This is a genomic window from Cytophagales bacterium, from assembly GCA_033344775.1.
Taxonomy (GTDB): Bacteria; Bacteroidota; Bacteroidia; order Cytophagales; family Cyclobacteriaceae; genus JAWPMT01.
The window spans coordinates 1,823,260-1,938,602 of the sequence record JAWPMT010000005.1; the positions used below are offsets into that span (position 1 = coordinate 1,823,260).

Genomic DNA, 115,343 nt, shown 5'->3' on the forward strand with positions numbered 1-115,343 from the left:
ATTTATTCAGAACCCATTTGTCGGAGCATCTACTGATGAAGAAGGCTTTTTCAGCCTTACCATTCCAAGAGGCAAACACCTGCTCAATTTCCAGTCGCTGAACATGAAGAACACTTACAGAAATGTAGTGCTCTTCTCAGACGGACGATTGGACGTTAAAATGGCAGTAGATATCGTCGCGCTAAACTCTGTGGTAGTAAGCGCGGATCGTGATGCTAACGTAAGAGAGGCTGAGCTTGGCGTAACGCGTATTGATATCAAGGAAACCAAAAATCTTCCTGTTTTACTAGGAGAAAGAGATATTGTAAAAGTAGCCACCACCACTTCAGGTGTTCAAACCATTGGTGAAGGTGCGGCTGGCGTAAATATTCGCGGAGGTAAAGCTGATCAAAACCTCTTTCTGGTTGATGGTGCCACAGTGTACAACACATCTCACTTCTTTGGCTTTTTCTCCATTTTCAATGCAGATGCCATCGATAATCTGGAATTGTACAAGAGTACTATTCCTGCACAATATGGCGGCCGTCTATCTTCCGTATTTGACATAAGCCTTAAAACGCCAAGCAAAGAGAAATTCTCAGGCACTGGCGGATTAGGGCCAGTTACATCGAAGTTGCTGATCGAAACGCCTATTGTCAAGGATCGAACGTCCATCATGGTGGGTGGACAAGCGACTTACTCAGATTTCGTACTGAACCGTGTCACCAACTCTTCTATTGGTAATACAGATGCTTCTTTCTACGATGTGGTCGCGAAGATTGACCATAAGTTGAATGATAAGAGTAACTTAAGCATTACCGGATACCGAAGCTTCGATAGTTTCCAATTGCAAACTGACACACTACTATCATTCTCTGATTTCTCCTACACGAACACTTTGGCTGCACTGAATTGGGATTGGAGATTCAATGACAACCTAAAGGCCGACTTGCACTTGTCTACGGTACAGTACGAGTATGACATCAATTACGAGTTTTTGCCTTCTCAGGCATTCAACCTGGCTTTCCAGATCAATGAGAAAAGTGGACGTTTGAATTTCAACTATTACCAAAACCCACAATTAACCTGGGATGCTGGGGTTGATTTCAAGCGATTTGACCTACAGCCTGGCCACCGAATGCCAGTTGGAGCTGAGTCCCTAATCACGGAAGCAAGAATCGAGGATGAGCAAGGCACAGAAATGGCTGGATACCTGAATGCAAAATATGAGCCTAACGACAAGTTATTGATCAATGGAGGGCTTCGCTTCACTCGCTTTGCCGCTTTGGGAGAAAGAACTGCCTATACCTATGGTAATGGAGAAAAGAATACCATACAAGATCGGACAGATTCCACCTTCTTCGACAAAGGAGAAGTCATACAGGCCTATTCAGGACCTGAGTGGCGATTATCTGCACGATATACATTGGATCCTAATAGCTCTGTAAAGTTTGGCTTCAACCGAAACCAGCAGTTCATCCACTTATTGGTAAACGCAGCATCTATTTCTCCAACGGATATCTGGAGGCTTTCCAGTGAGCATCTGAGACCTCAGATCGCTGATCAGGTTTCATTAGGATACTATCGCAACCTGCCGTTTAAAGATCAGATCATCGAAACATCGGTGGAAGTATACTATAAAGACATTCAGGACCTGCTGGATTTCAAATTGGGTGCCGACCTTCTGTTCAATGAGAACATTGAGACGGCCGTTCTTCAAGGACCAGGTCGATCTTATGGCGTCGAGCTTTCTGCGAAGAAAAACGATGGCTGGTTCACCGGCTGGATCAACTACACCTACTCGCGTTCACAAATTAAATTAGAAGGCGATAGCCCGTTGGAAAACATCAACGAAGGTCAATTCTTCCCTACCAACTATGACAAGCCGCACTATGTAAACCTGGTCACGAATTACAAATTCACCAGAAGATATAGCTTCTCCGCCAACGTGGTTTACTCCACGGGCCGTCCTATCACTTATCCGATCGGAAAGTGGAACTTCAAGAATGTAGAGAACATCTACTACTCAGAGCGAAATGCTTTCAGGATTCCTGATTATTTCCGATTGGATATCGGATTCAACATGGAAGGAAATCACAAGATCAAGAAGCTGTCTCATTCTTTCTGGTCGTTCTCTGTCTACAATGTGCTTGGCATCGACAATGTCTATTCGGTGTTCTTCAACGTGGATAATGGTGAAGTAAAAGCTTACAAACTCACTGTCTTCCCGAATCCAATCCCAACCTTAACGTATAACTTCACATTCTGATCGACATGCTGAACTTAAAATCGACACGAACCTTATTTTCTTGTCTATTGATGGCAGTCGCATTAGCTGTCGCAATACCAAATAGCAAGGCCCAGGGCCAGCTCATCAATAAAAAAGAAGAAGTCTTTCTGCATATCAACAGCGCCGAATTGGTGGTGGGAGAAACATTGTTGTTTTCGGCCTATGTTCGTAGCAACCTTACCGGAAAAGTATCTTCACTGAGTCGCATTCTTTACGTTGAATTACTGGATTCAGAAAGCAATTCTGTTTGGCAATCTAAAATTCTATTGGAGAATGGAAGAGGTGCCGGAGATCTATTTCTTTCTTCTCTGTTAAGTACGGGCAACTATCATTTGGTGGCCTACACGCAATGGATGAAGAATTTCAACGATTTATACGAGCAGGAGATCATCATTTACAATCCATTCGAATATTACAAACCCAATAGCGATGCAAAAGGCCAGCCTACGGTGGAAATGTTCCCCGTAAGTGGCTTCTTACATGCGGATCGTGAAAATGAACTGGTCATCAAAGCTGCTTATGCCGATGGAGCACCTTTTCAGACGAAAGGCCGAATCGTGAATGCCGAGGGAGACAATCTTCAAAGTTTTGAGACCAACGGATATGGATTGACGAACATCAAATTCAGTCCAGCAGCCGGGCAAAACTATCGGATCATTGCTGAAAGCGAGACAGGAGATTTCCTCTTCTTCGATGTTCCCGTAGCATGTTCGGATTGTACTTTATTGAGCGTTCAGCCTCGTAAAAATGATTTTCTGGTGCAGTTAAAAAAAGGAAATCTTCCTGCATGGCTTGAAGTAGTGGATGGCCAAAACCGATACTTCAGCCGAACCATCGAAGACAATGAATCTTTCACGGTTTTGAGAAATCGGCTACCTAAGGGTTTCGCTCAAATAAAGCTTTGGACAGCTGACAAATCAGAACTGATCAGCACGCACAACATCTTGAACAATGCCCCTGAAATACAGGAAGTGTCTGGCTTGAAGACTTTCCGTACCAGAACAAAACTGGAAGAAAGCTTTTCTGTCGAAGAGGGCGCTACGGTTTCTGTTTCAGTAAGTAAAAAGTATAACAACAACCTCAACGCTTTTAACCTGGCGTATGATCACGGCACTGTTCAATTCCTGAACCCTGGTTTTAGAAAAAGTGCGGGCGATACGGATTTGATCGAACAATTGCAGGTCATTAGCAAACCTGAGATCAAGCCACTAAATCCCAACTTTACGCCACGTTATCTGGCGGAGTACCGTTCGGACCAGCTACATGGCAAATTGACAGACGAAACGGGAGCCAGGAACAGAGTAGTAACCGCTGCTGTCATGAATGGGCAGTTAGAGTTGGCTCGACCAGACAGTGAAGGAAACGTTACCCTGAGTATCCATCCGGAAAAGGAAGGCACGGAAGTACTCGCAAAACTCATGGGCGATTATCAGGATGTAGAAATAGTATGGGAAAATGAATTCTACGAAAATTACCCGGCATTCAACAATACGCCTTTAGACCTGGATTCAGCGAAAGTGGCAGCCCTGGCGGAAAGAAGCATTAAAAACCAGGTGCAAAATGTCTACTATGCATTTAACCCTGATTCGCTGATCAATACCAAACTTCCTTTTGCAGAACAGTTCTTATCGGTAAAAAGCTATCGACTGGATGCGTTCACCCGTTTCCCTACCATGCGCGATACGTTCATCGAGTATGTCGAAGAAGTGGCGGTCAACAAAAACGAAAATAACTTCAATCTTAGAGTTAGACTCTGGGACTCAGCCGAGGATCACCCTTCCGATACTACCGAGCTGATTTTGATCGATGGTGTTCCATTCTCTTCGAAAGAGGCCCTGGAAATTTCACCTTATGGCATCAGTGCAATCCACATCGTTCCTTATCACTACTACAGTGGAGAGGTAACTTTAAAGGGAATTCTGATGTTGGAAACTTTAGAAAAGGATCTTTCCGGTTTGAAGTACAAGCAGTACAACATCAATTATGTGGGTGTACAAGGGAAGAAGAAATATCGAAGAACTGATCATACGGACCCTTGCAAAGAACCAGATTACAGAGATCAGCTGTTGTGGATACCACAACTTGATTCGCAGGAAGGTAAAATAGACTTTGATTTCTTTACCTCAGACATTCCTGGGACTTATGAAATCCGAGTGGAAGGCATAACTGCTTCCGGTGATCCAATTAGTATTAAAAAGTCATTTATTGTAGAATAATGAGAATTGTAAAATTCATGATCCCACTGGTATTTGTGGGATTTCTTTCATGCGTTCAACCTTTTGACCTGGTCTCTATTGGCACCAGATCATCGATCGTAGTGGATGCAGCGATCACTGATGAAGCGAAAACTCATGTCATTAAGCTTAGTGAATCATTTGCGATCGACACCACCTTAAACACCGCTATCAGAGGCGCAACTGTTTGGATTGTGGATCAGGATGGTAACAGGGAAGACCTGACCTCTGGTTCTGTGGGTGGCGAATACCTGACATCAGATAATTTTCAGGCGCTTCCTGGAAATGATTACACACTTCACATTATTCTTCCTGGTGGGGAAAAACTAGTTTCAAGGCCTGAAACCCTTCCAGACCCTGTGACGCTTGATCGAATTTATGGAAGGTACGTAACGATTCCCTCGAATGAAGAGGCCGGAGAAGATAGAGGAGTACAATTCTTTGTGGATGCCTCCAGTGAAAGTACAGAACCTGCACGTCTGCGATATAACTGGATTGAAACGTATGAAGTACGATCGCCCTATGTTTCACGATTCGTCTTTGATTTTGAACAAAACCTACCTGTTCGGAGACAAGACACCATTCACATTTGCTACCGTACCATTCCTAATACTGAGCTGATCTTGACCACAGCAGCCGGACAGGCTGAAAACCGTGTTCAGGAGATCCCTCTAAAGTTTGTAGATCAAACGACGCAACAGTTGAGTCAAATGTATTCCATCCTGGTACAGCAATTTGTACTTTCAGCAGATGCTCATGAGTACTATGAAAATCTGGAAGAAACCAACGAAGGTTCCGGTTCTCTTTCTGATCGTCAGGTAGGTACATTTCCCGGAAACATCACTTCAGAGGATAATCCTGAAGAACTGATCCTCGGCTATTTTGAGGTCTCCAGATTTTATGAAGAACGTGTGTTCTTCACTCCTTCACAATTTGATGAGTATGTCCAATCTCCGTATCCTTTGTGTGGCATTTCACAACTAGATACCCTGACCACTCCGGAATTAGTCTCGGAATATGTGGAATTTGGCAAACGATTTGGCATCCTGGATCAGGTAACGGACTTCTCGTGGCAGATCAGTTCTCGACGATGCGCAGACTGTAAGGAATTTGGCACTTATGAAGCGCCGGATTTCTGGCCAGAGAATTAATCAATGTCTGGTAACAAACCACGCTATGAATCCCTTTGCGACCAGCTCCAGGCAGTCTTTGATGGAGAACCCTGGTATGGTGATAGTCTGATCGCCAAACTGGAAATGATAAGGGCGGAAGTAGAGGAGCCTTCCGATCTGAATAAAACTGCGAGTTACGTCCAACACCTCATCAATTGGCGGCAATTCGTGATCAAAAAACTCATAGGTGATATCGACTTTGATATCACCCTCAATACAACTGCAGACTGGACAGACATTAATATTGAACATTTTGAGGCTTGGGACCATCTCCTGGAATTACTCCGCGATACACAAAATCAATTGGTAACGCTCATTAGATCACTTTCTAATGAAGTATTAATAAAGCAAGTTCCCGGAAAGGATTACAGTTTCGAACACATGCTTCATGGGCTGATTCAGCATGAGGTTTATCACACAGGACAAATAGCAGTGTATTGGAAAAATCGATAGAAGCTACTTCTTTGGTGCGTATTTCGGGCTGATGCTAAACCTTCTGGACTCGATGATCAGCGTACCATTCTTCTCCTCGGAGGGATACTGAAAATTGACCACAGTACTCTGACTGATGCGTTTGAATTGAGGAAAGTGAACCAACTCTTTGAAAATCTCATTGAAATTTTGATAGGCATTGGTTTCGTACTCCACTAGTTTTTCCTGCCCCTTCTCTCCTTTTTTCACTTTCAGTCCAAATATCTTGGTATGATCTCCAGCGGATCGTGTGCGGATGTAGACAATCTCATTAGGATGCAAAGTCAGTTTCCCCTCATTCCCGAAGTTGATCGTCACTTTCTCTGGTTTGCTAAACAGGAAGTTATGCTGGCGCAAGTCATTCAGTCGCTTCAGATTTTCGATCAGGGAGATATACATTCGGATGTTCCTTCCAACCAATGTCAGCAGAAAGGTCAACCCCAGCATCCATTCGAGGGTAAGGTCCACCACGGGTCGCTCCCAAAGCAAGGACGTGGCTATCTGCCGATAAAGAACATAATTGAATATAAAGAAACCTGCATAGGCCAAATATCTTAAAGGTGCTTTGGATATTGGGAATACCAAAAAGGCCGACAGATAAAACTGAGCAAGGGTAAGGATGAGTAAGGTGACTTCACCAAAATTGGGAAGGATCGGCCCAAAAGTACCGACGGCAAATAAAAGGGTGATCAGACAAGCATAAAGCAGGAAAATAAGTCGATCACGAAGATGTGTGCGCTCAACAAAAAGCCGGGAAATCTTCATTCATAGCAAATCAAGCGCCTAAGATAATCACGTGGATTCAAAGGCACCATTTCATTGGCATAGAATGGATTTCCCTTAAAAAATGATTGTGATTTCTTTAGACTGCTACTCGAGCACGGCCAGCTTCCATCACTGCATAATCCTTGTACTCCTCAAAGGATGAGGTATCCAGGTTCTTGAGTGAGGAATCAGTACCCTCAGGAACGAAATTGCCTTCTTTTTCCCACCACTCTTTGGCTTGTGTCTGTGCTTCATCCAGATCGATATCGAACAGATGACCGTAAGACTCAGAAATGATCCATGGCTTATCTACGTTGCCATATTTGTTGAAGATCATTTGCCGCATTTGTGTAGACGTACTGTCCCCACTTTTGAAATGAGATTGTGTGTATGAAAGCGTTTCAGGCTCCGTCATTTTGTTGTCCCAAAACTTCTTGGAAGCAATCAACTGGGCCGTTGTTATAACGTAGCCTCTTCCCTTTTCCAGAGGTTCCTTGCTGAGTTCGCAAGCGGCTCTGAATTCTTTCTTCTTCTTTCCGAAAAGCTTAAACATAAGTAGTTGAGTTTTTTGACCTCTGTTTAATACTGTTATAAAGGAGCAAAGGTTACCGTTTTCTTGGAAAAAATTAAAATCTCAAAGGATTTCATTTGGTTTTTTCGGCTAATCGTCGATTTGAATGAAAATATCCGGATCACAACGGCTTTTCAAGACCGACAGTGGTCCGTTTTTGGTAACTCAAAATACCAAACCGTTATACTTTCATTTGCAAATACGTTACCTACATGAAGAAATTCGATACGTTCATGAAGTTGTACGTGAATTCCTGGTTTTATTTTCTAACCTTTGGTTGACAACTGTAACAGCTAATTTCGTGAAATACCAAGTTTCCCGTTATCTGTACATTATTCGTGAGACGCTACAAAAAGTAAATAAACTAAAAGCAAGTTCAAAACAACCGATCATGACATCAAAATCAATCCTAAAGCCTCTATACATCATACCATCACTACTATGCCTATTGATGGTATCAGCACTTTCCGCGCAGGCACCGGTGGAGATTCCGGATCATATTCCTCCGTCTCCAACGTCCGCCGAACTTGGGAAATACGGCAATGTTCCTGTCAACCTACATAATGGTTCGCCAAACATATCCATTCCTCTTTACGAAATTGTTATGGATGATATCTCCGTACCCATAAGCTTGTCTTTTCATGCCAGTGGCCATAAAGTCAGAAGTCAAGCAAGTTGGGTAGGGCTCGGATGGAGCCTCAATGCAGGAGGAGTGGTCAATCGATCCATGAGAGGTGAACCCGATGAAGATGGGTATTTCGCAAGTATGGCCGACATCAAGGACTTCAATGATCGCGGGTTACTGCCCTATTTATGGAAATGGGTCCATGAAAATCCTTTATACCCTGAAAACGTCAAAGCTAACTTAAGGGTATACAGGAGCGAATTAGCTTATCTCTACGACCAACTAGTCAAATATGACACTTACTATAGTGACGACAGCTTTCTAGATGAACTCCAAAGTGATTATGATCAATTAAGAAACGAATACGATGATTATCTTGACACTATTTATAGTATGTATGGCATAAATGATGAATATAGGGAAGTAAAAAACTGGATGCATGCGGTAAAGAATGCTGGGTATGACACCCAGGCAGATATCTTTAATTACAATTATCCTGGGGGATCAGGCACTTTCCTATTCAAGCCTGATCAATCCATCGCTCAAATCCCTTATCAGGACAATGCAATTACTCCCATTGGTTTTACCACAAATGCAGCATGCCTGTCATGCAACAGTGGCACATTGGAAGGGTTTGAGATCATCAATATGGATGGCGTCAAGTACAACTTTCAAGATAAAGAGCTGACACGGGTACTTTATCCACAAGATGCGCCAGCTCCAGATCCGAATGTCTATGAATCCAGCTGGTACTTATCGGACATCAATAGTCAAAGAAGCGGAAAATCTGTTTCATTTAGCTATTCGAACAGAATGCCAGTTATGGCAGATGATATCCTAAATGAGACGATCACTGAAACGATTAATAACGGTGCCATCGAAAGTATTACCCCTTCCTTTAGTCCAACGAATATTAGGAACGATATCATTCACTTAGAGTCAATCACATGGGAAGGTGGTTCAATCGAATTTGGGGAAAGTCATGGGAGATTTGACCGAAAGCACGGCGAGGGAGTAATTCTGGATTCTTTGGTCATTAAGAACAAAAACGGTGATGTCTTAAAGTACTTTGTTTTCGAGTATAATAATGGGCTATCCGATATCAATGCTGCGTCTTCCAATTACTTTGATAATCATCTCTTATTGACCTCTGTAACGGAATATAATAGCTCGAACCAGGCTAAGCCACCCTACCTCATTAACTACTACCACCCCGAAGATATTCCTGCTCGCAACTCAAATGCAATGGATCATGATGGCTTCTATAATGCTGCACCAAACACCAGTCTGGTCCCTTCTTATGTGAATTACGGAGGACTTGTAACACCAGGTGCGGATCGCGAGCCTGGCTTACTGACTTCCAGGACGGGAATGGTCGAAAGCATCACCTATCCAACCGGAGGAAAGACAGCCTTCGAATACGAAAACCATGATATATGGGAAGGAGTCGTCTATCAAACACAAACGCAAACCTATTTCATAGAAAACTGTGACGCGAACAATATCCTGCAACCCGGGCTTGGAGTTTTGGGCTTTGAATGCATTGCCACAAAAACAATTAATGTCAACGTGCCGTCAGGAGCTCAAAATTCCCAAATCAGTGTTGTATCAACTACGGCAGCAACCGCAACATCAATCAATAATTCTAATGACTATTACACGAGGATATATGACGCTTCTGACAACCTCATGCTAAGCCACAGTTCTTATTCACCACTAAATAACGCTGGCTTGCTTCAAGAGGGTAACAACTATCGGCTTGAAATAAATTCAACCATTGATTACACGAAAATGCAGGTGACTGTCCAATACGAGGCACCTTCATTAATTGAAGCGAATTCGAACGTTGGTGGATTAAGAATTGCAGGTATCAAAGATTATACTAAGGATGACAATGGTGCATTCCAACTTGCCAATAGCAGAACATTTGAATACAAAATCAATGATGCGAATAGAAATAAATCTAGTGGGATATTACTAACCAAAAAAGACCCTGAATACACTTCCCAACGAACCAAATATGAAGGATGGCAAACGGGTGTGATGGAATACAGGACCCACTCATCTTCCGGTTCAGGAAGTTTCGAGCCATTCGGAGGTTCACAGGTTGCTTATGAAGAAGTTCGGGAAATTCAAACAGGAAATGGCTACACCGAATACCACTACAGCAATGAGCGAGATGAATCAGATGTCAATCTTATGGAACTCCCATTCATTGACAGGCAGTATATCAGTAGCTATCCAAAGAGTTTATCATTGACTTCATCTGGTTGGAAAAGAGGCCAGTTGATAGACCAAATTGTGGTAGATGAGCAGGGCAATGAAAAGCAATGGGTACACAATGATTACACCTATGTAAAAGTAGACTCAACCGTATCCTTTGCTTATGAAACCATACATGAAGAAACCCAGCCACAATCGGTATTTACCTGGGCATTAGAAACTCAGTATTCTGGATGGGCAAAATTGTATAATTCAACCACTACGACTTATGAAAACAATCAAGAAAGTGTTGTCAGCGTTTCTACAGTCTATGACTCAGATATCAAATTCATACTTCCGAAGGAGAGCAATCATTATATAGATGGGGTAAATGACTATACCCAGAAATTTGAATATTTAAATGATAGAACCAATCATATCATCAGTCCTGTAACTGAGATTATCAAACTAGATGATCAAGATAATTTGGTCCAGAAAGACACTTATTCCTACACAAACGGAAGAGTTGAATTCATCGATAAATACCTGAACGGTAGTTCTTCACCAAATTACACGACGCGTTTATCGGAATATAACGGGAAAAAACCTTCATATATAGAAGATCCATCCGGTATCAATGCAGTCTACCTTTGGGGTTACGGGGGTACTTTACCTGTCGCTAAAATCACCAATATTGATTACACTACAGTCGAAAATACGCTTGGTTCCAATCTGCAAGCGATTGAGAATTCATACGACAATAACTTCATCAAGTCTCAACTAATCTCCTTAAAAAGCACATTATCACAGCAACAACCGATTAACATTTTCCTTCATAAACAAGGTGTCGGTATGGTTGAAGCCATCGATACCAATGGTGTTATTACAACTTATCACTATGATGCATTCAATCGGCTATATCAGGTGAAAGATCAGGATCAGCACGTATTGAAAGAATTCCATTACAACTATTCCAACTAATTGATCATGCAACTCAAAGCAATAATTCCACTGATAGTGTGGATGATGATGGGTTTGGCCTGCCTTTCCCAAACCACCACCCAAAACTACGTCCAGACCCTGACGGCACGAGATACGATCTCTGGTGCACTGATCCATGAGCAGAACTATCCTCAAAAGGTGCAAGCTGATGTGGTGTACATCGATGGACTGGGCAGGACCATCCAGGCAGTGATGCAAGGTGCTTCTCCTACCGGTAAGGACTTGATAAAGATGCACACCTACGATCCTATCGGTCGGCAGGACAAAGACTACCTGCCCTTTGAAGCAAGTTCTACTTCAGGAGCTTATCAAATTAATGTGGGCGCTGGACAGCAAGGATTCTATGCCAATCCACCTACAGGTGTAGCCACTAATAGCTATCCCTACAGCCAAACCCTGTTCGAAAGCTCACCATTGAACCGACCACTGGAAACCAGCGCTCCTGGTACAGCCTGGAGAAGTTCTTTGCATGGAGGAACACATACGGTAGATTATGCCTATCGATTCAATACAGTCGCTGACGAAATTCGATTGATCACCGTGGATCAGTCTTTAGGTCAGACCATGACGGCCACTACTGATTATGCCGCCAATCAACTTCGAGGCACAATGATTACCGATGAAGATGGCAAAAAGAGGTTGGAGTTTACCGACAAAGCCGGCAAGGTCATTTGTAAGATCAATGCAGTAGGTACTGCCGATGAAACCTATACCTACTATGTCTATGATAATCGCGACCTACTGACTTTTGTAATCCCGCCACAGGCAGTAGCTGAGATTGGAGCTAACTGGAATCTTCTCAACGATGTTACCTTCCGCAAACAATGGCTATTTCGCTATCAATACGATCATCGCAACCGCATGGTCGAAAAACAAGTGCCCGGAGCAGAGAAAGTAGAGATGGTTTACGACAAAAGAGATCGACTGGTCATGACCCTGGATGGCAACCGAAGGGATGTAGCGACTGTTTCAGGAACTAATTCCTCCGGCAACGTTGAATATGTGGAAAACGGAGAGCTCATTGTCGAGAACTACCAGGGCAAAAGCTATGTCCGCGCTCCCGGAGCCAAGATTCGATTCAAAAAGCCAGACATCTACATCACCAAGGCACAAGACTTTTCCGCAAGAAAAGCCACCAGTGCCATCACCAATGAAAACCAATGGCTATATACCAAGTATGATGCCCTGAACCGGCCTGTCATGACCGGGATCATATCCTCAGCCCTCAACCGACAGGAGGTTCAAACCCTCATTGATACCAACAACAACTATGACTTCAGTGTGGACTATATCGGTGATGCCAATGGAAACATCCACGGCTATGATGATACCAGCTATCCCCAAGCCACAGGCACACAAGTACTCACTGTAACCTACTACGACAACTACGATTTTGTTACTGACTTCACCTGGGGAACCAACTACACCTATTCAGATCATCATCCCAATACCATCGGAATGGTAACCGGAAGTCTCACCCTGCTATTGGATGATCATAGCACTTCAACCCAGGCAAAACACCTGAAGGTAGTCACCTACTATGATGACAGATTACGTCCAAAGGCCCAAATGACAGAAAACTACTTTGGTAATGTAGATGAGGTCGTGACCACTTACAAAAATGACGTGGTGCCACTGGTTGCAAGTACGAGGACAAAACACCGAAAGGATGGTTCGATCACTACTGTCGATGAAACATTCACCTATGACCACCGGGATCGGTTACTTACCCATACACATGCTGTTGTAGGAAATGGCACAAAAACGCTGGCTAGCAATGCCTACAATGCCCTTGGGCAGTTGATCGAGAAAGACCTGCATGATGATGGGTCACCGGCACAGTCGGTGGATTATCGTTATAATGAGAGAGGTTGGCTCACAACCATCAATGGAGGGTCTGGCACATTCGATGATGGCAATGATCAATTTGGGATGGAATTAAAATACGATGATGCTCCAAATCCTCAGTACAATGGAAATATTGCACAGTGGTTCTGGAAAACAAATGGCGGAGGCCAAAATGAAAACGAGCAATTGTATCAATATTCCTATGATGCCTTGAATAGAATTACTAATGCCGGCTATGGAAGTACAGATAAAAATGGGTATTTTGCTGTAGGAGGTATCTCCTATGATTTGAATGGCAACTTATTGAGCCTGACGAGAAGAAGCGACTTCATTAAAATTGATGAGTTGGACTATTATTATGAAGGGAATCAATTGATTCAGGTAGAAGATAGTCGAAGTGCGACCAAAGGCTTTAAGGATCTGGACTCTCCAGTAGGAACCATAGAGTATACCTATGATGACAATGGCAACATGATTACGGATACCAACAAAGGCATCACCAACATCCAATACAACTACCTGAACCTGCCCCAGCAAGTCACGCTCACAGATAACACCAAGATCCACTACACCTATGATGCGGCCGGCATCAAGCACCGCAAGACAGTAGATGATGGTTCCCCGGAAACAACGACATATTCCAGTGGCTTCCACTACAAAGACAATGCTATACAATTTGTCCAGCATGCCGAAGGCAGGGCCAGATACAACAGCGGTTCATGGTTATACGAATACAACCTCACTGACCACTTAGGTAATGTGCGAGTATCCGTCAATGAATCGGGGAGTGTGGTACAGAGACAAGACTACTATCCTTTTGGCCTCACGTTTAATAGCTCTGCAGAAAGTCCTGAGAATCTATATAAGTACAATGGGAAAGAAGAGCAGAAGGAAACTGGCTGGTATGATTACGGGGCCAGAATGCATGATCCTTGGTTGGGTAGATGGATGGTTGTTGACCCCATGAGTGAAGAGCTTTATCATCTTTCTCCTTATAATTATGCGGAAAATAATCCACTACGATTTATTGATCCTGATGGGATGCTATCAACAGATGTAATTGATAATGGAGATGGTACATATGACGTGGTTGGCGGTGATGTAAATGATGGGGATAAAGGCATATATGTTGTGGCACAAAATGATGACGGCAGTTATTCCCGGACTGGTGAAAGAATAGGAGAGTCGGTGACTACTCACTCATTTTATAATGCGGACACTCAAGATCCTGAAAGTCAACAAGGTTGGCAAGGAACAATTGATACTAATTCCACAGAATCAGGAGATTTGGTTGAAGGATTTAAGTCTGATGCAGAAAATGAAAGCATTGTTAGCTACATGCCAAATGCTACTGATGGGGAAAAGTACGATTTTAAGAGAAACGGAAATCCGGATAATAATGATCGCGACAATCACCATAGAGGTTCATTATGGGGAGTTAAGGAAGATGGGACCAAAGTCTACGGGTCTGCAAGAGATGCTGGTAATTATGCCGCGGGATACATATCTGGATTAAAAGGGTTGGGCTGGGAGGCAGCTAAATTAGGATTTAATACTCTTGAATTCGTTAAGTCAGGATCTCTGGAAGGTGCTCAATCTACCTTAGCGCAAAAACTAGGTCATACAGATGGGAAATCTGTACGGCAATCTAGAACAACTTCTTTACCTGGATTTGGACCAGGTATTCCGATTATTAAGAAATAGTATAAATAATGTTTACTGTTAAAAAATTGTTTGCATTAATGCTGTTAATAACAGTATCGTTAGCTTGTTATTATTTTATAGGGTATCGACGTTTCTTTCTTTCAGATAGAACTGGGGAAAAATATATCACAATATGGACTAGCAGCAATAATCGATGTTATGTAATCCCTGGGAAGTATTATAGTCCATTTAAACCATCAGAAGATTACATCGAGACACTTAATCATCGAAATTATTTTGGTATTGTTTGGGCATCTGATGATTCTGAAAAAATTAACTTATCAATATACAATCAATACCAGATTTTTGGCTTAGATGAAGGGTTTAAAATCTATGAAGATAATGAGACAATGTTATCTAATTATGGTATTACAAGAAAGATTAATTCTTCGCAGGGTGAAGAGGAATCCAAACTCTTATCAGACAGTATAAAGAGGGAGATTAATTATGAATATATAGATTTAAATAGGTTTTATGGGATTAAAGTATTCAGTTGGTAGTTCTCTGTTAAATACTTTTTGTTCCATTTGATTCATATCTTTCTACGATTCTGATTTATTTTAGAATTGTTAATCTAGAGATTGTGTCGAATAGACTAAATGGAGCAAGTGGTTCAAGAAGACCATAAGTAGTTCACTAGCTAAAATGAACCACTTATCGACCTTTTCAAACTGGAAACGCACAAAATCGAAGAAGTTCATTTAATTCCAGAAACATCAACCGAGCAAAAAATTCTGGCTCTTTGGCCGAGTGACTTATATTTACTGGGCTTCCAGTCCAGTTCAATACATTAAAGGTGAACCACTGATCCAGTAGTGAGCCATTCTAAGAGTGGCTCACTTAAAGGAAAGAATATCAGTAAGTTGGGTATAGTGAGCCACCAGGTCAGAAATCATCAACCGGACTGAAAATAACCCATGAAAACCTTGTTGAGGTACCATCCATTAGGTTAAGTCTACGATTGAAAGATGGTGACGCTCCTCGTGCTAGCTCGGAGCGGTTATGCGGCGTGTCTTTGGTTCGTCTGTCAGGCTGCCCGTCGGAAATAGAAAAGGTCGTTCCAGTTTTTTCTTTGATGTTCATTTTTTTAGGCAAGAAAAAAACGGGGCTCCACCTTGTCTATTCCTTTGGTTGCTGCCAGTACGGTCCTCGCCACAGGTGTTTTCATCCCACGTAGAAATTTATTGATCGCCTGCGGCAGCTAGGCCTACGTGTGCTTACTCACCTCTAGTTAATGCGGGCCTGCGACTCACGCCAGTTCCCTACGCTTCACCCCTGAACTAGTCAGGTGCTTGCTCCGGCACTTCCGGTCACTCCCTTTGGTCGCTTTACCCGGCAGGCTGGCGAGAGTACCCGCAGACGGCCCGCCAAGTGTATCAAGATAGCTAAGCTCATCAGGCTTTTAACTCAGGTGGTGGAAACCTGCCGCACTCTGTTGATGATCTGCCCTGATCTAGTCCCATTGCTTCGCTTGGCTCACCCCCTTGAAAAGCAAAGGCCCGACTAAGTGGCTGCACAGAAAATCAATACAACACCGGTCCTTTCCTTGTCAATGCGGTGTGTGGTGTAGTGTATAAGCGTTATCTTTAAATCCTCAATGGGTTGCCCAAAACATCTATATAACCCCGATCAGGAGTCTTCACCGTTTTTAGAGGTATGGAAGAAGGAGCGTTTAGAAAATGCGGACGCTCATTTTTTAGGTACCCCAGACGAAAAAAGTCGCGCTGAAAATTTTTGTGATAGTTACTTGCCCTTTGGCCTCACGTTTAATAGCTCGGCTACTAGCCCCGAGAATCTCTATAATTATAATGGTAAAGAGGATCAAAAGGAAACTGGATGGCTAGATTATGGAGCCAGAATGTATCAGCCAGATCTTGGTAGATTCTTACAATTAGATCTACTTTCAGAGGTAATGAGAAGGCATTCTCCTTACAACTATGCTTTTGATAATCCAATTAGATTTGTCGATCCCGATGGAATGATGCCAGAAGACAAGGTCTATGAAACTGAGACAAATTCCACATATTCTGTAAATAATGGAACAATTACAATCCAAACAGTATCTACTCAAACTGCAACGCAGAGCGTAACAAAAAATGGAATTACTGAAAAAGTCACTGAAACAACTACCAATACTTTTACTGCCTCAACATATTTAAAGGAAGATGGAACGATTGGTATAAAGCAATCGTCCACGGAAAGTGTAGAAAGTTCTAGAAAAACACAGACAATATTGAATTCCGAAGAAGGAGATGTCCAAATTGGGGACACTAAAATTGAGAATAATATTAATGGCGTCGATGGAACGAGAGATATTGATTTGGCAAACCAGGAAAGTACTGTACGTGGCCTTGGTGAAGCACTAATTGGTGAAATGAAAACGAATTTAAATGCTGTAGGAGTTGGTCATTCATTCACTGATAGTGGGGCAAATATGCTGTCGTTTGGTTTCCTAATGGCTGGAGGAGCCATGAACCCACAGTTGGCTTTCGGAGCAGGTTTAGGATTTGTGGTTGGAACACAACTTAGGATCAATAACGTCGAAAATAATTTTGATGGAACCAATCTAAACATCAGACATGATTATCATAAATTCACATATGATAAAAACGGGAATAAGAAGACTATAGCGACAATTAGAGATCGAAAAGGTGGACATGAATAAGTTATTTGTTGGAGTAATAGTAACTCTACCTTTAGTATTAAACCGACTATACGGTGATAAGCTTATTATTATTTACTTCATTTATTATGGATTTGTATCTATTTTCTTCCTGACAAAAGAGATTCAATTACAATCTTATGAAGTTAAAAACTATGTGATTTTAAACCCTAGCTTAGCCATTTTAGGAATATTTTATGTTGTTTCTTTTTACATGTTAGCCGATTCAACTTTCTCAAACGTGGGAATTCATATAGGCTTTTTATTAAGTTGCTTTTCATTGATTAGGTTGAAAGAGAATACTTGAATTTAGTTTCTTCGATTCCAAATAAGTAGTTCAACTGGTTCATAAGTAGTTCACTAGCCCAAATGAACCACTTATCTGTAATACTCCCTGAAAATCGGGCCATTGGCTTAGTTAAACCTGAAACGTTTAAATTGACTAAGACCTATGAAACGAACAAGACGAAAATTCACACCGGAATTCAAGGCCCGAGTAGCTGTTGAAGCTATCAAAGAGCATAAGACACTTGCCGAACTCTCTAAACAGTTCGGGGTTAGCCCGGTGATCATTTCACGCTGGAAGAAGGAATTTCTAGCCAATATGTCTAATGCTTTTGGAGGTGACCATCACACCGAAGAGCCGACGGTTGATGTCGATAAGCTCTATTCTCAAATTGGGCAATTGAAGGTTGAGAATGATTTTCTAAAAAAAAGCTTGAAGAAAACCGGCCTGCGACTCATGCCAGTTCCCTACGCTTCACCCCTAAACGAGTCAGGTGCTTGCTCCGGCACTTCCGGTCACTCCCTTCGGTCGCTTTACCCGGCAGGCTGGCGAGAGTACCCGCAGACGGCCCGCCAAGTGTATCAAGATAGCTAAGCTCATCAGGCTTTTAACTCAGGTGGCGGAAACTTGCCGCACTCTGGTAATGATCTGCCCCGATCCGGTGCAGTGCTTCCCTTGGCACATCCTTCCGGTAACCAAGTCGGCGACCTGTTTAGTGCTGTAAATGATGATCGATTACGCCGAATTGTTCACCGGAACGATGGACGATCCAGAGTTAAGCCTACTAAAACGCATGAACACGAGTTTAAACATGGTAATAAACATGAAAATAGTTGGAAAATCTGCTAGTAGACCGATTGGAAAAAAACAGTAGGATAAAGTTGAATTCTGCTTTAGGATCACGGATATAGCATTTTCAAGAGACATGATTTAGACAGGTCAGGGCCACAAAAGTAAAAACGGTCCTTTTGAGCGTCTCAAATCCTGATGATCAAAACGTCATGAAAAAGAAAAATATCATCAAGTATGCTAGCAAGTTGATCAGAAAAGCAATAGGAGAAATAGGCAAAATCGTTACTTTGACCATCGGACTGGTCAAGATATTAGCCGAATTAATTAATCAAATCAAAGAGTTATTTTAACAGGTCGTTATCTTTAAATCCTCAATGGGTTGCCCAAAACATCTATATAACCCCAATCAGGAATCTTCACCGTTTTTATGGGTATGGAAGAAGGAGCGTTTAGAAAATGTTGACGCTCATTTTTTAGGTACCCAAGACAAAAAAAGTTGCGCTGATTTTTTTTGCAATAGTTACTTGCCCTTTGGGCTCACTTTTAATAGCTCAGCTGATAGCCCTGAAAACCTGTACAAGTACAATGGCTTTGAGGAGCAAAAAGAAACAGGATGGTACGATTACTTAGCCCGTCAATATGACCCAGAGCTCGGGCGCTTTACGAGTGTTGATCCGGCAGCTGATCTGATGAGAAGGCAAGGACCTTACAATTATGCCTTCAATAATCCGATAAGGTTCATCGATCCTGACGGGATGATGCCGGAGGATAAGGTTTCAAATGAAAAACAAGAAGAATACCCAGAATATAAATTAGTAGATGATGAGAAAAACATTCATCAAACCACTTACACAAATAGGAAAAGTAGCACTTCTATGGTAATGGATGAAAACGGTCAAGCAGCAGTAAGGATTACAACCTCTGAAATCGAACAAATAACATCAACAATTGATGGAGAAGGAAATATTACAGGAACTACGAGAACATATAATGAGGAAATTTCCCAAACAAATATTAGTGGTGGATTTGGTGGAGCAGGAGAAACTACAACCACCGATACAAATGTCTTGGAAGTTGATACAAACTATGATTTGGCTAATAACGAGGTGGCTGAGAAATTTACGGAAAATGTATCAATTCAAGTACAAGCAGATCATGATTGGAACCCATTTAACGGGAATATTGAATTTGGAGTTCTTGCTGAATTAGGAGGAGCTGACGCACTTTTAAATGGTTTAACTAATGGTCGAATAAGTGTCGGAAAGATTGTAGGAAAAACAATTCAACGTGGATTATGGGCTGCTGCTGGAGGCAACTACTTAGGAAATAAAAATCGCAATTTTTCAAATCATTCAGAAAAATCGTTGGTTTATCGACGCAGCGAAAACGGCAATTTTAAAAGCGTAAAAAAAGGAGGACATGCAAATTGATTTAATTTATTACTTGTTAATCGTATTAGCATTATTGGGTGTTCTTTTCAAGAAAAAGTTTTTCAACCCGAATTCCTACAGAAGGCTAATTATCATTCCTTTTAATGATGCTAAACATGAAATTCTGTTATTCAAATTTTCAGACAATAACGTTATATATTCTATTATTATCGTGATAGTGTATTTACTTATTGAGAAGTATTTTATACTCTTCGGGCTTTATCTCGCTGTTTTTGCTTATCTATATTTGAAAATTAGTAGAGTTTGAATACTATCAGTATTTTGTAAGAATTAATACATCATTCTCTTACCCCAGTGGGAGTAGTTCAACAGGTTCACAAGCAGTTCACGAACCACTTATCGACCTATACAAGCTGGAAACGCACAAAACCGAAGAAGTTCATTTAAAATCGGAAACATCAACCGAGGCAAAAATTTTTTCGGTGATTCAAATGGGCATTTTCTGCTTCAGGCAGCACTTATTTCGATCTTCTTGTAAAAAAACCCACCCTTTCTTTATCGGGTATTTGGAAGAATTCTTGTTTCTTAACGGATGCCTAAACCCTGCCTGATCGTGAACTGTAAAAAGTGCTTTTTCCTTGTCCTTATCCTCATCATCTTCTTTGATTCGTATGCACAGGTTCCGGTGATGCCAGATGATTTTCGGGTGAACTTACCAAATCAAAATCGGGGCATTGAAGAGGCGATTTCATGGTATGAGCTTGATTACAGATATCCAACCATTGATCTTCGTGGCCTTCACGAGCTTACTTCCCATCACCTACCAGATTCAGTCATTATAGTTCCTCCAGAACTGAATCAATACAGTAAAATGACGATACTGGTGGGCGTGACTGGTGATCAAAATCGGCCTACTTTGATTATCTGGCTGGCAGCAAATTATCATACCAATCGCATTATCCTCTACACGGATCAGAACCAGGACAGGAACTTCATCAACGACAGAAAACCTTTGAAAATCCGAAGAGGCGGAGAATTGGTAAAGATTCGTATCACCACTTCAAATGGGGATTTGCTGTTGGATTTGATGCCTCCTCAACGTGTCAATGAAACCTATCAATTGCGACCAATCTACGATGGGTTATCACTTAGTTTCACTGCAGGTATCGGTGTTGGGAACCTTGATTATCGTTTCATCGATCTGACTTACGATCAACCGACTACCTACGCTGTAAGGTTTGTCGAAAAGGGTATAAAAGCCGGACTGACTTATCAGTGGCGACAATTCCAGCTTGGAGGAAGTGTGGCTTTACAAAATCATTTCTTCTACACCTCTACCCTGGACATCAAAAAAGGAGAGCCCATACGTCTGGAAGTTCCCGATCCGAATTTACCAGGAAGAACTACCTTCATCACCGTAGAAAATGTGGAAAAACTCACCAATAAGGACGTCCACTCAAAAAATCGGCTGCAAACCACGCTCTTTGCATCCTATGCATTTCAATTCGGTAATAATTTCTCATTGCAACCGGTCGTAGGCGTAGGTCTTATATCCTATCTGGACCCAACCTATACCCGATTATCTAATGAAGAAAATGAAACGTACGACTTAAATCCCTATTGGTTTTATGAATTCGGTGCTAGAACTGAATTTACCGTCGGACTTCAAAAAGCCGTGTACCTGGAATTCTTATACGCTGTAGAAAATTGGATGCCGAACAACTTCATCAGTACAGTCTCTCACGAAAATCTGGAGGTTAACCTGACTGTATGGAGGTTCAATCTAGGTTACCGATTCAAAGCATTTTAATTTCTGTTTTTGAAAGCTTATCCCGCCACTTTGATCCTTTCCGTAAGAACATAGCCGTCCGTCGTATTTCCCACGACTGATGTTGCCATATTTCTATTGAGGCTTGCTCCAAATGCTCCGTCTTCCTCATTAGACGTATCGAAATTTCCATTATATCCATTGGATTCATAGACCGTATTTGAAACGTCTTCGGGAAATGCGGTTTGCGTTATTAAAAGAGACTCACCATTCGTGCGCTTGATCTCCAGATGCAAATGTGGCGCTCGTCCGGGATACCATCCAGGGTAAATACTGATGAAAGAGGCTACACCATCCGCTCCGGTCGTTTGTCTTCCTCGCAAAAAGCTTTGATTGGTAAAGTCTCCCTCTAATTGTCCGGAGTACTCCGAATAATTCCCTTTTGCATCACAATGCCAGACATCCACCAACACACCGGCCAATGGTTCACAATTATCGTTTGTATTTTCTACCTTGATCATGATTTGTAAAGGAATACCTGACCGATCCCCAACGATATTTTCTCTGATCAAATCCGCAGGACTCTTAATTGGAAATGGCCCGGCCGTTTCTGCAGGAGATACCTGACAGGCAGCTGCCTCAATGACGGGTTCGTCTTCTATGCAAGAGGTGATCACTGAGGGAATAGTAACCATTGCTCCTACTCCCATCAATCCTTCCTTGATAAATTTCTTTCTATCCATTTATTGAAAAAATTAGCTATTGAGTTAACAGGCCATACTGTGCTATTTCCTGATCAGTCATCCAGTGAATGTCATCCGCTGGAGCAGCATTAATCGTGAAATAATAAAAATCTTCCGCTTCTTGCTGTGTGAAACCTACCGACATATAATAGTCGATGTAGGGTTGGTGAAATTCGTGCCCAACCGGAAAATCAGTAGCTGAAACGAAGTTGCCATTATCGTCTTCACCTGCCCAGGAATGAACGCCAATACGTGTATTAGCACCCATTGTTCTTCTCTCTCCAGCCAGGAAAAAATCACTCCCTCCTGAAGCAATCAAGCCATTGTCATTGACATGTATGTTGGTCCCGCGTTGATGAACCAATGCGGATAATTGCAAGTTGATTTCATCGTCTTCAGAACCATCACAATTGATGATGTGAATGGTATTAATATTAGGATAGGAATCAATCAAGGCATTGAAATGATTGAGGGAAGCACTGTTGATCACACCATCTAACTCAATCGTATTTTCATCTATTACTTCAAAAATTCCAAACCCCGTTTCACTTATACCTTCATCACCTGTGCATGAGACCAAAAAGAGCCCATGTGCCAACAGCAGCATGAACAGGGACTTTACTATTTGTTCTTTTTTCATCGTTTATCGTTTATAAGTGCCATCAGGTAAAACCAAAGGCATTTTGTATTGTGGATCTGTCAGTAATTCAAAAATTGCTTTATCTGTGCTTTCTACCAATTCTGGTGTATTCAATTTCCATTCATGCCCGATTTCATCGAATCGATTTTCTTGTGCGCCCATTAGGGAAGTCAAGGCCCAGTACAGGTACTCAATGGTTTGGCAATCGGCATAATCGCATGTCTCATCATCATATGCATACCAGGCACTTTCAGGGTACTGATCAGGAATGGTTAAAAATTTCCCTCCTCGTGCTATGTCCATCGCATTTGCCAGATCTGAGCCTTCGTTTTGACCAAAAGCAGTGGGATATGCAAAGGAATGCCCCGCATTGTTAATGATATGTAGCACCTCTTCCAAGGCCGCATCAAAACGTCCTATTTTTCCTCCGGAGACATAATTAGGATTTGTTTCATCATTTCCCAGATCCTGACCGATTCGATCAGATGGAGGCTCAAGGTCTAAATCACTTTCTCGTGACCACATCACCAGAAAAGCTTTGTTCTCCAACATTTTATCGAGCACCAACTGATCATCGACTGTACCGTCCTCATCATTGTCCAGGTATTGGGCCATGATATTGGCTGCATGTAACAACTTTTCATCTTCTACGGCAGGCACCGCATATATATCAATTCCAAACACAACCACTTTCCGGTTAAAAGAGCCTAGCCCAGGATCATTGTGTGCAACTATGGTAAAATTGGGATCATTCCCAGGGTCAATATTTTGAGTGATTGAAATCCCATCATCACTTCCACATCCTTGTATGATGCCAAAAAACAAGAACAAGAGGGTTGTCATTACTTTGATTTTTTCCTTCATAAATAGCTAAAAAATAAAAAAGCACATACACCAGCTACCAAATGATAACTGAGGTATGTGCCTAAACACAAGTCATTTTACTTATTTCCCAATTTCTTCCTCAGTGATGGAAACAAGTAATGCCTTCCGGCAATATGTTGACTTTCTTAATCTAGTACAAATACTCCTTCAATTCCCCTACTATGAATATGAAAGGTACGCTTCAAAATCCTCCCCACCTGTGGCAACTGTTTTGTTGGTTGTCTCCGTAATAGGCCCAAACCTGCTGATCTTGAACTAGCGGTGTTCGTTGATGAATCCATAAGTGTGCATCCCATTTGTCGCCCGGCTTCTCTCGGAATCGTTAATTGGATTTAGCATATTTAAAATATAACTTTTTAAACATGCAAAGACATATTTACAAGTTTTATACGCCCCTGGCTTTAATGATTTGCTTCTCCTTGTGCCTTTTCATCAGCTCTTGTACGGAAGAAACACCGGAAGAGCCGTTCGCGGCAACGGCTGCTATATCGACTTCCGTATCAACGGTAACTGAAGGCGGAAACAGTCCGGAAATTACCATCAGTTTTAACACCGACAATACTTCGGGAAGTGCACTAACCATTCGATATACGGTCAGTGGCTCCGCTTCTTCCGGGACCGATTATTCCGCAATCACCGGCTCCATAAGTATTCCGGATGGAGATACAGAAGCTTCTTTTTCTATTGAAGTGTTGGATGATGAAGCTGTTGAAGAAAATGAAACGATCATTATCACTCTGGATACTTCAGGCCAGCCGGACGGGATAAGCATCGGAAACAGTAATAGCATCACAATTACGATTCAGGACAATGATGAAGAAGAGCAAAACAATGATCCCAATCAAATCTCTATTTCAGCGGATGTCACAGATATCTTAGAGGGAGAGACCAATCCGGTCATCACTTTTTCCTTGAGTCAGGTTCTGGAATCTGAAATGTCGTTTGATTACAGGATCTCCGGAACTGCCGAAAATGGGATCGATTACACCGAATTAAGTGGAAGTATCACAATTGCTAGTGGCGAACAATCGGGGGCGCTTGAAATAGAATTGACCGATGATGAAGAAGTAGAAGAAGCGGAAACCATCATTATTTCTATCAATGGCATGGCGCTTCCTTCGGGTATTGTGATTGGAGAAAACAGAGAAGTCACTATCACCGTCTCCGATAACGACGAAGCGCAAATCATCGTAAACGTTGAAGCCGTTTCAAATGGCGCAGAAGGTGGTGATAATCCCTCTTTCGAAATCATATTGGATCAGCCAGTTACTGAGGCAACGACATTTATTTATTCCCTGTCAGGCACAGCAACCGCCGACGAAGATTTCACCAGTCCTTTGGGAGAAGTAACGATTGAAGCAAATGAGGAATCGACCGTATTTGAAATTACTTTGATCGATGACGAAGCGGTCGAAGACGAGGAAACCATAATAGTGACGCTTGTAGCAGCTGATCTTCCCGAAGGGTTTCTACTGGGTGAAAGTACTGAAGCCACCGCTACCATAAGTGACAATGACGAGGAAAACACCGCCACTCCAATCACGTTGACTTTTGATGCTTCTGATGGCAATAGCATTACGGTAGGCAGCTGGACAGAAGTCAATGATGCGGAAGGCTACATTATTCTAATTAATACCGAAAATGATTTTGATGACCTGGCAAATGATCAAAAAATTGCAGCCAGCACGACCTATGTAGGTACCGGGACGCAGGCTGTCTATGATTCAGAAATGTCGGAAGACTTTACGGTTACGTTATTACAAGATCAAACTACCTATTATTTCAAAGTAGTTCCATATGATTCCGATGGGGCTTACGATAACGATCAGGATACTTTCGAAGCGAGTACCATGAGTTGTACTACGGATAGTGAAACCGAAAACCAGGTTTGCTTTACCATATTTGAAGCGAATGATACCCGATACATTGTCTCAAACCAGTATCCCGATCACGAAACAGGCAGCTTTCCAAACGCGGATGTCACAGCCGTAGCGTTGGAAACCAACATCGATCTTACCCCGTCGAATACTGGAGAGGTTACGCTTGTCTATAACGAAACAGGGGGGCCTACACCCTCCAACCCAAATTTCTGGCGTTTTGGCGTCGCTTCGAATGGATTAGGTTACAATCCTATGGGCCTCAAACCCTGGACCAATCCTGATACGGGTGAAGAAAATTGGGAATGGCAAGCTGCTGTCGTCGATGAAGGAAATACTTTCCTGGATGAATACAGTGGGCATGTGACTTCTCAGGGTCAATATCATTACCACGGAGACATTACAGGCCTTGCCACCGACGAAGATGGCAGTCGTCATTCATTGTTGTATGGATGGGCTGCTGATGGATTCCCAATCTACTATAAATACGCATACGTGATCTCTGACGATCCCAACAGTGGCATCATAGAACTGAAGTCAAGCTATCAATTGAAGTCTGGTGACCGTGGAGGAGATGGCACCACAGCACCTGATGGAACGCATGATGGCACATATATTCAGGATTATGAATTTGTAGAAGGATTAGGAGATTTGGATGAATGCAATGGAAGAATGGGCATCACTCCGGAATATCCCAATGGCACCTATTATTATGTCATCACAACCGACTTCCCGAAAATACCGAATTGCTTCGTCGGAACGCCCAGCGAAGATTTCCAAATTGGCAGGTAATAATAATACAACAAACGAAAAAAGCCTTTCTACGCAATGTAGAATGGCTTTTCTCTTTAAATCCTCTGTATTGAATTACCAGATCTTTACTCGCTCGGATTCTGGTTTCCAAAGCTCGTCACCTTCTTTGATGTCGAAGGCTTGATAGAACTGCTCCATGTTCTCCAATGGTCCGATGGCACGGAACATGGCAGGACTATGAGGGTCAGTTAATACTTGTGTTCTCAAGGTCTCATCACGGTATTTGGTTCTCCAGATAGTGGCCCAGGATAAGAACAGGCGCTGCTCGGGCGTAAATCCATCAATTTTTCCAGGATTACCATTTTCAGCCAAATAGATCTGCAGCGCATCATATGCTGCATTCAGCCCACCAAGATCACCGATGTTTTCACCCAGGGTTAATTTTCCTTGAACGTAAACACTGTCCAGCGCTTCATAACCGTCAAATTGTGCCACCAATTGATCCGCTCGAGCATTGAAATTTTCACGATCTTCATCGGTCCACCAGTTGATCATGTTCCCTTCAAAATCGAATCGACTTCCCTGATCATCAAAACCATGAGAGATCTCATGACCAATCACAGCACCCATACCACCATAATTCACAGCGGCATCTGCCTCATAATTGTAAAAAGGTGGTTGTAAAATGGCCGCAGGAAATACAATTTCATTATTCAATGGATTGAAATAGGCATTGACCGTTTGTGGGCTCATTGCCCATAGAGTCTTATCTACTTCCTCTCCGATCTCACTGATGTTTTCATCAAACTGCCATTTCCAGGCATTTTCCATGTTGCTCAGAAAGCTGTAGAATTCTCCGGTATTTTCAATATTCAGCGCTCCGTATTCTCTCCATTTATCCGGATATCCGATTTTCACGGTCAGGTTATTCAGTTTCTTCAGTGCCTGCTCTTTCGAAGCATCACTCATCCATTCGAGATCTCTGATTCTCTTATCAAACGCCTTCATCAAATTTTCCACCATCTCCTCAGCACTCTTCTTCGCTTCTGGAGGAAAGGTTTCTGCAACATATACTTTACCAATCGCTTCACCAATCACACTATTGGTCGCACCCAACACACGCTCCCATCTGGGTCGCATTTCCTCTGTACCACGAATGGTCTTGCCGTAGAAATCAAAATTGGCTGCTACCAACTCATTGTTCATAAAGTTTGCGGCCCGATCTACAACATTCCATTTCAGGTAGGCTTTGGTGGCATCAAGGCTACTGCTTTCAAGCACTTTACTCACTGTCGAGGTAAACTTGGGCTGCAACACAATCAAAGTATCAACTTTCGATAGGTCTACACCCAGCTGAGTCAAATATTGTTCCCAATTGATCACAGGTGAAAGTTCTTGTAATTCTACAACCGTATGGGGGTTATACAACGCCGGAAGGTTCCTTGCCTCAATCGGAGTAAGAGAAGCCAAAGCCAGCTGATTCTCGATTTCCATAATCCGATCAGCCATTTCAGTATAGTTACCTCCAACCTGAGCCAGTTCCAGAATATTCGCAAGGTGCATCAGGTATTTCTCTCGGATCTCAACACTTTTCTCGTCGGTCTTAGTGTAGTAATCCCTGTTGGGAAGCCCCAAGCCACCTGCCGTGATATACAGTGAATTGATTTTACTGTTCTTCAAGTCTGGGAATGAGGAGACACCTTGGTAAGGTCCATATCCGCTTCGCTGAAGCTCAGCTAATAATTCCTGAACCTGGATCGTATTAGTCACTCCATCAATTTTATCGATCCAGCGGGCAATGGCTCCAACACCTACTGATTCGGCCCTTGAAGAGTCCATTCCTACCGCAAAAAGGTTGATGGCTTTTCTCTCATCGGAACCTTCGTTGAATTCAGGATTTTCTGCAGCACCTTCCATGATGTCCAGTACCATTTCGTTGTTCGCATCGCGCAATGCGGAGAACCCTCCCCACGATCCTTCGTCTGCGGGAATTTCAGCTTCTTTCAGCCAGCTGCCATTGGCAAACTGATAAAAATTTTCCTTTGGATCTACAGATTGATCCAGATTCGCCATGTCCAGAGCAGGTGGCATTTCTCGGCCCGCTTTTTCAGCTTCCGGGGCACAAGCTATCATGACAGTCACCAAAAGTGCTATCCATAATGTATTCTTCATAACAATAAACAAGATATTGGTCGGCAAGATATTTGCCATGGAAACTATCTGGAACAGATAATTAGAAGAACGGCCAAATAAACTGACCACAAAACCAGATAGCCTGAAAAGTTAAACGGCGAAACTTCACAGAATCGCCGTACGGTTAATAAATTTTAAGAAACTGTGGTATCGCAGGATCAGGCAAGATCCTTGGTCAATTCATTTTGCATGTACCATTTCATCGACAAGAACTGAGATACTTTGTTAGGTAGTTCTTTCTGTCTGTCGATGTTGCGATCCAGATTCTTCAATACATTTTTAAGACAATCTTGAAAAAGTACAGCTTCATCTAGTTCTGCTTCTAACTCTTTTGCTCTCTCTACGGTTGATGTACTCATAATAACTGGGCTGATCGAAAAGGTTTCTTTAAAAAACTTAAGTGAAATTAAGATGCTTGCTTCAATGCAACATGACACCCTTGAGTCAACCGGAAAATGAACGGCCAAACAGGAAAAAAGAGGACTGCTTAAAAAATCACCTGTTTAGCAGATACTTTCTTATGGTGAAGAATGACCCCATGCTATGGAAACGTATATTGCCATGCCCGTAGCTCGTGAGAGGCACCTTAAAGAAAGGCGCTACTTCTACAGCAAGGTGATTGCCAAATCGTCGTTCAAAATGAACCTGGAGGTTTCCTACTCCAAAGAAATGTTGGTTCGCATTACTGACCCCCCACTCAGATTTCCATCCACTTTCCAGCTCATATTGATAATCTTCCTGCAACATGATATAACTGGATACTCCTGCTGATGCATAGACATTTAACTTGGGTCGGTCAACCAGCTGGTATTTTAGATTGATCGGAATGTCTAACACCTGGCAATCCGCGTCGATCTTCGCAGGACGTTCACCATTCGTAACATTTCCCCAAAATCCCGCAGGAGGGCTATATTCTTCTCCCCCAACCAGGTATCGTTTCGAGGTGTTGAAGGCGCCTACCGAAATTGCCAATCGAGGCGTAACCCAATAATCAACGACAATGCCCAGGTCTCGGCCCAGGCGATTATAACGAAAGATTTCATTAGAACTCAAATCGGGAGCCAAACTGATCCCCATTGACAATCGCGAATAAGAACTCCGAACACCTCGCCTCACAATGGGGCTACTATCCACTTCATTACTTCCCCCATCAGCCTCATTTATTTGGACTTGATCCAGCTGATCAGGAAACTCTGGGAATTCACCACTGAGGTCGATTCCTATACCTGTAAACAGTTCGTAATCACTATTATCTTCTTCATCACGATCCAATAAGGCAGTCTCGGGCTGTACTGAGGTCACTTCATCATTGCTCGCTGATTCCGATATTGGAATTGTTGGGCTTTCCTTTGGAGATTCAACTATCTGCTTCTGAACATTTGAAGCTTCCTGCACATCATTGGATGAAGGTGATGATGTTATGTCACTTGAAACTATAGAAGATGAAGTAGGAGCATCCTTTGCGGAAAGTGATGATATACGCTGTGGATCACCAGTTGTGGTTTGGGTCTCTTTCTCTGCAAGCGATTCTATTTGTTGGACTTCCTTACCAGTATCGGGAGAGATCACCGAAGCCGTATTTTCAGATGCATTTTGGCCAACTGGTGTTACAGGATCAACATCACTTACTTTTTCGGACTGGCCCTCAGTAGTTGCAACTGATTGAACCTGTCCTTCAGGTTTAAAATCCTCAGCAACATCGGTCGTCAACGCATCCTTAGTAGGCATCACTTCATCACCGGCCCCTTGAATAGAGGCAGGAGTTTCATTTGAGCCCGACCCAATAAACCAGGACCATACGAAAACCAGCCCTACCAATAACGATACCACATTACTGAAATAGTAATATCCATTGCCTGGATTGGTTACGACCGGCAGCTGTGCGTCCAGCATTGATTCCATCTGGGTCCAGTGTGATTCATTGAATGGAATCTGGGCTTCAGACTGGTCAACGACCTTACGAACAAAGTCTTCGATATTTTCCTGTTTATCAGACATTGATCAACTCACCTCGAAAAGCTCTTCGAGCATTTCTTTCATTTTTCTTTTGGCCTTGAATAAATTGGATTTTGTTGTGCCAATAGACACGCCTAGTTTATCAGCGATCTCTTCGTGAGAAAAGCCTTCAATCACATACAAATTAAATACCGCGCGATAAGAAGGTGGCAACTGGGCCATCAATCCCACGATCTCTTGATAAGAAATACCACTAATCACATCTGCAGCCCGATCTGGTTCATTGACCTCCTCCACATCATCCATCAATGGCTGCTTGGCTGCCACATTATAATGATCAATGGCGGTATTGACGATAATCCGTCGAAACCATGGTTTGAATGGCTTATCCAGATCAAAATTCTTCAAGTACTTAAACACCTTCATAAAACCATCATTCAAGATCATCACTGCTTCATCTTCGCTCCCAGAATACCTCAAACCGATGCTCATACCATAAGCATAGAAGTGCTGATAGAGCTCCTTTTGACTGGATCTCTTGTTTTTCAGGCACCCTTTGAGGATAGCGATCAGTTTGTCGTCGGTGTTCATTCGCGGTTACAATGCCCTATACCGGAGCATTGTCCAAATGGTTTGTTCGGGTCAAGGTTAATTTAATAAAAATATTACCACGACCATTGTTCCACGACTGGAAACCTCAATACGAGATTTATGAATGGAATGTCGTACAGGCGAAATTCCGGGATGATTAAAGAAATGAAAAAGGATTAGAACAGCGTTAAACGTAGTTATTCAGCATTACTGGCATCACGAGCATCAAGATATCTTCGTTCTCGTCTTTATCATCCGGCAATAAGATACCCGCTCTGTTAGGCGCGCTCAATCGCAACGTGACTTTATCTGCTTCGATGTTACCCAACATCTCGATCAGGAACTTTGCATTGAAGCCGATTTCTATGTCCTCACCATCGTGTTCACAAGAAAGTCGTTCGTTTGCCTCATTAGAGAAGTCCAGATCCTCTGCAGAAATCTGCAACTCACTGCCCGTGAGCTTCAATCTCACCTGATAAGTGGTCTTGTTCGCGTAGATTGCGATCCGCTTCAATGAACCAAGCAGCTCACCTTTTGCGATAGACATCACATTGTTGTTGTCCACAGGAATCACGTTTTCGTAATCCGGATAACGCTCGTCGATCAGTCGACAGATCATTTTCACGTTATTGAAATCGAAGAATGCATTGGAAGCATTGAATTCGACACTCACACTTGTATTTTCCTGAGGAAGGGTCGTCTTCAACAGATTCAGAGCTTTTCGTGGAATGATCATGCTGTGCCCCATGTCAGAAGCTACGTCTACACGTCGGTATCTAATCAAACGGTGGCTATCTGTCGCTACGAAGGTAGTATTGGTCTCATCCAACTTCACGAATACGCCTGTCATCGCAGGTCTTAACTCATCGTTACTGGTAGCGAAGATGGTATTGTTCAAGGCCCGGGCCAGCACATCTGAAGAAAGGTTCACAGAGTATCCGTCAGATACGGCAGGCACCTTAGGAAAATCAGTCGCATTTTCGCCGGCAAGCTTATAACGTCCGTTATCGGAATTGATCTCAATACTATAAGTACTGTCATCAATAGAGAAAGTCACAGGCTGCTCTGGAAGGTTCCTTAAGGTTTCGAGCAAGATCTTCGCCGGGATAGCAATGCTGCCATCTTCCTTGGCTTCCACTTCCAATTCAGTCATCATGGAAGTCTGCAAATCAGAAGCGGTCACAGAAAGTGTTCCGTCGTTGATCTCGAACAAAAAGTTTTCCAAAATTGGAACAACCGGATTTGTGGTGATCACCCCATTGATGGCAGAGAGTTGCTTCAATAGGTACGATGAGGAGACAATAAATTTCATACTTGCTTACTGATTTTCTTTTTTGCCCAAAAGCCTGATTTTCCCATGGCGTTATAAGGCGCCAAAATTTAGGGTGGGCAAATTTAAATACAAAACTTGATTTTCCCGATGAAGCAGGGACATGCTTTTCGCTGAAAATTAACGCACTATGCGTTTTTGAAAGAAAGTTGACCTAATCAGCAGTATTCAAGGAGAAATCGGCTGGCTTTTTTAACCAGTTTTGTATCCTGCTTGACGCAATGACAGTCATGTCTTTCTCATTAACTACTGTCAATTGGAAGCTCTCACCGGGAAGCGCCGGAAAAATATCTAAAACCAATGGCTCCGCCAATCCAAGATCATGGATGATCAACTGTGACTTCTCTTGTGTATTTCGCAGGCTGTCATATTGCGGGAATTTCCCCGCACTAATGCGTTCATTGGCCTGCAGGTAATTGAATCCATTTAAGTAATTGACCAAGGCGAGAGTATCATAAACCTCAAGTCCATCAATTTGAAAGTAGCTATCCTTCAGGCCTGCATTGAACACCAGTTGATCATTTCGTTTCACTTCAATCTGGTCGATGGTTCGGAAGTTTCCTCGAAAAATGAGTCGGTCTCGCCACTGGTCAGTCGTCAATTGAAAGATGCCTCCTACAAAATCGCGATAACCTGGGATCTCTACCTCATACCCGACATTCAGGTTGGGCTCCAGAAAATAAGTCTTGGTGTAGGTACGATTGCCCAATACATAAAATGACCTCCCTTGTTCCGCCAATTCGACTAATACTGCATCAGACTCTACTCGGGATTTCAATTCTTCCAGCTGTGTATCACCGAGTTGCCTCTTGACGGCCACCCGATTCATAACCGCCAACAAAATGCGTGTATACCCCGGATCGGTTCCAAATTCTTGATTTAATGTCCAGGTCTCACCATCTCTTTGCAGAAGATTGACTACCTCACCATTCGTCAATCTGACAGAGACAACTGCACTAGTATCGGCAATGGCGATATTATAGTTCTTCTCTCTCGAAAAAGTACCTGAACTTGACAGAAAGAACGTCAGGTTGACAATCACGAGAAATCCTGCAATCGAAAAAAATCGTAGGTTCTTCTCTTTCATTTTGCAAATTTTCTTTTTCGAGCCAGGAATTTGATTAAACCAAATAATGCCAACAACAGCAACGGCATGCCGAAGTTGATAAATACCCAGAAGGAACGATCATTCTTTATCTTCACCCGGTCCAACGGCCGGATTTTAACTTCCTTGTTCCTTGCCAGGGTGATGCCATCTTCATCAGTCAGATAACTCAACGATCGCAGCAGAAATTCCTCATTGGCATAGGTGGTTCGTGCGTAAGGATCGACACCTAACAACAAAGGCTCCGGTTGCTCAGTATTGATGCTCAATTCATTTCGAATGAAGTCGCCATCGCTCACAACGATCACTTTAGAACCAATGCTTTCTTCCTCAAATGTCTTTTGATCTATTCCCTTTGGCAATATGCGGTTCTTGTACAATGAACTGAATTTTCCTTCCAGCAGATACCCGACAGCTCTTGGTCCGGACTGGAAAAACTCGGGTCTTAGTTCCTGATTAAAGTCATTGAAGCGAACTTGAACGGGAGGAGAAATCACCCTGGTGTACTGCGAAGTAAAGATCAGAGGTATCTTTTTCACGCCTTTTGCCTTCACCGTATCCATGGTCGATACAAATTTCAGCTGCGTAGCGTCCAGACCTTTTACAAGTGGGTGATCTGCGTAATTAGACACAATTGGAAAAAACGGCCAGGGAAGCAGTTCCACCCGGGGCTGATTACCCACATTTCCCGAAACGACCGGATAGAAACCTGAACTAAAGTCTGTCACGTAATCCTGATTGATCCTGATCCCATATCTGAAAAGTAAGTCTTCTAAATTCAGATCATAGGGCAAAGCAATGGTCCCTTCGCCTTCCGCTTCCAGAACATTCACTTTCAATGCATCTACAAACACCAAAAGGCTACCTCCATTCATGACATACTGATCAATCAGATACTTTTCCTTCTCTGTAAATCGCTCGGTAGGTTTTCCAATGATCGCTACATCGTAACCTACCAGTGGTGTGGTTCTGCTGGCCAGGTCTACTTTGAACAGATCATATTTCCCAAGAATGGCATTGGTAAAACCCGCAAGAAAAACAGAATCAGGTTCGCCATGGCCAACGATGTAAGCAATTCGCTTGCGATTGGTTTCTGTAATGGATTTGATGGCCGCAATCAATTCATATTCCAGTCCTTCTATTGACTGATTGAGCATTTCGTCTGGATTGCTGGTACGATTCCCCTTCAGCAAAGGCACCGCCAATTCTTTGTTCCCATAAGTAATGAGCACACCCGGGAAGACCAACTTCTCACTTTTTTGACCGTCCTTGGTGTAGGTCAGGTTAGTCGGTTGCAAACCTTTGTCGATAAGGCTGCGCATGTATTCGTTCCTGGATTGCGTACTGGTCGCTTGTGAAGGATCCACAAAACGATACTGCAAATTGTTCCCCGCGTAAATCGTGAACTGATCCAAAAGATCGTCAATGGATTTCTGGAATCGCTTAAAATTAGAAGGCAATTCCCCCGCCAGGTAACTTTCGATCGTCAAAGGCTCTTCCAGATTATTCAGCAACTGTTGGCTTGCTTCCGAAATAGAATATCGCTTTTCTTCCGTCATATCGATACGGAAGCGAAATGCATTGAACACTTGAATCAGTAAGAGCAAGGTCAACGCTCCAATGGTGAAGCGCAAGAACTGATGAAGTTTGTTACTATCCCAACTCATGCCTTTTTCCCGGATAAAGTGAAGTCCACAAGCATCAGCATCAGGATAATCACGGTGAAGAAATAACCGATATCTCTCAAATCAAGTAGTCCTTTGCTCATCGCAGCATAATGAGATAGGATGCCCACTTGCTGTAAATAATACGACCAGGTTCCCCAAAGGTCAATGTTTGCCAGCGCCTCAATACCATCATAAAACAAGAAGCACAACAACGCGGCCAGGATGAAAGAAACAATTTGATTTTCAGTAAGCGCCGATGACAAAAGACCGATGCTTACAAAAATCCCCCCAAGCAGGGCAAGGCCAATGTAGGAACCAATGATTCCTGGCGTATCCAGGTTCCCAACGGGATTTCCTAACTGGTGGATCGCCACATAATAAACGATCGTTGGCAGCAATGAAAACAATATGAGTAGGAAAGCTGCCAGGTACTTACCCAGAATGATTTCCCAATCCTTGAAGGGAAGGGTATAGAGCAATTCCAGTGTTCCTGTCTTTTTCTCCTCCGCAAAAGATTTCATGGTCGTCGCAGGTACCAAAAACATGAACAGGTACGGCCCTAATGTAAATAATGGCTCCATGGTAGCATAGCCATAATCCAATACGGAATAGTCAGGAAGCACCCACATTACGAGGCTCACACCGACTAGAAAAACACCAATCACCACGTAGGCAATGAGTGAATCGAGGAATTCATTGATCTCTTTTTTCAGAATCGTGATCATGTGTTTCCAGTCAGTTTTTGAAAAATTTCTTCAAGTGAACCGCCTGACGTATGAACGCTGATCAAGGGTAGGTCTTTTTCCGCAGCCAATTTTAGGATCGCTTTTTTCAGCTGATCATCTTCCGAGTATACCAAATAACTGTGATCTGATTTTTCTTCTACTTTTTGAACGCCAGTCAAACTGCCCAAAATTTCTTTATCAATCGCCGACTCAAAAGAAACCGTATATACATTCGCATTGACAGCCTGGCTTTTGAGGTTTTGCAAAGTGTCATCCGCCACGATCTTCCCCTGATTAATGATCACCACCCGATCACAAATTGCCTCTACTTCCTGCATGATGTGCGTAGAAAAGATCAGCGTTTTGTCCTGACTAGCTTCCTTAATTACTTTCCTTATTTCAACCAATTGATTAGGATCCAATCCAGTCGTAGGCTCATCCAGGATCAGCACTTCCGGATCGGGCAATAATGCTTGCGCTAATCCTACTCGCTGACGATATCCTTTAGAAAGGGCTTTGAGCTTCTTATGTTTTTCTCTTTGTAACCCTACCAGATCAATGACCTCTTCTATTCGCTTTTTCACAGAAGAAAGGCGATACGCGTTGGCGATGAAGCTCAGGTATTCACGGACGTACATCTGCAGATAAAGCGGATTATGCTCTGGCAGATAGCCGATCACTTGCTTTGCATAGTAAGGATTTTCACGGACCTTCTTGCCTTTGATGACCACATCACCTTCCGTGGCTTGTAAAAAGCCAGTGGCAATCTTCATGGTCGTGGACTTTCCCGCGCCATTCGGACCCAGGAAACCGGTGATCTGTCCCGGCAAAGCCTCAAAAGAAATGTGATCTACCGCCAATTGCTGGCCGTATTGCTTGACTAAATTATCGACGATTACCATGATTTGAGCAGCGTCCTTTTTAATAAATTGGCAATTTCCTGAGCTATGCCTTTACGGACTCCATTAACTATCGCATTTTTGCCCTGTTGGATGCTTGACATATCGGGGGATTATACTTTCGGGTATCCAACGCAATATTGATGACTATAGTATTCATTTCCAAAACTGGCAGAGCAATGTGGGCGAGGACATTTGGGGTCATTCTATTTCTTTTTGCCACGACTAGCGCCTACAGCCAAAAAACCGGCAGTACTTATCGCTACAATGCAGGGTTTACTTACCTGAAGGGCCTGATCGTTCCTCAATATGCGCATGGCTTACATTTGACTTATGGCCGACCTTCCGGAATAGAAATATTTTGGAATCAACGGACAATTGGAAAAAAGGAGCGCGAAAAACTGTTCGGCTATCCGCAAGTGGGGTATTCACTGACCATGATCAACACAGACATGGTGGAAACCGGGAAAATTTTCAATGCAGCCACTTACATGGATTTTTATTTTCTGGACGCACCGGACATCAAGGCCTACTGGCGATTTGGAGTAGGGTTAACCTATGCCACAAAGCTTTACCATCCAGAAACCAATAACCTGAACAATATCCTCTCCTCCAGGATCTCCTACCACGCCATTGTTAGAATTGGTGTGCAAATTCCAGTGGCCGATCAATTTTACATCAACCCAGCCATTTCCTGGAACCATACTTCCAACGGCTCATTAAGTTTACCCAACAATGGCATAAACATTGCCACATTGAATGTAGGGGCAGCTTACCGATTTGGTAAATCAGATTGGGTAGAAGAGTCGACACCCGCACCCAACAACCGAAGACTCGGCTACAATATTCTGGTCAGTGGCTCAGTTAAAGAAACGGAACCTATGGGGTCTCCAAAACGCATCTACTACACCTTCCGAGGGTACATAGACAAGACTTTGAGTAAAGTTAATCGCATTTACGGCGGACTAGAACTTTTCAATAATCATGGGTTGATTGATGTGATCAAAAGCGATCCTGATGTACCCAATGATACCGACTTCCGCAGATTAGGATTTTTTGTCGGACATGAGTTGATGGTGTCCAGGGTTAGTTTCATGACCATGGTAGGACATTACGTTTATCGTCCGTATCGTGGTGGCATCGACGATGACCCAGACATCTATACCCGTCATGGGGTAAAGGTTTATTTAACGGAAAAGATATTCGCAGTAGCCATGATGAAAATCCACGCGGCTCAAAATGACATTTTTGATTTCGGAGTGGGAATAAGATTATGAAACGCTGGCTCATCATATGGACACTCGGCCTATTGGGCTGCGACCAACAAAACACCTGGGACTGTGTGCAAACAATTGGTGATCTGATCGAGGAACCTATTCCTGTATCCCAGACCATCAAAAGAGTGGTCATTTTCGACGATACCAACTTGATCTGGCATCCAGCCCCTGCTCCGGGAGAGCAGGCATTTGTCATTGAAACAGGAGAAAACCTCATTGGCGAAATTGAAACCAGCATTGTTGCTGACAGTATTCTGGAGGTCAGGAACAGAAATAATTGCCGATGGACCCGTGCTCCCCGAAACCTGACCCTGCATGTTTATTCTGATGCTATTAATTGGATTGAAAAACAAGGGTTCGGAGAAATCAATACCTCAGAACGCATTACTCTTAACCACCGGTTGGACGTGATCACTTTGGGATCCGGCAACCTGAATCTGGAATTGGTCAACCCCAATGAAGTTTGGTTATCGATGCGTGCCTTGAGTAATGTGACGCTTTCCGGCGATTTGCTGAGGCTGCATGTATTTGTGGACCGACGAGTAGATGGAAGACTGTATGCCGAGGAACTGGATGTCGAAGATGTTTCCATTTGGCACGCAGGGAGCAATGATTTGTTTGTGGCTCCTAGTGATATTCTGAGAGGAGATATACGCGCTTCGGGAGATGTTCACCTTTTTAGTGAACCAGATCGCGGTGTAGTTGTTAATGAAGACGGATCGGGACGAGTAATTAACCGGTTCTAAATTGTTTATTGAATTATGATCAGAATTATAAGTAGCACCAATCGACCTGGTGCTGTTTCCTATAAAGTTGCTAAACACTATCAAGTATTGTTGACCGACCTGGGAGTTGAAAGTGAAATCATTGACCTGGCCAATTTGCCAGATGATTTCATCGCTTCGGCGCTCTATCAAAACAGTGGTAAAAACGAAGCTTTTAACCCGATTAGGGAGAAAATGAGAGACACGGAAAAGTATGTTTTTATTGTTCCTGAGTACAATGGATCTTTCCCCGGAATTCTGAAAACGTTCATCGACGGATTGGAATTCCCAACAACCTTCACTGGGAAAAAAGCTGCACTTGTTGGACTGGGCGCCGGAGTACAGGGAGCAGTGCTAGCGATGAGTCATTTAACGGATATCTTCAATTATTGCGGCACCAATGTGCTGGCTCAAAAACCTAAACTGGCAGGTATCGGCAAAGCCATGAACGATGCAGGTGAGATCACCAACGAACTTTATTTGAACCTACTGAGAGATCAGGCGAAGGCTTTTGTTGCGTTTTAAATCAGGCCTTAAAAAAGTCCTTACCTACAAGACTGCCGGCAAGGACTTTATTTTTATTCCTTTATGAATCTGTAAGTGGATAGGTCTTCTCCTTCCTGAACTTTTAAGAAGTACATACCCGGCATCAGATCACTTACATTCAATATTAGCTTGCCTTGCCGCTCCTGAGTAGCTCGCAAAATTTGTCTCCCGGATGAATCCACAATTGTCAACTCTGATCGCGCACTTTGCTCCGAAAAATCTACCGTCAACTCCTTAATTACGGGATTGGGGTAGACTTGAACCGTGGCATTTGTCGAAGCAGAAAGTGCCTCTTCTTCTGTCACCGTCACCACCCAATCCTGAGAAGTCATACCATCCTCAGCGGTAACTGTGTAGGTAACGGCTGCACTAAAATCCTGAACTTGTGTCGCCGCAGGTGAGATCGTGGCTCCATCGGAGATAGCTATCGTTGGCGTTAAACTACTTAAGTCTGTTTCTATGACTACTTCAATGGAAATAGTATGGTCCGTCTCATTGATCACGGCAGGTCCCGATTGTTCTAACAATGTGAATGCCAGAATATCGGTATCAGTTGATGGAGCTTCGGTCACGGTAACCGTCCATTCCTGAGTCGTTTCATTCTCTGCCGTAACCGTGTATGTCACCACAGTGCTAAAATCTTGTAGCATCTCACTGGCAGGAGAAATACTTGCTCCGGCTGACACTTCAATGGTTGGAGTGAGTGTCGTCAAATCCGTTCCGTAAGCCACCTCAATGTTTACTGAATGTGCTCCTACATCGATGGTGGCTGCTCCAGTTTGTTCTGTCAACACAAATGCGACAATATCTGAAGCACTGGATCGTGAATCCGGAGCAACAGTTACCGTAACCACCCAAACCTGGGTTGTATTTCCATCTTCTGCAGTAACGGTGTAAGTCACTGCGTTACTGAAATCTTGAGTTGCGTCGCTTGCCGGTGATATACTCGCACCTTCGGACAATCCGATAATTGGTGTAAGTACTTTTACATCCGTGCCACTTGCCACTTCAATATTTACCGTATGGCCTTCAGTATTGATAGATGCCTCGCCGGTTTGCTCAGCCATCACAAAGGAAGTGATGTCCGTAGCCAAGGAAGGGGCTTCCTTCACGGTGACCGTCCAGACTTGAATGGTAGTCCCATCTTCTGCAGTAACCGTGTAATCCACTGACGAACTGAAATCCTGAACTACGCCACTTGCTTGAGATATACTTGCGCCACTTGAAACGCCTATGGTTGGAGTCAAAGCCGTCAGGTCCGTGCCATTCACCACTTCAACGTTGATTGTGTAATCGGTCGTATTGATGGTTGCGGAACCAGTCTCTTCTGCCAATACGAATGAAATAATGTCTGTTGCCGTAGAAGGTGCTTCTGTCACCGTCACGGTCCACGTTTGAGTGATGGCCCCATCTTCTGCGGTAACCGTATATTCTACCGGGGAACTAAAATCCTGAACTACGCCACTTGCTTCAGTAATGCTAGCACCACTGGAGACTCCTATAGTTGGAGTAAGAGTCGTCAAGTCCGTACCATTCGCCACTTCAACGGTGATCGTATGATCGGTCGTATTGATGGTTGCTGAACCAGTCTCTTCGGCCAATACGAATGAAATAACGTCTGTTGCCGTAGAAGGTGCTTCTGTCACGGTCACGGTCCAGATTTGAGTGGTGGCCCCGTCTTCTGCGGTAACCGTATATTCTACCGGGGAACTAAAATCCTGAACTACACCACTTGCCTCAGTAATGCTAGCACCACTGGAAACGCCTATGGCTGGAGTAAGAGTTGTCAAGTCCGTACCATTCGCCACTTCAACGGTGATCGTGTGATCGGTGGTATTGATCGTTGCGGAACCGGTCTCCTCTGCGAGTACAAATGATGTGATCTCTGTTGCTGTGGAAGAAGCTTCTGTCACCGTCACAGTCCAGATTTGAGTCGTAGTTCCATCTTCTGCAGTTACTGTGTATGCCACTGATGAGCTAAAATCCTGAACTACGCCACTTGCTTCAGTAATGCTAGCACCACTGGAGACACTTATCGTTGGAGAGAGTGCGCTCAAATCAGTTCCGTTATCCACTTCAATCGTGATCGTGTGATCGGATGTATTGATTGTTCCGGAACTGGTCTCTTCTGCCAATACGAATGAAGTAATGTCTGTTGCCGTAGAAGGTGCTTCCGTCACTGTAACGGTCCAGGTTTGAGTGGTAGTTCCATCTTCAGCAGTGACCGTGTACGCTACAGATGTGCTAAAGTCCTGAGTTACTCCACTGGCGGCTTCAATACTCGCTCCATCGGACAAAGCAATCGTTGGTGTCAGTGAACTTAAATCAGTTCCGTTAGCCGCTTCAATAGCGATCGTATGATCGGTTGCATTGATCATTGCGGCACCGGTCTCTTCGGCCAATACGAATGAAGTAATGTCTGTTGCCGTAGAAGGTGCTTCAGTCACCGTAACGGCCCAGGTTTGAGTGGTAGTTCTATCTTCAGCAGTGACCGTGTACGCTACAGATGTGCTAAAGTCCTGGGATACTCCACTGGCAGCTTCAATACTCGCTCCTTCGGACAAAGCAATCGTTGGTGTCAGTGAACTCAAATCGGTTCCGTTAGCCACTTCAATAGCGATCGTATGATCGGTTGCATTGATCGTTGCGGAACCGGTCTCTTCTGACAATACGAATGAAGTAATGTCTGTTGCTGTAGAAGGCGCTTCAGTCACGGTTACTGTCCAGGTCTGAGTCGTCGTTCCATCTTCAGCAGTGACTGTGTACGCCACCGATGAGCTAAAGTCCTGAGTTACTTCACTGGCGGCTTCAATATTCGCTCCATCAGACAAAGCAATAGTTGGCGTCAGTGAACTCAAATCAGTCCCATTGGCCACTTCAATCGTGACAGTATGATCAGTTGCATTGATTGTCGCGGAACCAGTCTCTTCTGCCAATACGAATGAAGTAATATCTGTTGCAGTAGAAGGGGCTTCCGTAACCGTGACAACCCAATCCTTAGAAGATCCATCAGCGGAATTAACGGTATAAGTAATTGGATTAGAAAAGTCCTGCGCTGTGCTCGGTTCTGGAGAAATCGTGGCTCCATATGAAACGGTGACTGCTGAGGGAGTTACAGTTATCAGGTCTGTTCCACTCATAAGCTCAACAGATACTGTAGCCGCCGATGCATCAATGGTCGCAGCACCGGTTTGCTCGGCAAATTCAAAAGTCAGAATTTCAGTGCCATCACAAGATTGACCTCCGTCAGTAATGGTCCAGTTAATCGAATCGATGATTGACTGCCGTTCGGCAGTAGCTGCGCAATAGTTGACATTCGCTGCTCCGAAAGTCAGTCCATTTTGAAGGTTTTGAGTGGACCAACCAGTTAGAATTAGATCATAATTCTCATTCGAAAGCCCACTGTCATCAAAAAGCTCATTGACATTCGTCACTGCTGCTATTTGCCAGGCAGATAGATCCTGATTGAACACAGTAGCTCTATCGAACATTCTCAACATGTTGGTCACACTACTGACATCCCATGCAGAGATATCCTGATTGAAAGCGGTTGCCCTGGAAAAGGTACCAAACATGTTGGTCACCTTACTTACATCCCATGCAGACAAATCCTGATTAAAAAAATCATTATTAGCGAATGTCAATCTCATGTCCGTAACGCCACTCACATCCCAGGATGAAATATCCTGATTGAAGGGTGATTCGTTGAATGTCCCTACCAGGGTAGTCAGACTGCTTACATCCCAATCACCTACCGGTTGATCAAACATCTTTGCTTGCCAAAACATCCAGTCAATGGTCGTTACACTGCTGACATCCCATGCACTGATATCTTGATTAAACACATCCGTCTCGCTAAACATATCATCCATCTTTGTGACCTTGGAAACATCCCAGGAGCCAACGGGCTGGTTAAATGCCTTTGCCTTGTTAAACATCCATCGCATGTTCGTCACCGCACCAACGTTCCACGAATCAATCGGCTGATCGAAATCAGATGCATTGTTGAACATGAATTCCATGTTGGTTACCTTACTCACATCCCAGTTTCCTATGTCTTGATTAAAGGCCGAAGCATTGGTGAACATGTAGCCCATGTCCCAAACATTTCCTACGGACCAGCTTCCAATATCCTGATTGAACGCCGTAGCTCCGATAAACATGGCATACATGAATCGAACCTTACTTACATCCCACGCTGAGATATCCCCATTAAATGATGTCGCCCCTGAAAACATGGAAGACATATCGAGTAAATTAGAAACATCCCAGGAATTCAGATCTTGATTGAAGGAAGTAGCACCATTGAACAGGTTCCCCATGTTGGTCACGTTTGACACGTCCCAATCATCGATGGCTCCGTTGAACAAAACAGCGTCCTGAAACATGGAAGTCATACTTGTGACATTTGAAAGATCAGGCTGGTCGGTGGCTCGATGCTCCATTTGAGAACACCCAGCAAAAGCTGAAGACATAGATCTCCAGCTGATATCTCCCCATTGTTCGATGGCAATCAGCTTTTCCTTATCCCCTCTAAAATCAAATGAGATCGCAGGGAAGTCTCCGGTAATTGAAACCGTGTAAGTTCCCGGTGTGGCGTACGTATGCTCAATAAATCCAGTGACATTTTCGTCAAACCTCCCATCACCCCAGTATATCTTATACTGATAAGATGAATTGATCTGAGTTGGTATTCTGATTCGATCTCCATCTGTCACACCGGCATTATCCGTTTTCCAGGTAGTCGTAAAATAGGTTTGATTTAGATTTACGGTAATGATCCATTCTTGTATGGTAGTCCCATCTTCGGCAGTGACGGTATAGGTCACAGGACTGGAAAAATCAGTACTTACTCCAATTGCCGGAGAAATTCCGGCATTATCTCCTAACTCAATCAGAGGGGCTAGTGTGGTCAAGTCAGTACCAGCCGCTACTTCAAGCGTTACGGTATGATTCGCCACATCAATGATTGGATCAGCGACTAAAACGGGCAATGAAACTGACAGGATATCCGTTCCGATCTCACAGTTCACGACATCCCCAACGATAGACCAGTTAAAATCATCTATCAGTTTTTGTCTGCCAGTAAACGTGGTACAATAAAGCAATCCACTTGCGCCCAGGGATACATTATGTTGCAGGTTTTGTGCTGCCCAACCGGTCAAAGTGGCGTCATAATTGTTTTTAGACAACCCCGAATTTGACAGCATACTCGACATGTTAGTGACCTTCGTCACATCCCAACTTTTCAGATTGAAGTTGAATAAAGAAACATGCTGTAACATGGCCTGCATATTGGTTACATTGCTCACGTCCCAATTAGCAATATCTTGATTAAAAGCCGAGGCATTATTGAACATCTGACTCATATCCGTAACCTTGGAGGTATTCCATCCACTGATGTCCTGATTGAAAGCGGAAGCACCATTAAACATGCTACTCATATCAGTCACACTACTTACGTCCCAGCTACTGATGTCTTGATTGAAGGCCGTAGCATTCAAAAAAAACTGACTCATTGACGTGGCACTAGAGGTATTCCATCCACTGATATCTTGATTGAAGGTCGAGTTGTCTCTGAACATGGACCAAAATGTTTCAACCTTCCCAACGTCCCAATTGGTCACATCAGGGTTGTAAGAAATACCGTTGAAGGTCGAGACAAAGGATCTGACACTACTAACATCCCAGGTACTGATATCTCCCTGGAATGCTCCAGACCACTGGAACATAAAGCTCATATCAGTCACGCTACTCACATCCCAACTTGACAAGTCCTGATTAAACACTTGTGACAAGGCAAACATGGCCTGCATATTGGTAACACTACTCACATCCCAGTCATCAACCGGTTGGTTAAACGCCGTAGAGTTGGCGAACATCCACTGCATATCCGTAACATTACTCACATCCCAGGCATTGATATTTTGATTAAAGTCGATACCTCCTGAAAACATATTACCCATATCGGTAACATTACTCACATCCCAACCACCAATGGGCTGATCAAAAATGGTCGCGCCTGAGAACAAGCCTGACATATCGATAATGTTACTAACATCCCATTGCGTGACATTTCCATTGAATGTCTTTGCGCCTCCAAAGGCATATCGCATGGACTTAACGTTGGAGAGGTCAGGAACATCTGTAGTATTCAAATCAAAATTTTCACAACCTCGAAAGGCATTTTCAAAACTTGACCATGGATTGTCCCCCCATTGCTCGACAGTCAATAATTTTGATTTATCGCCTGCATTATTAAAATAGATCCTTGGGAAATCGCCCGTAATCGAAACAGTATAAGTTCCGGCAGTGGCATAGGTATGAGTGATATCTCCAGTCACATTATTGTCAGAACTCCCATCTCCCCAATCTACCGTATAGTCGTAACCAGTTCCAGTGGTAGGAATCGTGATCTGATCATCGTTAGAGTCCCCAGCATTGTCCGTCTTCCAGGTAGTGATGAAAGGGGTGGTTGAACCTCCTAAATTTGTAGCACTTAAAGTCCAATCCTGTGTAGTTGTCCCGTCCTCCGCGGTAACGGTTATGACGATAGGAGCGGACAGATCTTGTCGAGAGCCATCTATTATATTAGAAGTAGCGCCCATACTCAATTTGACTTCTCCAAAAACAGATGTGAGATCTATACCATTGACTACTTTCAAACTGGCCGTATGGTTGATGAGGTCAATATCGGCAGCTCTTGCAGGATCATTCTCAAAATCCTGATCATATACCAGAAACGATAAGATATCAGTTTCATCATTGCAACTAAGCCCATCATCAACGATGTTCCAGCCATAAGTATCAATCATGGATTGTCTTTCTGTGGCTGCAGCACAGTAGGTTACGCCTGTAGCTCCAAGTGTGACATTACTACTCAAATTTTGACCAGACCATCCTTTTAATATCAAATCATAATTTTGACCTGAAAGACCGCTCAACTCAAAAATCCGGTCCATGTTGGTTACCTTCTCGACATTCCAGGAGGAAAGGTTTTGATCGAATTTGAAGGCTTGAGTAAACATGTTACTCATATCGATCACATTAGACACGTTCCACTGTGAAACACTTTGATTAAAGTTGACAGCACCGAAAAACATTTGATTCATTAAAACCACGCTACTCACATCCCATGAATTAAGATTTTGGTTGAACGCATCAGCATCTCCAAACATGGAAGTCATTATTGCTACCTTACTCACATCCCACTGGCTAATGTCATGATTAAATGCCACGGCCCCGGAAAACATGCCATTCATATTCACCACATTGCCCACGTTCCAATCTCCGATCTCTTGATTGAACGAATGACAGGAAGCAAACATGACAGCCATGGACGTTACTTTACTGACATCCCATAATGAAAGGTCTTGATTAAAAGCGGAACAGGAGTGAAACAAGCTTTCCATGGTCGTAACATTACCCACGTTCCAGCCACCAATATCTTGATTAAATGCCTGCGCTCCGGAGAATGTAGATGCCATCAATTGCACCGTGCTTACATCCCAATTACCAATATCCCCATTGAAAACCGTACAATTTCGGAACATCCGTGTCATATCGGTCACATTCGAAAGATCCGGCATATCAGTCGCGGAATAAGCCAGGTTACTGCACCCCTCAAAAGCATTGGCCATGGACATCCAGGCATTATCACCCCAGTGGGCGATGCTCAACAACTTTTGTTTATCTCCGGAATCATTGAAATAAATTGCAGGGAAAGTCCCGGAAATGGAAACAACATATTCTCCCTCAGACGCATAAGTATGGGTAGTGGACCCAGTCATATTGGTATCCGTATTCCCATCTCCCCAATCCACCTGATAGTCGTAGACAAGTAGGGGGTTAACCGGAATCGTGATCTGGTCGTTATTGGAAGAGCCAGTTTTTCGAGTGTCCCATGTAGTAATGAAATTGGTCTGCTCAAGTACATTGGTTTTGATGGTCCAATCTTTGATGGCATTCCGATCTTCTGAATTTACCCGGTAAGACCGATCGATAGAGAAGTTTTGCGCCTGATCTGCTGACGGGGTTAGCAGTCCAAATTCGGAAATTTGCACATCGGGAACAACCGAGGACAGATCTGTTCCTCCCAAAACACTAATCGTAACCGTGGCATTGTCACTATCAATAAAAGGTGATCCGATTTGACCCGGGAGCATGAATGACGTGATCTCCGCTTCAGTACCACATACATTAGTGTCTCCGGAGAATATCCAGTTTTTGTTATTGATAAGCCTTTGTCTTTCGGATTCACTGGTACAATATGACAATCCCTGAGTGCCTACTGTCACATTAGGCTGAACATTCAGATCAGCCCATCCTTTCACAGTTGTGTCATAATTTGGACGACTTAGTCCACTATTATCAAACATGTTGGACATATTGGATACCGAAACAATGTACCAATCCTCCATGCTTTGGTCATATGCTGTCGCCCCTGCAAACATGGATTGCATTTCTCCTACATTGGTAACGTCCCACCGATTGATGTCTTGATTAAATGCTGTCGCATTATTGAACATTCCTGCAGCGTTCGTCACATTGCTGATATCCCAGTTACTGATGTCCTGATTGAATGAACTGGCATTTCCAAACATGGCTGCGACCTGTGTGCAACTACTCACATCCCAGTTTCCAATAGCTCCATTGAATGCCGGGGCATTGTTGAACATACCAAACATATCTCTTACCTCACTGACATCCCAATTATTCAAATCTTGATCGAAGCTTGTGGCAAAAAAGAACATGGCTATCATGTCCCGTACGTTGGAAACATTCCATGCATCAAGGGGTTGATTGAAAGATGATGCTTCGGAAAACATCCAACCCATGGATGCCACGCGGCTCACGTCCCACGAACCAATGGCCCCATTGAATGCGCTCGCGCCTCGAAACATGTTATCCATTCGGAACACCATGCTCAAATCCGGATCATCCAAAGCTTCGTAAGTCAGATTGGAACAGCCATAGAAGGCGTTTTCCATACTCTCCCAGTTCATGTTACCCCATTGGAGTACATTCAAAAACTTCTCCTTATCTCCCTGATTATTAAAATAAATAGAAGGAAATTCTCCGGATATAGAAACAGTATAGGTCCCGGTCTCAGCATAGGTATGTGTAATATCTCCGGTTACATTTGTACTTGACGTACCATCCCCCCAATTCACGTCAAAATCATAAGTGAAATTCAAATTGGTAGGGATCGTAATTTCAATGTCTTCTGAATCACCTGGATTATCCGTTTTCCATTTCGTCACGAAAGAGGTGTCGTCTTTTGTAATGGTCACGGTCCAATCCTGGGTAGTGGTGCCATCTTCTGCCGTGATCGTATAAATCACCGGGCTACTAAAATCCTGTGAGCTTCCACTAACTGGAGAGATAGTGGCTCCGAGAGATAGCTCAAATATTTCATTTAGATCTGCGAGATTTGATCGATCCAGGACAGAAATGGATACCGTATGATTCGCCGCATCAATGACAGCTGGAAACAATTGATTGTCTACTTCAAATGAAATGAAGTCTGTCTCCTGTGAAATAACATGCACGTTAACGGACCAATCTTCTGTGGTGGACTCATCTTCTGCAGTGACTGTGTAGGTAAATGACTCACTAAAATCCTGGCTTTGCCCGCTCATCGGTGAAATTGTGGCTCCATCTGATAATGCAATAATTGGAACTAACCCATTTGGATTGGTCCCAGGCAACACATCAATTTCGATGGTATGGGTAGTTCCATCAATTACAGCGGAACTTGCCTGTTCAGGAAATGAAAAACCGATAATGTCTGTTGCTTCCGAAGGTATTCGAGAAACTGAAACTGCCCAATCTTCGGTATCACTACCATTGGTCACTGTGTAAGTAATGGCAGAGGAAGAAAAGTCCTTATTTACCCCTACAGCAGGACTAACAGAAGCGCCTGAAAGCAAATCAATTTGCGACGGAGCAACAGCTGATAAATTCGCTCCTTGCTTCAGTGTAACATCAATCGTACGATTTTTGTAGTCAATTTTGGTATCCGTAGCTTGATTCGAAAATGTAAAAGATAAAATTTCTGTCCCATCACATGACAAGTTTCCACCGTTGATGTTCCAACTGAAGTCATCAATTAGCTTTTGTCTCGCATCCTCAGCGGCACAAAAGTTCACTCCTGAAGCATCCAAGAATACATTACTCTGCAAATTCTGCCTGGACCAACCAATCAATGTATTATCATAGTTTTCCCGGGACATCCCACTATTATCAAAAGCAGCACTTAAATCAGTTACACCGGACATATCCCAATTACTCAGGTCCTGATCAAATGATGTCGCATCGAGGAAAATCACCGACATATCCGTAATATTGGACACGTCCCAATCGCTGATGTCTGCATTGAATTGATGTGCATCCCTGAACATTTCAGCAATTGAAGTAACCCTGCTCAAGTCCGGCTGATCCGTGGAGTTATAAGTCAAATTAGTGCAGCCGTAAAAGGAGCTTGTCATATCTTGCCACTCAATACCCCCCCACTGTTCAATAGTCATGAGCTTCTGAGCATCTTCTAGTGCATCAAAAGTCATATATGGGTAGTCACCAGAGATAGCAATCGTATAAGTACCCGGTGTATTATAAGTATGTGTGATCGATCCGGTAACACCAGTATCACTATTTCCATCCCCCCAGTCAACCGAATAATTATAAGAATACCGACTAAATGTTGGGATCTTGACCTGATTATTATTGGATTCTCCCGGATTATCCGTCTTCCATGTGGTTATGAATTGCGAATGAGCCGTGATTACCTGAAATAGCAAAATAAATGCAACTATCAGTTGTTTCGAGAAATGTCTGGACATAGGTAAGTTGTCTAATTGTTTGTGTCGCCAAATAAACCACAAATACCTTCGGCACCCAAAAAAAAATTGCTAACAGGGAAAAATGTGGTTTGTAAGACATTTCCAGAGTGCTTTTATCCGTAGGCAATCCGGTTTTATTCAAGCAGCATTAGCTCATTTTGTATAAATGTGTATCAGATAAGTCCCCCAATTGCAGAATAACGACTTGTAAAAGTGTCTTTTATATATTCCGTTCAAGTACGCTTCTTAAAGCAACAATCATTAAAAAACTTCCACCCTGAAATCACACACAAACTCATCCCCAGGCTGAACGATCTGTACTCCTTCCTTCTTCTCAATATCTCCTTCGTGATACTTGTGATCTGCCATTCCGAACCAGGGCTCTATGCAAACAAAGGGTGAGGTTCGGGACATGGACCATATGCCTAGATAAGGAAATCCCTGATAATGAAACTTGAGCCATCGCTTGTCCCCTCTTTCCAAAGACACATTGGTAGAATTCAAGGACTTAAAGACCAGTGCATCATCATCGAAAAGGGGATCAGTGATTGGAAGTGTTTTCCCAGAAAAACAGGGTCGGGTCTCGCCACTAAAAAAACCATCTTCACCCAGCATGTGTGTTTCAATATCTTCTTCCTTGTTAAAAACCAATCGATAATCTGATCTTTGCTCGCCTGGAAGTTGCGGACATCTAAAGGCAGGATGGCCACCTATTGAAAAGGGCATGGGCTCGTCACCCAGGTTTCGCACCACATATTCATTGATGATAGATTGTCCTTTGAATCTGTAAGAGACATCCAATTGGAACTCAAATGGATATTTGGCCCGAAGTTGCTCATTAGACGCCAGTCTGAAGGTAACCGCCTCTTCCGTATTTGAAACCATCTCAAATACATGATCCCTGGCAAATCCATGCTTATCCATTGGATACCGCCGACCTTTATACAGGTAACTATCGCCTTTCAACATGCCGATGAATGGAAAAAGAACCGGTGCATGCTTGCCCCAATGAGCAGGGTCCGCCTCCCAAATGTATTCATGACCCGAAGCTTTCAGGACAAGACTTTGCAATTCAGCCCCTTTCGGCGCAATGATAGCGGAGAGCAACTCATTTTCAATCGTCATGGTATTCATTAGGTTTAAGACCTTGAAAATAAAAAACCCCGCCACTTCTGGCGGGGTTTCCGATCATTTCTTTTTGTGTGGTGGCTATTCCACAATTCCGTTCTTAATCAGGAAATCTTCGTAAAGATCTCTGAATGACTCCACTTCAGGAGAGAGTTGAATGGCTTCTTCGTACTTGGTCAGTGCATCCAGCAACAAAGCATTCTCTTCGAAGAATGTCGCCAGTACCACTTTGCTAAGTGGCGAATCTGCAGCAACTTCTTCTGTTAGTGCAGTAAGATTTTCCGCAATCTCAGGCTTGTCAGAGGCATTCACCTTTTTAATGCCGTAATCACCAGAAGCAACTTCTTCATTGTCTTTCTGAACGACGGTGAAAATGTACAATCCTGACTCATTTTCCATTTCATCAAAGGAAAGGTCGATGTGATTCTTATCTGTTTCCTGCGTGAAAATTTCTTCGTCGAAGATGTTTTTGATGGTCACCACATACTGGGTTCCATCTTCAGTCCCTTCAGGAACTCTCCATCGTACGACTGCATCCGAACTAAACACATCTACTGAGCTTGGTAATAAAACCTGGATAGATCCGTCACCACCACGTTGAACCGCTCCGGTAGTGTTTGATCTTGATCTGATTCCTCCTCTATCACCTTCATTCATTTTGGCGGCAATGAATTGGGCGTATCTACTGGCGGCAGATGTTTTTTTCGTATTGATTTTAGAAGCAAGGTCAACAACTTTATTTGCCCCTTCGCCTCTCAACTCTGTCGTCTTACCCGATTTGTGCATCAATCCGATGTAAGCATCTGCAGACGTCAGAAGTTCTTCTCCTTCGAAGAGTAGCGCACCTGTTTTGAGCACAACCACATCTCCGCTAGCTTTCTTCACTTTGTTTTGTCCCTTATTGGCGAGGACTTTAAAAGTAAAACCCTGTCCAAAAGCTACTCCAATCGTTAGCGCCAGTGACAGCAAAACCGACGAAACCTTCTTTTTCATTATGATCTGTATTTAGTGGTTACAAAGTTAAATGTTTATCATGTTTGTTCAACGGATATTATAGCCGGTCAGCCTTAAATAATGCCCGTCTACCCTCTTTGGTAAATGTATTCTTGATCACTCCGTAGTAAACCTCCAATGCATCACCGGAAAGTGCAATCGCTACCAGCGCGATTGTCAAATCAACATAATAATTATACGAATCAAAGATCTGAACCATTAGGAAATAAAAGAACAATAATTCGATGAGTTGTATAAGTTTTGTCGATCCATCGTACCATTTCGGGATTTTTTTGTAGATGACAGAGAACAATGCGACATTCAAAAAGCATAAAATGATGGCGATTGTGACCTGCCAGAAATCTGACATATGATTCACAGGGTCATCACTCAATACCATCGAGGCGATATTGGCATGAATCACTCCTCCGTACATATCAGGTAACGTTCGACCTGCATAAACAGAGTTTAATGGAGTGATATACTTATCCTCAAAATTTTTCCGATCTCCCAGGTAGTCACCTAAATAACAAAAAATCACCAGCTTTCCCTGGATCATTTCTGGCGTAAAATTCTCTTCTAATACATCCGGCCAATCCAAAGCACTGTATTTAGTGCCAAATTTTGAAGCGCCAAAATCCATGACGTTTCCTTTAAAATTGATGAGTTCAATCAGGTTATCTCGATCCAGGTATTTTTCAGCTTTTTCAGGGTCAAGATAACTGGCCATTTTGATGCCAAGGGCGATATGCTCGGTACCATCATCTGCAATGCGTCTTGGCCAAAATTGACGACAAAATTTCAGTTCATCCTGACTCTCAGCCTCAGCATCCAAATTGGCGTGAGCGAAAGTCGCATTGGTGTTGAACTTGTCAAGGCTGTAGAATACCGTATCAACCGTATTATCGTCATCAACGATCATTTGGCTGACCATCACCAGATTATCAACAGAATTAAGAGCACCTTCCAGGATCATGTCTTCCAGGGTATCCTTCGGAATCATGAAAAAAGTATCCATTGCAAGCGCGGCAGGATTGTGTTGATTGATCTTGTCAACCATGATCCCTACCGTGCCGCGAGATTCGGCACCAATGTTGACCAAAACAATCCGATCATCCGCTATAGGGTCATTCCTGAGTTGGGAAAATACAATATCGGTCACCTGAAAATCTCCAAGTGCGTCAGCGATCGGATCGAAAATCTCGAATATTTTGAAGGCAGACGCAGACTTAAAAAGTCCCATCAGCCCAAAGACAAAGAGAGTGCCAAGAATTACATCAAGCCAAAGTTTCCTGAACATCGTAGCATCGGTTAGTGGGTGAAAAAATCTTAATTTACCCGCAATTAATGTTTATTCGACTTATCGATCAAGTCAGACGTGAAAAAGCTAATTTATTTTAATGAATTTACTGATCTTGACCGTGTCAGGTTGTTATATCCACAGAATATTCGGTGAATGAACCAAAATCGCCTTCCAACGGTAACAAAAATAAGCGAGGAAATAAAAAAAGGGAATCGAATTCTGCTGAGCCGGGCAATTACCTTAGTGGAAAGTAAACGTGCTGACCATCAGGCTACTGCAGCTGAGCTAATCGAAGACCTACTTCCTGAGACAGGAAAATCCATTCGTCTCGGAATCACAGGTGTGCCTGGTGTAGGAAAAAGTACCTTTATCGAAGCACTGGGCCTTCACCTGATCGCATTGGGCAAGAAGCCGGCGGTGCTCTCCATTGACCCAAGTAGTTCCCTATCACACGGCAGTATTTTGGGTGATAAAACAAGAATGAACGAATTGTCCCGTCATCAGCGGGCCTTTGTGCGCCCTAGTCCTTCTGGCACTTCACTTGGCGGGGTGGCAAAAAAAACCAGGGAAACCATCTACTTGTGTGAGGCAGCAGGCTTTGATGTGATCATTGTGGAAACAGTAGGAGTTGGCCAAAGCGAAACGGTCGTAAAAGACATGGTGGATTTCTTCCTATTGCTAATGCTATCTGGAGGTGGAGATGACCTGCAAGGTATTAAGAGAGGCATCATGGAAATGGCCGATGGTATTGCTATCAATAAAGCCGATGGCGCCAATAAAACCCAAAGCACCATTGCCGCCAGAACCTACCAAAAGGCCATGCACTTGTTTCCTCCCAGCCTTTCCGGTTGGACAGTGCCGGTAACAACCTGTTCAGCACAAGAAAATGAAGGCATTGCTGAATTGTGGGAGCAAGTTTTGAAATACGAATCCAAAACCCGTGCAAATGATTACTTCCGTCAAAACAGAACAGAACAGAATTTAAAATGGTACCGGGAAGGGGTTTCTGCGATATTGGAGCAATACTGGTTACGAGATCCTGATCTTCAGGAAAAAATCCATTCTCTCGAAGAGAAAATAAGAACCGATGCACGCTCGGTGAGCAGTGCATTGGCTGAGATCAGTCAATCGCTTTGAGTTTATTCGGCTTTTACGAACTCCTACTTTAATTGTCATTATACTGGTGAAGCTTTCGAAACGCCATTAATCCCACTTTCAAAAAGAAGGTATTGTGGGGAATTTGGAAGGAAAAGGTTTCTAAAGCTTCACTTTCTTTACTCCATGGTAGATCTTAATTTTTGAATACAATCTACTTTTTAGAAACGCCCTCCTTTTGGAAAGTCCTTCCCAAATATTTAACTTCTGCCTCTTCCGAAAGTGAGCAGACCCATCTACATCCCAGGACTACTTTTTTGTCTACTACTGATTCTTGGAAATCAATGGGCAGACGCCTCTTTTGAACCTTATTCAATTGCGCTGGAAGGATCCGATGAGCAAATCTCCATGACACCCATCAAGGGAGGAACATTTCAAATGGGATCGGCCAAAACTTCCTCAAGCTCTCCTGTTCACGAAGTAATCATCGACGATTTCTGGATCGGCACCTATGAAATCACCTGGGATCAATTTGAGCTCTTTCTGTACCGGGAAATTGATGATGTACAAACCTCCTCAAAAGGCGGCATTTCCATGGATATTGATGCCATATCTGGCGCCACCATGCCCTACGTCAATTTTAACCGACCGGGATATCCAGCCATATGTATGACACAATATGCCGCTTCACAGTTCTGCAAGTGGCTGACTGCCAAAACCGGAAACTTCTATCGATTACCTACCGAAGCTGAATGGGAATACGCATGCCGTGGTGGGACAACAACTGATTTTTCAGCCCCAAAAAACCAACTGGCTGATCACGCCTGGTTCGCTGAAAACAGTGATGGACAATTACAAAAAGGGGGTCAAAAAGCACCCAACCCCTGGGGCTTGTATGATGTGCATGGCAATGCCACTGAATGGGTTTTGGATACGTATCAATCAAATTACGATCATCTGAAAGATAAAAATCAAAACCCAGTACATCTGGAAGAAGAACTCTACCCACATGTGGTGAGAGGAGGCTCGTTCAGGGATACAAAAGAAGAACTAACTTCATGGGCCAGAGGCTACTCTACGGCAGCGTGGAAAAAACAGGATCCTCAATTTCCTAAAAGCCTGTGGTGGCATACGGATGCGACGCATGTGGGCTTTCGGATCGTCAGGCCCCTAAAAACACCAGATTCGCAAACCATGGAATCTTTCTGGATCAATCCGATCGAAGAATATTAACTGACCTAAACCCAAAAAGACATGTCATCAAATTCATCTTCCAATCGCCGAGACTTCTTAAAAAACACTGCGAAGGCTGCAGGTGCAGGTTTGCTGTACACGACATTACCTGCTGAATCAAGCGCCTACGTAGGGGCGGCTGGAGAAATCAAAGTAGCGGTGGTCGGCTGTGGCGGTCGAGGAACTGGTGCCGCGGCTCAGGCGATGACTGCTGATGCGGATGTACGACTGGTAGCCATGGCTGAGGCTTTTCAGGATAGATTGGATCAAAGCTTCAAGGGACTTTCCAAAAAATTTGGGGATCAGGTCAAAGTCACGGATGCCACAAAATTCGTGGGATTTGATGCCTACAAAAAGGCCATTGACCTGGCCGATGTAGTGATCCTTACGACGCCTCCGGCCTTCCGGCATTTGCACTTTGCCTATGCCATTGAAAAAGGTAAGCATGTGTTCATGGAAAAACCGGTAGCAACCGATGTGGTTGGCGTGAAGAAAGTGCTGGAAACTGCGAAGCAGGCCAAAGCAAACAAGCTCAATGTTGTCGTTGGATTACAACGTCACTATCAAAAAAGCTACCTGGATGTTAAATCCAGACTTGATCAGGGGAAAATCGGTGATATCGTTTCTGGGCAGGTTTATTGGAACAGTGCGGGCGTTTGGGTAAGACCAAGGGAATATCAGCAAACAGAACTGGAGTATCAGATGCGAAATTGGTATTACTTCAACTGGTTGTGTGGAGATCACATTTTGGAGCAGCACATCCATAACATCGACGTAGCCAACTGGTTCATTGGTTCGGTTCCAGCTTCCGCACAAGGCATGGGTGGACGTGAAACAAGAAATGGCCGTGATCACGGGCAAATCTTTGACCATCATTTTGTAGAATTTACCTATCCGGAAGGTCAGGTAGTGGCCAGTCAGTGTCGTCACCAAAAAGGATGCATGAATCGCGTCGAAGAAGTGTTCCAGGGAACCAAAGGAAGCGTTACCGTGAACTCAGGAAATTTCGGTGTGATCAAAAGCAAAGGCAAGGTGATCTACGAGCATGAAGGCGAATACGATATCAACCCCTACCAACAAGAACACAATTTGCTGTTTGCTGCAATTAAAGCCGGAGAACACAAATTTGCAGATGCTGAAAATGGTGCTAACAGCACCATGACGGCCATACTCGGAAGGATGGCAACTTATTCGGGACAAGACATTACCTGGGAACAAGCGATGGCTACTGACCTCAAATTGGTTCCGGACCTTTCTTCCTTCAATGATACGGCACCTGTACTACCAGATCGAGATGGTAATTATCCAGTTCCAGTTCCTGGATCCACGAAATTCGTTTAATACATATTATGCCATTAAGTTAGCATTCATCTATGCGACCCAATCTCTGCGAAGAATTGAATCGGACTGCCTGGTCGGTCAACACCGAAGCTGCAGTCTGTTCCGGATTTCTATTTCGAAAGAATATCTGAGATTGCTTCGCGCGCTCGCATGACGTTCCTTTTCTCTAACTTAAAGGCATTGACGATCTAAATAAAACCTAAACCGGACATCCATGAAACATCTGCTTGCTCTCTTCATTCTGGTTCTGCTCTTCCAATCCTGCCAGACACCTCCTGCCCAACTCACAGTAAATGTTTCTTTTTCCAATGCTTTCTCGGAGGAATCCCTGGATGGACGTCTATTGTTGATGTTCTCGACGGACAGCACGGCGGAACCTCGGTTTCAGATTCGAGACAACAATACCACGCAGTTGATTTACGGCCAAAATGTGGAAGGTTATGCGCCGAATCAGCCGGTGACCTTTGATGATGAAGCATTTGGCTATCCCATCCAGAAGCTGTCTGATCTAAAACCTGGCGAGTATTGGGTTCAGGCCTTGCTCCATACTTACGAGACCTTCAATTTGTCCACTGGGCAAACGGTCAAATTACCAATGGACAATGGAGAAGGGCAGCAATGGAACCGATCTCCTGGCAACATCTATAGTGCACCCAAGAAAGTGAGGGTCAGAAAAGGTGGTTCCGTTGACATAGTGATGGATCAGATCATCCCTCCTATCGCTCCACCTTCGGATACGAAATGGATCAAGCATGTACAAATGAAAAGTGAGCTCCTCAGTGAGTTTTGGGGCAGAGACATGTACCTGGGCGCACACGTCCTGTTACCAAAAGGGTTTGATGAGCATCCGGAAGCCAAATATCCATTAATGATCTTCCATGGCCACTTCCCTTATGATTTCGGGGGCTTTAGAACCGATCCACCGGATGAAGACCTGGAGCCCGATTATTCAGCTCGTTTTGGTATCTCCGGCTACAACATCATGCAGCAGCAGGAAGCTTATGATCAATATCAACAATGGATCAGCGAGGATTTTCCTCGATTCCTGATCATCGAAATCCAACATCCTACTCCTTATTATGACGATTCGTATGCCGTGAATTCCGCGAGTCAGGGACCATGGGGCGATGCCATCACCTATGAACTGATCCCCTACATCGAAGCGCAATTTCGAGGACAAGGAGAACCCTGGTCTCGTTTCCTTTATGGTGGATCAACAGGAGGCTGGGAGGCCTTGGCGGTACAGGTCATGTACCCGGATGAGTACAATGGCTGTTTCGCGGCATGTCCAGATCCAATTGATTTCCGGGCCTTTTGCCTGACCAACATTTACGAGGATGAAAATGCCTATTACAAGCGCGGCGAACACAAAGCATCGCTGGTTCCAGGCCATCGAAACTACCTTGGAGAAGTCAGTGCTTATCTCAAAGGCATGAATCATCGGGAGTACGCCCTTGGTGATAAATCACGCTCCGGACAGCAATGGGACATATGGGAAGCAACATACTCACCTCAAGGGACCGATGGTTATCCCGTTCGTTTGTGGGACAAAGTCACGGGTGAAATTAATCCAGAAGTAGCCGAATACTGGAAAGAAAACTATGACCTCCGCCACATCCTGGAACGAGATTGGGACGAGTTAGGTGAGAAACTCAAAGGCAAGATCAGGATCTATTGTGGGGACATGGACAATTATTACCTCAACAATGCGGTCTATTTGATGGAAGACTTTTTGGAAAGCACGACCGATCCATACTATGATGGTGAAGTGGCTTATGGTGACCGGTCTGAACATTGCTGGAATGGGGATCCTGAATTACCGAACCACGTCACTCGCCTGAGGTACAACACGATGTATGTCGATAAAATCATGGCGCGCATCCAGGAGAGTGCTCCTCCAGGTGCCGACCTGACCAGTTGGAGATATAAGTAGTCCAATTTCAAACAGGTCCGTCTTCCTTTAGAGATTACGGCTATTTTCATCTCATAAATTCAATATCGAGATAAAAATGCCGAAATGACGGACCTTCTGTTCAACCCGGTAAAGAATTCTACTATTTTTTGTCTGCCTGTCCTATAAATCACTACTAACCCCGACTAAGAGGTGAACATGGATCGAAAATGGCTAAGGCATATCATCTCTCAGCAACACGAAGTTGCTTACCGGTGGGCTTGCCATTGTTGCCACGGCGATCCTGAATTAGCGAAGGATGTTTTGCAGATGGTCTATCTGAAAATCCTGGAGGGTAAAGCAAAATTTGATCAGCAGGCGCAAGTCAAAACCTGGCTTTTTTCGGTAATTCGGTTTACAGCCATCGATGAGATGAAAAAGCAAAGGCGACATGAATTTGTTGACCTCAACCAAGTGAACGATCGACCAGCAGATCATACACAGACATCTGCTAGTTATAACCGGTTACTCCATCAGCTTTCTGAAAAGCAAAGAGAAATATTGCTACTGGTTTTTTATCACGACCTGACGATAGAAGCCGCGGCAGAAGTAATGGAATGCAATTTAGGAACCGCTCGAACACACTATCAACGGGGCAAGAAAAGATTGAAAGAACTGATCGAAAATGAAAAAGTCAAATAATCCACAAATGGAAGATCAGGAGTTGCAGCAATTCTTTGACGAATTAAAAACTGAAGAGGTTACAATTCCGATCCCTGAGATTGATGAGTTGATCCCTTCGCCGCAAGAAAAAAGTGGAAGCACTCCGTTTTGGCGTTATGCCGCTGTGATTGCTTTACTCATGATTGGATTGGCGACCTATCAATGGGGGTTTATCTCACAGGAATCAGAAGCAGACATTACTGAGATCATTATTTCCTATGAATTCCCAACAGCGGAGGAATTAACTGAGAAAGACGAATTGGAATTGCCGGGCATGGACCAATGGCGATCAGAAACAGACATTTTATTAACAGGGCTATAAAAACACAACAAAATGAAACAAGTATTATTAATCGCGATGGTGCTTTTCAGTACAGCGGCCTTTGCACAAACAGGCCAGCAAGAGATCACCAATTACTCGGCAGAACGGGTAATGAAATATCGATCCAAAATCGAACTAAAACCGGATCAGGTAGACTTCATCCGCGGACTTTACAATCAAAATACCGGAGCATTTAACAACCTCAAATGGGACCTGGATGAGGCCAATCTACAACTAAGTGAACTACTGAAAGAATCTAAAGTAGACAGTGATGCGGCCATGCAACTGATGGAAAAAGTGATGGCATTGGAAAGCGAGATCAAGAAGAAGCGGCTGGCAGTTTACCTCAGCATCAAAAACCGACTTACGGAAGAGCAACAACAATTATTAAGCGAAATTGATGGCACTGATGAAGTGCATATCATCGACCCAAGAGTCGAACTGAAGATCAAAAACAAAGGTGACTCCAAACAAGAACCGATTTTCATCGTCGTGGATGGAAAGGAGACAAAAAGAGTCAAAAAGATCAAGCAGGTGAATCCGGATGAGATCAAAAGTGTCGAGGTGCTCAAGGGTGAATCGGCTATCATTGAATATGGCAAAGAAGGCAAAAACGGAGTAGTGATCATCAGGATGAAAAATGAGCAATAAGAAACTTTAAGCTTCATTCTCTCTATTCACGTGATGGGTAGTGAACAAGCCCGATTGGTCATCGGGCTTTTTTTAAATTACTGAATAACTAATTCTATTTTTCAGCCTCGGAGAACTATTGCGTTTCACCACGGCTCTAAAGGCAGCAAAGTTGATTTCCTATTTTTTTAATAGAACACTACTATTTATTCTCAATCGTCGCTTCCATTGATTCTTCATCACCCAAATATTTTTCAAGCCATCCAATCCATCGGGTATACACATCCAGCGATCTTACCGGGTCACTCGGGAAATGCCCTGGGCCTGGGTAAGCAATGAATTCTACCGGGACATTGTTGTCTCTTAAGGCCCCATATAACTTATAGGAACCTGTAATCGTCACACGCGCGTCTCCCGTCTTTGACATGATCAAGGTAGGCGTTTTGAGTTTCGAGAAGTTGGAGATCGGCGAGTTTTCATAGGCCCATGTCAGGTTGTCACCAACATAGGGAGATTCAACAATTGAGTGACGTCTCATTCTATTGAGGTCATTCAAGCTATACATATCGGTCCAATCGACGGGAGCAGCCCCCGCAACAGCGGCCGTCCAAACCTCAGGGTACCGACCAATAAGCCAGGAAGTCATCCAGCCGCCATAGGACCAACCCGAGACTCCAATCCTATCGGCATCTACATAAGACTTTTCTTTGAGCACATTCACTCCGGTGATTACATCATGACCGGGTCCTTCGCTTGGGTCTTTAGAAATGGCCGACTGAAACTTATTTCCTCCATTGGTGCTGCCTCGATAATTCGGCTGAAAAACTATCCAGCCTTTTGCAGCCATCGCCTGTGTAACCGGACTGAACCCTAGCAAAGAGGAAGCACTAGGGCCTCCATGAATTTGCAGGACCAATGGATAGGTTTTATTAGGATCGAAATTTGGCGGATAGGTGATTATTCCTGTAGGCAAAAGTCCATCACTACTCGACCACTCTATACCTTCCTGCATACCCAGATTGATGTCTTTTATAAAGGAATGAAAGTCAGTCAACTGTACCGGATCAGCATTTAGGTTCTTTTTGTAATAAATCTCAGCCGGTAAATCTTTTTTAGCAGCGGTCAAAACCATGCTCCCATCTTTGGCCATGCTAAAACTGGCAACAGAAGCCAGCTCTCCGATATTGAGCTTCATAGCCTTGGCTCCGTCGAATTGAAAAAGTCCATTCCCCCACTGATCAATCGCTCTAACAACCATTGCCCCTGATCCGGTCCATGAAGTTCCGGAAGTGGCTTTGTCAAAGGATTGAGAAATATTGCTGATCTGACCTGTTGCAAGATCAACCTGATGCAGGTCAACCATATTGGAAGGGAAGCCATCACGTGGATAGCGATAGATCAATGACTTTCCATCCGGATGAAAAACCGGCGAAGATTCTCTTTGTGTATTTGAAGTGACCGCCTTCATCTCCTTCGAATCCAGGTCATAGATGAAGTTCCTTCCCAGATCCGAATCCCCAGAGTTAGGAGAAGGGTATTTCGTGAATGCGATCATTTTACTATCAGGTGACCATGAAATAGAGGAGGTAGTGAGCCCTGTAGCTACTGTAAATCCTTCTGGAGTAATTTTCATGGCATTCCGTCCATCGGCATCAGCGATCCAAACAGAAGTACTACCAGAAGGCCCCTGAACGAAATAGTCGTTACTTCCTACTTTAAAAGCATCATTGAATGAATTCTCATTCTCGGGCTCGGCTGGTTCTCTCACAGAATAGGAAATGTGCTTGCCGTTAGGGCTCCAGTAATAGCGAGAGGCTTTGGCTTCAGCATTCAACACCACACTTGATGATCCCGATTTTACATTCCAGACAAACAGTTGACGGCCGGCCTCTCTACTGGCAAAAAACGAAATGGACTTCCCATCCTTCGTCCAGGAAGGAGAACTAATGCCAGCGAACTCCTTAGCGATTTGCTTTGCTTCTTTGTTCCGTATGGTCAGCAGCATCAATGCCCGATCAAAACGATTGGTCTCCATGTTGCGATTAGCTGTCATGAAAATCGCAGACTTACCATCCGGTGAGATGCTCAGCGATGAAATGCTGGTCAGCTTATTTAAATCTTCTAAGTGAAAAGTGTTTTGTTGCGCAAAGCATGTGATGCTGGTAAGCAACATCCATACCAATGCTTGAATTCTTTGCTGAACTGCCATGTTGATGTTCTTTTTCTTCGAAATGAAGGTAAAGAGCAAGGCATGGATTGCCAATCAGATATTGATGAGTGGGGGTTCTTCACTTCAGTAATCCGAAGAAAAATAGAATGAATTCGAGCAGTAAGAGTCATTCACATTGTCATTGATCATTCCACCTTTTCAATACGCAAACCTACTCTTTGGATACCCGTGAGACTGTCGACACGCATGAATTGCTCCAGATCAATTTGATACTTCCCGGCGACAGGGAATTGAATGCCTTCCTCCAATACCATCTCGTTATTGTATTGATCTCCAATTCCTGAGCCGAAAGGTTTCCCGGTGATTGGCTCGAATAGCTGAATCTGCTCCAATGATTCTTTCAATACTGAATCTCCTTCTATCTGCAGGCGATAATTGAAATAGAAATTTCGATAAGGATAATTCAAATCGTTTTTGATCTCAGCGATCACTGTGTAGGAAGTCTTGGGGTCTTCGATTTCAAACGCATAGGTCAAAGCCTGATCTGTTCTCCAGAATTGCTCGACTTCATTGAACTCTTCATAAATACGTGCACTATCGCATGAAAACAATCCTATGATCAACAATAGGAAGTACCACTTTCTCATTCCTGAGGCTTATTTTGTTTGTTCTTGGGTCGACGCTTTTTGTTCGACCTGTTTTTTGTTTGATTGTTACCAGACTGCTGATTATTTGAGGGGTTCTGGTTTTGCTGTCCCTGCTGTTGATTTCCCGACTTCTGGTTATTGCCTGATTTTTTATCGTTGGGAGGTTTTTGTTTGTGCTTCTGCCTTCCTTGTAGGTTTTGTGGTTTGTCTTTCGCCTGCTGTTTGTTTTCGGCATTGGCTCCCTGCTTGTTATTCGGGCGCCGTTTCTTGTTCTTATTTCTTTTCTTCGATTTCTTGAATTTGCGATCCATGGCCACCAGATCGCTGTTGAGGCTGTCGATCGTTTCCTTCTCTTCCTCCACATCATCGAGTAACGTGGCTGGCTTCTTACCTTCCTTGTTCAATGCTATGATTTCCTGAACACGCGACGTTTCTAACGGATGCCAGGTATTTTCTCCCGCATACGCAAACCACATGATCTTTCGGAAGATATCGGTCTTCTGGAGCGTTACTTTACCATTCTCAATCTGTAAAGACCCCTCGATCTTTGGAATGTCATCCAGAGCATCCATGTAAGTATCAAGCTCATAATTGAGACAACACTTCAATCGTCCACATTGCCCGGACAACTTTCCTGGATTCAGCGACAAATTTTGATACCTGGCTGCTTGTGTAGTGACCGAAGTAAAATCACTCAACCACGTAGAGCAACACAACTCTCGACCACATGAGCCAATTCCTCCGATCCGACTGGCTTCTTGTCTGAGAGAAATTTGACGCATTTCTACCCTGATCTTAAATTCACTGGCCAGGATTTTGATCAACTCCCGGAAGTCTACCCGGTCGTCGGCTGAATAATAAAAGGTGGCTTTGCTGTTATCGGCCTGATACTCTACATCCGTGAGTTTCATCTGCAACTTTTGCAATTGAATGATCTCACGCGTGCGGTAGAGCGTAGGTTCTTCACGTTTCTTTACGCTTCGGAATTTATCAATGTCTTTTGGTGAAGCTAATCGATAGATGATCCGGATGTCCTCCATCTTCTTCACGCCTTTCTTCTTCATCTGAAGGCGTACCAATTCTCCTTGCAGTGAAACGTGACCTATGTGATGACCATTGGGAACATCAACAACTACTGCATCACCTGTATGTAGCTCAAGTTGCTCCTGGTTGCGGAAAAATTCCTTACGGCCGTTCTTAAATCGGATTTCCACATACTCGAATTGCTCAAGCGTAGGCACATCCATATTCGACAACCAGTCAAAAACGTTAAGTTTGTTACACCCTCCGGTGCTACACCCGCCGTTGTTTCTGCAACCACTGACTTCACCGTCAGTCCCCGTACTACACGAACTACATCCCATCGATTACTTCAATCATCAATTAACCAAAGATAGTTGGCTGGCTGTAAATAGGCAATTCCAACCATACCAGTGGTTATTGGTTCTCTTAGCCGTACTCTTTCAGGTCCTGACCGATATCCTTTCGTAGGTTCTTGCCATCCCATTTCACGAATGGCGTTGCGTCGTAGCATTTGGTCATGGCCTCCAGCATGTTCTTTCCCAGGGCTGTTAGTGTAATTACCCGGCCACCATTCGTTAATAGTTCACCGTCTTGTAATCTGGTTCCTGCGTGGAATGGGATCACCCCTTTCAAATTCGGGTCCATGGTAATCTTACGGCCTTTCTCATAGGACTCGGGATACCCTTCTGACACCATCATTACCGTAACCGCTGAATAGGGAACGGTTTCCAGTTTTTGATCGGCCAATTCTCCTTTGGCGGTAGCCACCAAATGATCAAGTAGATCACTTTTAATTCGAGGCAGAACAGCTTCTGTTTCAGGATCGCCCATACGCACATTGTACTCAATGACGTAGGGATCGTTTTTCACATTGATGAGTCCAAAGAATATGAAGCCACAAAATGGAATGCCGTCTTCTTCCAGCCCGGCAATGGTTGGACGAATGATCCTTGTCTCAATTTTCTCCATGAAATGAGGCTTGGCAAAAGAAACCGGTGAGATCGCTCCCATTCCTCCTGTATTTGGACCTGTATCGCCCTCTCCAATCCTTTTATAGTCTTTTGCCTCAGGGAGCAAAAGGAAATCCTTGCCGTCAGTCAAGACGAACACCGACAACTCGATTCCATCCAGAAATTGCTCCACGAGTACCCTCGCACTTGCTTCTCCGAACTTTTTCTCTACGATCAATTCACGTAGATTTTCCTTGGCCTCTTCCAAATCCGACGTGATCAATACCCCTTTTCCTGCGGCTAATCCATCAGCTTTCAGGACATAAGGTGCTTCGTTATCTTCAAGAAATTGATAACCTTCTTCGATGTTGGATTCATCAAACACTTTGGCCCTGGCTGTCGGTATGCCATAACGATACATGAAGTCCTTGGCAAATTCTTTACTTCCTTCCAACTGCGCACCGGATTGCTCGGGACCGACGATCAATAAGCCCTCCAATCGCTCATCTGCCTTCAGGTCATTGACCAGTCCTTTGACCAATGGTGCTTCCGGCCCTATGACCAACAAATCAATTTTATTGGCCAAAACCGCCTCTGCAACTTCCTGAGGATCTTCCGCATTAAGCGCAAGGTTCTGTCCTACCTCACCGGTACCACCATTTCCTGGTGCAATAAAAAGGTCCCCGCAATTGGGGCTTTGCTTGATTTTCCAGGCGAGGGCATGTTCTCTCCCTCCGGAACCTAAAACCAGAACGTTCATATTAAAAAGTGTGTATTCAAAATTAGTGTGCGTATTCTGACATGAATTTGATACGCATCAAGCGGACTTCATCTTCGGAGTAATCCTCAGCCAACTCATCCAGCGCCTCTTTGATGCTGTCTGTTTCTGCCGTGAGGAAATAGTCGTAAATATCGTCTTGTCGGTCATCATCCAACAATTGATCGATGTAATAGTCGAGGTTGAGTTTGGTTCCCGCATCACAAATGACTTCTATTTCCGTGATCAGGTCCTCGTATTTCATATTTTTCGACTCGGCGATTTCTTCGAGATCGATCTGCCGGTCGATTTGCTGAATGATTCCAATTTTATTTTTGGACTTAATACCCGCAGACTTCACCAGCACATCTCCGGCTGTGATGATGTCATTTTCCTCCACATACTCACTAATCATTTCGAGGAATGGGCGACCGAATTTTCGGGCTTTGCTTTCACCGACTCCAACAATTTTGATCAATTCTTCATTGGCAGTAGGATAGAGCGTTGCCATTTCCTCCAGAGAAGGATCCTGAAAAATCACATAAGGAGGCAGATCTTTTTGCTTCGCGACTTGCTTACGAAGCACTTTAAGCATCTCAAAAAGCGTCGTATCGTAGGATTTACCTGCCATTACCACTTTCTCAGATTCTTCTTCTTCGGAAGCTTCGGTGCTGTAATCATGATCCTTAGAAATCATGATCTTGTAAGGATCGTCCATGAACTCCTTGCCTTTCTGCGACACTTTAAAAACACCAGGGCTTTCTATGTCTTTGAGTAGCAATTCATTGAACAACGCCTGTCGAACAACCGCCTTCCAAAAAGTATCGGATTCGTCTTTTCCAGCGCCAAAATGCTCCAGTTTGTCATGGCCGTAGCTTTTGACGTGCTGGGTTTCTTTGCCGATCAATACGTTCACGACATGATTGATATCAAAACGCTCATCCGTTTTCAATACCACATCTACGACTTTCTGCAGGTGACTGGTTCCATCGAATTGTTCCTTCGGATGCACACAATTGTCGCACATGCCACAGGTATCATGCTCGTATTCTTCCCCAAAGTAATGCAAGAGCTGCGTACGCCGACATACAGATGATTCCGCGTATGCGGCCATCTCCTCCAGCAGGAATTTGGCATTTTCTCTTTCGGTAACCGATTTGTCCTTGTTGAATTTCTCCAGCTTAATGATGTCATTGTAGCTATAGAACATCAGACATTTTCCTTCCAGGCCATCGCGTCCGGCACGCCCGGTTTCCTGATAGTAACCTTCGATGGATTTAGGCGCATCATAGTGAATGACAAATCGTACGTCAGGCTTGTCGATTCCCATACCAAATGCGATCGTAGCTACAATCACATCCACATCCTCACTCAGGAATGCGTCCTGATTGGCCATGCGTTGGGCACTGTCCATGCCTGCATGATAAGGTGCCGCTTTGATGTCGTTCACCTTCAGGAAGTCGGCAATTTCTTCTACTTTTTTGCGGCTAAGGCAATAAATGATACCGGATTTCCCTTTGTGTTCCTTGATGTATTTGATCAGCTGCTTCTTGGCTTCTTTCTTCGCCCGGACTTCATAGTACAGGTTGGTCCGGTTAAAAGAAGACTTATAAATAGTAGCATCCTCCATATTCAGGTTCTTCTGAATATCAATCTGAACCTTAGGAGTTGCTGTAGCCGTGAGGGCGATCAAAGGAATATCTCCCAACTCGGCCACAATGGCTTTGATCCGTCGGTATTCCGGACGAAAATCATGTCCCCATTCCGATATACAGTGCGCTTCGTCTATGGCCACAAAGGAGATATTGGCCTCCTTCAAGAATTCAATATTTTCCTCTTTGGTCAATGACTCAGGTGCCACATAGAGCAGTTTTACCTGCCCCGAAAGCGTCTCACGCTTAACACGATTGGTCTCACTCTTGGAAAGCGTCGAGTTAAGAAATCGGGCATCAATACCTACGGCATTCATTTGATCTACCTGATTTTTCATCAGTGCGATCAACGGTGAGATGACGATCGAAACACCAGCCTGTGTAATCGCCGGCAATTGATAGCACAGCGATTTACCTGCTCCGGTCGGCATGATCACGAAGGTATTGCTACCAGTGAGAATATTCTGAATGATCTTTTCCTGATTACCTCTAAAATGGTTATAACCAAATACTTCTTTCAGGGTAGATCGTAGTGCATTGTCAGTTACGGTCTCCATATACGAATGGGTTTAACCCTACATTCTTCATCTATGAATTTAACAATTTTTTCTGAGATTCCGGCAGACTGCCTGTCGCTGAGAAAGGATGCGAAATTAATCCAAATTCAACACTATTAAGTAAGTCAATGCAGTGATTATGTGTATTTGCTTCATGAACCAATTACATAAAAAAACCAACCCGACAAATCCGGTAATAACAACGCTCAAAAAAAAATTAAATTCCAAATTAGCTGAGAATGTTCTGTCTGTGAATGTCTTATTTTCGTAAAACAATGAAACGAGCAAGCCAAATGAATCAAAAGGTATATGTCGTCATCATGGCCGGAGGCACGGGCACACGGTTTTGGCCTTACAGCAGAAATGATAAACCAAAGCAATTTCTGGATGTACTAGGCACGGGCCGTTCTTTGCTGCAGATGACCTTCGATCGTTTCAGCGGCTACACTGAAACCGAAAACATTTATCTGGTTTCCAATGAAATTTATGCAGATGTCATTGAGGAGCAATTGCCGGAGTTATCCCATCATCAGGTTCTGCTGGAACCGGTAAAGCGAAATACCGCTCCGTGTGTAGCTTATGCTGCGTACAAAATCAAACAGAAAGATCCAGATGCCATATTGATCTTCACACCAGCGGACCATGCCATCTTTCAAGAGCAGAAATTTCAAGATGTCATCAAAAAAGCAGTAGATGGAGCTTCTTCCGGAGAAAAACTGATCACCATAGGCATAAAGCCACATCGTCCGGAAACCGGATATGGATACATTCAGCATCTGGAAGATGATGGTGATGTGAAACCTGTGAAGACTTTTACAGAAAAACCGCAATTAGAATTAGCAGAAACCTTCCTAGCCAGTGGCGACTTTTTGTGGAATGCCGGAATTTTCGTTTGGTCTGTCGCTGCCATCACCAATGCCTTTGGCCAGCATCAACCCGAGATTGCCGAGATTTTCGACACTAGCGAATCTTATTTTTCAGACGATGAAAAAGCCTTTATCGAAAAGTCTTATTCCATTGTCAAGAGCATCTCGATTGACTATGCCATCATGGAAAAAGCGACCAACGTCTTTGTCGTAATGGGAGACTTTGGCTGGTCCGACTTGGGTTCGTGGAATGCACTACATGAGATCCGAGATAAAGATGAACATGGAAATGTCGTAGAAGCAGAGACAATCTTATATCAGTGCAAAAACAATTTCATCAAAGCAGAAAAGGGAAAATTAGTCGTCCTCCAAGACCTGGACGGATACCTTGTATCAGACCTGGATGATGTTTTACTGGTGTGCAAGAAAGACGATGCTGCAATTTTCAAGTCCTTCGTCACTGATGTGAAGACGCTGAAAGGGGATAAATATATTTAATATCGGTACCGTACCTGTTTTCGAAAATTAGTGAGTCAGGGATACTGAAAAAAAAATTTCAATCTTGTGAATTACCATAAAGATTACCTTTCAATTACCTAAAGGGATTAGTTCTGATTTCTCCCTTTAGGGCAAGGGGTGACTAAATGACTCCAGAAAAATCTTTTCCCTCACCTTTCAAATTGATCTTTACCTTTTTCAAGGTATTCTCGAAGGAAAAACAGGAAAGTTATTTATTCAGATCGCTGCCTATTGATCTCATAAAGCGCCATCGCTGCAGCAACGGACACATTGAGGGACTGGATCTTTCCAAATAAATTGATTTTGGCCAGGTAGTCACAGGTTTTCAGCATTTCGTCCGACATGCCTTTTTCTTCTGACCCCATGACCATGGCGACAGGTCCGGAAAAGTCTACTTCCGCCAGGGTTTTCTCCGCTTTTTCAGTACACCCTACCACCGTCAACCCTGACTCCTTCAGGTAAGCCACTGATTTTACCAAATCCTCGGTTCTGCACACTGGAATAGAGTTCAAGGCCCCGGCAGACGTTTTTACCGCATCTGCATTCACCTGTACAGAATCTCGGGTAGGAATCACGATCCCATCTGCTCCCATGCATTCGGCCGTTCTGGCAATGGCACCAAAGTTTCGTACATCAGTAAGGCCATCCAAAACCACAATTAAGGGTGCTCTACCTTCCTCATAAAGCCGCTGGACCAGGTTTTCAACGGTAAAATATTTGACCGGAGATAAAAATGCTACTACCCCCTGATGATTTTTTCGGGTGAATTTGTGCAATCGCTCTTGGGGCACTTTCGATACGGGTGTATACGTGCCTTTCAGTGCCGCCCAAAGTTCTTTGTACAGATCTCCCTGCAAGTTCTTCTGGACGAATACTTTTTCGAGATCGCGACCAGCTTCCAGTGCCTCGATCACAGCCCTTAGGCCATAGATCATGTTTTCGTCCCTGGTTTTAGGGGCTAGTTTCCTTTTCTGATTTGACCAATTCTTTGAATCCATCGATCCCGGTATTCCTTTTTTCTGATGAGCGTATACAATGTGGGCGCAAATAGAGTGGATATTCGTATGAATTCAAATTCCTGCCCATCCAGGTATAGCCATCGCTCCTTTCGATTTGTCTTATAGACTTGGTCTGGCTTGCCGTAAATCAGAAATATAAGCCCCTGATCCGTTTTCCAACCGGGCTTATAGTTAGTAAACAAAGCATTGGACCAGGTCACCCGATTATAGAAGCTGCTAATGGCTGTTTTGGCCTTTCCTTTTCCTCCCGCATTCCTGATCCAGAATTGCTCAAATGCGAACTTGGGGTTATCAGCATTAATGATTTCGGCAAATTCTTTGGCTGATGATAAGTATTGTACAGGTCCTACCAGTTCTTCCACTTTACGAAGCTTGGGGTAGTAAGGTGGGCATTTCAAAAAGCCTCGACCCGCAGCCTCAGTCGTATCATGTTGTAAAAAGTAAAAAGTCCAATCCTGGAAACTTAGATTGGAACCAAAATTAAATAGCGAATCGGGTTCAAGAGAAGGAGATAATTCTCTCATGTTGCCAAAAGCCGGATCGGCCAAACCAAAATCCATCGAATAGGCATAACAATAAGGGGCAGTGGCCGTGTCTTTCAAAATTGGCACCTTGGATAGATAAGGCTTGGCAGGCTCTTCCTGAAATGCAATGGTCTCCCCTCGCTCTGTATTCAAGTAAATGGGAAAATAGTACACCTCTCCCGAATTGAAGAATTGGAGGACCAAAAGCTTGTCCAGGCTGCCTAAATCAGCTTTGATCAAATATTTAGCGGTTTTCAATCCAGACATTAACGTATCCGCCTCGTAGCTGATCTCCTGATGTTCTTCGGCTTCCATGTTGGTTTGAGTAAGCAATGTCAAGGCATAGGGCAGCGCCGTTTTATTTCGTACGGTCACATGCAGAAATAGTGTCTCATTTTCAGCAAAATGACCATGTTCTATTCTCAGCAACGCAGTTGGATCGTACTGATATGCCATATTGATCCGACTAAGATCAATCCCAAAAACCTCCGACTTTATGAGGACCACCAAGAATACCAAAAGATATTTCAACATAGCTGAGTGAATATGTGACAACCAAAGCACGCATTAATCTTACCAAATTTTAATTTCTTTGCCAAAAAGTTGTTCAATGGCAGTATACACGACCGAAATCACCTCTGAAGAGATCTCTTCTGACAACCCGCTTCATCAAAGGCTGCTAAGTGCCTACCTGATCGCAAAACCCTACATCAAAGGTGATCTGCTTGAGTTGGGCTGTGGGGAAGGCCGTGGTATTCGAGAGTTGGCTCCATTGGCAGATTCTTATACCGCGATTGATAAAATCGGAGAAGTAATTGAGCAGCTATCAGGAGATTTCCCTGAACACAAATTTCAGCAGGGACACTTCCCTCCGATGCCTTATCAAGACAATAGTTTTGACACCATCGTCACTTTTCAGGTGATCGAACATATCAAGAAGGATCAACTTTTCCTGAAAGAGATCGCTCGGATACTAAAGCCCGGAGGCACTGCTTTAGTCAGTACACCAAACATCAAAATGACACTTTCACGAAACCCCTGGCACATCCGGGAATACACCGCGGACCAATTGGCCAATATCGCTAAGCAATACTTCAGCAAGGTGGACATGCGTGGAGTTGCAGGCAGTGAAAAAGTGATCGCTTATCATGACGAAAATCGGGCTTCTGTCCAAAAGATCATGAAGTATGACATCCTCAACCTGCAGTATCGATTACCTGCGGCACTTTTAAGGATTCCTTATGAATTCCTCAATCGCAGAAATAGAAATAATCTGGAAGCAGGCAACAATGAGCTGGTCAAAACCATCACCTCAGACGATTACTTCCTGAGAGAAAAAAATGAGGAGAACCTGGATTTGTATATGATTTTGAAAAAGTGATCAGCTACCTATATAGCGCTCATACCACTTCTGAAATACGTACATCGACCAAATCTTGATGTGCACATCCGCAGGGTCCATGGAATGAAGTCTCCGTCTGATCTTACTGATCTCCTGCCAACGGAAAATTCCCTGCGCCTCGATGCGATCCCTGTCAAAAACATACCTGGACAGTTCCAGCTTGAGTTCTTTTTTGAACCAACTCATGATCGGCACCTCAAAGCCATGTTTTGGTCTGCTATAAAGTTCTTCAGGTAAGATCTGCCGAAAAGCTTCACGCAATAAAATTTTTCTGTTTTTGCCCTGCACTTTGAATTCCGCTGGCAAGGAGAAGGCAAAATCCACCACCTCATGATCAAGAAAAGGCACACGAACTTCTAGTGCATTTGCCATGGACATCAGGTCCACTTTCCGCAACATGTCCCCAGGCAACACAATGGACACATCTCTGGCGAGCATGGTATTCAAATCAGGTGAAATTCCCAATGTCAAAGACTTGAATCGATCTTCGATCAACGCTGGACTTACTGGGTTTGCCAGCATTTTGGCTACTTGCTCTTCTCTGATAAATGCTGCCAAAAACCAATATTTCTCTGCCGGACTCAGTTTTAGGATACTGGCGTATCGATCCAGCTGACGAAATCGGTCCGTAAGCTTCACATAGCGCGACTTTGGTAAGTACTTCCAAAACCAACGACCTAATTGAACCATGCGATTGAAGCTACTCTGCTGATAGCTCATGTCCCAGGCGGCATGTTTGTTGTAGCCGGAAAAGACCTCATCGGCTCCATCTCCGGAAAGTGCTACAGTCACTTTTTCTTTCGTCAATTGGCTCAGAATGTAAACTGGAATCGAAGAAGAATCGGCAAAAGGCTCATCTATATAATCCACAATATCACCGACATGCTGAAGTAAATCATCATTGGATAACTTGAAGACCTGATGATCTGTCTTGAACTTTTCAGCCACCAAATTGGCATACTGGGTTTCATCAAAATAGCGATTGTCTTTGAAGCCAATCGAAAAGGTCTTCAGGTCACTGACACGTTCACTGGCCAGCGCCACAATCACCGAAGAATCAATTCCACCACTTAGGAAAGCTCCCAGCGGCACATCTGAGACCAGTCGCCGATCCACCGACTTGCGTATTTTTTCGATGATCTGCTCCTTCGCTTTTTCAAAAGTAATGGCGACATCATTTTGCGGATTGATGGCATAATAAGGGGAAAATGTTGCTTCTCCTTCGATCACGTGTCCGCAATGTCCGGGTTGCAATTTTTTCACTCCATCCAGCATGGATTGATTATCAGGCACGTAGGTGAGCTGAAAATATTGATGCAACGAAGTTTGATCAATGACCTTCGGAATTCCATAAGCCAGCAAGGACTTCATCTCTGATGCGAAAATGAACTTGTCATCATCCTGATAATACAACAGGGGTTTGATCCCAAATCGATCTCTGGCCAGGAAAAGCGACTTTCGATGGGTATCGTAGATGGCAAATGCAAAAAACCCATTGAATTTTCTAACCGCTTCCTCGCCCCAGGTCATGTAAGCCTGTAGCACCACTTCCGTATCACAGGTCGTGCGGAAATTGACACCTCCTGCCTTCAATCGCGCCCTAAGCTCCTGATAGTTGTATACTTCTCCATTGTAGATGATGGCATATCTTCCTGAAGCATCCCAGAAGGGCTGATTTGCCTCCGGGCTTACATCGATGATCGAGAGCCTTCGGTGACCTAGCCCGACAGATTCATCAAACCACGAGCCATGGTGATCTGGGCCTCTTTTTTCCAGAGAACGTGTCGCTTGTTCCAAATGCACCAACTGCATTCGCCCGACGACATTAAAAGACAGGATACCGGTAATTCCGCACATTGAAGCGAATTTTATTCGATTTACAGGCAAATCCAACTGTACCTTTGGGTTATTGTAAAAGCACACGTTCAAAACATGAAGATCAACACCGCGATCAACCCAAAAAACTGGCTATTTCTGCTTAGTCTCGGGCTATTTTTTACCCTGGCCATTACGCCAGCACAAGCACAGAACAAGAAAAAAAGACGGAAAATCTCTACTGTGATCAGTACAGCAAGAAGCTACATTGGCACACCTTATCGGTATGGAGGCAACACCAAGAGCGGAATTGATTGTTCTGGATTGATCCAAAAATGCTACAGCAAGATCAATGTGAAGCTACCTCGGACTGCCAAAGAACAAAGTAAAATTGGCAACAATAAATCATGGGAAACGATCCGTGAGGGAGATATTGTCTATTTCAAATTCAAACAGAAAGGTGAGAAGTGGTATCACACGGGCATGATCACCAAAGCAACTAAAGATGAGGTCAAATTCATCCATGCCTCCACCAGCCGGGGAGTGGTCGAATCCAACCTCAAATCTGATTATTACCGAAAGAATGTAAAGAAGTTCAGGCGGGTGATTAAGTGATAGCTGTCCAATTGTTTGTTACCCCTTCCAGAACTTATATCCCGTATGAAGCCATAGGAATTTGAATTTCAAGGATATGATCTCCAATTGTTCTTTTGGGAAATTAGCGATACCGTGACCTCCATTGGTCACATGTATGAAGTTCTGGGAATTGGCTGAATATTCCTTGAGCAGGGCCATAAATCGATAGGATTGAGAAGGCGCCACCCTTGTATCATTAGAACCTGTAATAATTAGAAAAGATGGGTATTTTTCACCTTTGCGAAGGGTGTGGATCGGTGACAAATTAAGTCTGTTTATAAACGTTGCAGAATCCAAGGGATCGCCAAACTCCTCTCGATTAATTTCCAGATTGCCTATCGATTGTACTGTAAAATTCACTAAATCAAATATGCCAGCTTTAGCTATAACCCCCTTGAATAAATCAGGTCGCTGAATGCCTGCAGCTGCTACCAGAAACCCACCGTGGGAGCCGCCTTCAAGAAATATATTACCAGATCGCACATATTTTTTCTTGATAAGGTACTCTGCTGCCGCAATAACGTCATCTATGGTCTTTTGCTTTTTAAGTCCTCTACCAGCAAGGGCCCAATCCGCTCCACGGGCACTACTTCCCCTAATACCAGGGAATACCAGCACACCTCCGTTTTTAACAAACAGACGGCTTTCCCAGCTAAAGGAAGGTTCTTGATCTAACCCATATCCACCGTATACCTTGATAAGCAAAGGTTGATCTCCGTTCTTTTTGAACGTATCTTTATTATAAAGAATGGTGATGGGAACATTAACCCCATCTTTACTCTGAAAGTTGGTCAGCTCTGCCTCCCAATTTACGGTCCTGTTACGACCAAAGTAAGAGATATAAGTATTGCTCCTAAAATCAGTTGTCAGATTATTTAGATCAATTGTCTCCACATTTCTTTCCGATAGATAATGATTATGCAAACAATAAGCCTCTGACCCTTCCTCTCCTGAAATAAATTCGATACTGGATCCTTCGTATGTCGGAACTTTCAATTTCATCTTTCCGACCTCATCTACTATGATCCCCAGGTATCTCCCTTCGGAATGATACTTAAGTCCATAGTACTGATCATTTAGCATGGTCACATCTTTCAACACCAGCTCATTGGCCGCCAAGAAGGAGGTATATTGATTGATCTTTCTAGTATTGAACTTCAGTACTTCAAAGTTTGGATCTCTCAGGTCTGTACGCATTAGAACGGAATCACCATGTTGCACAATGGGATCGAAAGTAATCCTGTAGGGACTACTGTAGACAAAAAAGGGCCTGAGGGGAGAAAAATCACCTAATTCAATTTTTGTAATGGCTCTTTTCCATGCTGATTTGATCCTAATAGGATGAAATACAAGGATGGATTTAGTGTCTTCAATCTGTGCAAATTCAAATTGCCGAATAGACTTGCTGTCAGCATTCACAAATATGTTTTTGTCCGAACTTTGTGGTGTATTGAATTCATGAAAAGCAATTCGTTGATTTGATCGCAGTGACTTTAGTTCTGTAGGCGGATCGTATCTTTCGTAGTAAAATCCCCTGCCATGAAAAATAACCCTGGACCTAATGACACCTTCGAGTTTATCGATCAACTGCTTACTCTCCAGGTCATAAACTAGTAATTCCTTCCAGTCGCTGCCAGAGTGTGAAACGGCAGCCACAAGAAATAACTCACTGTCTGTTATCCAATAATTGGTGATAGAAGGATAGTCGTTCTTGCTTCGTTTGAAATCCTGACATTTGATCAATATTCCGAACTCTTCTTCCTTGCCCAGCACATAGTATTTCAACCTTGGAGGTGCCTTTGATGCCACCACAAGATCAAACTTATATCGGTTGGTTTTGCGTATATAGGAGTTTTTTGGTGCATATAATACGCTATTAAGTTTTTTAAAGTCTGATCTTTTAAATACCTCCGACTGATTTTCTTGCTGATAAGTCAACCAGTTCTGAACCGTATCGGAGGTCACATCTTCCATCCAACCGTAAGGATGATCGACTTTTTGTCCAAAAACTATCTGTTGTTCCTGAGAAAGAACACTAAAAGCAAAAAAGATAATTAAAAGGAAGAAGTAAATTTTAGTCATTGAACATTAGTTGATTCAACCCCTAAAATACAAAGAGGACATGAAACCATAAGTCAAATTAGATTTGACTAGTAAGAATCTCAATTTTGCCTATATTCGCCTTCCATTTGGGGATGTAGCTCAGTTGGCTAGAGCGCTTGACTGGCAGTCAAGAGGTCGTCGGTTCGAATCCGATCTTCTCCACCAAATGAGGGAAAGTATTTTTAGAATACTTTCCCTTTTCTTTTTCCTCTCTGTAATGAGCTGATAGTGTGGGTATTACACTGAAATATATGTTTACTCTTTCGGTTCGAACTTCGTCTTTTTCTCGATTATACCTGATTCCCTCTGGAAATACCAGAGATTGAATATTTTGCTTGCCCAGAATATCTGCTTCTCGCCACATTTTCAGCAAGTTACCGCTCAAATTGACGGTGTATTCTACGCATTGTTCAAGGTTCGAACTGCTAATTGAGGCATTTTCTAACATTCCCTCGATTTCCAATTTCTCCCCCTGGTATTTTAGGTGATATTTCTCGTATATGGGGCGATCTATCTCCCCAATAGCGAATCTTTCCTCTATGGTTTCCAGCCTGCCTGTAACCTCTGTTAAATTGGCTTTGTAAGCCTTTAACTCCTGTAGCTTATCCTCATTCAGCTTGAAGAACAGTTTCTTCATCTGAGCGGCTAATATGTCTCGATATCGGCGATCTAATTGAAAGCTGCTGAGTAGCGATTCAAATCCCTGTTTGACTACATCTGCGTTCCTGTTTTTGCTACATCCTTTCGTTCTGCACTTGTAGTAGTACAAGCCTTTCTTCTTGACCAAGTAACCAGTCATAGGCGCTCCACAATCATCACACTTGGTGAATACCTTCAATGGCAGTCTATCATTGTGTAGTTGCACCTTGTATCCCTTCTTTCTCGGACGATTATGATTGGGGTCATTGATCTTCCAGAATAGCTCTTCGGTAATCAGAGGGATGTGTTTTCCTCGATGCACTTCTCCTGGAAGTAGGCTGGTGGTTAGCACGCCGCAATAAAATGGATTTTGAAAGATATGGGACAGCTTCTTGTCTGTCATTTTTAACCCTTGATTGGTTAAGCGCTGGGCAATATCAACATTCGGCATGTCTCTTTCAGCCTTCCAATGAAACGCTTGTCTGAGCAGTTCTCCTTCTTCTGTGATAATGAGTTCATGCTTATCGGCTGTTTGTCCCTTGTTCAGGTTCTTATAGCCAATTGGAATAGCCCATACCCAATGCCCCTCTCTGATCTTTTCGCGCATTCCTGTAATACACTTTTCTGTTCTTTGGGTATTGTCAAACTTGCCGAACAGATAGAACATGTCTCTTTGGAAAGCTCCTGTTGCATTTTCGGGATTGACTTCCTGAGTGACTGATAAAGTTGAGACACCATACTTCTTTTGTAAGTCCTCGCTGATCATCGCTCCATTGTTACCAGAGCGGGAAAATCGATCATAGGAATAGACAATGATGGCCGAAACGTTCTTTGATCGCTTTACATAGTTGATCATGCGTTGAAACTCCTTTCGGTCATCTGATTTAGCTGATTCGTAAGTGCCTCCAAAGAAAGCAACAACATTCAATTCCTTTCTGCGAGCAAATTCCTTACAGTACTTCATCTGTGTATCCAAACTTGCCCCATTCTCCATTTGGTCTCTGGAGGATACACGGGTATAGATGACGACATCTCTTGAATTCCTGATGGGTACACGAACGTTTTTGTTAGCGAACTTCAGGAACCTGTCTAAGTTTTTATTGCTCATAATGCTATGATGTCTTAGGTGTACTAACGTAGTTTTCGTAGATAAGGATGCAAAAGCCATGAAGAAAATCGATGAGTTCCTGCCCTTGTTCTTCATCAATATCCTCAAAACCGTCAAACTGTCTTAGTTCTTCGATAGTGAGCCTCGTCTCCTGTATGTCTTTCCTTTCTGATATTGAACTTTGCCGCATGATGTCGTTTAGCTATTCCTTTCACTGTTGTTATGAGGATAAGATTAGCTGTGAGGAGGAAACAAGACAAGGTTCGCTTTTGTACCAAGGGTATAAACTAATGTTTGACTAAAAAAACTTGATTCATCTTCAATAAGGATGATAATACCCGTTTTATCGTGTCAAAATGCCCCATTTTATTCCAATTAAACAACCGTCAAAAAGTGCTCCTTATTTTCAGCTTAAATTGAACTTGTTTTTGTATCCTTTTTTGGCTCATCCTATTTCTTATAGCAGCATTCAATTATGTTCTTCAGTCTTTGGAGATAGCTTAGAAATGAATTGCAGGAAAGTACTTTCAAGCAAGTCGTATTTCTCGACAAATCCTTCATAGTAGTAAGGAACCGATAGCTTCTCCTCACACTTTTTAGCCCCGTAAAGGATGTTCCGTTTTGTTAATCCAAAGTCTTCAGCGATTTTGGAATAGCTCAATCCCGTGTATTTTTTGAGTAAATGATAGCAAACCATCCTCGCGTCTCTGTATTCCTGGATGTTGGAAGTGAAGAACAGTTTGTCATTGAGTTCGAAGACGCGGATGCACTCTGTAATCAGGTAGCGGGATAGCATCTGGAACTTCTGGGGTTGAGAGACGGCAATGTCTGAGGAGTCGATAAAACTTGAAAGTAAAAAGATGGTTTTGTCTAATCCGATCTTGCCGATTACCTGGTCGATTTGTTGTTGTAATTTGCTGTAATTGTTCAGGGTTTTGTTACTCATTGTAAATTAGATGTAAAGCGAGATGAAACTCATTGTAAACTATTTGAAAACTGAGGTGAAAGAAATTGTAAACTAGTTCAAGTATTTGTCTATCAATCACTTACAAGTATAATTAAGCTGCTTTCTAAAGTCAATTTTCGTCGAAATTTCTGTGTCTGAAAATGGCAAATCGGTACAAAAAAATACCTTCACACTTACCTTATCTACCCCCATTTAGTGGTGATAATTGATGAGAATGTTCGGAAGGTTACTTCGAGGCTACCAATAAGTGATATTAGGATTGTTCAATTTCAAAGAAGGGTGATGTGAGTTTTTCTCACGAGGCACCTGGCAGTAAGACTAATTGATGGGAAAATCAGCTATTCCATTTAAAGAATTGAGATCATTAGTCTACTTTCTATTATCTAAGGACTTGACCTTTCTTCGATACGGTATTGGTTCTCTCAATGATCGTTCCTTTGGACATAAGAGACTCCTGTCTTACGCTATTTAGCTACCTCCTAAATTGAAGGTTTAATTATCCCTCATATAAATTACTGCCTACTAGGTGTTGAGATAGATCGTCCAAATTCCCTTTTAGTTGATAGAGTCAGATTGGAATGTCAGATGTGAACAGTCATTATCTATGAGCAGATCGATAAGAATTAAGGAAAGCTATTTGCTTAGAAAAGTGAGATTCCGTTCCTTTCTTCAAAAGAAATATCCATAAAAATATGATTTTTCTAAGCTACTCTTAAAGAATCCCTTTTGAATAATTGCACTTGACAAAGAATTTCGCATAGAAATGTCATGCCTATTCCTAATGGAATATTGCCTAAGAAGATCAGCTCCTTAAGGAAGGTTGTGTTGATAGTTCTAAATTACCCTAAATGTGCTTATTTTTCGAGATTTAAGATGCAGGTACGCTAAAGAAGCTTGTTTTGATTAAATCGCATGCTGATATGAAAATCTCCGCATGTCCTTAAGAAAAATTGATCTAGAAGAAGAATTCCTAAGGAAACCTCTTTGATGTAGCTACATTCAAAGTCTTGCTATTTTCAGCTTCTTCCTCCTTTAGCGAGGAGATACCTTTGCTAAGGAATTTTAAAAATTGCTAAGGAATTTATTATTCCCATACTCCTAAAGGCGGGTGTGTTGAAATTTGAAAATCATTAAGGAAACTCAGCAATGTGAGCACTTTTCATGAGCGAACTCGTCTTTATGAAGTCAATGCCTCATACATGGTGTCAAAAAAGGGCAGGTGCGCTTAAGAAGCTCGTTTTGATCAGGGCCCATGCGAATCTAATTTACATCTCTTCCCTAAGGAGGATTGGTATTACTTGCCAGATCGACTTACGCTTAGCAGAATTCAATTGCATAGCTAATTTTATTTTCTTTCCTTTTTCATCTCTTCTTGCTAATTATTGCAATATGGAGAGTATTGAGAATTACTTCCTTTCCCCTAGATTGGGATAGATATGAAAGACCTTTACGGAGCTGTCATGATCTGTTCGACCTATTAGAATATTTCTGCCATCATATGAATCTGAAAGATCAATAAACTCTGAATTTAACTTGAACCCATCGTCGTATTCTATTGCTATTACATCCTCTTTATACAATTGCCATATTTCAAAAAACTTGCGACTAGGAACGCCTTCGGATATTGGTCAATTAAAGAATTGGCAATTTATCAGAAAATAACAGTGGAGGTCAAACCACCACTGCATACAACCAGATAGACAATGCGCATACATGCGCAAATAATCTTTAAAATTAACCATAAGACATGCAAAACGGTTTAATTGTTCCATGGAACTATTTGGATGTGGATTTCCGTTCGTATCTGGACAACTTACAGTATCTGGTAAAAATCGTATCATTTCTTCCTGATTAGTTCAAAGTCATCCACGTGTATACCTTCCGTTTGCATGGCCCCTGTTCTTAAAGCTTGTGCAGATGCTTTGCTGGGACGGAAGCTTAAAATGTATGGAAGGCCGATACACCTCCCAAGAGCTAAGTCGGTGGCCAAATAGCGCCTGATCGCCTCTTTTTAAAGTCATGCACTACCTATCAGTATTTATCCCTCACCAGAGAGTCATGATCCATCGCCGGTTGCGAAACATGGGATATATGTAAGTTTCACCCATGATGATGTAAAGCTTTAACCTGTGATTGTAGGGATTTTTGTAAGTGCTGAATGCTGTCTAGTCAAAAAAATGCAAATGGAAAGTCCTGAACTAAAACCCGCGAAAGTCTATCAATTGTCCTATGCGGTAGATTATGAACCTGGGACTACCATCCTTAAGCCTATCCTGACCAAAGACACAGGCAGTGTCAATATGTATTCCCTCGACAAGGGCGAAAGCTTTGAGTCGGCAGTATCACCATTTGATATCCTTATTCAGGTATTTGAAGGGGTGGCTGAGGTGAACATTGGAGAAAAGTCATACGAGCTTATCGCAGGACAGATCCTGATCATTCCTGCGCATAGTAGCCATGAAATGAAAGCCAATGAACGTTTTAAAATGCTGCTGACGGTCATCAAATATGGCTATGAGGAAGTGAGCATTTAATGGAATAGGACATGAGAAGCTGGCGTGAAATCAGGGTCATGATGAAGTGGAGGTTTGCCAATCTCGACGATGCAGATTTTGAAATTGTCAATGGTGACAAGGAGCGAACCCTGGATCAATTGGCCAGCAAACTTCAAAAGACCCGCGTAGAATTGGAACGGATCATTGCGGAGCTCCAGCATTGTTGAATGTTTTATGGGTCACACACCCATATAGTCAGCAACCGCGAAAAGTGAATAAATACGAGTAATACAATAGATAAGAATGAAAGAAGGAACGGTTAAGTTTTTTAATGAATCAAAAGGTTTTGGATTTATCAAACCCAGCGATTCCAGTTCAGATGTTTTTGTACATGAGTCCGGACTTATAGATGACATTCGTGAAAATGACAGGGTGGAATTTGAACTTGAAAGGGGCAAGAAAGGCATGAACGCGGTGAATGTCAAAGTGATCAGCTAATACGAATTTGAATCTTGAATAAGGCCACTTTTAAGAGTGGCTTTTTGCCATCAGCATCTCATGAAGCAACTGAAAATACTTTTTCAGATCACCAACCGAACGCTCACCCTTGAAAAATACTTTCAGGAGGTAGGCAGGCACGAGATGATTTCGCCAGAAGAAGAAGTGATCCTTGCCCAAAGGATACAAGCTGGGGACCAGATCGCGTTAGAAAAGCTCACGAAAGCCAATCTGCGTTTTGTGGTCTCAGTGGCCAAACAATACGACCGTGGAATCCACAATTTGACACTGGGAGACTTGATCAGTGAAGGGAATATCGGTTTGATGAGAGCCGCCAGCAAGTTTGACCCGTCCAAAGGCTTCAAATTTATTTCCTATGCCGTTTGGTGGATACGCCAGGCGATCATGTCCGCGATCAGTCAGCACTCAAGAGCAGTGAGACAGCCCATGAACCGGGTGAATAGCTACAATCAGGTGATGCGGTCAGTTTCGGAACTGGAGCAAAAATATCAACGAGAGCCTACGGATGAGGAAATTGCTGAAGCACTTGACTTTAACGAAGATTTCGTCCGTGAAATAAGACATGTCGGCAATCGAACCTCTTCACTCGATGCACCGATTCTTGCCGAAAGCACTTCAACCCTGGCAGACATGTTGCAAGATCAGGAGTCGCCAGACCCTGAAGCAAATGCGCTATTGAGCTCTGTGAAAATGGATGTTGAAATGGTCCTGAACTCATTGACCGATCGAGAAGCGATAGTCCTGGAGTTATTGTATGGCTTGAAAGGCAGCCGGAGCATGACTGCCGAGGAAATTGCTACCCTAATGGACCTTTCTCGTGAACGCGTTCGGCAGATCAAGGAATGCGCGTTGACCAAATTGAGACAAAAATTCCAAAAAGCGCAACACCTAAAGTCACACTTGAGTTAGTGATTGAAATTTTCATTATTCAATTAAGTAAACCCAATAATTGATACCCTATCAGTTTTCTCGAGAAAGAAAGGACTTTCTAAACGAATTACGTGCCCGAGTTGCCGATTACTTTTCAGCAAATGACCTTAGTAGAAATGCCAATGCTTACATGGTGCTTAAAACCATCATGGCTGTCGGCATGTTCCTGATACCATTTACAATTATTTTGACACTGGGCAATGAGTTACCTCTGGGAGTGATCTATGGGCTTTGGTTCCTGATGGCATGCGGCAAAGCGTTTATTGGAACTTCGGTCATGCACGATTCTTTGCATGGATCTTATTCGAACAATCAGCTAATCAATCAACTTGTTGGATCTTGTTCATATATGATCGGTGTGAATCCAAAAATGTGGCAAATTCAACACAATGTAATTCACCACACCTATACTAACCTACATGATGTTGACGAAGACCTGGATGCACATTATGTGCTGCGATTTAGTCCGAATCAGGATCGACATTGGTTTCATCGGTTTCAGCACCTGTATGTCTGGTTTTTTTACTGTCTTCCGTTTATTATATGGTCCTCCATTAAGGATTTCAAAAAACTGGTTCGCTATAAACGAATAGGGTTTATTCGGACGAAATCAGAGTTCAACAAATACCTGTTGATCATCGTCGTTCAGAAAGCAATCTATTTCTCCTGTTTTATTGGCCTGCCTATGTACCTGCTCGGATGGTCATTTGGCTCTGTCTTTACGATGTTTTTATTTATGGAAGCTATAACCGGGCTCCTGTTAAGTTTTGTGTTTCAAACAGCACATGTCATGCCTGATAACAAATTCTTGAATCAGCAGGCTCGAGATATTGAGGAAAATTGGGCGGAGCACCAATTGCTAACGACCACCAACTACGGGAGGAATAGTAAAGTCTTGTGTTGGTTTACCGGAGGGTTGAATTTCCAGATTGAACACCACCTCTTCCCAAACATTTGCCACATTCACTATCCACGGATCGCGGATATCGTCAGAGATACAGCGAAGGAATACAACCTCCCTACTTTGAGTTTGACACGTTTCTGGAGGCTATTATGGCTCACTACCATCAAATGAAGTTGTTAGGAAAGGGAGACTAAAACCTGTCTTCTATCGCAAGCTTTTAGGTGATGGTCATTCTTGTAGCATGGGGGTATTCCGATACTCGATTCTGAAATTCAAGGATTTCTTCCTTTTGAATTACACCCTGATCAACATTAATGGCGTTTTGAATGGTGGCATTATTCTTCCATTCCATTTTGCCTGCAATTACTGTAGGCAGGTGAACGATCAGTGCTGCAGAGATAGATCTGGTTGCACTTTCCCATAGGTAACTTGGCGTATGGTCTACCGCATAATAGTCCACATCATCTACAGAAAACATGGGTTGTTTAAAGGTGGTGGGTTTAGCAAAGTAAAATCCCATTCCTTCATCACAGCTTACGTCGATGATCAAACTTCCCTTTTTTAGACAGGACTTTTCTTCAAAGGTGACAAAGTCCAGCGGTCTGTTGGGGTCTTGAAAAGTTCCATTGATGATGATTTCGGATTCGCTTATCAGGTCATTGAGCGGTCTGGTTGATCCATCATGTTCGACGACCATCATTCTTGCCTCATCCTGTGCTCCTTTTCTGATACGTACATAATGCACGTCAAGTATTTCTTCCCTTACTTCATGGTCAGGCCTTTGTACACAAATGGTAATATCTCTGAAACCATGGGCTTTCAGGGCGTAAATGGCTCCTCTGCTTACCGCCCCAAAACTGAAAATGATTACTTTTCGTTGGTTCCCGTAGTGGCCATCAATGCCTTTCAATTGCATGGCATGTAGAACGGCGCAGTAACCAGCCATTTCATTGTTCTTGTAGAACGTATGCCGTCCTTTGAGTCCCGTCGGGGACCAAACAAACATGTCTTCGAATGCAATGAGGGTCAATTTGCGATCGATTGCCGCCTGCGTTATGGCGCGTTGTTGCGCACAGTGTGGATAGCCCCAAATCACTCCTTCTTCCTTCAATTCCTCCAGATCGGCCAGGACCGGTTTTGCAATGATCACGGAACCAAGATCTTGCAATAGCTCACTTCTCGATGCGATGCCCCCAGAGAGCGCTGCCATTTCTTCGTCATCCCTATTGAACGGCTTGCCGTATCCTTTTTCAAAGATCAATTGCTCTCTGATGGGTAGCGGTAGCCTGGACAAATGGTCGGGATGAATGGGGTACCTGCGTTCATCTTCTTTTTGTGACGTGCCTACTACTCCGAATTTACTCATTGGACTTTATTGGATGGTTACAGCGTGATTTTGTTCCTGGTGAAGAAGGCATTTATTTGGAATAAAAAAGGACAAGATTCTGCACCTTGCCCTCCCTCACCTTAAACGATAAATATTGATATGGAATAATCAAGCACAAAATTGCTGAAACTACCGCGTTGAAGTGTTACACGTCAGTAGCTGTCTCTTACAGATATCACAGGTTGAAGAAGTTTTCTTCGTGGATGACTCGCAAAAAGGACGATCAATTCAATGATGATCAGTCCATGTACGACTATGGCGAAATAAGCACCCCACAAACCGAATAGCCCTACAAAATCCATGTCATTGCTATGAGGCACAATAAAATAAACGATGTTTTTTTCAGCAAGGAGTTTTCAAATAATGAAGTCGTTAATCGCTCTGCAAAGTTGTCTCTCTAATGGGCGTATACGTTACAGGATCAAAGACGTGTCTTACATATATCCCACATGGTTTTGATCGGGTGTATTGTCGCGTTGGTTATAAATCCTCAAGGTTGCTCTTTCTCTTTTCTTTCAGCTGCTTATAGTAAGTTGGTGTTAGGCCAGTGATTTTTTTGAATTGGGTGGATAAGTGTGCTCCGCTGCTGTAGTGGAGCTTGTAGGCAATTTCTGAGAGTGTTAGCTCGTCATAGATCAGCAGCTCTTTAACTCTTTCTACTTTGTGAAGGATAATGAATTGTTGTATGGTAATTCCCTTTACCTCCGAAAAAGTGTTGGCCAGATAGGTGTAATCATACCCTAGTTTTTCACTGATGTGATCCGAGTAATTTACTTTGGGTACTTCATCTGAATAGTGGATCATTTCAATGATCACATTCTTGATCTTCTCTATCAAGATACTTCTGCTGTCTTCCAATAGCTCCAGGCCTGATACCAAAAGGTTTGCTTTGAGCAGGTCTTTCTGTTCGTTGGAAATATCCTCCATGATTTCGACAACTCCGAGCTCTACTGAAACATACTTCAGACCCAGTTTTCTTAGTTCCTCTTTCACCATCAGTTTGCACCTCAGGCTCACCATGTACTTGATATACAACTTCATTCAACAGCTTTTACCCGTATTTTAAGTGCGAGGGTGACCAGTACAGCGAGACGGGGAGACTTGTGAAGTACTACTCAGGACTTTGGATCAATCCCGAGCTCAGAGAAAGGCAATTTATTTTCTGAGGGTGTTTTATCCTGTTTTAGTGAATCGGTTACAGGATGAGACTGGTCTGAATCTAAGTAAAGGTACCGAAATATCAGTCAGTTCGTCCCCTCCCAATGCTATTAAGTTAAGATACGTCACTGCGAAGAACTGAATCGGACCGCCGAGCGGCAGTCTATTCTGCATTTGTGCTTCGAAAGCTAATTTGAGATTGCTTCGCAGACTCGCAATGACGATACATTTTCCTTAACTAAAGAGCATTGCGTCCCCTCGGAGGGGAAACTGTATCACTTCCCAATCAGGAATCGTCCTTACTTTGAATTGACTAATGTTGTGGTTTAATTCGTTAGATTAGCGAAGTGAGCAGCATGGCTCACTTTCTTTTTAATATCAGGGCTACTTGCACCTATTACTATCCAATCCTCACAAGCCCTGAACTGATCCTAAATAAGCAATGACATGAGTCAAAACATAAACATGGCCGTCCTCATAGATGGTGATAACATCCCCTCTGCCCATGTAAAAGAAATGATGGAGGAAATCACCAAGTATGGTAATCCTACGATCAAAAGGATATATGGCGATTGGACCCGTCCTGGTTTGAACAAATGGAAAAACCTGCTACTTGAAAATGCGATTACGCCCATTCAGCAATATGCCTATACGAGCGGAAAGAATGCCACCGACTCGGCGATGATCATTGATGCGATGGACATTCTGTACAGTGGCAAGGTGAATGGCTTCTGTCTGGTCTCCAGCGATAGTGACTTCACGAAATTGGCCACTCGGCTCAGAGAGGCGGGCATGTTGGTCCTTGGCATTGGTGAGAAAAAGACACCTGATCCTTTTATTGTAGCCTGTGACAAGTTTGTATACATCGAAATCCTGAGAAGTCAACCCGATGATAAGTCTGCCAAGAAAGAAAAGGGGAAATCAGATATAGAGAAGATCAGCAATCGTGACATCCAATTGATCCAGTCTACTATCCGGGATCTATCCGATGAAGAGGGCTGGGCTTTTCTTGGTGACGTTGGAAGCCGGATCCAAAAGAAACGGCCAAACTTCGATTCCAGGAATTATGGGTTTGAAAAGCTGACCCCATTGATTCAGTCCATTGGTAAGTTCGAAGTGGAGCAAAGGGAAGCTTCTAAGAGTAAACACAGACTGATCTACGTTAGGAACAAGAAGAGGTAGCTTAGAGGGTTACCAGATGCCGAATGGGCTTCAAGGAATGCAGGTTCATTTTTCGAACATACCTGCACCTCTTGGTTTTAGTCCAATAATTCAAGCGCTGTTAATCAGGCTCAAATTTTCTTCACCTCGATGGCATTGTATCCTTTTTCACCTTTTTCAATTTTGAATCGGACTTTATCATTGTCGAAGATCGTACCATCAACATTGGACCCATGAACAAAATATTGATCTAGAACGCCTTGCTGAACAATAAAACCAAACCCCTTTTCTTCATTGTAGAATTTGACAGTTCCGCGTCTTTCTGCGTCGACATCTACTGCCGCTGATTTAGGAATGCTCACTTCAATTTGCGAAGCATCGATCTCCATGGTGTCATCTTTTTCTTCCGGTGGAGTATCAATCAGATTGCCATTATCATCTACATAGGCCATCATATTGTCCAGATCGCCAGATGTTGCATTCGCTTTTCTGAGCTCTTTTTTCTCTGCCTTTTGCTTGCGCTTCTGGAGTCTCTTTTTTTTTTTTTTTTTTTTTTTTTTTTTTTTTTTTTTTTTTTTTTTTTTTTTTTTTTTTTTTTTTTTTTTTTTTTTTTTTTTTTTTCTCTTTTTCTCTTTTTTGAAATGTGCTTTGGGATCTTGCCATATAGTAATTGAATTAGATATTTATTGTGTTATAATTCATTTTCTTTCGGTTTGTGCATGTCCCTGGCCGGTTGAAGTTTTCAAGAATCCTGGCAGTACCAGAAAAATCAGCGCCTACTGATTTGGAGAGTATGATTCTCTTAATAGTAAAGACTTACTTGAAAAATTTTACTTTAAAAACAGAGGGAGGACATCTGGATATGAACCAGATTCAAACGTAAAGGTAAAATCAAATTGAGAATGCTAAACGAGGGACTGTCGAATTGACAGGTAATCTAACTATTTTATCACACAGTCGGGACTAACCTTCTTGTGCGGCGCAATGGTACGGAAATTTTTTGACCCAGCCTAAAATGTAAAGTACTAGCATGATGTCATCGTACTAGATGAAACCCGCATTGATGATCTGGCCCGTCGGTAGGTGCCCATATCTCAGGAATTATTGATTTGAAAACTGACCCCATTGATTCAGTCCATTGGTAAGTTCAAAAAAATCACGGGATTGACGCCAACCTTTTACAAACAGCTTAAAGTAAAAAGGATGGGAAACCTCGAAGGCCTGTAACATTCTATTCGCCAGGGGGCGGTCGTGATCTTGGATATTTACAACAATCTTCAATTTAGGTGTAATAGAATTAGCAGGTAAGTCAAAGAACTTTGTGGCATCATGCCAAGATGCTTTATTGACTGGGTAGAAAGCACCCGGCATCCGTTAGGTGAACTAACCCGCTAAATCGCACCTTACAGTTTCCTCAACCATAACATATGATCATAAAAAACAGCATTCCGATCGCTTATCTTTTCAACGAACTTAAAATTCCGCTGTTTTACGTCTGCCTGATAGCCGTCATTTCAGGGGTACTGCCTATTTTTTTTTTCAATCATTTTTATCTGACATTCCCATAAGCATAGCAACGACCTTAGGGATAGCCATATCTATTTTATTGTCGTACATGATGAACCAGTCTTATGAGAGGTGGTGGGAAGCGAGGAAGATCTGGGGAGAAATTGTAAATGATTCCAGGACTTTCGTCATGCAGTTGAGCATGTATCTAAAACCGGAAAACAAGGAGATAGCCATATTGAGCCACCGCCAAATAGCGTGGAATTACTCCCTGGGCAGCCACCTGCGGCAAGTGGATTCACTTCAAAATCTGAAAAAATGGTTTTCTGAAAAGGATTTTGAATCGATTGGCATGAGTGCGAGTGAGGCCGCTGAGTATTTTGTCGTTGCAATCACAAAGCCTGGCCCAACTGTATAGAGCAAAAAGAACTCGATAAGTTCTCACAGATTCAGCTTGAAACTACCGCTTTCAAGACTAACTTCTTCCATGGGTAAATGTGAGCGAATAAAAAATACCGTATTTCCACCCATCTACAGATATGGCCTTCATGCATCGATCTACCTGTTCGTCATCTTTCTTTCGTTATCTGTTGCATTCAAATTACAACACTTTATCCTCGAATTTATTATTTTGGTGATCGTATCAACTGTTTTTTTCTTTTTGGAAAAGGCTGCATTTCGAATGCAGGATCCATTCGAAAATATTCCTACAGATACGCCGGTCACGTTCATAGCAGAAAAGATCGAGGGCGATATTCTACAATTACTGGATCAGAAAGCCAGCGCCTCGCTAACAGTGTCAAATCATAAGTATTACGTCTTATAGCCGATCGCTTCAAGAAAGGAATCTAGCCGTATCGTTTGGTTTTGATAAGGTATAGCACCTGTCTGAACCAATTGGTCGGATACCAGCCCGTCAATTGGGCATTTTGGAGGTAAAAGGTGCGATTGGGGTGATACCGGCATACGACAAAATCGTTTTTATTCAATTCGATAGTGGCTCTGTCGCCTGCCTTATTCCTGATCTTCATCGGCAGTCCCATGCCCACAATAATTTTCTTGTTCATGATTTGTTCTGACTAACAAACATCAAGTTGATCAGAAATACACCGATAGCAAACCCAACGTGTGATACATGTAACAGGGAGGTTTCTCGATGTAATACATCACGGATGTAATCGTATCATCTTTGAAATTTAATGGAGCTACCAATTTTAATTCTAATGCTGAGGCTTCAACATTAACGAAAGTGATATATAAAATAACAACATGGAGAATCAGAATATAGATGAAATAAAGACAATGCTAAAAGGTGGACAGTTAAAGACTTTCATCATTGTGGGTCTGCTATTAGTGGGATTTATGGTACTCAGACCCTGGGTTCAGATCGGAGCAGGCGAACGGGGAGTGGTGCAGAATTTTGGTGCCGTTCAGGACATTGTGCTGAATGAAGGCATTCATTTCAGAGTTCCGGTCATGCAAGAGGTTACCATATTGGATGTCAAAATACAAAAAGCCATTACGGATGCGGCATCCGCCTCTTCAGATCTTCAGGATGTGGATTTATCCGTAGCGCTCAACTATCACATAATCCCTGAAAAAGCCAACATCGTCTATCAAACCATCGGCACACAGTTCAAAGAACGAATCATCGATCCGGCGATTCAAGAAGTGATGAAAGCTGTTACGGCAAGGTATACGGCTGAAGAGTTGATCACGAAACGTCCGGCTGTAAGCACCGAAATGCAAGAAGCCCTGACTTCCAGGTTGTTGGTATCCAGTATTGCAGTAGATGCATTTTCTATTGTGTCTTTTAGCTTTTCGCAAACCTTTACCGATGCGATTGAAGCAAAGCAGACAGCCGAACAAAATGCACTCAAAGCAAAAAGAGACCTTGACAGGATCAAAGTTGAAGCACAACAAACCGTAGCTGCCGCTACGGCGGAGGCGGAAGCCTTACGATTACAAAAAATGAATATTTCTCCAGACCTCATTGAACTCAGAAAAATAGAGGCTAACCTCAAGGCCATAGAAAAGTGGAATGGCATATTACCACAGGTAACAGGTGCCGGCGCTTTACCATTTGTTGGTGTGGGTGATGTGGTCAAGGGGAACTAACAGAGAGATTGGAGGCTGCTTCATAACTGAAAAAGCATGTTGAAAGTAAAAAAAGAAGGCATTCTCCTTGAAAAAACGGAACTGGCGTTTGAAAACGAGGGCGTTCTTAATCCCGCCGTGATCCAGGAAGGAGATATCGTCCACGTTTTTTACGGGGCTGTGCGAATGGGTAATTATTCCACCATTGGCCATTGTCAATTGAAAGGCCCCCTGGACCTGGCTGATCGCAAATCAAGCCCGGTATTTCTTCCGGGTGCCGATCAGGAGTTGCAAGGGGTAGAAGACCCACGAATGGTGAAGATCGACCACACGTACTTTTTAACCTATACGGCCTATGATGGTGTCAATGCCCTGGGCTCTCTGGCCACTTCTGAGGATTTGTTGAAGTTCCAGCGCAAAGGCATCATGGTACCACAAATCACACGCCAGGCATTTCTGGACCTCACAGCAAGCCTGCGTATCAGCAGGAAATACAATCCGTTTCATCATCTTCACGATACCCGCAGTGCTACAGAAGACAACATACTGCTCTCAGACAAAAACCTGATGTTCTTTCCAAGGAAGATCAATGGTAAATTTTACTTCCTTCACCAGATACACCCGGATATTCAAATTGCCTCTGTCGACACGATAGAGGAGCTGAACAAGGACTATTGGCAAAACTATCTCATGCACTTAGATCAGCACATCCTGATGGCGGCTAAGTATGCGCATGAGACCAGCTACATCGGAGGAGGTTGTCCACCTATAGAAACGAAGGCTGGCTGGCTGCTGATCTATCATGGCAGACATGATACGACAGAAGGATATGTCTATTCTGCCTGCGCGGCCTTGCTCGATTTAGAGGAGCCGGAAAAGGAACGGGCTCGTCTTCCCTACCCACTGTTCAAGCCCGAGCTGGCCTGGGAATTGTCAGGAGAGGTGAACAATGTGGTTTTCCCTACGGGTACGGCAATCTTTGGTGCCAGATTATACATCTACTATGGTGCCGCAGACAAGCGCATTGCCGTGGCCTCCGTGAGGCTTAGCCGAGCTTATCGCCGAATTGCTTAACCATCAATCATGAACGATAGTGAAATCCTCGTCATCACGTCCTATCCACCCAGAAAAAGGTTGATTTACATTGGCGAGTTGATTGATCAACCAATATTGCAGCTATGGTTTTCTCAAGTAAATTATGCTGGATTGATTACGTGCCTCATTGATCGGTATGTTATGGAGTGATACTCTTTTGATTCAGTTCATTGAAGTAGGCGCCCATGTAATAAGCATATCCATATCATACCTTTTCAGATTTGAGACCAATATTCCCCCTTTTTCATGTAAAGGGGTCCCGTGGGGGATTTTCAAAAAGTGCTCAAATTTGAAAAAGAATGAGAATCTCCTAAAGACTCAGCTAAGGAGACCTAATTCCTTCGAAGTATTACCTAAGCGCCTACTTCAATAAGTTCATCCCCAACCCGATCCAAAAAATCAAAGAGGTATCTGAGGTCTTCTAAGAACTCTTTGTGATCCGGGAACGGAACCTCCTGATTGGTGAGGTAAAACATGATCAATTATCTTTCAGCTGCCTTGATCTAAAGCCGGAAAGCTTCACTTTCGACAGGTACAATACCTTTCTAAGCCAATGGGCCGGATACCAGCCAGTCAATTGGGCATTTTGGAGGTAAAAGGTACGATCAGAGTGATACCGGCATACGACAAAATCGTTTTTATTCAATTCGATGGTCGCCCTTTTACCCGCCTTATTTCTAATGGTCAGCGGCAGTCCCATGCCCACAATAATTTTCTTGTTCATGATTGAATTGGGCGATCCTGTCAACAAGTTGGGAAGTAAGAGGTTCAATCACAACAAAACCTGTGATACATGTAATAGAGATGTTTTTTAATGTAATGCTTTGTGTACAACAATGACGTACATTTTAGTTCTGAAAGTACGCAATGGAATCAGGTATGATCACAAAAAGTAGAAGAAACATAGTACAGTGATTTTAGATGCTTCGGTAGGGTAACCTTCCACATGAGGTTATTGACTGTTAGATTATCCACTGAAGTATCTTACTAACCACTCAAAGTACGCAGTTTCAAAATCCTTTTGGCGAAGGAAGTACGCAAGAAAAACAAGTAGATGCTAGCAGCTATCCCCATTGACCCTGTTATTTCAAAATTGGTGGTATTGTCCATTGCCATCACACTCATCAGCTTTGTTTTCAAGCTCTTGAAGCAGCCCTACGTCATTGCCTATATCCTGGTTGGGGTTTTAATGGGTCCTTTTGGTTTGAAGCTCGTTACGGATGAGTCGCTCATTTCCAACCTTGGTTCATTTGGGATGGTGTTGTTACTCTTTTTTATCGGCATGGAAATATCCCTTCCCCAGTTAGTCGCCAACTGGCGGATACCCGTGCTGGGCACGCTCATTCAACTCGTGTTTAGTCTGATGGTAGTTTGGGTATTAGGCAGTTTTCTGGGTTGGCAACTGGATCATGTGGTCGTATTGGGGCTTGTCATTAGCCTGAGCAGTTCAGCCATTGTCATCAATTACCTGCAAGACAAAAGGAATCAGCCAATCTTATTTCGGGCAAAATATCGTAGGCATTTTACTGGTACAGGACATATTAGTGGTGCCTATGTTGATATTGCTCAATTACCTGTCGGGAGCTCCCGTAACTAACCAGGAGATTTTGAAACAAGTCATCGGCGGATTGATCATTCCTGCAGCATAGTGATCTGGGTTTTGAAGAAAAGGGAACTTCGTTTGCCCTTCGGGGCCTATATCAGAAAAGATCACGAAATACAAGTATTCATCGCTTTTGCCTTTTGCTTTGGTTGCGCTTTATTGACAACATTTTTTGGCCTCTCCCTGCACTGGGAGCCTTTGTTGCCGGCATGATCGTTGCCAAAGCGAAGGAAACAGCATGGGTCCATAAAAGTTTACATGCTTTCAGAATCGTTTTTGTCGCTTTGTTTTTTGTATCCATCGGGATGTTAATCGATCTGGACTTTCTCGTGGATAACCTTGCCGTGGTTGGGGTGATGGTCCTCCTGGCATTCATCACTAATAATTTTATCAATGCGATTATTGTTCGTCTTCTGGGAGAAAGCTGGTCGGATAGTCTATACACGGGGGCGATTTTGGCCCAGATAGGAGAGTTTAGTTTCATTTTGGGAGCAACAGCCTATCATACCAGGCTGATTTCTTGAGCATACTTACTTGCTCATTATTTCCACCATATCCGTCACACTTATCATCAGCCCTTTTTGGACGCTCATGGTTCGAAAAACGATGGCCTCCAAGGCTTCCTGATCTGTGATCTATGTAAAATTCTGCCGATGGTATGTAATGATCGCTGGGCTGTTTATCCCGATCTTTGACTAATCGCTATCAATCGGAATGTGCTTATCTAAAGTGAGGGCATCAAATTTGGCGCTTTTTCGGGAGATTGGCGATGTTCCAATTCTATTAAGATCAGATTTGACTATCCAGAGAAATCAATGTGGACTGATCAATCATTTGTTCCCGGATTTTTTTAGAATCCTGATAATATACGAACAGTAAAAACCAAATATTGGAAATTGTAGCATTTAAGAGATGGTACAGCCACAACTAGGAGGTTTTTGGGGCTGGGTAGGGAGACTAGATTGCCTGCCCGCCTTTTTTCTCAACGCCATTTATCTGGCAAATCTTAGGTCTTTTTTCAATGTTTCGAATGTGGTCCTGTTTAAACGCAAGGGCGGTTGAAACATGAGATATATGTAACAATACCTTGCTGTAGTGTAACGCAAAAGGTTTCAGCGATGGTAACCTTTGTAGACTAGGGAAAACTACGCAAACGCGTGCACTTCCTCGAAACTTAACATCAGAAACATGTCAAAAAGTAAAGATGGAAAACCCAAATCAGATAAGAAGGTAGCCGTGAAAAGCCTGAAAGAGAAAAGGGCTGATAAAGCAGCCAAACGAGCAGAAAAAAGGAAAGGGGATACCTGAAATCTATAAAAGTTCGCTGAAAAACAACAGCTGATCATATGGCTCAAAATATTGAAAACATTGAATTGGAGCCATTGAAGCCCCATGTCTTGAAAAATCAGATTGACTATGTATCACAAACGATAGTCACCCGGTATATCCTAAAAAAGACGACCGGCCATGTGAGCCTCTATGCGCTGGATAAAGACGAAACCCTGATCGCCAGAGAAGTGGCCCATGATCACCTTATTCAAATCCTGGAAGGATGTGCCGAGGTGATGATTAATGGTCAGGTAAGGAAACTGCAAGTCGGGCAAATAGTGGTCATTCCGGCCCATGCTCCCAACACCATCAGGGCCGTAGATCGCTTGAAAATGATTGTGACCCTCATCCCAAGTGGATACGAAGAATTCCATGTAGAAAACCCATCAAGCTCATGAGTAAAGAACAAACAGGAAAATACGCACCTGGTGAAATTGTATTTTCCAAAGTATACCCAGGTGAAAAGTTAAAGATAAGACGCTACGTAAGCCGCGTTTACTATTGTCAATTCGTGGATGATGAAAACCGTAAGGAGTTGGCATTATTCGAAAGAGAAATTGAAGAAAATAAATAGTCGGACTCGACTTTAAAAAAAAAAAAAAAAAAAAAAAAAAAAAAAAAAAAAAAAAAAAAAAAAAAAAAAAAAAAAAAAAAAAAAAAAAAAAAAAAAAAAAAAAAAAAAAAAAAAAAAAAAAAAAAAAAAAAAAAAGGTTCTAACATGAAAGAAAAAGCAATAGTGTACGCCGAAGCATTTTTTGGCGAGAATGATGGAAAAGTGGCCAATGGTTTGGTGCGACATTCTGAAAAATATGAGATAGTAGGCGTGGTAGATAGTACGAAAGCCGGACTGGATGCTGGTGATGTACTGGATGGTGAAGCTAAAGGAATACTCGTTTTCCCCACGATTAATGCCGCCCTTGAGATCTTAGCAGTCCAACCTGAATGCTTCATCTATGGCATAGCACCTACACATCCTGTATTAAGCAAGAACGAGCGGGAAGTGTTCTTTTTGGCAATGGAAAAAGGACTGAACATCGTGAACGGGTTACCTGAGTTTTTTACGGATGACCTGGAGTTCATGGATTACGCCGTAGAGTATGGCGTGACCATCACCGACGTGAGAAAACCTCTTCCTAGAGAGGAATTACATCCCTTCACAGGAAAGATTCATTTGGCTCTTACTCCGGTAATTGCGATCATGGGTACGGACTGTGCCATTGGCAAGCGTACCACGGCCATGCAACTCGTAACAGCGTTGAGAGAAGAAGGTTTGAAAATAGCGTTTATAGCCACGGGACAAACAGGGCTGCTCCAAGGAGCCAAATACGGGGCCGCCATTGACGTGCTAAGCTCGGGATTTGCCACCGGAGCAGTGGAACATGCGATTCTTACCGCAGAAGCGGCCGAAAAGCCCGATATGATCATTGTAGAAGGACAAGGTGCGTTAGGTCATCCTTCGTATACTTCCTCCGCAGCCATTCTTAAAGGTGCACTTCCTGATGCCATTATCCTTCAACATGCCCCAAACAGGCTTAACTATTGCACGTATCCGGAGATGTCGCTTACTTCGCTTCAATCAGAAATAGACTTGCTTGAAGCTTTCTGTGGCCCCCGGGTGATGGCCATTACCCTGAATCATGAAAACATGTCCGATGCTGAATTAGAACTGACCATTGTGGAGTACGAAGCAACTTATCAATTACCGGTTACTGATGTATTAAAAAAGGGATGTGATAAACTGGTAGATAAGTTAGCTGTTTTCTTTCCCGATCTATCAACCCCAGCCATTGCCTGAAAAATCAGATGATGCCATTGAGTGGTGCGAATTACCAGGCAATCAACATCAATAGGCTAACAGGATAATTCATTAAATTCCCTGTCATGTCAACCTATACTAAGAAAGAGATTTACCAAATACCTGGTAAGATGGTAGGATACCATTTGCCTGAGATCAATACGATCCTAGATGTGTGGAGTTCATCACTGTTTGTTTCATTGGAAGATTGGAAATCCACGGTTTTTGATATTGGTATTATGGACTATGCACCTAAACATCGGGTAACAAGCTGGATCATTGATACGAGTGGAGCCAGAAGTGTTTTCCCTCCACAGATACAGGAATTCCGGCAAAATGTAGCAAAAAAAGCACTTCAAGAAAATGGGGTCAAGAGACTTATTGTCGTACTACCAGAAACCGGAATTGGGAAGTTCTCTGCGGGGAAAACGGCAGAGTTATATGATAGCCAGGAGCTTCATAGTTTCGACGTGTCAAACCCTGCAGGAGGCGTATGACATAATTAAGAAGAATGGTTAAACATGTTCAGGGTGTAAAATCTACCGGTCTATCGGCAAACTTTCCTGTTCATCGAAAGTATTTCGGCACTTACCTGTGTGGTTATATCTTCACTAACATAAATAGTGAGTATCTATTTTCCATAGCTGGTTCTTAAATGGAAATTGCAGTGCATCAGAAGGAGGCACTGCTTTTTTATTTCAGTTTAACAGCTATTTTCCTTGTTCGATTACCCTAACACTGCAGAATAAGAAAACTTCCTTACTTTTAATAACAAGTGGAGTTTCTATCAATCCACTTAGTTTCTAAATTGAGCAATGCGGCTTCTAGGTGCATTGCTTTTTTTGTCAAAGAATTGACTAATCTCTAATTGAATTATGTTATTCGCGACCTAATAACTGTATTTGGCGTACAAATCGTAAAAAATAGATACCTTCACCTGCAAATTTGTCTGTTTGACGAATTTTCCATATAGGGCCAGCCATCGGAATTACTTTCGACAAATTAACCTAGTATCAACCAATAATAAATGATGGCAAGCGTGATTCAACAATACCTGAGTATTGGACAAACACCGTCTGATATTCCTGCGGTCAAAGTCCGAAAAAGCTTCTTAGTCTTTCTGGCAACCTTCATGTCGTGTGGGGAATCATTTGGGGCAGTATTTCCATAGCATACGATTTGGTATGGCAATCCTTTATTCCTTATGGGTATGTAGCAATATCTGCTATTAACTTAACCATTTTTGGACTTACAAAGCACTTCAAAATTGCTCGGGCGGTACAAATCTTTATCAGTTTGATGCTTCCCTTTCTTTTTCAGTGGTCTCTTGGTGGATTCTTCTCCTCAGGGTTGATCATGTTATGGGCCATCCTGGCAGTGACATCTGCACCAGCATTGGGAGATGTGAAGTTTTCCCTGATCTGGATGGTTCTTTACATTGTGCTGGGCGTTGTTTCTTTTACCTATGACGATTTCTTTGTTGGTTACAAACCTGATATCCTTCAATCACAATCTTTGCTTTTTCTTACTCTCAATACGTTGGTGATTTCGACCATTGTGTTTGGTCTGGTCATTTTTTATGTTGGGCAAAGTCAGAAGGCGCAGCAAGAAGCGCAGGCGATTAATGATAAATTGAAACAGGTCTCGATTCAATTGAAAAAGAAGAACCAGCAATTGGCAACAGCTCAGGGGGAATTGCAGGAAAGCAATAAGCAGTTGGAGGAATCAAAAGTGAATCTGGAACGCATCAATGAGAAACAACAACATATCAATCATATGTTGATGAAAGATCAGGGCTACTTTAAGACAAGTGAGGATAAAGAAGATGAAGCCAAAGAAGATTAATAGGAGTTGATCTAAAAGGACTATTGTCTGATCATTCTACCTGAAATGATCCATGAAAAATCCAGTATATGGCCCATTCATCGAAAACCTGAAAGGAACACTTACAGTGATGGTTAGTTTCGATTTGGTTCATTATTAACGCTGAAGCTGGCTGTAAAGAGTGATTTAAATATTAGTGTTCGGACTTTCGATATGCTACTATTCAAATAAGGTGAGAGATTGAACTAAGGTCTTGTTAAATCCAATTCAGCTCAGATTATTGTATAAAGCAAAAGTATGATTGAGATAATTCGAGGATTTTCTTCACTGGGCCATCATGAGGAAGAGTCAACCATTCATAAAAGTAGAAAAAGCTTTTTAGTCTTTTTGACCTTATTCATGAGTCTTGGTGGTGTTCTGTGGGGAACTATCTCGGTCTTTCATGGCTTGATTTATCCTTCGATTATTCCGTATGGATATGTGGTGATTAGCATCGGGAATTTAATTTACTTTCAGCGAACCAGGGACTTTGTCACAGTAAGGTTTATTCAGGTTTTTATCAGCCTGACGCTCCCTTTCCTTTTTCAATGGTCTCTTGGTGGTTTCTTCTCCTCAGGTCTAATCATGATTTGGTCCCTTTTTTCTTTGGTTGCTTCCTTAAGCTATGAAAGTAATCTTCATTCTCTATTGTGGTGGTCGTTTTTCCTGGCTTTAATTGGAATCTCGTCTTATTATCAGGGTTATTTTTCTTCAATTAAACCAATTGCACTTCCTGATCAATCACTTCTTTTTTTAGTGATTAATGTAAGTATTGTAAGCAGTCTAATATTCTTATTGATTTTATATTTAGTAGGACTGCTAAAAACTGCAGTTCTTCAGTCAGAAAGATCGAATAAAGAGTTACAGATTACCTTATCTGATCTTCAAAGAACCCAAAAAAAATTAATTGAAACTGAGAAAATGGCTTCTCTGGGAGTGCTTTCGGCTGGAATAACCCATGAAATTAATAATCCGCTCAATTTCATTAAAGGGGGTATCCAGGTCCTTGAATTAGATTTAAAGGAGGGGAAGCCAGTTAATGAACTTGAACCTTATCTCAATGTAATCAACGATGGAGTGGAGAGGGCAACTACTATTGTCAAAAGCTTGAGTCATTTCAGTAGAGAAAGTACGGACATGCATGAGTCATGTGATGTGCATGCGATTATCGATAATTGCCTGCTAATGCTGGAAAGCAAGACCAGGCATAAGATTAAGGTCCTAAAAGAGTTTGGAATTGAACATTTCAAGTTGATCGGCAATGAAGGAAGACTGCATCAAGCTTTTTTAAACATCCTGGCTAATGCCGAACAGGCAATCCTCCATTCAGGTGAAATCAAAATATCTACTGAATTAGATCGAGAAATACGAAAAATCATCATTAAGGATTCAGGATCAGGAATAGAGCCAGAAATACTAGATAAGATTAATGACCCATTTTTCACGACAAAACCTCCAGGGCAGGGAACAGGCCTCGGCTTGTCAATAGCTTACAACATTGTTAGGGAACATAAGGGCGTGATTGAAGTAATTTCTCAACCAGGAATGGGCACGACCTTCACTTTAAGTTTCTGAAGTAGCACCAATCCATGTCAGTTCTTGCAAGCTAGCGCCTTCAGTAAAGGACTGCTGGTAATATATATGGCCACGGGGGCCAAGTATCCTGAAGACTTAACAACAACAGATCAATCGTCTATCGATGAAAGATTAAGGCTATTTTGAATCTGATTGGGTTACAGCTTCTTTTATAGTTAAATAATCGTACGGCTTTTTAAGAAGTCTTTCAATGATTTTTTCTTCCAGGGCATTTTCCAATTCCTTGTTGTAACTGTATCCAGTTAAGATGAAGTAGCGAATTCCGGTGAATTGTTGTTGTGCAGTTTTGATAAACTCAAGACCAGACATTGCTGGCATTCGCATATCGCTAATGACTACTTTTAGCCGATCACTATAGTGTGTGAGTTTTTCAAGTGCTTCTTTTCCTGATGATGCAGTAACCACTTTGAAGTCTTCCTCAAATCGTTTTTCGAATAGGAGCAAATTGATGGGTTCATCATCAACGAACATCACAGTATGCTTAAGTTGTCTACTCACTATCAAACGTTAGAGGTTTGTTGAATGTAATATGAAAGCTGGTTCCTTTACCTACTTCGGATTCAACTGCTATGGAACCATGATGTTCTTCAATCGCCTTGTAGGTGATAGACAATCCTAAACCCGTACCTTCTCCTGTATCTTTTGTGGTAAAAAACAAGTCATTAATTTTATTGATATACTTTGGATCTATACCACGTCCGGTATCGGAAATGGTGACTTTCAAAGCCTCACCATCCGTGTAAGTGCGAATAGAAATGGTACCACTTTCATCAATGGCCTCTTCTGCATTAATGAGAATATTGAGGAAGGCCTGGTGCAACTGCCCTTCATTTCCAATGATCTTCAATGATCCTAAGTCCTCATATTCCTTAACTACCTCTACCTTATATTTAAGTTTATGGTTCAGCATTACCAGACAATTGTCAATCACTTTCTGAATGTCACAAACTTCATTCATGTCCGGTGAATCTCTGCTAAAGTGAGCAAGACTATCAATGATTGATGCGACTCTTTTCACTCCCTCATCAACTGCATGTACGTAGGGTTCTGCGTCTTTTGAACCGTTCAATTGCATGGTCAACATTTCAATACCTCCCTTGATGAAGTTCAATGGGTTATTGATTTCATGAGCAACACCTGCAGATAATAGTCCCAGCGAGGCCATTTTTTCGGACTCGACCAATTTTTGGTAAGACATTTTAAGTTCGAGGTTCTTCTCATTCAGCGACTTACGATAGATATAGATGTATGTCCCTACGATGCCAAAAACGAAGAATGTGGAGATAATATGCATTTCCATCATGCAATCTGCCGGAAAGCGGTTTTCTGTGTAACCTAACGATGATAATAGCCAAATACTTAAGGCACATAAAACCGCTACGATCATGAAGAAATATCGATCCCTCACGGGTTTATAGAAGAATGCAATGATGGGAGGTATGATGAACTCAGGTAATGCTGGAGAGAACACTCCACCAGTAAAGAAAACCTCGAAATAGAAGGCATGGAAGGCTGTGAGCACAGAGAGTCGAAAGAGCCATAAAAGATGCTTTGTGAAATAACTGGCTATGCCAAAAATGAAAAACAGAGAAAGGCAAAAGAAGCCATTATACGCCAGAATGTAAACTTCGCGTATATAGAAATAGACGCTAAAGCTCAGGGTCGAACAATAGGCGAAAGTCATCAGGAGTCTAAACCAACTCCTTTCCTTTTGGGATGTCACTAGGTTAGTCACTAAACGGCGGCTAGGTTCTGAAAGATAGTAAAACTTCTAAAGCCAATAGCAAGTGAAATCGATGAATAGTGGAACGCCTTCGGTTATTGTCAATTAAAGAACTGACTATATCAGGAAAAAACAGTGGAGGTCAAACCCCCACTGCATACAGCCAGCATAGACAATGCGCTGTTGCGCATACCTAAGCGGTAAACTTACTGAAGGTCGGTGACATTGTCGTTGATATTAATTATTCGGGCTCTATCCCCTCGTTGATCCATCCTTCAGCTCGGTTTTCCCAATCGTGAAATTGAGTGGAATCGATGTATCTTTTTGTTGAGTCTTGCTTCCACTCTTTTGACAATCTTCGGGATTGCATTTTGACCAACGCACTATCAATAATCGTTGCAGAACGCACAATCCGGGTAGCTGTCCATTCCGGGTACGCACTAAGAATAGCCTGGCTTTCCGCTGGAAGAGGTTTCATGCTACGCATATCCGCCAATAATCCAAATTGTTGTGGCACCAAATCCAGGGTTGTTTTGAATTCATCCTTGTAGGCCTGCATCTCCTCCGGGCTAATAAACCCTTCGAAGGTTAATTTGATCCCATAACTTTTCACTTCAATCTTGTACATCTCTGATCAGGTTTTTCAACCACGGATGAAATATACACAGAACGTTAGAAAATAAGCAGCTGATATAATAAGCTATTTGTCTATTCTTTTGAACGTCCCTCGTTTTCTTCTGATAAAAGTCATCAAGCAAAAAGATCAAATAGCCTGTAAGAATTGCTGACTTTTGATAAATTCGAGGTTGTTTAACCTAACATTTTTTTCGAAGAAGATGAAGAAACTACTGGTCCTGTTTATATTGGTCATTTATGCTTTTTCTTGTGACCAGAATACTGAAAAGAATAATTTGCCCGAACCTCTAGGAAGGGATAATGTTGCTTACAAGTGGGGTGAAATGGCTCTTTTGGGTACTGCCAATGATACAGAAAGGTTTCAGCCCCGACCAACCATCACTTCCCGATACCTGGGACTAATCTTTATTGCAGTTTTTGATGCCTGGAGCCGATACGATAACAAAGCTACTCCGGTTTATCTCAATGGTGTAGAGCGTAGACCAGCTAAGGAGCAAACGCTAAAGAACAAAGAAATCGCAATCAGCTATGCCGCATTTGGTGCCCTAAAAGAATACTATTACAGTGATACTAAAATATTTGTGGATTTCATGGTAGAGTTGGGACTGGACCCAAATAATAATTCAATGGATCCCAATACACCAGAGGGTGTTGGTAACCTCGCTGCAGCTGCGGTGATTGAAGCGCGAAAAGGTGATGGCGCTAATCAATACGGGGAGGAAGAAGGGTCTAATGGAGAACCTTATTTTAACTACGTCGGCTATGAGCCGGTGAACTCAGCTGATGATAATACGGACCCTAATCGATGGCAACCCAAATACTTTTCTGACGGCAAAGGAGGACAGTTTGCTCCTGGATGCCTGACGCCATTTTGGGATAAGGTGAAGCCTGTGGCCCTTCAGTCTGGAGATCAATTTCGTCCTGGTCCTCCTCCGATGATCGGGTCAGAACAACTGGAAAGAGAAGTAAAAGAAGTCATTGACTTGCAAGCGGGTTTAACAGATGAGGATAAGGCGCTGGTGGAATTTATGCGTGATGGCCCGCAATCGGTTCAGCAAGCAGGTCATTGGTTAAAGTTTGCGCAAGATGTTTCTCGTAGGGATAATCATAACCTTGATCAGGACGTAAAGATGTATTTCTACAACCAGGTGGTGGCGATGGATGCTTTTATTGCATCATGGGATTCCAAAATGTTTTATGACTATGCGCGTCCTTATGCCCTGGTGCATGAATACTACGAAAACCAAATCATTAAAGCCTGGGGAGGCGAAGGCAAAGGGATGATGGACATGGATGGAAGTCAATGGCGTCCATATTCTCCTGAAACGTTTTTGTGTCCTCCATTCCCTAGCTATGTGTCTGGCCACAGTTGCATCAGTGGTGCATGTGGAGAAGCCCTAAAGATCTGGACGGGTAGTGATGAGTTCGGCGAAGAAGTTACGCTTGTCGCCGGAGCGATGACCGAACCGGATAATCTGGGAGACACTGTAGTATTGAAATTCCCTACGTTTACCGAAACTGCTGAAATGGCCGGTATTTCCAGAGTATTGGGAGGCTATCACATTCAAGCGGACAATGTTGCTGGTCTAGAGCTAGGAAGAAACGTTGCCAATGAAGCCTGGAAGTTCTATCAAAAGCACATAGGAGCAACCGAAAGTATTGCTTCAGCAGATTAACATTAGTCAATAAAGAAAGCTATTGAGCTTTTTGCTTAAGTAGAAGAAGCGACATTCCGCAGAGGAATGTCGCTTTTTTAGAAATACACATTGGAAGATTATACTACTTTGTTGTCATTTCGAATATCACGAAAAGTAACGAAATCATACCAGTTTCATTTGATTTTAACTTCAGCCTAAATTTCAAGGTAGGATCATTATTTAAAGGATTTTAAGTTGATTTAAACTAATAAATGACCATTTAAGCTTAAGAAGACTTGCTGTGACGATTGCGACATCTGAAATAACCCATATTTATTCCGTAAAAAGGTTAATTTGTGTCGCTTTTGAAAATACAATATTGGACACTTTAGAGATCATTGTAAGCATTCGAAAAATCGTGAGGTCATTAAACCTCGAATCGAAGGCCATTCAGAAAGATTTTGGTTTGAGTATCACTCAACTCCTTTGCCTGGGTCACTTGCAGGGGAACGATGGTTATAAATCTACCCATCGTGAATTGATGGACTTGTTAAGCCTCAATTCGAGTACAGTTTCCGGCATACTCAACAGGTTAGAGAAGCGAGGATACATTGCCAGACTGAGTAATGAGATGGACAAGAGATCAAAATCGATCATTCTAACTGCCTCGGGCCTTAAGCTTTTGGAGGAAACCCCCAATGTATTACACGACCGACTGGCCGAGAAACTAGATAAGCTGTCAATTGAAGACAAGGAAATGGTTCAGAAATCTCTTAGCATCATCATCGGGGCCATGGAAATAAGAGGAATGGAAGCCTCTCCTCTGCTTACTCCTGAAGAACCCATCGATTAAGAAAACACATCTTATAGGATTAAAAGAATAAAACAAGACAAATAAGTTCTGTAGAACTTAAATAGGTTCTGTAGAACTTAGTTTCTACCTTTGCGCAAATTATTTAGTCCACAGATTGGACTTAACTCGCAATATGTATTATACGAAACAGGACATTTCTACAATCGAAGAAGCAGTAAATTTTAATGAACTTCCCCAGTCCATCCGAAAGAATGAGGTGTTGGAAAGTCTTGATAATCAGGATATACCAGAGCATCACAAGGACTTTGTAGGGCTTGATGACCTGAAACACAGAGATTTTGTCAGTAACAGATTTTGGGACAAGATCCCTGCTTTTAAAGGGGTTAGTGAAGAAGCGTTTCTCGACATGAAATTCCAGAACAAACACACGGTTCGGAAGATGTCAAAGCTTGAAGAACTTACAAAAGGTCTTGTAGATACAAAATTTTAGAAGAGGTCAAGGAAGGGATGCAAATTGCTCCTATGAATTTGAGTATTTCTCCATATATCCTGAGTTTAATCGATTGGAATGACCCCTGAATGATCCTTTGAGGATACAATTCATCCCAATTAGGGAACGTTTCAAGGCTGATCACCCAAAGCTAACGCTGGATTCATTGAATGAACAGAGTGACTCACCAGTAGATGGCCTCGTTCATCGTTACTTTGATAAAGTATTATTTCTGCCATTGGATGTATGTCCGGTTTATTGTCGTTTTTGTACAAGAAGTTATGCTATAGGTGGCAACACGGAAAGTGTAGATAAACTTCGATTCAAGAACGCACCGGATAAATGGAAAAAGGCATTTGCATATATCGCCTCCAGACCGGAAGTGGAAGATGTGGTAGTTTCCGGAGGAGATGCCTATATGTTGGTGCCTGACCGGCTAAGAATGATTGGAGAGATTTTGTTAGAGATCCCACATGTGAGAAGAATTCGATTTGCTTCCAAAGGCCCGGCTGTAATGCCCATGAAGATCATCAGCGATCAACAGTGGATTCGGGCTTTAGTGGATGTCGTAAAGCTTGGACGGGGAAAAGGTAAAGAAGTGGTTTTACATACCCATTTCAATAGTGCCAATGAGATCACTGCCATCACGAGAGAAGCCATGCTCAAGCTGTTCAAAGAAGGGGTGACGGTTCGAAACCAGAGTGTATTGATCAAAGGGGTAAACGATACGACGGAAACTATGATCGAGTTGATCCGAAAGCTTTCCTATATGAATGTGCAACCCTACTATGTATATCAGCACGACATGGTACCGGGAACAGAAGACATGCGTACCAGTGTAAAAGAGACGGTTGAACTCGAAAAAGCCGTAAGAGGTGTAACTGCTGGGTTTAATACGCCATTATTCGTAACAGATGCGCCTGGTGGCGGAGGAAAACGGGATGTTCATAGCTACGACTATTATAGATGAGGTGACAGGTATAAGTGTCTACAGGAGCCCCAGCGTGGACGATAAGAAGTTGTACTTGTACTTTGATCCCGTAGATACCCTTCCCCTTGAGGGCCAAAAACTTTGGGAAGATCAATCGCTTCATCAGGACCTGATAGACAATGCGGTGAAGAACTCTGGCTATCAATCCCTGGAACCCGTAATCTGAGGGGTATATGCATTGGATCGATCTGGTTGTATTCATCACTTACTTCTTAGCAATCATTTATGTTGGCTATTTTTTTCTAAAACAAAATCAATCGCGTGAGGACTACTATGTCGGTGGCAGATCGATAACAGCGAATCATGTTGGGCTGAGTATTGCCGCAACAGATGTTGGTGGAGGTTTTTCAATTGGACTTGGAGGCCTGGGGTTTACCCCCCATGGGCCTATCTGGTAGCTGGTTGCTGTTTACAGGCCTGATAGGTGCCTGGATAGCCGCGGTAGTCACGGTCCCCAAATTGAAAATGCTGGACCTCCAGAAAAGGTTTTTGACGTTTCCGGACTTTTTAAGCTTTAAATACAATCCTACGATTGGTGTCATCGCTGCGGCAATTTCAGGTATCGGATACATTGGTTTTACAGCCGGGCAGATCTTAGCCGGTGGGAAACTGGCGTCTGCGAGTATCTTTCAGGATTTGACCTTAGTCGACCCCTTATTCTTTTCAATTCTCACCGTTGCATTTATCGTGATTGTTTATACCAGTATGGGTGGGATCAAAGCTGTTATCTACACTGATACCATTCAATGGATTATTCTTCTTTCGGGGCTTTTATTGCTTGGTATCCCTTTTGCCTATATAAATGTTGGAGGCTGGACGGCTATCCGTAGCACGCTACCTGAAACCCATTTTTCCCTCTCCAATGTTTCTTGGGTCACACTGGTAAACTGGACTTTTGCCATCATCCCGATCTGGTTCATTGCCATGACCCTGTATCAAAGGGTGTTCAGTACCAGGAATGTTGCGGAGGCACGCAAGGCCTTTCTGATCGCCGGCGTATTCGAATATCCTTTAATGGCGTTTTCGGGAGTGATTCTGGGAATGCTGGCGAGGGTGGCTTTTCCTCATAGTGATCCCGAGGCGGCCATTCCATTAATGCTCAACGAGGTATTGCCGGTAGGTATTGCGGGATTTGTGCTAGCAGCATACTTCTCCGCGATCATGTCCACAGCGGACAGTTGTTTGATCGCAGCTTCGGGCAATGTGGAAAATGATATATTGAAGCAAATGGGCACCCAAAGTAACAAGATCGTCAATCGTTCGGTCATCATAACGGCTGTTCTGGGAATGGTTTCGTTTCTGCTGGCAACGTGGTTTACCACCGTATTGGATATTGTGTTGCAGTCCTATGCGTTTATGGTCTCCGGGCTGCTTGTTCCCACATTAGCGGCATATTTTTCGAAAAGGCCACATATGAAAGCGGCCATGGTCAGTATGTTCGGTGGCGGTGGACTCACACTGGTATTGATATTCATGCAAGTGACCTTGCCATATGGTCTGGACCCATCGATCTTCGGTATCATTACTTCGCTTGCGCTTTACTTACTTGTTTCAACTACGATAAAACAATGATGTTTGATAAAGTAGAAACCATTTCAAAATCACTGATACAACACGGACCGAATAATGATCGGGTTTACCTGATGAAACTTCATCATCAAGAACGGGTAGATCAATTAATTGATCAACTTTTCAACCTGGCAATCTTGAAACGTTACAGTAAGATTTTTGCTAAGGTTCCGGGTTCAGCGCTTCCCTTGTTTCTTGAAAATAATTTTAAAATGGAAGCAGCAGTTCCAGGGCTTTACCCAGGAGAGGAACAAGGATATTTTTTGGGAAAGTACTTCAATGCCAAGCGAGGGTACCTGTCGAAACAGGAACGGAAATTGTTTAATGAAGTAAAGGAGTCAGCTTTGAATGCTGACAAGAAGCTTGATAATCATCTTCCAGATAGCTTCGATATCCGGAAGCTGGACGCTCAGGATTTGCCCAAATTGGCAAGAGTCTATAAACAGGTTTTTCAATTTTATCCCTTTCCCATCTTTGATGAGTTTTATTTGCTGGACAACCTGAAAAATGACGTGCAATATTTCGGAGTGTATTCAGGAGATGAACTGGTAGCCGCATCAGCTGCTGAAATGGATAAAAAAGGACGAAATGTAGAAATGACAGATTTTGCAACCTGCACTAAATATCGGGGGAAAAACCTTTCATATTTTTTACTTCGGTATATGGAAAATCAAATGATGGCGGAAGGTATGCAAACGGCCTATACCATAGCCAGGTCTGTTTCTTATGGAATGAACAAGACTTTTGCCCGGTTGGGATTTTATTTTGGTGGGACGTTGGTCAATAACACATTAATAGGAGAGGAAATAGAGTCGATGAATGTTTGGTATAAATCGTTTTAAAGACATGAATCATGGGGAGGAAAAATTATAATGCTTTCTTGAAAAAACAGCGAGCTGAGCAAAAGAGAAAGAAAAAAGAAGAAAAACAGAAGAAGAAAGAAGAACGAGAACATACCTCTGGTTCATTAGACAATATGATCGCCTATATTGATGAGGATGGCAACATCGTTGACACACCTCCGGAAGAATGACCTTTGTACTTCCTTCGAGAAATTGAACCTTCCAGAGCGAAATAGTTTGAATAAACGTAAAAATCCCCGAATGTCTATTCAAGGTAAAATTGAATGATTGAACTGTTAGAAATTCACTTCAGTCTCAAGCTCCAATTCTATTTTGAGGATGCCTTCAGTTGCATCAATAGGTATGTATCTGAGGATGTAGGAGGAAGAATCCCATTCCATTATAAATACCGTATCTATTTTTCCAGGTAAAAGTTCCAGTTTATTGATCCTGAGATTTACCATTGAGGTTCCCCTTGACGGAAAGTGATAGGTGGCTGATACCTTCATGAGAAGCAAGCTTAAAACCAATAGTATCGGTCCTTGCTTTGGACACATCGTCGATGATGATCTCTCTGTTATACTGATGCCTGCATGCACCAATCATCGTTAAGAATGCGAGCAACGTAATGAGTATGTGGGATTTCAAATGGGTTTATTTACTGAAAGCATAACAGCTTTGGAAGGTACAACAATTATTCTTTGAGTTTGATTTGACTGGAATCATCAGCATCTGTGGCATTATGTTGAAATCAACGTGATTTCGATGATGTACGGTCTTATTTGGATGTTCTATTTGGTTGTTGACTGATCTCTTTGATCATTTCGATGTATGGGGTCGGAGCTTTTAAATCATGAGTAATGAACGGGGTGATTCAAAATATAATTGGCTGACCACCCCATATCATTGTCTTATCATTGTTTAGACTTCATTTGTTTATAGAAGTCACATCAAATATTTCAGAAAAGTCAATCATTGAAAGTGACTTTTTGAATATAAACCTGTCAAAAGGACAGTCTTTTTTTTAGATATCCGGTGAGTCAGATTTGGTCTTGGAGGCTGACCACCGGATAAATTTAACTTAAGGAAAAGAAAACTATCCCCTGTAAACATAACCTGTGAAGTGTAAACTGGCCACTAACCAGTAGCCATGAAACCATTGGTTGGGCGGCCCTGATCCCGGTTGGTCAGGGTTTTTTATGAATTCTCGACTAACTTTTGATTGTCTAAAACCCTGAAAGCAATGATCATTGAAAAGCCCTGGGAAACCATCAAAGAACAACTCCTATCTCCTAACCCGGAAGTGATCAAGGACTTTCTCGATGAATTGAGATCGGAAGATATTGCTGGCATTGTCAGTCACCTGGAAAAAGAGGAACGAGTACAGCTCCTGCATGTATTAAAGCCGGCAGAGGCCGCGGAATTGATCGATGAAATCCCCTGGCAGCAAGCGGTTAAGATACTGGAAGACATGGGGGCTCAGGAAACTGCTGCAATTCTGCAGGAGCTACCAAGCGATGATCAGGCGGACTTTTTGGCTGAGTTTGAGACGGCCAATCAAAATGCCATCCTGGATGAATGGCAACCAGATGCAGTAGAAGAAGTCAAGAAACTCATTCAATATGATGATCACTCTGCAGGGGGATTAATGATCACGGAATTCCTGGCTTTCGACGAATCTCTGACAGTCGGCGAAGTGGTCAAAAACCTAAGTGATCATGCTGAGAAGTATGAACGCTACAACCTACAATACATTTATGTGACTTCTCACGATAAGTTTGAAGGGGTTTTGCAGATGCGAGATCTCCTGCTTAGAAAACGGAGTACTCCGCTGACTGATATTGTGTTGCGGGATGCGATGACTGTTAATAATGACGATCACCTGGATGAATTGATTAGTTTTTTTGATACCCACGATTTTTACGGGGTGCCAGTCGTCAATCAGAAACGAGACTTGTTGGGAGTGGTGTTACGTAAAGACCTACGTGAAGCAGAAACTGAACAGATCAACTACGAACATTTGGAAACCCAAGGTATCGTCGGTGGAGAAGAACTCAGGACGTTGCCGATACTTATAAGAGCCAAACGACGCCTCTCCTGGTTGAGTGTCAACATTTTACTAAACATTGCTGCTGCCAGTGTCATTGCGGTTTATCAGGATACGCTTTCAGCCGTTATTGCTTTGGCTGTATTTCTTCCGATCATTTCTGATATGAGCGGCTGTTCAGGAAATCAAGCTGTGGCGATTAGTTTACGTGAGTTATCTCTAGGAGTGATCAAACCTTTTGAATTGGTACGTGTACTCTGGCAAGAGGCTTCGGTTGGTTTGATCAATGGCCTGGTTCTCGGCACGTTGATTGGATTGGCAGCCTGGATATGGAAGGGAAACATCTACCTCGGATTGGTTGTAGGAGGCGCGTTGGGAATCAATACGCTCATTGCCGTATCTCTGGGAGGGGCCATACCATTGATCTTGAAGCGGTTCAACGTGGATCCTGCGTTGGCATCAGGTCCTTTGCTCACTACCATCACAGACATGCTGGGATTTTTCCTTGCATTGACGTTTGCCAGCTCGCTTATATCCCATTTGTAATTTCTATTCTCAGGCTTAATTCATGTGACTTTAAAGACATTGTGCAGTCTAATAGGTGAAATGAAAAAGCTAATTCAATCAAGTAGCAGTTCGCTTATCGAAAAGCTTACGGTAGAGATGAATGCCTTGATATCTGTATTAAAGCACCCAACACTCCGGGTAAGTGATGGGCTAAAACGCAGGTACTTTAAGCGACTTGACACGATCATAGAGGAGATCAAAAACCTCAAGGTCGTACGTGCTTTTGAAGATAGAAAATAGCTTGCTATAAAATCGGCAAAAACCTTTTTTCCAGATGTGACTTTTTGCAAATTCTCAGGTCTAAAAAATCTCTTAAAACATGAAATGCGAATACCAATGAAGCATTCGTATCTGGAATATTCGAAGCTGATCTTGTCCAAAGTGGCATTTGATCCGGGCTTGTTTTTGAAGGAGTACCATAATTCATTGAAGTATTTGAATGATGCTGAGCAATTGATGCTTAAAACATGGGTCATGAGTATGGGAATTCGGTTTGACAGTGTAAGAATCCCTTCGATTGATCCTGGATTAGAAGGTCGCCCAGGGGTGACCTTCTAACCTGAATAAAATTGACATAAGGTCTTGTGAATTAACTTATAGCTGGTTTTCGGAAGGAATTTCTGAGGAAAGAACCAACCAGCACACTGACCTCTAGTAGGATACTTCCATCAGTGAAAGATACTTTCCGTCCTTATCAAAGTCGAGTTGTATATAGGTCGTATCATCATTACTTTCTTCATTGTCTTCCAGACCTAAGATGATGACATAACGCAATGGCGTTCTTGGATCTTCGTACGTATGTGCTTCCATGAAAACCCCATCAGGATAGTCCTCATTGAGATAATCCTCGATGGGCTCAGGAATTGCGTCAGGCAAGAATTCTATTTTTGTATACTTCCATGACCCACTTTTTGAGAAACTAGCTTCCGCTTCTCCCTCCTGAAAGTAGAACCACGCCACAAAATCCTTGGCAGCATTCTGTTCCCAATGGACATTTTTTACACCTGGAAATCTTTTTTCGAAAGCTGCTTGTATTTTTGGATCCGGGTTGTCGCTGGTTGCTGAAGCTATCCAGGAAGTGGTCACTAGCGTCAGAATGGCAAGCACCGCTGATTTGGAAAAAGGAGCACTCATTTGTGAAACATTTTGGAGTTTAGACCCAGATAGGTCATAAAGTCACCATAAGGCATTAATTATTTTTATAATAGATCCTTAACCTTAATCACGGATTTGTAAAATGGGTTTTTGAATGGCCAGGTTGTTCGGGTAGACAACTACTTGATGGTCGGTGGTGCGAATTCTAATGTAAAACAGTGTGATGTCTTCGATTTTTCCCTCGATAGAGTTATCTCCATCTATGACCCTGACCATATTGCCTATGCGATATGGGAAGAAGAAAAACAGGATGATTGAGGCAGTAAGGTTGCTGATTACCGACCATGTTGCGAAAAGGGCTACTCCGATTACCGTGAAAATCGATGCAAAGTAAACAGAAAGACCTTTTAAAGAGATTTCCCAGGTTGCTCCTAACAGCGTAATGGTAATAAGCAAAAACAGTATATGAACAAGCTTTCTCACGTAAATCTCCCGGTCCGAGGAGACGTGGCTTCTATGGGCATGGCGACGAATAACCTTACTGATGAAGGTTCGACCAGCCATATATAAGATCAATAATCCTACGGATATGCCAACAGTGGCAAGATTGCTCTTGACGTACGATAAAAAATGAATAAAATCCGACATAGGTTTTTCAGCTTTAGACTGGAATTTTGGTTTTCGTCACTAAATCGTATGGCGTAGATTTCGGGCTTAGGACCAGCATTTTAGAGAATATTTTCTCTTAAAATGTGACCTACAGGGAGTTTTGCCGTCTCAAGAGGTACAGTTCATTAAATTGATTGAATCAGGCCTCATTTTTTCATGCTAAGAACACATATCATTCCGTAGATGGAGCAGATTGTAGATAGGCAAGCGCTTCGAAAGTTATCTGATGAAGAGATTGTGAATCTCATCGTGGAACAC

General features: G+C 42.9%; 99 protein-coding genes, 1 tRNA gene and 1 pseudogene (2 of these 101 only partly in view). 58 read left to right on the top strand and 43 right to left on the bottom strand.

Going from position 1 to position 115,343, the window contains the following annotated elements; translation table 11 throughout:
• The 4 genes in view from R8G66_25390 to R8G66_25405 are tightly spaced (at most 50 nt apart) and all read left to right on the top strand, a layout consistent with a single transcriptional unit that may run on beyond the window.
• Positions 1 to 2,248 carry the 3' portion of a TonB-dependent receptor gene (locus R8G66_25390; protein ID MDW3195734.1) on the top strand. Its footprint begins 545 nt before the window's first position, so 2,248 of the gene's 2,793 nt are visible here — the last part of the coding sequence; its start codon lies off the left edge, out of view; the stop codon is at positions 2,246 to 2,248.
• A gap of 50 nt (positions 2,249 to 2,298) precedes the next feature.
• Positions 2,299 to 4,485 carry a hypothetical protein gene (locus tag R8G66_25395; protein MDW3195735.1) on the top strand — a complete coding sequence of 729 codons (2,187 nt, stop codon included), beginning with the start codon at positions 2,299 to 2,301 and terminating at the stop codon, positions 4,483 to 4,485.
• Positions 4,485 to 5,654 (top strand): DUF4249 domain-containing protein, encoded by a 1,170-nt coding sequence (locus R8G66_25400; GenBank protein ID MDW3195736.1) that lies wholly within the window; start codon positions 4,485 to 4,487, stop codon positions 5,652 to 5,654. The genes R8G66_25395 and R8G66_25400 overlap by 1 nt, the downstream gene beginning before the upstream one ends.
• 3 nt (positions 5,655 to 5,657) lie before the next feature.
• A complete protein-coding gene (locus R8G66_25405; GenBank protein MDW3195737.1) occupies positions 5,658 to 6,128 on the top strand; it encodes a DinB family protein in 471 nt (156 codons plus the stop codon).
• Between the two features lie 3 nt (positions 6,129 to 6,131).
• On the opposite strand, the gene R8G66_25410 is transcribed toward R8G66_25405, so the two are convergent.
• Together R8G66_25410 and R8G66_25415 are read right to left on the bottom strand one after the other, a co-directional pair.
• Entirely contained in the window at positions 6,132 to 6,911 is a 780-nt protein-coding gene (locus tag R8G66_25410; GenBank protein MDW3195738.1) for a hypothetical protein, read from the bottom strand.
• Between the two features lie 97 nt (positions 6,912 to 7,008).
• On the bottom strand, positions 7,009 to 7,464 hold the full coding sequence (locus tag R8G66_25415) for a hypothetical protein (GenBank protein MDW3195739.1): 456 nt from the start codon (positions 7,462 to 7,464) through the stop codon (positions 7,009 to 7,011).
• A gap of 409 nt (positions 7,465 to 7,873) precedes the next feature.
• Between R8G66_25415 and R8G66_25420 the strand changes: the two genes are divergently transcribed.
• The 9 genes from R8G66_25420 (at position 7,874) to R8G66_25460 (ending at position 21,804) form a co-directional block, all read left to right on the top strand.
• Positions 7,874 to 11,290, top strand: coding sequence for a hypothetical protein (locus R8G66_25420; GenBank protein ID MDW3195740.1), 3,417 nt, complete (start codon positions 7,874 to 7,876; stop codon positions 11,288 to 11,290).
• Between the two features lie 6 nt (positions 11,291 to 11,296).
• On the top strand, positions 11,297 to 14,863 hold the full coding sequence (locus tag R8G66_25425) for a DUF6443 domain-containing protein (GenBank protein MDW3195741.1): 3,567 nt from the start codon (positions 11,297 to 11,299) through the stop codon (positions 14,861 to 14,863).
• Between the two features lie 8 nt (positions 14,864 to 14,871).
• Positions 14,872 to 15,363, top strand: a complete 492-nt coding sequence (locus R8G66_25430) for a hypothetical protein (GenBank protein MDW3195742.1) — start codon at positions 14,872 to 14,874, stop codon at positions 15,361 to 15,363.
• Between the two features lie 1,097 nt (positions 15,364 to 16,460).
• Positions 16,461 to 17,528 (top strand): RHS repeat-associated core domain-containing protein, encoded by a 1,068-nt coding sequence (locus R8G66_25435; protein ID MDW3195743.1) that lies wholly within the window; start codon positions 16,461 to 16,463, stop codon positions 17,526 to 17,528.
• On the top strand, positions 17,521 to 17,832 hold the full coding sequence (locus R8G66_25440) for a hypothetical protein (GenBank protein MDW3195744.1): 312 nt from the start codon (positions 17,521 to 17,523) through the stop codon (positions 17,830 to 17,832). Before R8G66_25435 ends, R8G66_25440 begins: the two co-directional genes overlap by 8 nt.
• 144 nt (positions 17,833 to 17,976) lie before the next feature.
• Complete coding sequence (locus tag R8G66_25445) at positions 17,977 to 18,405, top strand: transposase (protein MDW3195745.1); 429 nt, start codon at positions 17,977 to 17,979, stop codon at positions 18,403 to 18,405.
• Positions 18,406 to 18,779: 374 nt separating this feature from the next.
• Positions 18,780 to 18,953 (top strand): hypothetical protein, encoded by a 174-nt coding sequence (locus tag R8G66_25450; protein ID MDW3195746.1) that lies wholly within the window; start codon positions 18,780 to 18,782, stop codon positions 18,951 to 18,953.
• 24 nt (positions 18,954 to 18,977) lie between these two features.
• Positions 18,978 to 20,033 carry an RHS repeat-associated core domain-containing protein gene (locus tag R8G66_25455; GenBank protein ID MDW3195747.1) on the top strand — a complete coding sequence of 352 codons (1,056 nt, stop codon included), beginning with the start codon at positions 18,978 to 18,980 and terminating at the stop codon, positions 20,031 to 20,033.
• 574 nt (positions 20,034 to 20,607) lie between these two features.
• Entirely contained in the window at positions 20,608 to 21,804 is a 1,197-nt protein-coding gene (locus R8G66_25460) for a hypothetical protein (protein MDW3195748.1), read from the top strand.
• Positions 21,805 to 21,821: 17 nt separating this feature from the next.
• Here R8G66_25460 and R8G66_25465 read toward each other — a convergent pair whose 3' ends face one another.
• From R8G66_25465 to R8G66_25475, 3 genes are read right to left on the bottom strand one after another with little or no spacing between them, the layout of a single operon-like run.
• Positions 21,822 to 22,505: an intradiol ring-cleavage dioxygenase gene (locus R8G66_25465; protein MDW3195749.1), complete on the bottom strand. Its 684-nt coding sequence runs from the start codon at positions 22,503 to 22,505 to the stop codon at positions 21,822 to 21,824.
• A gap of 16 nt (positions 22,506 to 22,521) precedes the next feature.
• Positions 22,522 to 23,145, bottom strand: coding sequence for a hypothetical protein (locus R8G66_25470; GenBank protein ID MDW3195750.1), 624 nt, complete (start codon positions 23,143 to 23,145; stop codon positions 22,522 to 22,524).
• Between the two features lie 3 nt (positions 23,146 to 23,148).
• The gene (locus tag R8G66_25475) at positions 23,149 to 23,988 is read right to left on the bottom strand and encodes a hypothetical protein (GenBank protein ID MDW3195751.1); all 840 of its coding nucleotides are present in this window, start codon (positions 23,986 to 23,988) and stop codon (positions 23,149 to 23,151) included.
• 404 nt (positions 23,989 to 24,392) lie between these two features.
• On the opposite strand from R8G66_25475, the gene R8G66_25480 reads away from it, so the two are divergent.
• Positions 24,393 to 26,699, top strand: coding sequence for a YHYH protein (locus R8G66_25480; GenBank protein ID MDW3195752.1), 2,307 nt, complete (start codon positions 24,393 to 24,395; stop codon positions 26,697 to 26,699).
• Positions 26,700 to 26,774: 75 nt separating this feature from the next.
• Here R8G66_25480 and R8G66_25485 read toward each other — a convergent pair whose 3' ends face one another.
• The 9 genes from R8G66_25485 to gldA form a co-directional block, all read right to left on the bottom strand.
• Entirely contained in the window at positions 26,775 to 28,832 is a 2,058-nt protein-coding gene (locus tag R8G66_25485; GenBank protein MDW3195753.1) for a M13 family metallopeptidase, read from the bottom strand.
• A gap of 179 nt (positions 28,833 to 29,011) precedes the next feature.
• The gene (locus R8G66_25490) at positions 29,012 to 29,212 is read right to left on the bottom strand and encodes a hypothetical protein (protein ID MDW3195754.1); all 201 of its coding nucleotides are present in this window, start codon (positions 29,210 to 29,212) and stop codon (positions 29,012 to 29,014) included.
• A gap of 136 nt (positions 29,213 to 29,348) precedes the next feature.
• Positions 29,349 to 30,851 (bottom strand): hypothetical protein, encoded by a 1,503-nt coding sequence (locus R8G66_25495; protein ID MDW3195755.1) that lies wholly within the window; start codon positions 30,849 to 30,851, stop codon positions 29,349 to 29,351.
• Positions 30,852 to 30,854: 3 nt separating this feature from the next.
• Complete coding sequence (locus R8G66_25500) at positions 30,855 to 31,400, bottom strand: RNA polymerase sigma factor (GenBank protein MDW3195756.1); 546 nt, start codon at positions 31,398 to 31,400, stop codon at positions 30,855 to 30,857.
• A 187-nt stretch (positions 31,401 to 31,587) separates the two neighbouring features.
• A complete protein-coding gene (dnaN, locus tag R8G66_25505; GenBank protein MDW3195757.1) occupies positions 31,588 to 32,712 on the bottom strand; it encodes a DNA polymerase III subunit beta in 1,125 nt (374 codons plus the stop codon).
• A 172-nt stretch (positions 32,713 to 32,884) separates the two neighbouring features.
• Positions 32,885 to 33,817, bottom strand: coding sequence for a hypothetical protein (locus R8G66_25510; protein ID MDW3195758.1), 933 nt, complete (start codon positions 33,815 to 33,817; stop codon positions 32,885 to 32,887).
• Positions 33,814 to 35,502, bottom strand: a complete 1,689-nt coding sequence (gldG, locus tag R8G66_25515) for a gliding motility-associated ABC transporter substrate-binding protein GldG (GenBank protein ID MDW3195759.1) — start codon at positions 35,500 to 35,502, stop codon at positions 33,814 to 33,816. The genes R8G66_25510 and gldG overlap by 4 nt, the downstream gene beginning before the upstream one ends.
• Positions 35,499 to 36,227, bottom strand: coding sequence for a gliding motility-associated ABC transporter permease subunit GldF (gldF, locus tag R8G66_25520; protein ID MDW3195760.1), 729 nt, complete (start codon positions 36,225 to 36,227; stop codon positions 35,499 to 35,501). Before gldF ends, gldG begins: the two co-directional genes overlap by 4 nt.
• On the bottom strand, positions 36,224 to 37,129 hold the full coding sequence (gene gldA, locus R8G66_25525) for a gliding motility-associated ABC transporter ATP-binding subunit GldA (GenBank protein MDW3195761.1): 906 nt from the start codon (positions 37,127 to 37,129) through the stop codon (positions 36,224 to 36,226). Before gldA ends, gldF begins: the two co-directional genes overlap by 4 nt.
• Positions 37,130 to 37,269: 140 nt before the next feature.
• Here gldA and R8G66_25530 point away from each other — a divergent pair, with 140 nt between their 5' ends.
• From R8G66_25530 to R8G66_25540, 3 genes are read left to right on the top strand one after another with little or no spacing between them, the layout of a single operon-like run.
• Complete coding sequence (locus tag R8G66_25530; GenBank protein MDW3195762.1) at positions 37,270 to 38,403, top strand: acyloxyacyl hydrolase; 1,134 nt, start codon at positions 37,270 to 37,272, stop codon at positions 38,401 to 38,403.
• The gene (locus R8G66_25535; GenBank protein MDW3195763.1) at positions 38,400 to 39,149 is read left to right on the top strand and encodes a DUF2807 domain-containing protein; all 750 of its coding nucleotides are present in this window, start codon (positions 38,400 to 38,402) and stop codon (positions 39,147 to 39,149) included. The genes R8G66_25530 and R8G66_25535 overlap by 4 nt, the downstream gene beginning before the upstream one ends.
• 15 nt (positions 39,150 to 39,164) lie before the next feature.
• Positions 39,165 to 39,692 (top strand): NAD(P)H-dependent oxidoreductase, encoded by a 528-nt coding sequence (locus R8G66_25540; protein ID MDW3195764.1) that lies wholly within the window; start codon positions 39,165 to 39,167, stop codon positions 39,690 to 39,692.
• Between the two features lie 53 nt (positions 39,693 to 39,745).
• On the opposite strand, the gene R8G66_25545 is transcribed toward R8G66_25540, so the two are convergent.
• From R8G66_25545 to R8G66_25560, 4 genes are all read right to left on the bottom strand, one after another.
• Positions 39,746 to 50,554, bottom strand: a complete 10,809-nt coding sequence (locus R8G66_25545; protein ID MDW3195765.1) for a BspA family leucine-rich repeat surface protein — start codon at positions 50,552 to 50,554, stop codon at positions 39,746 to 39,748.
• A gap of 261 nt (positions 50,555 to 50,815) precedes the next feature.
• Positions 50,816 to 51,679: an aldose 1-epimerase family protein gene (locus tag R8G66_25550; protein MDW3195766.1), complete on the bottom strand. Its 864-nt coding sequence runs from the start codon at positions 51,677 to 51,679 to the stop codon at positions 50,816 to 50,818.
• 84 nt (positions 51,680 to 51,763) lie between these two features.
• Positions 51,764 to 52,675, bottom strand: coding sequence for a hypothetical protein (locus R8G66_25555; protein ID MDW3195767.1), 912 nt, complete (start codon positions 52,673 to 52,675; stop codon positions 51,764 to 51,766).
• 58 nt (positions 52,676 to 52,733) lie between these two features.
• Positions 52,734 to 53,975, bottom strand: coding sequence for a CHASE2 domain-containing protein (locus R8G66_25560; protein MDW3195768.1), 1,242 nt, complete (start codon positions 53,973 to 53,975; stop codon positions 52,734 to 52,736).
• A gap of 156 nt (positions 53,976 to 54,131) precedes the next feature.
• Here R8G66_25560 and meaB point away from each other — a divergent pair, with 156 nt between their 5' ends.
• The 7 genes from meaB (at position 54,132) to R8G66_25595 (ending at position 61,234) form a co-directional block, all read left to right on the top strand.
• Positions 54,132 to 55,115 (top strand): methylmalonyl Co-A mutase-associated GTPase MeaB, encoded by a 984-nt coding sequence (meaB, locus tag R8G66_25565; protein ID MDW3195769.1) that lies wholly within the window; start codon positions 54,132 to 54,134, stop codon positions 55,113 to 55,115.
• A 240-nt stretch (positions 55,116 to 55,355) separates the two neighbouring features.
• On the top strand, positions 55,356 to 56,306 hold the full coding sequence (locus R8G66_25570) for an SUMF1/EgtB/PvdO family nonheme iron enzyme (protein MDW3195770.1): 951 nt from the start codon (positions 55,356 to 55,358) through the stop codon (positions 56,304 to 56,306).
• Between the two features lie 21 nt (positions 56,307 to 56,327).
• Positions 56,328 to 57,647, top strand: a complete 1,320-nt coding sequence (locus tag R8G66_25575) for a Gfo/Idh/MocA family oxidoreductase (GenBank protein ID MDW3195771.1) — start codon at positions 56,328 to 56,330, stop codon at positions 57,645 to 57,647.
• Between the two features lie 214 nt (positions 57,648 to 57,861).
• Entirely contained in the window at positions 57,862 to 59,580 is a 1,719-nt protein-coding gene (locus R8G66_25580) for an alpha/beta hydrolase-fold protein (GenBank protein MDW3195772.1), read from the top strand.
• Positions 59,581 to 59,757: 177 nt separating this feature from the next.
• On the top strand, positions 59,758 to 60,240 hold the full coding sequence (locus R8G66_25585; GenBank protein ID MDW3195773.1) for an RNA polymerase sigma factor: 483 nt from the start codon (positions 59,758 to 59,760) through the stop codon (positions 60,238 to 60,240).
• On the top strand, positions 60,224 to 60,583 hold the full coding sequence (locus tag R8G66_25590) for a hypothetical protein (protein MDW3195774.1): 360 nt from the start codon (positions 60,224 to 60,226) through the stop codon (positions 60,581 to 60,583). The genes R8G66_25585 and R8G66_25590 overlap by 17 nt, the downstream gene beginning before the upstream one ends.
• 12 nt (positions 60,584 to 60,595) lie before the next feature.
• Positions 60,596 to 61,234: a hypothetical protein gene (locus tag R8G66_25595; protein ID MDW3195775.1), complete on the top strand. Its 639-nt coding sequence runs from the start codon at positions 60,596 to 60,598 to the stop codon at positions 61,232 to 61,234.
• Positions 61,235 to 61,415: 181 nt separating this feature from the next.
• Here R8G66_25595 and R8G66_25600 read toward each other — a convergent pair whose 3' ends face one another.
• From R8G66_25600 to recQ, 5 genes are all read right to left on the bottom strand, one after another.
• Positions 61,416 to 63,422, bottom strand: a complete 2,007-nt coding sequence (locus tag R8G66_25600; protein MDW3195776.1) for a S9 family peptidase — start codon at positions 63,420 to 63,422, stop codon at positions 61,416 to 61,418.
• A 146-nt stretch (positions 63,423 to 63,568) separates the two neighbouring features.
• Complete coding sequence (locus R8G66_25605) at positions 63,569 to 64,030, bottom strand: gliding motility lipoprotein GldH (protein ID MDW3195777.1); 462 nt, start codon at positions 64,028 to 64,030, stop codon at positions 63,569 to 63,571.
• Entirely contained in the window at positions 64,027 to 65,394 is a 1,368-nt protein-coding gene (gene ricT, locus R8G66_25610; protein MDW3195778.1) for a regulatory iron-sulfur-containing complex subunit RicT, read from the bottom strand. The genes R8G66_25605 and ricT overlap by 4 nt, the downstream gene beginning before the upstream one ends.
• Positions 65,395 to 65,479: 85 nt before the next feature.
• On the bottom strand, positions 65,480 to 66,763 hold the full coding sequence (gene purD / locus R8G66_25615) for a phosphoribosylamine--glycine ligase (protein ID MDW3195779.1): 1,284 nt from the start codon (positions 66,761 to 66,763) through the stop codon (positions 65,480 to 65,482).
• Positions 66,764 to 66,785: 22 nt separating this feature from the next.
• Complete coding sequence (recQ, locus tag R8G66_25620) at positions 66,786 to 68,969, bottom strand: DNA helicase RecQ (GenBank protein MDW3195780.1); 2,184 nt, start codon at positions 68,967 to 68,969, stop codon at positions 66,786 to 66,788.
• A 293-nt stretch (positions 68,970 to 69,262) separates the two neighbouring features.
• Here recQ and R8G66_25625 point away from each other — a divergent pair, with 293 nt between their 5' ends.
• Complete coding sequence (locus tag R8G66_25625; protein ID MDW3195781.1) at positions 69,263 to 70,333, top strand: mannose-1-phosphate guanylyltransferase; 1,071 nt, start codon at positions 69,263 to 69,265, stop codon at positions 70,331 to 70,333.
• A gap of 233 nt (positions 70,334 to 70,566) precedes the next feature.
• Here R8G66_25625 and rlmB read toward each other — a convergent pair whose 3' ends face one another.
• Together rlmB and R8G66_25635 are read right to left on the bottom strand one after the other, a co-directional pair.
• Positions 70,567 to 71,352, bottom strand: a complete 786-nt coding sequence (gene rlmB, locus R8G66_25630) for a 23S rRNA (guanosine(2251)-2'-O)-methyltransferase RlmB (GenBank protein ID MDW3195782.1) — start codon at positions 71,350 to 71,352, stop codon at positions 70,567 to 70,569.
• Positions 71,313 to 72,353 (bottom strand): GWxTD domain-containing protein, encoded by a 1,041-nt coding sequence (locus tag R8G66_25635; GenBank protein MDW3195783.1) that lies wholly within the window; start codon positions 72,351 to 72,353, stop codon positions 71,313 to 71,315. The genes rlmB and R8G66_25635 overlap by 40 nt, the downstream gene beginning before the upstream one ends.
• A gap of 154 nt (positions 72,354 to 72,507) precedes the next feature.
• On the opposite strand from R8G66_25635, the gene R8G66_25640 reads away from it, so the two are divergent.
• Positions 72,508 to 73,278, top strand: a complete 771-nt coding sequence (locus R8G66_25640) for a class I SAM-dependent methyltransferase (protein MDW3195784.1) — start codon at positions 72,508 to 72,510, stop codon at positions 73,276 to 73,278.
• On the opposite strand, the gene asnB is transcribed toward R8G66_25640, so the two are convergent.
• Positions 73,279 to 75,156, bottom strand: coding sequence for an asparagine synthase (glutamine-hydrolyzing) (asnB, locus tag R8G66_25645; GenBank protein ID MDW3195785.1), 1,878 nt, complete (start codon positions 75,154 to 75,156; stop codon positions 73,279 to 73,281).
• A gap of 75 nt (positions 75,157 to 75,231) precedes the next feature.
• On the opposite strand from asnB, the gene R8G66_25650 reads away from it, so the two are divergent.
• Entirely contained in the window at positions 75,232 to 75,729 is a 498-nt protein-coding gene (locus tag R8G66_25650) for a C40 family peptidase (GenBank protein ID MDW3195786.1), read from the top strand.
• Positions 75,730 to 75,747: 18 nt separating this feature from the next.
• On the opposite strand, the gene R8G66_25655 is transcribed toward R8G66_25650, so the two are convergent.
• The gene (locus R8G66_25655) at positions 75,748 to 77,832 is read right to left on the bottom strand and encodes a prolyl oligopeptidase family serine peptidase (GenBank protein ID MDW3195787.1); all 2,085 of its coding nucleotides are present in this window, start codon (positions 77,830 to 77,832) and stop codon (positions 75,748 to 75,750) included.
• Positions 77,833 to 77,941: 109 nt separating this feature from the next.
• Here R8G66_25655 and R8G66_25660 point away from each other — a divergent pair.
• Positions 77,942 to 78,018 (top strand) — tRNA-Ala (locus R8G66_25660).
• On the opposite strand, the gene R8G66_25665 is transcribed toward R8G66_25660, so the two are convergent.
• From R8G66_25665 to R8G66_25675, 3 genes are all read right to left on the bottom strand, one after another.
• Complete coding sequence (locus R8G66_25665) at positions 77,981 to 79,600, bottom strand: recombinase family protein (GenBank protein MDW3195788.1); 1,620 nt, start codon at positions 79,598 to 79,600, stop codon at positions 77,981 to 77,983. The two genes, R8G66_25660 and R8G66_25665, sit on opposite strands and share 38 nt — an antisense overlap.
• Positions 79,601 to 79,604: 4 nt before the next feature.
• A complete protein-coding gene (locus R8G66_25670) occupies positions 79,605 to 79,790 on the bottom strand; it encodes a hypothetical protein (protein MDW3195789.1) in 186 nt (61 codons plus the stop codon).
• 279 nt (positions 79,791 to 80,069) lie between these two features.
• Complete coding sequence (locus R8G66_25675; protein ID MDW3195790.1) at positions 80,070 to 80,546, bottom strand: hypothetical protein; 477 nt, start codon at positions 80,544 to 80,546, stop codon at positions 80,070 to 80,072.
• 2,204 nt (positions 80,547 to 82,750) lie between these two features.
• On the opposite strand from R8G66_25675, the gene R8G66_25680 reads away from it, so the two are divergent.
• The 5 genes from R8G66_25680 (at position 82,751) to R8G66_25700 (ending at position 85,586) form a co-directional block, all read left to right on the top strand.
• Positions 82,751 to 83,101, top strand: coding sequence for a cupin domain-containing protein (locus R8G66_25680; GenBank protein MDW3195791.1), 351 nt, complete (start codon positions 82,751 to 82,753; stop codon positions 83,099 to 83,101).
• Positions 83,102 to 83,112: 11 nt separating this feature from the next.
• Positions 83,113 to 83,289: a hypothetical protein gene (locus R8G66_25685; protein MDW3195792.1), complete on the top strand. Its 177-nt coding sequence runs from the start codon at positions 83,113 to 83,115 to the stop codon at positions 83,287 to 83,289.
• Positions 83,290 to 83,365: 76 nt separating this feature from the next.
• A complete protein-coding gene (locus R8G66_25690) occupies positions 83,366 to 83,560 on the top strand; it encodes a cold-shock protein (protein ID MDW3195793.1) in 195 nt (64 codons plus the stop codon).
• Positions 83,561 to 83,620: 60 nt separating this feature from the next.
• The gene (locus R8G66_25695) at positions 83,621 to 84,490 is read left to right on the top strand and encodes an RNA polymerase sigma factor RpoD/SigA (GenBank protein ID MDW3195794.1); all 870 of its coding nucleotides are present in this window, start codon (positions 83,621 to 83,623) and stop codon (positions 84,488 to 84,490) included.
• A gap of 40 nt (positions 84,491 to 84,530) precedes the next feature.
• Positions 84,531 to 85,586 (top strand): acyl-CoA desaturase, encoded by a 1,056-nt coding sequence (locus R8G66_25700; GenBank protein MDW3195795.1) that lies wholly within the window; start codon positions 84,531 to 84,533, stop codon positions 85,584 to 85,586.
• Positions 85,587 to 85,632: 46 nt separating this feature from the next.
• Here R8G66_25700 and R8G66_25705 read toward each other — a convergent pair whose 3' ends face one another.
• Both R8G66_25705 and R8G66_25710 read right to left on the bottom strand, forming a co-directional pair.
• Complete coding sequence (locus tag R8G66_25705) at positions 85,633 to 86,781, bottom strand: N(5)-(carboxyethyl)ornithine synthase (protein ID MDW3195796.1); 1,149 nt, start codon at positions 86,779 to 86,781, stop codon at positions 85,633 to 85,635.
• A 501-nt stretch (positions 86,782 to 87,282) separates the two neighbouring features.
• Positions 87,283 to 87,843 carry a helix-turn-helix domain-containing protein gene (locus R8G66_25710; GenBank protein ID MDW3195797.1) on the bottom strand — a complete coding sequence of 187 codons (561 nt, stop codon included), beginning with the start codon at positions 87,841 to 87,843 and terminating at the stop codon, positions 87,283 to 87,285.
• Between the two features lie 564 nt (positions 87,844 to 88,407).
• Here R8G66_25710 and R8G66_25715 point away from each other — a divergent pair.
• On the top strand, positions 88,408 to 89,142 hold the full coding sequence (locus R8G66_25715; GenBank protein MDW3195798.1) for an NYN domain-containing protein: 735 nt from the start codon (positions 88,408 to 88,410) through the stop codon (positions 89,140 to 89,142).
• 110 nt (positions 89,143 to 89,252) lie between these two features.
• Here the strand turns inward: R8G66_25715 and R8G66_25720 are convergent, their stop codons facing one another.
• Positions 89,253 to 89,576, bottom strand: coding sequence for a cold shock domain-containing protein (locus R8G66_25720; protein ID MDW3195799.1), 324 nt, complete (start codon positions 89,574 to 89,576; stop codon positions 89,253 to 89,255).
• Positions 89,557 to 89,784 carry a hypothetical protein gene (locus tag R8G66_25725; GenBank protein MDW3195800.1) on the bottom strand — a complete coding sequence of 76 codons (228 nt, stop codon included), beginning with the start codon at positions 89,782 to 89,784 and terminating at the stop codon, positions 89,557 to 89,559. Before R8G66_25725 ends, R8G66_25720 begins: the two co-directional genes overlap by 20 nt.
• Positions 89,785 to 90,679: 895 nt before the next feature.
• Between R8G66_25725 and R8G66_25730 the strand changes: the two are divergent.
• Positions 90,680 to 91,453 (top strand): annotated as a pseudogene (locus R8G66_25730) (bestrophin family ion channel).
• 22 nt (positions 91,454 to 91,475) lie between these two features.
• On the opposite strand, the gene R8G66_25735 reads toward R8G66_25730, so the two are convergent.
• The gene (locus tag R8G66_25735) at positions 91,476 to 91,694 is read right to left on the bottom strand and encodes a hypothetical protein (protein ID MDW3195801.1); all 219 of its coding nucleotides are present in this window, start codon (positions 91,692 to 91,694) and stop codon (positions 91,476 to 91,478) included.
• Between the two features lie 202 nt (positions 91,695 to 91,896).
• On the opposite strand from R8G66_25735, the gene R8G66_25740 reads away from it, so the two are divergent.
• Together R8G66_25740 and R8G66_25745 are read left to right on the top strand one after the other, a co-directional pair.
• Complete coding sequence (locus R8G66_25740; GenBank protein ID MDW3195802.1) at positions 91,897 to 92,745, top strand: prohibitin family protein; 849 nt, start codon at positions 91,897 to 91,899, stop codon at positions 92,743 to 92,745.
• Between the two features lie 36 nt (positions 92,746 to 92,781).
• Positions 92,782 to 93,798: a hypothetical protein gene (locus R8G66_25745; protein ID MDW3195803.1), complete on the top strand. Its 1,017-nt coding sequence runs from the start codon at positions 92,782 to 92,784 to the stop codon at positions 93,796 to 93,798.
• Between the two features lie 374 nt (positions 93,799 to 94,172).
• Here R8G66_25745 and R8G66_25750 read toward each other — a convergent pair whose 3' ends face one another.
• Together R8G66_25750 and R8G66_25755 are read right to left on the bottom strand one after the other, a co-directional pair.
• Positions 94,173 to 94,295, bottom strand: coding sequence for a hypothetical protein (locus R8G66_25750; protein ID MDW3195804.1), 123 nt, complete (start codon positions 94,293 to 94,295; stop codon positions 94,173 to 94,175).
• Between the two features lie 2 nt (positions 94,296 to 94,297).
• Positions 94,298 to 94,543, bottom strand: coding sequence for a hypothetical protein (locus R8G66_25755; protein MDW3195805.1), 246 nt, complete (start codon positions 94,541 to 94,543; stop codon positions 94,298 to 94,300).
• Between the two features lie 330 nt (positions 94,544 to 94,873).
• On the opposite strand from R8G66_25755, the gene R8G66_25760 reads away from it, so the two are divergent.
• From R8G66_25760 to R8G66_25795, 8 genes are all read left to right on the top strand, one after another.
• Positions 94,874 to 95,416, top strand: a complete 543-nt coding sequence (locus R8G66_25760; protein ID MDW3195806.1) for a cation:proton antiporter — start codon at positions 94,874 to 94,876, stop codon at positions 95,414 to 95,416.
• 155 nt (positions 95,417 to 95,571) lie between these two features.
• Entirely contained in the window at positions 95,572 to 95,946 is a 375-nt protein-coding gene (locus R8G66_25765; protein ID MDW3195807.1) for a cation:proton antiporter, read from the top strand.
• Positions 95,947 to 96,768: 822 nt separating this feature from the next.
• A complete protein-coding gene (locus tag R8G66_25770) occupies positions 96,769 to 97,149 on the top strand; it encodes a hypothetical protein (protein ID MDW3195808.1) in 381 nt (126 codons plus the stop codon).
• Positions 97,146 to 97,325, top strand: a complete 180-nt coding sequence (locus R8G66_25775; GenBank protein ID MDW3195809.1) for a hypothetical protein — start codon at positions 97,146 to 97,148, stop codon at positions 97,323 to 97,325. Before R8G66_25770 ends, R8G66_25775 begins: the two co-directional genes overlap by 4 nt.
• 144 nt (positions 97,326 to 97,469) lie before the next feature.
• Complete coding sequence (locus R8G66_25780; GenBank protein MDW3195810.1) at positions 97,470 to 98,546, top strand: DUF1611 domain-containing protein; 1,077 nt, start codon at positions 97,470 to 97,472, stop codon at positions 98,544 to 98,546.
• Positions 98,547 to 98,632: 86 nt separating this feature from the next.
• Positions 98,633 to 99,043 carry a hypothetical protein gene (locus R8G66_25785; GenBank protein MDW3195811.1) on the top strand — a complete coding sequence of 137 codons (411 nt, stop codon included), beginning with the start codon at positions 98,633 to 98,635 and terminating at the stop codon, positions 99,041 to 99,043.
• Positions 99,044 to 99,683: 640 nt separating this feature from the next.
• Positions 99,684 to 100,391, top strand: coding sequence for a hypothetical protein (locus R8G66_25790; GenBank protein MDW3195812.1), 708 nt, complete (start codon positions 99,684 to 99,686; stop codon positions 100,389 to 100,391).
• Between the two features lie 378 nt (positions 100,392 to 100,769).
• Positions 100,770 to 101,984 carry an ATP-binding protein gene (locus R8G66_25795; protein MDW3195813.1) on the top strand — a complete coding sequence of 405 codons (1,215 nt, stop codon included), beginning with the start codon at positions 100,770 to 100,772 and terminating at the stop codon, positions 101,982 to 101,984.
• A 138-nt stretch (positions 101,985 to 102,122) separates the two neighbouring features.
• Here the strand turns inward: R8G66_25795 and R8G66_25800 are convergent, their stop codons facing one another.
• The 3 genes from R8G66_25800 to R8G66_25810 form a co-directional block, all read right to left on the bottom strand.
• Entirely contained in the window at positions 102,123 to 102,503 is a 381-nt protein-coding gene (locus R8G66_25800) for a response regulator (GenBank protein MDW3195814.1), read from the bottom strand.
• Positions 102,496 to 103,689, bottom strand: coding sequence for an ATP-binding protein (locus tag R8G66_25805; protein ID MDW3195815.1), 1,194 nt, complete (start codon positions 103,687 to 103,689; stop codon positions 102,496 to 102,498). The genes R8G66_25800 and R8G66_25805 overlap by 8 nt, the downstream gene beginning before the upstream one ends.
• Positions 103,690 to 103,969: 280 nt before the next feature.
• Entirely contained in the window at positions 103,970 to 104,356 is a 387-nt protein-coding gene (locus tag R8G66_25810; GenBank protein MDW3195816.1) for a hypothetical protein, read from the bottom strand.
• 208 nt (positions 104,357 to 104,564) lie between these two features.
• On the opposite strand from R8G66_25810, the gene R8G66_25815 reads away from it, so the two are divergent.
• The 9 genes from R8G66_25815 (at position 104,565) to R8G66_25855 (ending at position 110,898) form a co-directional block, all read left to right on the top strand.
• On the top strand, positions 104,565 to 106,040 hold the full coding sequence (locus tag R8G66_25815) for a vanadium-dependent haloperoxidase (GenBank protein MDW3195817.1): 1,476 nt from the start codon (positions 104,565 to 104,567) through the stop codon (positions 106,038 to 106,040).
• Between the two features lie 379 nt (positions 106,041 to 106,419).
• The gene (locus R8G66_25820; GenBank protein ID MDW3195818.1) at positions 106,420 to 106,854 is read left to right on the top strand and encodes a MarR family transcriptional regulator; all 435 of its coding nucleotides are present in this window, start codon (positions 106,420 to 106,422) and stop codon (positions 106,852 to 106,854) included.
• Positions 106,855 to 106,987: 133 nt separating this feature from the next.
• Positions 106,988 to 107,305, top strand: coding sequence for a hypothetical protein (locus R8G66_25825; GenBank protein MDW3195819.1), 318 nt, complete (start codon positions 106,988 to 106,990; stop codon positions 107,303 to 107,305).
• Between the two features lie 97 nt (positions 107,306 to 107,402).
• Positions 107,403 to 108,275: a KamA family radical SAM protein gene (locus R8G66_25830; GenBank protein ID MDW3195820.1), complete on the top strand. Its 873-nt coding sequence runs from the start codon at positions 107,403 to 107,405 to the stop codon at positions 108,273 to 108,275.
• A 34-nt stretch (positions 108,276 to 108,309) separates the two neighbouring features.
• Positions 108,310 to 108,462 carry a hypothetical protein gene (locus tag R8G66_25835; GenBank protein ID MDW3195821.1) on the top strand — a complete coding sequence of 51 codons (153 nt, stop codon included), beginning with the start codon at positions 108,310 to 108,312 and terminating at the stop codon, positions 108,460 to 108,462.
• A 7-nt stretch (positions 108,463 to 108,469) separates the two neighbouring features.
• Positions 108,470 to 108,694 (top strand): hypothetical protein, encoded by a 225-nt coding sequence (locus tag R8G66_25840; GenBank protein ID MDW3195822.1) that lies wholly within the window; start codon positions 108,470 to 108,472, stop codon positions 108,692 to 108,694.
• The gene (locus R8G66_25845; protein ID MDW3195823.1) at positions 108,678 to 109,868 is read left to right on the top strand and encodes a sodium:solute symporter family protein; all 1,191 of its coding nucleotides are present in this window, start codon (positions 108,678 to 108,680) and stop codon (positions 109,866 to 109,868) included. The genes R8G66_25840 and R8G66_25845 overlap by 17 nt, the downstream gene beginning before the upstream one ends.
• A complete protein-coding gene (ablB, locus tag R8G66_25850) occupies positions 109,865 to 110,707 on the top strand; it encodes a putative beta-lysine N-acetyltransferase (protein ID MDW3195824.1) in 843 nt (280 codons plus the stop codon). Before R8G66_25845 ends, ablB begins: the two co-directional genes overlap by 4 nt.
• Positions 110,708 to 110,718: 11 nt before the next feature.
• The gene (locus R8G66_25855) at positions 110,719 to 110,898 is read left to right on the top strand and encodes a cold-shock protein (protein MDW3195825.1); all 180 of its coding nucleotides are present in this window, start codon (positions 110,719 to 110,721) and stop codon (positions 110,896 to 110,898) included.
• Between the two features lie 250 nt (positions 110,899 to 111,148).
• Here R8G66_25855 and R8G66_25860 read toward each other — a convergent pair whose 3' ends face one another.
• Positions 111,149 to 111,355 carry a hypothetical protein gene (locus R8G66_25860; protein MDW3195826.1) on the bottom strand — a complete coding sequence of 69 codons (207 nt, stop codon included), beginning with the start codon at positions 111,353 to 111,355 and terminating at the stop codon, positions 111,149 to 111,151.
• Between the two features lie 595 nt (positions 111,356 to 111,950).
• Between R8G66_25860 and mgtE the strand changes: the two genes are divergently transcribed.
• The 3 genes from mgtE to R8G66_25875 all read left to right on the top strand — a co-directional run bounded on the left by mgtE (position 111,951) and on the right by R8G66_25875 (position 113,879).
• Positions 111,951 to 113,300, top strand: coding sequence for a magnesium transporter (gene mgtE, locus R8G66_25865; GenBank protein MDW3195827.1), 1,350 nt, complete (start codon positions 111,951 to 111,953; stop codon positions 113,298 to 113,300).
• 60 nt (positions 113,301 to 113,360) lie between these two features.
• Positions 113,361 to 113,561, top strand: a complete 201-nt coding sequence (locus tag R8G66_25870; GenBank protein MDW3195828.1) for a hypothetical protein — start codon at positions 113,361 to 113,363, stop codon at positions 113,559 to 113,561.
• A gap of 96 nt (positions 113,562 to 113,657) precedes the next feature.
• A complete protein-coding gene (locus tag R8G66_25875) occupies positions 113,658 to 113,879 on the top strand; it encodes a hypothetical protein (protein MDW3195829.1) in 222 nt (73 codons plus the stop codon).
• 93 nt (positions 113,880 to 113,972) lie between these two features.
• Here the strand turns inward: R8G66_25875 and R8G66_25880 are convergent, their stop codons facing one another.
• Positions 113,973 to 114,455: a PepSY-like domain-containing protein gene (locus R8G66_25880; protein MDW3195830.1), complete on the bottom strand. Its 483-nt coding sequence runs from the start codon at positions 114,453 to 114,455 to the stop codon at positions 113,973 to 113,975.
• 84 nt (positions 114,456 to 114,539) lie between these two features.
• A complete protein-coding gene (locus tag R8G66_25885; protein MDW3195831.1) occupies positions 114,540 to 115,064 on the bottom strand; it encodes a mechanosensitive ion channel in 525 nt (174 codons plus the stop codon).
• A gap of 204 nt (positions 115,065 to 115,268) precedes the next feature.
• Between R8G66_25885 and R8G66_25890 the strand changes: the two genes are divergently transcribed.
• A protein-coding gene (locus tag R8G66_25890) for a sigma-70 family RNA polymerase sigma factor (protein MDW3195832.1) crosses the window boundary here: on the top strand, positions 115,269 to 115,343 show its start. It continues 504 nt past the right edge of the window; 75 of the gene's 579 nt are visible here — the first part of the coding sequence; the start codon lies at positions 115,269 to 115,271; its stop codon lies off the right edge, out of view.

Excerpts from the sequence above, each read along its gene's own strand:
- R8G66_25395 (MDW3195735.1), top strand. The coding sequence starts at position 2,299 with ATGGCAGTCGCATTAGCTGTCGCAATACCAAATAGCAAGGCCCAGGGC.
- R8G66_25400 (MDW3195736.1), top strand. The coding sequence starts at position 4,485 with ATGAGAATTGTAAAATTCATGATCCCACTGGTATTTGTGGGATTTCTT.
- R8G66_25405 (MDW3195737.1), top strand. The coding sequence starts at position 5,658 with ATGTCTGGTAACAAACCACGCTATGAATCCCTTTGCGACCAGCTCCAG.
- R8G66_25410 (MDW3195738.1), bottom strand. The coding sequence starts at position 6,911 with ATGAAGATTTCCCGGCTTTTTGTTGAGCGCACACATCTTCGTGATCGA.
- R8G66_25415 (MDW3195739.1), bottom strand. The coding sequence starts at position 7,464 with ATGTTTAAGCTTTTCGGAAAGAAGAAGAAAGAATTCAGAGCCGCTTGC.
- R8G66_25420 (MDW3195740.1), top strand. The coding sequence starts at position 7,874 with ATGACATCAAAATCAATCCTAAAGCCTCTATACATCATACCATCACTA.
- R8G66_25425 (MDW3195741.1), top strand. The coding sequence starts at position 11,297 with ATGCAACTCAAAGCAATAATTCCACTGATAGTGTGGATGATGATGGGT.
- R8G66_25430 (MDW3195742.1), top strand. The coding sequence starts at position 14,872 with ATGTTTACTGTTAAAAAATTGTTTGCATTAATGCTGTTAATAACAGTA.
- R8G66_25435 (MDW3195743.1), top strand. The coding sequence starts at position 16,461 with ATGGGTTGCCCAAAACATCTATATAACCCCGATCAGGAGTCTTCACCG.
- R8G66_25440 (MDW3195744.1), top strand. The coding sequence starts at position 17,521 with ATGAATAAGTTATTTGTTGGAGTAATAGTAACTCTACCTTTAGTATTA.
- R8G66_25445 (MDW3195745.1), top strand. The coding sequence starts at position 17,977 with ATGAAACGAACAAGACGAAAATTCACACCGGAATTCAAGGCCCGAGTA.
- R8G66_25455 (MDW3195747.1), top strand. The coding sequence starts at position 18,978 with ATGGGTTGCCCAAAACATCTATATAACCCCAATCAGGAATCTTCACCG.
- R8G66_25465 (MDW3195749.1), bottom strand. The coding sequence starts at position 22,505 with ATGGATAGAAAGAAATTTATCAAGGAAGGATTGATGGGAGTAGGAGCA.
- R8G66_25470 (MDW3195750.1), bottom strand. The coding sequence starts at position 23,145 with ATGAAAAAAGAACAAATAGTAAAGTCCCTGTTCATGCTGCTGTTGGCA.
- R8G66_25475 (MDW3195751.1), bottom strand. The coding sequence starts at position 23,988 with ATGACAACCCTCTTGTTCTTGTTTTTTGGCATCATACAAGGATGTGGA.
- R8G66_25480 (MDW3195752.1), top strand. The coding sequence starts at position 24,393 with ATGCAAAGACATATTTACAAGTTTTATACGCCCCTGGCTTTAATGATT.
- R8G66_25485 (MDW3195753.1), bottom strand. The coding sequence starts at position 28,832 with ATGAAGAATACATTATGGATAGCACTTTTGGTGACTGTCATGATAGCT.
- R8G66_25490 (MDW3195754.1), bottom strand. The coding sequence starts at position 29,212 with ATGAGTACATCAACCGTAGAGAGAGCAAAAGAGTTAGAAGCAGAACTA.
- R8G66_25495 (MDW3195755.1), bottom strand. The coding sequence starts at position 30,851 with ATGTCTGATAAACAGGAAAATATCGAAGACTTTGTTCGTAAGGTCGTT.
- R8G66_25500 (MDW3195756.1), bottom strand. The coding sequence starts at position 31,400 with ATGAACACCGACGACAAACTGATCGCTATCCTCAAAGGGTGCCTGAAA.
- dnaN (MDW3195757.1), bottom strand. The coding sequence starts at position 32,712 with ATGAAATTTATTGTCTCCTCATCGTACCTATTGAAGCAACTCTCTGCC.
- R8G66_25510 (MDW3195758.1), bottom strand. The coding sequence starts at position 33,817 with ATGAAAGAGAAGAACCTACGATTTTTTTCGATTGCAGGATTTCTCGTG.
- gldG (MDW3195759.1), bottom strand. The coding sequence starts at position 35,502 with ATGAGTTGGGATAGTAACAAACTTCATCAGTTCTTGCGCTTCACCATT.
- gldF (MDW3195760.1), bottom strand. The coding sequence starts at position 36,227 with ATGATCACGATTCTGAAAAAAGAGATCAATGAATTCCTCGATTCACTC.
- gldA (MDW3195761.1), bottom strand. The coding sequence starts at position 37,129 with ATGGTAATCGTCGATAATTTAGTCAAGCAATACGGCCAGCAATTGGCG.
- R8G66_25530 (MDW3195762.1), top strand. The coding sequence starts at position 37,270 with ATGACTATAGTATTCATTTCCAAAACTGGCAGAGCAATGTGGGCGAGG.
- R8G66_25535 (MDW3195763.1), top strand. The coding sequence starts at position 38,400 with ATGAAACGCTGGCTCATCATATGGACACTCGGCCTATTGGGCTGCGAC.
- R8G66_25540 (MDW3195764.1), top strand. The coding sequence starts at position 39,165 with ATGATCAGAATTATAAGTAGCACCAATCGACCTGGTGCTGTTTCCTAT.
- R8G66_25545 (MDW3195765.1), bottom strand. The coding sequence starts at position 50,554 with ATGTCCAGACATTTCTCGAAACAACTGATAGTTGCATTTATTTTGCTA.
- R8G66_25550 (MDW3195766.1), bottom strand. The coding sequence starts at position 51,679 with ATGACGATTGAAAATGAGTTGCTCTCCGCTATCATTGCGCCGAAAGGG.
- R8G66_25555 (MDW3195767.1), bottom strand. The coding sequence starts at position 52,675 with ATGAAAAAGAAGGTTTCGTCGGTTTTGCTGTCACTGGCGCTAACGATT.
- R8G66_25560 (MDW3195768.1), bottom strand. The coding sequence starts at position 53,975 with ATGTTCAGGAAACTTTGGCTTGATGTAATTCTTGGCACTCTCTTTGTC.
- meaB (MDW3195769.1), top strand. The coding sequence starts at position 54,132 with ATGAACCAAAATCGCCTTCCAACGGTAACAAAAATAAGCGAGGAAATA.
- R8G66_25575 (MDW3195771.1), top strand. The coding sequence starts at position 56,328 with ATGTCATCAAATTCATCTTCCAATCGCCGAGACTTCTTAAAAAACACT.
- R8G66_25580 (MDW3195772.1), top strand. The coding sequence starts at position 57,862 with ATGAAACATCTGCTTGCTCTCTTCATTCTGGTTCTGCTCTTCCAATCC.
- R8G66_25585 (MDW3195773.1), top strand. The coding sequence starts at position 59,758 with ATGGATCGAAAATGGCTAAGGCATATCATCTCTCAGCAACACGAAGTT.
- R8G66_25590 (MDW3195774.1), top strand. The coding sequence starts at position 60,224 with ATGAAAAAGTCAAATAATCCACAAATGGAAGATCAGGAGTTGCAGCAA.
- R8G66_25595 (MDW3195775.1), top strand. The coding sequence starts at position 60,596 with ATGAAACAAGTATTATTAATCGCGATGGTGCTTTTCAGTACAGCGGCC.
- R8G66_25600 (MDW3195776.1), bottom strand. The coding sequence starts at position 63,422 with ATGGCAGTTCAGCAAAGAATTCAAGCATTGGTATGGATGTTGCTTACC.
- R8G66_25605 (MDW3195777.1), bottom strand. The coding sequence starts at position 64,030 with ATGAGAAAGTGGTACTTCCTATTGTTGATCATAGGATTGTTTTCATGC.
- ricT (MDW3195778.1), bottom strand. The coding sequence starts at position 65,394 with ATGGGATGTAGTTCGTGTAGTACGGGGACTGACGGTGAAGTCAGTGGT.
- purD (MDW3195779.1), bottom strand. The coding sequence starts at position 66,763 with ATGAACGTTCTGGTTTTAGGTTCCGGAGGGAGAGAACATGCCCTCGCC.
- recQ (MDW3195780.1), bottom strand. The coding sequence starts at position 68,969 with ATGGAGACCGTAACTGACAATGCACTACGATCTACCCTGAAAGAAGTA.
- R8G66_25625 (MDW3195781.1), top strand. The coding sequence starts at position 69,263 with ATGAATCAAAAGGTATATGTCGTCATCATGGCCGGAGGCACGGGCACA.
- rlmB (MDW3195782.1), bottom strand. The coding sequence starts at position 71,352 with ATGGATTCAAAGAATTGGTCAAATCAGAAAAGGAAACTAGCCCCTAAA.
- R8G66_25635 (MDW3195783.1), bottom strand. The coding sequence starts at position 72,353 with ATGGCATATCAGTACGATCCAACTGCGTTGCTGAGAATAGAACATGGT.
- R8G66_25640 (MDW3195784.1), top strand. The coding sequence starts at position 72,508 with ATGGCAGTATACACGACCGAAATCACCTCTGAAGAGATCTCTTCTGAC.
- asnB (MDW3195785.1), bottom strand. The coding sequence starts at position 75,156 with ATGTGCGGAATTACCGGTATCCTGTCTTTTAATGTCGTCGGGCGAATG.
- R8G66_25650 (MDW3195786.1), top strand. The coding sequence starts at position 75,232 with ATGAAGATCAACACCGCGATCAACCCAAAAAACTGGCTATTTCTGCTT.
- R8G66_25655 (MDW3195787.1), bottom strand. The coding sequence starts at position 77,832 with ATGACTAAAATTTACTTCTTCCTTTTAATTATCTTTTTTGCTTTTAGT.
- R8G66_25665 (MDW3195788.1), bottom strand. The coding sequence starts at position 79,600 with ATGAGCAATAAAAACTTAGACAGGTTCCTGAAGTTCGCTAACAAAAAC.
- R8G66_25670 (MDW3195789.1), bottom strand. The coding sequence starts at position 79,790 with ATGCGGCAAAGTTCAATATCAGAAAGGAAAGACATACAGGAGACGAGG.
- R8G66_25675 (MDW3195790.1), bottom strand. The coding sequence starts at position 80,546 with ATGAGTAACAAAACCCTGAACAATTACAGCAAATTACAACAACAAATC.
- R8G66_25680 (MDW3195791.1), top strand. The coding sequence starts at position 82,751 with ATGGAAAGTCCTGAACTAAAACCCGCGAAAGTCTATCAATTGTCCTAT.
- R8G66_25685 (MDW3195792.1), top strand. The coding sequence starts at position 83,113 with ATGAGAAGCTGGCGTGAAATCAGGGTCATGATGAAGTGGAGGTTTGCC.
- R8G66_25690 (MDW3195793.1), top strand. The coding sequence starts at position 83,366 with ATGAAAGAAGGAACGGTTAAGTTTTTTAATGAATCAAAAGGTTTTGGA.
- R8G66_25695 (MDW3195794.1), top strand. The coding sequence starts at position 83,621 with ATGAAGCAACTGAAAATACTTTTTCAGATCACCAACCGAACGCTCACC.
- R8G66_25705 (MDW3195796.1), bottom strand. The coding sequence starts at position 86,781 with ATGAGTAAATTCGGAGTAGTAGGCACGTCACAAAAAGAAGATGAACGC.
- R8G66_25710 (MDW3195797.1), bottom strand. The coding sequence starts at position 87,843 with ATGAAGTTGTATATCAAGTACATGGTGAGCCTGAGGTGCAAACTGATG.
- R8G66_25715 (MDW3195798.1), top strand. The coding sequence starts at position 88,408 with ATGAGTCAAAACATAAACATGGCCGTCCTCATAGATGGTGATAACATC.
- R8G66_25720 (MDW3195799.1), bottom strand. The coding sequence starts at position 89,576 with ATGATGGCCTATGTAGATGATAATGGCAATCTGATTGATACTCCACCG.
- R8G66_25725 (MDW3195800.1), bottom strand. The coding sequence starts at position 89,784 with ATGGCAAGATCCCAAAGCACATTTCAAAAAAGAGAAAAAGAGAAAAAA.
- R8G66_25735 (MDW3195801.1), bottom strand. The coding sequence starts at position 91,694 with ATGAACAAGAAAATTATTGTGGGCATGGGACTGCCGATGAAGATCAGG.
- R8G66_25740 (MDW3195802.1), top strand. The coding sequence starts at position 91,897 with ATGGAGAATCAGAATATAGATGAAATAAAGACAATGCTAAAAGGTGGA.
- R8G66_25745 (MDW3195803.1), top strand. The coding sequence starts at position 92,782 with ATGTTGAAAGTAAAAAAAGAAGGCATTCTCCTTGAAAAAACGGAACTG.
- R8G66_25750 (MDW3195804.1), bottom strand. The coding sequence starts at position 94,295 with ATGTTTTACCTCACCAATCAGGAGGTTCCGTTCCCGGATCACAAAGAG.
- R8G66_25755 (MDW3195805.1), bottom strand. The coding sequence starts at position 94,543 with ATGAACAAGAAAATTATTGTGGGCATGGGACTGCCGCTGACCATTAGA.
- R8G66_25760 (MDW3195806.1), top strand. The coding sequence starts at position 94,874 with ATGCTAGCAGCTATCCCCATTGACCCTGTTATTTCAAAATTGGTGGTA.
- R8G66_25770 (MDW3195808.1), top strand. The coding sequence starts at position 96,769 with ATGGCTCAAAATATTGAAAACATTGAATTGGAGCCATTGAAGCCCCAT.
- R8G66_25775 (MDW3195809.1), top strand. The coding sequence starts at position 97,146 with ATGAGTAAAGAACAAACAGGAAAATACGCACCTGGTGAAATTGTATTT.
- R8G66_25780 (MDW3195810.1), top strand. The coding sequence starts at position 97,470 with ATGAAAGAAAAAGCAATAGTGTACGCCGAAGCATTTTTTGGCGAGAAT.
- R8G66_25785 (MDW3195811.1), top strand. The coding sequence starts at position 98,633 with ATGTCAACCTATACTAAGAAAGAGATTTACCAAATACCTGGTAAGATG.
- R8G66_25795 (MDW3195813.1), top strand. The coding sequence starts at position 100,770 with ATGAGTCTTGGTGGTGTTCTGTGGGGAACTATCTCGGTCTTTCATGGC.
- R8G66_25805 (MDW3195815.1), bottom strand. The coding sequence starts at position 103,689 with ATGACTTTCGCCTATTGTTCGACCCTGAGCTTTAGCGTCTATTTCTAT.
- R8G66_25810 (MDW3195816.1), bottom strand. The coding sequence starts at position 104,356 with ATGTACAAGATTGAAGTGAAAAGTTATGGGATCAAATTAACCTTCGAA.
- R8G66_25815 (MDW3195817.1), top strand. The coding sequence starts at position 104,565 with ATGAAGAAACTACTGGTCCTGTTTATATTGGTCATTTATGCTTTTTCT.
- R8G66_25825 (MDW3195819.1), top strand. The coding sequence starts at position 106,988 with ATGTATTATACGAAACAGGACATTTCTACAATCGAAGAAGCAGTAAAT.
- R8G66_25840 (MDW3195822.1), top strand. The coding sequence starts at position 108,470 with ATGCATTGGATCGATCTGGTTGTATTCATCACTTACTTCTTAGCAATC.
- R8G66_25845 (MDW3195823.1), top strand. The coding sequence starts at position 108,678 with ATGGGCCTATCTGGTAGCTGGTTGCTGTTTACAGGCCTGATAGGTGCC.
- ablB (MDW3195824.1), top strand. The coding sequence starts at position 109,865 with ATGATGTTTGATAAAGTAGAAACCATTTCAAAATCACTGATACAACAC.
- R8G66_25855 (MDW3195825.1), top strand. The coding sequence starts at position 110,719 with ATGGGGAGGAAAAATTATAATGCTTTCTTGAAAAAACAGCGAGCTGAG.
- mgtE (MDW3195827.1), top strand. The coding sequence starts at position 111,951 with ATGATCATTGAAAAGCCCTGGGAAACCATCAAAGAACAACTCCTATCT.
- R8G66_25870 (MDW3195828.1), top strand. The coding sequence starts at position 113,361 with ATGAAAAAGCTAATTCAATCAAGTAGCAGTTCGCTTATCGAAAAGCTT.
- R8G66_25875 (MDW3195829.1), top strand. The coding sequence starts at position 113,658 with ATGAAGCATTCGTATCTGGAATATTCGAAGCTGATCTTGTCCAAAGTG.
- R8G66_25880 (MDW3195830.1), bottom strand. The coding sequence starts at position 114,455 with ATGAGTGCTCCTTTTTCCAAATCAGCGGTGCTTGCCATTCTGACGCTA.
- R8G66_25885 (MDW3195831.1), bottom strand. The coding sequence starts at position 115,064 with ATGTCGGATTTTATTCATTTTTTATCGTACGTCAAGAGCAATCTTGCC.